Source organism: Streptacidiphilus sp. MAP12-20 (assembly GCF_041262525.1).
Taxonomy (GTDB): domain Bacteria; phylum Actinomycetota; class Actinomycetes; order Streptomycetales; family Streptomycetaceae; genus Streptacidiphilus.
Window position 1 is genome coordinate 224,013 of record NZ_JBGCCK010000007.1, and the last position, 106,797, is coordinate 330,809.

Below are 106,797 nucleotides of genomic sequence, written 5' to 3' on the forward strand. Positions count from 1 at the left end.
GACCTCGACAGTGGGCACCGCCGCCTCCCTCCAGATCTCCGGATCCGACTCCGGCGGCGCGAGCCTCAGCTACACGGCCACCGGTCTCCCGGCGGGCCTGAGCATCTCCTCCAGCGGCCTGATCAGCGGCACCCCGAGCGCCGCAGGCACCTCCTCGGTGACCGTCACCGCCACCGACAGCACCTCCGCCACCGGCAGCACCACGTTCAGCTGGACGGTCAACCCGGTCAGCACCGAGACCGTCTCGGTGACCAACCCGGGCAACCAGACCGGCACGCTCGGCGTCGCCGTCTCCAAGCAGATCAGCGCGACCGACTCGGCGGGCAAGTCGCTGACCTACTCGGCGACCGGTCTCCCGGCGGGCCTGAGCATCTCCTCCTCCGGCCTGATCTCCGGAACCCCGACCGCCGCCGGAACCTCCAGCGTCAAGGTCACCGCCTCCTCCGGCACCGCGTCCGGCTCGGCCTCCTTCAGCTGGACCGTCAACCCCAGCGGCGGCGGCTGCACCAGCCCCGGCCAGAAGCTCGGCAACCCCGGCTTCGAGACCGGCTCCGCCTCGCCGTGGACCATGACCGCGGGCGTGCTGAACAACGACACCGTCAGTGAACCCGCCCACTCCGGCAGCTGGGACGCCTGGCTCGACGGCTACGGCACCACCCACACCGACACCCTCGCCCAGTCCGTCGCCGTCCCGGCCGGCTGCAGCGCCACCTTCTCCTTCTGGCTGCACATCGACACCGCCGAGACGACCACCACCACGGCCTACGACACCCTCAAGGTCCAGGTCCTCAGCAGCTCCGGCACCGTGCTCGGCACCCTGGCCACCTACTCCAACCTGAACGCGGCCAACGGCTACACCCAGCACTCCTTCAACCTGTCCAGCTACGCCGGACAGACCGTCACCCTCAAGTTCACCGGCAGCGAGGACTCCAGCCTCCAGACCAGCTTCGTCATCGACGACACCGCCCTGAACGCCTCCTGATCCACTCGCACGGACGCTGCGGCCCGGCCTTCGCGCCGGGCCGTGGCGTCGTCGTCGTTGCCGGATGATCGGCGAGCGCGGAGAATGAGGATCCGGGACAAGTGGAGAAGTGAAAATGTAAGGAAATGCCTCAGGAAGGAGCTTCCGATGGCATGGCGAATTGAGGGGACCTATTTCGAGAACTGCAATTGCAATATGGTGTGCCCCTGCTCCACCTCGGGCCTCTCGGCTCCGGCGGACTATGACCGCTGCCTGGTGGCCCTGGCCTTCCACGTCGCATCCGGCCTGGTCGACGGCCTCGACGTGAGCGGCCTGACGGTCGCCGTCGTGGCCGACGCCCCGCCGCTGATGAGTGAGGGCAACTGGCGGATGGGCATGTTCATGGACGCGGCGGCCTCGCCGGAGCAGGCGGAGGCGCTCGGCGCGGTCTTCTCCGGTCAGCTCGGCGGCCCGATGGAGGGCCTCGGACCGCTGGTCGGAGAGATGCTCGGCGTGGAGGTCGCCACGATCGACTACGTCGACGACGGCCGGACCCACCGGGTGCGGGTCGGCGACGCGATCGCCATGGAGGTCGAAGATTTCGTCTCACCCCTGGACGCCACCGGAAAGGGAGTCAGGGTCAGCGGCGTCGGATTCCCCGCGGACACCCTGGCGGCCGGAACCGCAACCGCGTCGCGCGTGAACGCGTTCGGTCTGGAATGGGACAACGAAGGGAAGAATGCCTTCTCCGCGCCGTTCGCCTGGTCCGCCTGAGCGTCCCCGGTGTCGGAGAGACGGACCGTCGCCCGGGCCAGTTGGGCCGCCCTGCTCGCGGTGGCGGCGCTGGCTTGGGCACTGACGGTCCGCAGCACGTCCGGCATGGCTCCCGGACCGGGCACCATGGGGCGGAACCTGTGGGAATTCCTGGTCCTGTGGGGGCTGATGATGGCCGCGATGATGCTCCCCGGGGTCGCGCCCGTCGTCTCCCTGTACCTGCGCGTCCTGTGGGCCCGCTCGACCGGTTGGGCGCGGGCGGGCCGCAGCCTGAGCCTGGTCGTCGGCTACCTCTGCGCCTGGGAGGCCTTCGGTCTCGTGGCCTTCGGCGGCGCCTGGGCGGGCGGCGAACTCGCCACCAGGGCTCCCGGCTTCGCCACCTGGGTGGGCGCCCTCGTGCTGGCCGGCGCGGGGCTCTACCAGGTGACCCCGCTCAAGGACCGCTGCCTGAGCCACTGCCGCTCGCCGCTCGGCTTCCTGCTGCGCTTCGGCGGCTTCTCCGGGCGGCTGCGCGACCTGCGGGTCGGGCTCTACCACGGCGGCTACTGCGTCGGCTGCTGCTGGGGCCTGATGGCGGTGCTGATCGCGGTCGGCGTGATGAACCTCGCCTGGATGGCGGGCATCGCCGTCGCGGTCCTCCTCGAGAAGACCTGGCGTCGCGGGAGGGCCTTCAGCCTCCTGCTCGGCGTCGCCCTGCTCGGCTACGCCTGCTTCGTCCCCTGGAACCCGGGCCTGGCCCCCGGCCTGCACCTGGCGCCGATGCCCATGTGACGGTCCGCTCCACCCCGCCGCCCTCCACCGGCTTCGCCGACCAGTACACCGACGGCGGCGGCTGGCGGCGGCCCACGCGGTCCCGGCGTCAGACAACGGCCTGGAACGCTTCCTCACCGCCACCCGCCGGCAGAACTTCCTCGTCCCGCCGCGCCGCCGACGCCGGAATGCCGGTCGGGTACGTTCGCGTTGCACGGAGTGACACGAAATCGAGGAGGACCTGGTGGCCGGAGAGACGCAGACAGCCGTACTGGCGGGCGGTTGCTTCTGGGGGATGCAGGACCTGATCCGTCGGCAGCCCGGAGTGGTGGCGACGCGGGTCGGTTACGCGGGGGGCGACGTTCCCAACGCGACGTACCGCAACCACGGAACGCACGCCGAGTCGATCGAGATCACCTTCGACCCGGCGGTCACCGACTACCGCTCGGTGCTGGAGTTCTTCTTCCAGATCCACGACCCGAGCACCCGCAACCGCCAGGGCAACGACGTCGGCACCAGCTACCGCTCCGCGATCTTCTACCAGGACGACGAGCAGAAGCGGGTCGCCGAGGACACGATCGCCGACGTCGACGCGTCGGGCCTGTGGCCGGGCAAGGTCGTCACCGAGGTGGCCCCGGCGGGCCCCTTCTGGGAGGCCGAGCCCGAGCACCAGGACTACCTGGAGCGCTACCCGAACGGTTACACCTGCCACTTCATCCGCCCCGGCTGGAAGCTGCCCCGCCGGGCGAGCTGACAGGCGGCAGGCCGGCGGATTCTCATGGGACGTTGAGGTAGGTCCGGCGCCGGTCGTGGGTATCACCGCCGCAGGAGGCGAGTGACGATGCGACCGTACGGACACGACGGCGGATTCGGCCACCACGGCTGGTTCTGGATCTTCCCCGGCATCACCATGATTCTCTTCTGGGCATTGCTGATCGTCCTGATCGTGCTGCTGTGGCGCGCGGTCACCGGCCGCTCCCGCCCCCGCTGGGCCGCCAAGCCGGGCCCGCAGCCTCCGGCACCGGGAGCGCAGAACGCCGAGCAGGTGCTGGCCGACCGGCTGGCGCGGGGAGAGATCGAGGTGGAGGACTACCACCGCCGACTGGCGGCATTGCGCGGTACACCACCCGAATAGCCGACGGCTCGGGGCGCGGCGGTCAGCCGAGGGTCGGCAGGGCCGCCAGGGCGGCGCTGTAGTCGGGCTCCTTCATCTGGTCCGCGACGTATTCGACATGGCTGAGCCTGTCGTCGGGGCCGATCACGAAGACGGCCCGCTGGAGCAGCCGCCACTCCTTGATCAGGACGCCGTAGGCCCGGCCGAAGCCCTCGTCGCGGTGGGCGGAGAGCAGGGCGTGCGAAGCGTCCTCCGCCTGGCGCCAGCGGTCCAGGGCGAACGGCAGGTCCATGCTGACCGTGTAGACCCGCACGCTGCCGTCGCCGACGGGCAGCGAGCGCTCCCAGGACCTGGTCTCCACCTGGCAGACCGACGTGTCGATGGAGTTGATCACATTCAGCAGCCGCGTCGTCCCCGCCGAGTCGGCCAGGCTGACGGGACGGATCGCTCCGTCCGACGCGTCCAGGAGATCCAGAGTGAACGGCGGCGCGGCGTCGCCCACGGCCAGCCGGTCGCCGATCACGGTCAGCTGCTCGCCCGCCTCGAATGCCTCACCCGTGCGTTCAGTCATGCCGACAGCGTCCCACTACGCTGGGGTTCATGCCCACCCTGCTGCTCGTCCGCCACGGCCGGTCCACCGCCAACTCCTCCGGGATCCTGGCGGGCTGGAGCCCGGGTGTGTCACTGGACGAGCACGGGGAACAGCAGGCCAAGGGCCTCGCCGAGCGCCTCGCCGGACTGCCGCTGAACACCGTCGTGAGCAGCCCGCTCGACCGCTGCCGGCAGACCCTCGCGCCGCTGCTGGCCGCCCGTCCGGAGGCGGAGCTGCGGCTGGACGAGCGGCTCGGCGAGTGCCGCTACGGCGACTGGACCGGCCGTCCGCTCGCCGAGCTCGCCAAGGAGCCGCTCTGGGCGACCGTGCAGGCGCAGCCCTCCGCGGTGACCTTCCCCGGCCCGGAGGGCGAGTCGATGCGCGAGCTCAGCCACCGCGCGGTGGACAGCGTGCGCGAGTGGGACGCCGAGGTCGAGCGGGAGCACGGCGCCGACGCTCTCTGGCTGGCCTGCAGCCACGGCGACGTGATCAAGGCGATCGTCGCCGACGCCCTGGGACTGCACCTCGATCTGTTCCAGCGCATCTCGGTCGAACCCGCCTCGGTCACCGCCATCCGCTACACCGCCGCCCGCCCCTATCTGCTCCGCCTCGGCGACACCGGCGACCTCGCCGGCTTCGCCCCGCGCCCCGGCAAGCAGGGCGACGACGCCGTGGTCGGGGGCGACACCGGAACCCGCTGACCTGTGGGTAGGGTGGAACTCGCGACGACATCACAGCTCTCGAACCTCACAGCCCTCGAACCCCACAGCCCCCGATCACGTGGAGCAAGCATCGTGCCCCGCCAGGTGTTCTTCTACGACCCCCCCGAGCGCTTCGTGGCCGGTACGGTCGGCGAGCCCGGCCAGCGCGCCTTCTACCTGCAGGCCAGCGCGCGCGGCCGGATCACCACCGTGCTGCTCGAGAAGGGTCAGGTCGCCGCGCTCGCCGAGCGGGTCGAGGAGCTGCTCGACGAGGTCGTGCGCCGCAGCGGCGGCAGCACCACGGTGCCCGCGCTCGCGCCGCCGGAGATGATGGACAGCGCCCCGCTGGACCAGCCCGTCGACGAGGAGTTCCGCGTCGGCACCATGGCCCTGGCCTGGGACGACTCCGTGCAGCTGCTGGTCGTCGAGGCGCAGGCCGTGGTCGAGGGCGAGGAGGAGGCCGAGGAGACCGAGCTCTTCGAGGACGAGGAGAACGGCCCCTCGCTGCTGCGGGTGCGCCTGAGCGGCGCGATGGCCAGGGTCTTCGCCAAGCGCGCGCTCGACCTGGTCTCGGCCGGCCGCCCGCCGTGCCCGTTCTGCAGCCTGCCGCTGGACCCCGAGGGCCACGTGTGCCCGCGTCAGAACGGTTACCGACGCTGAACGCCCCCCAGCCGGACCAGGTGCCCGTCCCCGAGGCCGACGCCGCCGCGAGCGCGACGCTGGCCGCCGACCCGGCGACCGCGCTGCCGCTGCTGCGCGAGGGTGAGCTGACCGTCCACGGCAGACTGACCGAGGCGTCCAACGCTGCCTTCTACTGCACCGTCGAGGCCGACGGCCGCAGCGCCGTCTGCGTCTACAAGCCGGTGCGCGGCGAGCGCCCGCTCTGGGACTTCCCCGACGGCACGCTGGCCGGGCGGGAGACCGCCGCCTACCTCGTCTCCGCGGCGAGCGGCTGGGGCCTGGTCCCGCCGACCGTGCTGCGCGAGGGGCCCTTCGGCGAGGGCATGTGCCAGATATGGATCGAGGAGGCCCCGGACGCCCCCGAGCTGCTCAGCCTCCAGCCCGGCGACACCCCGCGCCCCGGCTGGCACGCCATCGGCCTCGCCGAGGTCGAACCGGGCCGCACCGCGCTCTTCGTCCACGCCGACGACCCGCGCCTGCGCCGACTCGCGGTGCTGGACGCCGTCCTGAACAACGCCGACCGCAAGGGCGGCCACTTCCTCTCCGCCGCCGACGGCCGCCTCTACGGCATCGACCACGGCGTCACCTTCGCCGTGCCGGGCAAGCTGCGCACCCTCCTGTGGGGCTGGGCCGGACAGCCGCTCGGCGAGGAGGCCACGGACGTCCTCACCCGCCTGCGCGCCGAGCTGGACGACTCCGCAGGCTCCCTCGGCGCGGCGCTGGCCCCGCTGTTGACGCCGGACGAGATCGCCGCGACCCGCTCCCGCGTGGACGTCCTGCTCAAGGAGGGACACCTCCCCTTCCCGTCCCAGGACTGGCCCTCGGTGCCCTGGCCGCCGATTTAGCGGCAAACCCCCTGAGCCACTGGCCCGGCGGCCGTCCGGTCCGGCATAGTGTCCGCCGCACCACCTGGCAGAGCGGCACGGCGGAGGGGTCCCCAACAGCATGGCCGGCATATTCGGGCGGCGGGCAGGTCAGGGCGGCGGCGCTACCGGCGCGGCACTGGCGGCGGCCGCCGCCGTCCAGCGGCAGGCTCCCCAGCCTGCGCCGGAGGGGCAGGAGGCCGCTGCGCAGCAGGTGCAGTGGGAGCAGGCCGCCGCGCGCTTCGCCGCCGTGCGGCCGGGTGATCACGAGCGCCGCTACCAGCTGACCGCCGAGTTCGGCGCGCTCGCCGCCGAGGAGGAGGGCTGGCTGCGAGACTGGCAGCGGGCCCGGCCGCAGGACGTCGACGCCGCCTGCGTCGACGCGCGCGGGCTGGTCGACCTGGCCTGGCTGATCCGTGGCTCCGGCTGGGCCAAGGACGTGACCCGCGAGCAGTGGCAGAACTTCCACCGGATCCTCGGCCAGGTCGCCGGCGTCTGCGCGGAGGCCACCCGACAGGACCCCGCCGACCCGGTGCCGTGGATCGTGCAGTTGCCCGCCGCGATGGGGTTGTCCAAGGACCACGACGAGTTCCGTGCCCTGTGGGCCGAGGTGGCGGCACGGGCTCCGTACCACGTCAAGGCCCATCAGGCGGCGCTCAGTTACTGGCTGCCGCGCTGGTCGGGCTCTCGCGAGCTGGCGACCGCCTTCGTCGAGGACGCGATCGCGGCGGCCCCGCCCGGCTCGCTGCTGACGCTGCTTCGGCTGGAGCTGCTCAACAACGAGCTGCGCCCCTCCGAGGAGCGGGAGCTGCCCGGGTTCTGGCACGGCGAGCAGGTCCGCGCCGCCGTCGACGCCGCGCTCGCCGACCTCGCCGCCGCCGACCCCTACCACGCGAGGGTGCCTGACATGCGCAACTGGCTCGCCCTCTTCCTGACCCGGGCCGGACGCCTCGACGAGGCCGCCGAGCAGTTCCGCCTGATCGGCCCCTTCGCCGGCGGGGAGCCCTGGCGCTACACGGCCGACCCGGCCGCACTGTTCCTGTCCGTCCGGACCGAAGCCGTCCGCACCGAATCCGTCCGCACCGAAGCCCCGAGGACCACCGCATGACCGCGACCATGACCCCGCCGCTCGACCTCGGCCAGGCCGACCTCGGCCGAGGCGTCTACTCCTACCCCGCCATGCGCTGGGGCGTCGGCCGGCAGATCGCGAGCTGGGTGATGATCCTGCTCTCGCTGGCCACCGTCTTCCTGAGCCCGATGGCCATCTGGTTCGCCGTCATCCTCTTCCGCAGCCCCAACTACTCGAAGAAGTCACGCGCCAAGCGCGTCGACCTCTACGAGCGCGGCCTGGTCATGGTCGAGGAGCAGGGGCCGGTCGCCGTCTACCGGTTCGACTCGATGGCGGTCCAGCAGAAGATCACCGTGAACTACTACAACGGCGTCAAGACCGGCACGCACTACCTGATCACGGTGACCGGTCCCGACGGCAGCCAGACCAAGCTGACCAAGTTCTACGACCGGATCGATCACCTCGCGCAGACCCTCCAGGAGGCCGTCACGCAGGCGCAGCTGGGCCGCGCGCTGGCCACCGCGCAGGCCGGCTACCCGGTGCCGTTCGGGCCCTTCACCGTCGCCGGGGAGGGCGTCGTCGCCGACCAGAAGGGGCTGGTCACCTGGGCCCTGCTCGACCGGATGACGGTCTCCCAGGGCTCGATCAGCGTCTACGTGCACGGCAAGCGCCTGCCGCTGGTCTCCCGTCAGGTCGCGCAGGTGCCCAACTTCGGGCTCTTCCTCAGCCTCGTCGGTCACCTGCGCGGCGGAGCGTAGCGCCCCAGGCCCGGGCCATCGCCGACCAGACGGCCCGCAGTTGCGGCTCGGCCGCGCGGACCGAGGCCACCGCCGCGTCGGGATCCCCGCCCGCCGCACGGACCGAGGGGCCGTCGGAGAGCGCCCAGGCCGACAGCTCCTCGGCCAGCACCTCGGGGTGGAACTGCACGCCCCAGGCCGCCGCCCCGAGCCGGAAGGCCTGATGGGTGCAGGCGTCGCCGGTCAGCAGCGGCACCGCGCCCGGTGGCAGGGTGACGATGTCGTCCCAGTGCCACTGCGCGGCCCGCGCGCCCTCCGGCACCGCGCCGAGCACCGGGTCGCCCTCCACTGCCGGCAGCCGGTGCAGCGGCACCGCGCCGACCTCGGGCGGGGAACTGCGCGGCAGCACCTTGCCGCCCAGGCAGGACGCGGCGATCTGCGCGCCCAGGCAGATGCCGAGCAGCGGCACCTCGTCCGCCACCGCCTCGCGGATCAGCGCGCGGACGGCCGGCAGCCAGGGCGCGGCCGCGTCGTCCTCGCAGTTCGCCGCGCCGCCGAGGACCAGCAGGCCCGCGTGGCCGGCCAGCGAGGCGGGGAGCGGGTCGCCCGCCCAGGGATGCCGCAGATCCAGCCGGTGCCCGTCGGCCGCGAGCGCGGCGCCGACCAGACCGGGGCCGGTGCCGTCCTCGTGCTGCACGACCAGGATTGCGTCCCTCACAGTCGACCCGCCTCCATGATCCGCCGAAGAAAGGCGCGGGTGCGGTCCTGCTCAGGTTCGCCGAAGATCTGCTCCGGCGAGCCCTCCTCCAGAACCGTCCCCTCGTGCAGGAAGCACACCTTGTGGGCGACTTCCCGCGCGAAGCCCATCTCATGCGTGGCCAGCAGCATGGTCATGCCGTCTTCGGCCAGATCCCGCACGATGGCCAGCACCTCCGCGACCGGCGCCCTGCGCCTTGTCGGCCAGGCCGACACGGGTGAGCAGCTCCAGCGCGTGCGCTTCGGCTACCGCCCCAACCCCGCCGCGCTGAGCTCCGGCGCGATGATGGCCGCGCTCGACCGCGACTACGCGCTGATCATCGTCCTGCTGCGCCGCGGCACCGACGTGTGGGGCGGTCCCGATGGACGTCGGCCTTCGTCGCCCACAGCGGCATGGAACTCGGCCTCGGCCTGGTCCTCTGCCATCTGGCCGAAGCGGTCGCGCGGCCGCCTGGTGCGCGGCGGTCGGCCAGTCGCCCCTGACGGCCGCGCCGTCGACGCCGCGCGCGAACTGCTGATCGGCGCGGACCGCCCCGACGCGGTGCACGCGATCAACGAGACCTACGCGGCGGCACTGCTCCAGGTCGCCGCGGAGCTGGGCCTGGCAGTGCCGCGGCAGCTGATGGTCACCGCGATGGGCGAGGGCGGGGCACCGGGCCGTCCGGCGCTCACCCGGCTCGCGCTGGACACCCGGCGGATCGGCGCGACCTGCGCCGAGATGCTGATCGACGTGCTGGCCGGCGTCGAGCGCACGCCGGTCACGGTCGCCTGCGAGCTCGTTCTAGGGGAGACGAGCAGACAAGGTCGTTAGCGGATCGAATGATCAGCCGGTTAGAGTCAGGCTATGCATGCCTGGCCCGCCTCCGAGGTTCCCCTGCTTCCCGGCACGGGGCACCCCCTGCGCATTCACGACACCGCGAGCGGCGGTCTGCAGACGACTCAGCCCGGGCCGACCGCCCGGCTCTACGTCTGCGGGATCACCCCCTACGACGCCACCCACCTCGGCCACGCCGCCACCTATAACGCCTTCGACCTGGTGCAGCGCATCTGGTTGGACGCGGGCCACCAGGTCGTCTACGTGCAGAACGTCACCGACGTCGACGACCCGTTGCTCGAGCGGGCCGTCGCCACCGGACAGGACTGGGTGAAGCTGGCGGAGCGCGAGACCGCGCTGTTCCGCGAGGACATGACGGCGCTTCGGATGCTGCCGCCCGCCCACTACATCGGCGCCGTCGAGTCGATCCCGCTGATCGTCCCGCTGATCCAGGACCTGCTGGCCAAGGGCGCCGCCTACGACCTGGACGGCGACATCTACTTCTCCGTCGCCTCCGACAAGCACTTCGGCGAGGTCTCCGGCTACGACGCCGAGCAGATGCTGCGCTACTTCGGCGAGCGCGGCGGCGACCCGGACCGTCCGGGCAAGAAGAACCGCCTCGACCCACTGCTCTGGCTCTCCGCCCGCCCCGGCGAGCCCGCCTGGGACACCGAGCTCGGCCACGGCCGTCCCGGCTGGCACATCGAGTGCGTGGCGATCGCGCTGCAGCACCTCGGGATGAGTTTCGACATGCAGGGCGGCGGCAGCGACCTGGTCTTCCCGCACCACGAGATGGGCGCCTCGCACGCCAACGTCGTCACCGACGCCCACCCCTACGCCCGCCATTACGTCCACGCCGGCATGGTCGCGCTCGACGGCGAGAAGATGTCGAAGTCGCGCGGCAACCTGGTCTTCGTCTCCGCGCTGCGGCGCGAGGGCGTCGACCCGGCGGCGATCCGGCTCTCGCTGCTGGCGCACCACTACCGCAGCAACTGGGAGTGGACCGACGCCGACCTGACGTCGGCGCAGGAGCGCCTCGCCCGCTGGCGCGCCGCCGTCTCCCGCCCCGACGGCCCGGACGCGACGCAGCTGCTCGCCCAGGTGCGGGCGGCGCTCGCCGAGGACCTCGACACGCCGACCGCGCTGGCCGCGGTCGACGCGTGGGCGGCGCGGCAGGAGACCGAGGGCGGCCAGGACACCGGCGCGCCGGGCCTGGTCTCCCGGACGGTCGACGCGCTGATGGGCGTGGCGCTCTGAGGCCCTGACGGTGTTTGCCCACTGCCCGTTTCCTGGCCCTCGCGGGTCAGGGGACGGGCAGTTCGTTCTGCTGCTGGTCCGGGGCAGGGTACGTGCGGCCCTTCCAAGCGGCGCCGCGGCCGCGCCAGTGCTGGACCGCCGAGTCGACGGTCATCAGCAGGTAGAGCCCGGCCGTGAAGGGGAGCAGCAGCGCCTCGCGGGCCGGGCGGCCGTAGTAGGCGAGCATCGGACGGTAGGTGGCGGCCATCAGCGCCCAGGCGGCGAAGGCGGGCGCGGCCACGCGCGGCTCCGCGAGGATCAGGCCGGTCAGCAGCAGTACCGGGGGCACCAGGTAGACCAGGGCCAGCCCGAGCACGGTGCCGAGCAGCAGGAAGACGTTGTGCCTCAGCTGTGCGTAGGCGCTGCGGGAGACCATCCGCCACAGCTGCGCCAGCTCGGGATAGGGGCGGACGCTGTCGACCCGGTCCGCGAGGCCCAGCCAGGTCCGGCCGCCGCCGCCCTTGACGAGCCGAGCCAGGTTCACATCGTCGATCACCGCGCCCCTGATCGCCGCCACCCCGCCCACGCGCGCCAGCGCCTCCCTGCGCACGAGCGTGCAGCCGCCGGCTGCGGCGGCGGTCCGGGCTCCCGGCTTGTTGCTCCACCGGAAGGGGTAGAGCTGGGCGAAGAAGTAGACGAAGGCCGGAACGATCAGCTGCTCCCAGCGGGTCCGGACGCTGAGCCTGGCCATCTGCGAGACGAGGTCGTAGCCCCCTTCCGCTTCTGCGGCGGCGACGAGCTCGGTCAGCGAATCGGGTGCGTGCGCGATGTCCGCGTCGGTGAGCAGCAGGTACTCGACGTCCCCGGCGAGCTCGACGCCGTGGCGCAGCGCCCACAGCTTGCCGGTCCATCCGGCGGGCGGCTCCCCGGGCGAGGTCACCGTCAGCGGCAGTGCCGCGCCGGACTGCGCGCCGAGGCGTCGGGCCAGCTCGCCGGTTCCGTCGGTGCTGCCGTCGTCGACCAGGATCACTCTGGCCTCGCCCGCGTAGCGCTGCGCGAGCAGGGAGGGCAGGCTCTCCGGCAGCACCTCCGCCTCGTCGCGGGCGGGCACGACGATCGCGACGGACGGGCGCGGCCCGTCGGCGGCCGCTCCGCGTGGCGGCAGCCGCAGGTCGGTGCGCCAGAAGCCGCCCTGGCCGAAGGTCAGCCACAGCCAGGCCAGCAGGGACAGGCAAGCGATCAAGCTCAGCACGGTCACCCGCGCGAGTATGCCGCACCCGGCCGCCGGTCGGCCGAGCAACCTGTCACGGGTGACGGCGTGTCTCTGACGGCGTGAGGGTGTCGGAGCGCGCCGGGGCGTTCGTAGCGTCGTCCCGTTCGATCATCGACCGAGGGAGCTCACCCGTGCCGTTCGTCGCCCACGTTCCCGACGCTGTGCTGACCCCCGACTCCTGGGAGGAAGGACAGGTGCTCGCCGGCGCTCCCGTGCAGTCCACCGCGGTGCTCTGGGACTCGCCCGAGGGCGCGGTGCGGGGAGTCTGGGAGGTGACGCCGGGGGCGTTCTCCTGGGTGTTCCCCGCCGACGAGATGTTCACCGTTCTGTCGGGCCGGGTCACGGTCGAGCACGAGGGGACCGCCCTGGAGATCGGCCCCGGCGACATGGCGGTGTTCGCGGCCGGCGACCGCACCGTGTGGACGGTTCACGAGACGCTGCGGAAGACCTTCCACATCGGCGCTGCGTGAGGGCGGCCCCGGCCCGGTGTGTGGACCATGCGGACCATAGACTTGCCCCCGGACGTGTCCGGGAGTGGCGTATGGAGGTGCTGCGAAGCCCGTGAAGATCGCACTGATGGACTCCGGTATCGGCATGCTCCCCGCGGCCGCCGCGCTGCGGGCGCTGCGCCCCGACGTCGACCTCGTGCTCTCGCAGGACCCCGACGGCATGCCGTGGGGCCCGCGCACACCCGAGGACATCACCGTCCACGCGCTCGCGGTCGCCCGCGCGGCGGCGGAGCAGAAGCCGGACGCGCTGATCGTCGCCTGCAACACCGCCTCCGTGCACGCGCTGGAGGCGATCCGCGCGGAGCTGGAGCCGGACATCCCGGTGATCGGAACCGTCCCGGCGATCAAGCCTGCGGCGGCGTCGGGCGGCGGCGTCGCGATCTGGGCCACCCCGGCGACCACCGGCAGCGCCTACCAGCGCGGCCTGATCCGTGACTTCGCCTCCGGCGCGGACGTGACCGAGATCCCCTGCCCGGGCCTGGCCGACGCCGTCGAGTACGCGAACGCGGAGGCGGTCGCCGCCGGCGTCGCCGCGGCCGCCGCGCTCACCCCGGCCGGGACGCGCGCGCTGGTCCTCGGCTGCACGCACTACGAGCTGCTCACCGCCGAGATCCGCGCGGCGCTCGCCGACAGCTGCCCGGACCTGATCTTCTTCGGCTCCGCCCGAGCGGTGGCCGAGCAGGCACTGCGCCGCGCGCGCCCGCTGCGGGAGCAGGGCGAGGGCACCCTCACCGTGCTGCGCAGCGGCCGCGAGGAGCCGCTGTCGGCCGCCGCGCTGGCCTACCCGGAGGGCCGGGGCCTTTCCGGCTAGAGCGGGATCCCGTACTCGGGGGGAGTCGAGGTGCGCGTGAGGACGAGGAGTCGGCGGTCGCCCGTCAGGGTGAGTTGCGCGCCGGTGCAGCTGAAGCCGCTCGGGATCGGGGCGAGGTTGAATTCAAGCGGATACCCGAGTCGGCCGTCCATGCGCCATTCGTCGTTTGTGCTGCCCTGGGCCTGGGAGTAGAAGACGGTGTCAGGGCCGGGGGTCCAGGGCGAGTCCGATGGCGCGTCCCAGGCGGGCTCGGCAGCCGTCAGGTACGTGAAGGTGACATGGCCGGTGCGGTGGAGCTGGAGATCGTGGCCCCGGTGGTGCGTGGCGAAGCTGACGTCCCAGGTGGCGCTGCCCGTGCCGTCGCCGTAGAAGGCGAGGGCGGCATGGTCTGCGTGCAGGGACGGCTGCGCGGAGAGCGTCAGCGAATCCTGTGGGGAGTAGAAGTCATGGGTCCAGTTGACGGCGTCGACCAACTCGGTCCATCGCACCAGGGTCCAGTAGCCGCGCAGGCACTGGGCGCGCGTGAGGGCTTCGTGGGCCGGGTCGGTGAAGGTGTCGCCGTCGAGAACGAGCCGGTTCCGCCGGAGAGTCCAGCGGTGGGCCTCCGCCGCGCACCAGGGCGGGCCGCCAGGGCTCGGCATCAGCCGCAGACTGCCTCCGGTGAGCGCCACGGTGCCGTGGCATCCGTCGCCCTCCCTGAAGTGACCGGCGCCGTCGAGGACGAGGGCGGGGCGTAATGCGTCGACCGGCTCCCAGTTGCCGACCAGGGTGGCCGGCAGTCGGGTCGGCCGCCACGGCGAAGCCGTCGAGGCACTGGCACTCAGAGCGAAGAGAAGCGCTGCGCAGCAGATCAGACGTGCGACTCGCCGGACCACGGTCCCTCCCCTGGACGAGTTGCGCGGGTTACACGACCTCGGCTCCGCGCCAGCGGCGGTTGGCGCGCGTGGCGGAGGGGGACCACGCGGAGAGCGCGGCGTCCAGGCGGGTGCGGGCGGTGCGGGCGTCGACGCGGAGGCGGCTGACGCAGAGCAGGTCGGGCAGGCCGCCGCGGGGGTCGACCAGGAGGCCGTCGTTCAGGAAGGCGCTGCGGTAGCCGAGCTCGCGCAGCAGCGAGACCGCGCGCAGGTCGTGGATGTCGTCGGGGTAGGCGAAGGAGCTGACCTGCCCGCTGGTCAGCGCCGTGAGGCGGTCGTGCGCCCCGGAGATCTCCTCGTGCAGCGCGTAGTCGTCGCAGCGGTCCAGGCGGGCGTGGTCCAGCCCGTGGCTGCCGATCGCGATACCCGCGTCCAGCAGGGAGGCCAGGTCGGCGGTGGTCAGCTGCGGGGCGGAGGGCGCGCGGTGGCGGGCGGTGACGCGGAGCTCGGCGAGGCTGCGGCGGCGGTCGGGGTCGGGCAGGGCGGCCAGCGCCCCAGCGACCGCGCCGCCCGCGCGGCCGGACAGGCAGCGTGCCCAGCCGCCCTCGCCGACCAGGTACTCGGCCTCGTCCCACCAGTACGGCAGATCCGTGTCGACCAGCCCCGCCACGACGAAGGCCAGCGCGGGGACCCGGCGCGCCGCGAGCAGCGGCAGAGCGTGGGAGACGACGTCGCGGTGGCCGTGCTCGAAGGTGATCAGCACGCTGTGCGGGGGGAGCGGCGCGCCGCCCGACATCGCCTGCTCGACCTGGGCCACCGAGACCGGGGTCGCCGAGCGCAGCAGCCGGTCGAGCTGCGCGGCGAAGACGCCGCGGTCCGGCACGTCGCGGAAGGTCAGCACGGCGAGCCTGCGGGCGGTGCGGGCACGCAGCAACGGCACCGTGGAGGCGAGGGTCGGCTGTCGCACGGGCTTCCCTTCGGTCAACGGCGTCGGACACAAGGAAGACGCCCACCTGCTGGTGAAGGTTGTACGCGGTCCGAGTTTTTTGCGGACAGTTTTCCGTCAGGTGTCGGGACGGCACAGAATGTGCGCATGAGCCAGGAGTGGACCGAGCGCGTGGACGCCGAGCCGAACGGACCCGCGGAGGGCCTGCCGATCACCAGGGTGGTCGACCTGGGCACGGCCAGGCTGCTCCCTGATCTGGACCGGCGGCGCGGCTGGCTGCTCACCATGGACGGCACGCCGCAGTCCTACGTGGACCTCGACGACCCGCTCCACCTGGAGTTCGAGTACACGCAGCGGCTCGCGCACGCGGTGGACCTGTGCGCGGAGCCGGGCAGGCCGGTCGACGCCCTGCATCTGGGCGGCGGGGCGCTGACCCTGCCCCGCTACGTCGCCGCGACGCGTCCCGGCTCGCGGCAGCGGGTGGCCGAGCTCGACGCCGGGCTGATCGCGCTGGTGCGCGAGCGGCTGCCGTGGGATGCGGGCGTCGGGCTCGAGGTGGAGGCGGCGGACGCGCGCCTGGTGCTGGACCGCGCTCCGGCGGCGGGGGCGGATCTGATCGTCGCGGACGTCTTCGGCGGGCACACCATTCCCGCCGCGCTGACCTCGATCGAGTTCGTCCGCGCCGTCGGCCGCGCGCTGCGGCCTGGCGGCCTCTACGCCGCGAACCTCGCCGACGGCGCGCCGCTCGACTTCGTGCGCGGGCAGCTGGCCACCGTCGGCTCGGTCTTCCCCGAGCTGGCGCTGGTCGCCGAGGCGTCCGTGCTGCGCGGTCGCCGCTACGGGAACCTGGTGCTCCTCGCCTCGACGCGACCGCTTCCGGTCGAGGCGCTGACCCGGCGGACGGCCGGCGACCCGTTCCCCGCCCGTGTGGTGGCGGGGGAGCGGCTGACCGGTTTCGCCTCCGGTGCGCGCCCGGTCACGGACCGGACCGCCGTCCCCTCGCCGCCACCGCCGGACGGGGCGTTCGCGGTCTGATCGTCGGGCGAGAGCGTCAGGCGAGCACGCGGGCGATCGCGAAGCCGTCGTAGCCCTTGGCGCCGACGGTCTGGATCGCCGTGCCGGACAGGCGCGGCTCGCTCGCGATCAGTTCCAGCGCCGCACGGGTGCCCTGGATGGCGGCGTTGCCCTCGGGATCGAGCACGCCGCCGTTGCGGACCACGTTGTCGACCACGATCAGCGCGCCGGGGCGAGCCAGGCGCAGCGCCCACTGGATGTACTGCGGGTTGCTCTCCTTGTCGGCGTCGATGAAGGCGAGGTCGAAGGGCTCGCGCCCCTCCAACTCCAGCTGCGGCAGCGTGTCCAGGGCCTTGCCGACGCGGATCTCGACCTGGTCGGCGAGGCCGGCGGCGGCGATGTTGGCGGCGGCGACCTCCGCGTGGCGGGGGTCGTACTCCAGGGTGACCACCCGTCCGCCCTCGGCCAGGCCGCGGGCGAGGCAGATGGTGGAGTAGCCGCCGAGGGTGCCGATCTCGAGGATCCGGCGTGCGCCCTGGATCTCGGCGAGCAGGTTCAGCAGTTGGCCGGCGGGCGGGGACACCTCGATCTTCGGGAGTCCCGCGGCGTCGCTGGCCTTGAGCGCGTTCTCAAGTGCCGGGTCCCGCAGGCCCAGCGTGGTGGTCAGGTAGTCGTCGACAGCTGTCCAGGTCTCTGGGGTGCTCATACCTGCCAACCTAGCCGCTCGCAGGCGGGGGACGTGGGCATTTCCGCGCTGGTTAGCATGGCTGCATGCGCCTCATCGGAGAGATCGACCCCGCCCGCCCGCTGCTCGTCGTCGCCGTCGCCGAGGAGGCGGCCCATCTGACCACCGACCTTCCGGTGCTGCTCACCGGCATGGGCAAGGTGAATGCGGCGACAGCGGTCGCGACGGTCCTGGCGCGGGGCCCGCGGCCGACCGGGGTGGTGAACCTCGGTACGGCGGGGGCGCTCAAGTCCGGCCTGGCGGGGGCCACCCACGAGGTGAGCGCGGTGATCCAGCACGACCTGGCCTCCGATGTCCTGGCGTCGCTGACCGGGGTCACCTACGGTGCGCCGATCGGCCTGACCGGTCGCGGGCCGGTGCTCGCCACCGGTGACCTCTTCGTCGCGGAGGAGTCGGCTCGGGCGCGCCTCGCCGAGCAGGCGGACCTGGTGGACATGGAGGGCTACGCCGTGGCCCAGGCGGTGCGTCAGACCGGGTTGCCGGTGCGGCTGGTGAAGCATGTCAGCGACGACGCGGGCGAGGGTGCGGCGCAGAGCTGGCGGGAGTCGGTCGACGGCTGCGCGGTGGAGCTGGCCCGCTGGGTGCGGGAGAACCTGTAGTTCGGGTGCCGGGTCTTCGGGTGTTGCGAATCAGGCGGCGGTGATCCTGAAGACCGGGAAGCCGGGGGCGACGCGCTCCAGCTCCTCCGCGGGCGAGTCGGCGTTGATGTCGCCGAAGAAGTAGCCGACCTCCCAGGCCCAGCGCCGCAGGTACTCGCGCAGGATCAGCGGCTTGTCGGCGTCGGCGAGCTCGACGGCGGTGAAGGCCTCGGCCTTCCGGCCGAGCCGGAGCTCGCCGCCGCCGACGGAGCGCATGTTGCGGACCCACTGGGTGTGGCCGCGGGGTGCGACGAGGTAGCGCTCGCCGTCGAGGGTGAGCAGGTTGACCGGGGTGGTGCGCCACTCGCCGCTCTTGCGGCCACGGACGGCGAGCACCCGGGAGTCGCGGATGCTGATGCCGCGGTAGGTCAGCCAGATCATGGTCTTGCGGGTCAGCTTGTCGAGGGTGACCATCAGGCGGCCCTGCGGCTTGATGAGGCGGGGGGCGGGGCTGGCGGCATTGGCGGCGTCGGCGCTCATGGTGTGCTCCTTCAGCTGTGCGAGATTGGGGTTCCACTTCGAGAGCAGTGCTCTCGCTTGCTTGCCTGGCACGACTATGGCGCGTGCGCTGCGCTCTGTCAAGAGCAGTGCTCTCGTTTCGGTTCAGTGAACTGCTCTGGGTGCATTGCTCTCGGATGTGTCAGACTCGTGGCCATGGCAACCGTTATCCGAACCGCCCGGGAGCGAGCCCGCGACGAGCTGACTCTCGAGATCAAGAAGGAGGCCCGCCGGCAGCTCGCCGAGGAGGGCGCCCAGCGCCTCTCCCTGCGCGCCGTCGCGCGGGAGCTGGGCATGGCCTCCTCCGCGCTGTACCGGTACTTCCCCAGCCGGGACGAGCTGCTCACGGCGCTGATCATCGACGCGTACAACGCCCTCGGCGAGCGGGCCGAGCAGGCCGTCGCGGCCGGCCCGCCCGACGACGCCCGCGCCCGCTGGCACGCCCTGTGCGACAGCGTCCGCGCCTGGGCCAGGCAGCACCCGCACGAGTACGCCCTCCTCTACGGCACACCCGTGCCCGGCTACGCCGCCCCCGCGGAGACGGTCGCCCCCGCAGCCAGGGTCGCCCTCGCGCTGATCTCCGTGCTGCGCTCGGGCGCGGGCCAGGTCCAGCTCACCGCCCCGGTCCGCCCACTGCGGGGCGCCCTCGCCGAGCAGGCCGCCGCGCTCGTCTCCGCGGTCGCACCCGAGGTCAGCGCAGGTCTGCTGACCCGGGGTCTGGTGGCCTGGACCCAGCTCTTCGGCATGATCAGCTTCGAGCTGTTCGGCCACCTCGTCGGCTCGGTCGACCCGGCGGACGAGTTCTTCGCCCACACGGTGGAAGAAATGGCCGACTTCCTCGGGCTGCCCTAGGACTGGCCGGTCTAAGGACAAGCCGTCGCCAGGCCCAGCAGCAGCCCGGCGCCGACGATCACCGCGGGCACGCTCAGCACCGGGCTGACCGACGCCTGCACGGCCAGCGCGGTCAGCGCGCCCGCCGCGCTCAACGCGGCGGGCGTCGGGCGGGGCGAGCGGGCCAGTGCCCAGAGCGTCCAGGCGAAGGCGCAGCCCAGCAGTGCCGCCCCCGGCCAGCCCTGCTCGGCCGCCGCCTGCAGCGCCGCCGAGGACGCGCTGCCGCCCGCGAAGTCGCCCGGACCGACGCCGCGCAGCGGCTGCTGGTCGAGGTCGGCCAGCGCTGCCCGCCACAGCCCGAGATGGTCCGCGGGCACCGGCGCGCCGGCCGCGCCGCCGCGCGCCAGCAGCACCGTCGTCCCGACGGCCAGCAGCGCACAGAGCCCCAGCAGCGCCGAGGGCCACCCGCGCCGCTCGGTCGCGTGCACGGATCCGGCCACCACGAGGGTTCCCCCGCAGGCCAGCGTGCCCACGGTGGAGTCGGTCAGCAGCGACTCGGCTGCCAGGACCAGGGCCAGCAGCACGCAGGCTCGGGAGAGCCACGGCGTCGCCGTCCGGCTCCGCGCCGCGTAGCCGGCGCAGCACGCCGCCCCGACCGCCAGCGACAGCAGCGCGGCCAGCGCGTCGTCGTCCAGGAGCGCGGGGCCGAGCGTCGGCGCGAGCACCGCGACAGCGGCGGCGGGCGTCAGCAGCCCGGCCACCGTCAGCACGGCTCCCGCGATCCGCCCGAGCGCGTATCCGGCCGTGACCGCGAGCAGTCCGAGCAGCATCCCCTCCGGCTGGGCCTGACGCCCCGAGGCGCTGTAGACCGTCCAGGCCGCGCACGCCGCCAGCAGCAGCACGCCGACCACGTCACAGAGCGCGCCGTCGCGCGCGGGCACCGCGATGTCCGACATCGGCGCACCCCCGCTCGCCCGTCCCCGCACCGGCCGGTCCACCGTAGACCCGGGGTTGGCCGGATGTCACCGGTGCGCGCATAGGGTTGGCCGCATGCCCGTACCTGATTTCATTCGCGAGTTGCGCGCCCACATCGGCACCCGTCCACTCTGGATGAGCGGGATCAACGCCGTGATCCTCGACGACGACGGCCGGGTGCTGCTCACCCGCCGTGCCGACGGCGGCCGTTGGGCCCTGCTCGGGGGCATCGTCGAGCCCGGCGAGCAGCCCGCGGACACCGCCGTCCGCGAGGCGTGGGAGGAAGCGGGCGTCCACGTCGTCCCCGAGCGGCTGGTCAGCGTGTCCGTCGACCCGCCGGTCGTCCACGCCAACGGCGACCATGCCCAGTACCTGGCGCTCACCTTCCGCTGCCGCCTGGTGGGCGGCGAGGCCCGGGTGAACGACGACGAGTCGCTGGAGGTCGGCTGGTTCGCGTTGGACCGCCTTCCGGCCGGCCTGCGGCCGGTCGAGCTGGAGCGACTGCAGCACGCGCTGGCCGACGAGGAGCGGGCCTGGTTTGCGCTCTCAGCGAGCAACCCCGGCGAGTCCTGACCTCGTCCTGACCCGACCGTGTGGTCCTGCGGCAGGCTCGGGGGTATGAAGCTCCTGATACTCGGCGGTACCGAGTTCGTCGGCCGGGCCGTGGCCGAGGACGCACTGGCGCGCGGCTGGGACGTGACCGTCTTCCACCGAGGCAACCACCCCGCTCCGCCCGGCGCGACGGTCCTGCGCGGCGACCGGCTCGCCCCCGGCGGCCTCGCGGCGCTGGAGGGCGCGGAGACCCGCGCGGAGACCTGGGACGCGGTCGTCGACACCTGGTCCGCCGCGCCGGTCGCCGTGCGGGACACGGCCCGGCTGCTGGCCGACCGGGTCGGCCGCTACGCGTACGTCTCGAGTGGGTCCGTCTACCACTACCCGGCCCCGGCCGGCAGCGACGAGTCGTTCGCGGTCGTCGACGGCTCCCCGGACGCGACCGAGGCCCCCTACGCGGAGGCCAAGCGCGGCGGCGAACTCGCAGCGCTGGCCGCGTTCGGCGACCGTGCGCTGCTCGGCCGTGCCGGGCTGATCCTCGGCCCGTGGGAGAACGTGGGCCGACTGCCGTGGTGGCTCGGCCGCATCGCGCGCGGCGGCCCCGTACTGGCCCCAGGCCCCCGGGACCTGACGCTTCAGTACATCGACGCGCGGGACCTGGCCGCCTGGCTGCTCGACGCGGTCACGACGGGCCTCGGCGGCGCCTACAACCTGATCAGCCCGCCCGGCTTCACGACGATGGGCGAACTGCTGGAGACCTGCGTCCGGGTCACCGGCTCCGCGGCCGAACTGCGCTGGACCGACCCGCAGCCCATCCTCGACGCGGGCATCGAACCCTGGACAGACCTCCCGGTCTGGATCCCCCCGGGCGAGGACCACGACACCATGCACGGCACGGACGTCAGCAAGGCCCTGGCGGCGGGACTACGCCTGCGCCCGGTCGCCGACACGGTGGCGGACACCTGGTCCTGGCTCCAGTCCATCGGCGGCACCGCCCCCCAACGCCCCGACCGCCCGGCCCTCGGCCTCGACCCGGACCGGGAGGCGAAGCTGCTCAGCGCGCTGACGTCCGGTCAGACGTGGGAGGGGTGAGGGTTGTCGGGGCGTTTGCGGAGGCGGTAGGCGTCCTCCGCCGCCTCGACCACGGCGGCGAGGTCGCCGCCGGCCGCGGCGGTCGCCACGGCCGGGACCGCGCCCTCGACGAGGGGCGCGTCGCAGAAGCGGATCGGGAAGGGGAGCGTCAGCTCCTCCGCCCGGTCGAGGAGCGCGAGCACGGAGTGCGCCGTGTCGGGGAGATCGCAGAGCACGGCGACGCCGACGCCTTGGTCGACCTGGCGCGCGGCGGCGACCACACCTTCAGCGGCCGGGCCGACCGCGGCCACCGGCGCGGGGTCACCGGTCGGCAGCAGGCGGACGCAGAAGTCGAGCGTCGCCTGCGCGAGCGTGCGGCTGCGGCAGACCAGGACGATGCCGACCCGGTCGTGGTCGGGCAGCGGCAGCACCCGCAGCGGCGTGCGGGCCGGCGCGCGTCCGGGCGTCCGCAACGGGACCACGTCGGCTTTCACGTCCACTTGGAACCTCCGCGCACAGCCTAGGCATCAGCGCCCGTCGGGCCGTACGGGGACACGCGGACACGCGGACACGCGGGGACGCCCGGCGTCAGGACCGAAGGAGCAGGGCCCGTTCGGCGAGGGTCCAGGCGGTGGTCGTCGCCAGGTACAGCCCGGCGGCGAGGGGCACGAGGGTCGCGAACAGCACGGTGCCGAAGGACAGGTACGGCGCGATCTTGGCGGCGGGGTTGCCTGCGGCGTCCAGCGGGGCCGCGCTGCGGGTACGGCGGAAGGCGACGTAGCCGAGGCCGGCGAGCAGCGCGTAGAGGGCGAGGAAGACCAGCAGTTGCCCGCCGTGTGCGGCGCCGACGTGCTCGCCGAGCGGGACGCCGAAGAGGCCGTGCCCGCCGAGATCGCCGTCGTTGGTGAAGAGGCGGTACATCACCGAGAAGAAGGGGAGTTGGAGGAGGAGCGGAAGGCAGCCGGCCAGGGGCGAGGAGCCCTCGCTGCGGTACAGCTCGGTGGTCGCCTTCTGCAGCGCCGCCGGGTCCTTGCGGTGACGTCGCTGCAGCGCGGCCAGCTGCGGGGCCAGTCGGGTGCGGGTCTTCTCCCCGCGCACGGCGGCGCGGGCGAGCGGGTGGAGCAGCAGCCGCACGCCGACAGTGAGCAGCACGATCGCGGCAGCGGTGGGGAGCACCTGGGACATCCCGGCGAGCGCGGCGTGAGCCACGGACACGACGGGGTCGAGTACGGCGAAAACGGACATGGTGAGGAAGCCTCCGGAAGGCGTCGGGGTGATGACGGATCACTTCGGAGGCGGCAGCGCGAAAGGGCTGACGTCGGGTCAGCCCGGTGACAGCGACGCGGCCGCCGGGCGCGCGGACGGCGCTCGCGGACGGCTTCGGCCCCTGGCATCGGGGTCGCGTTGGGGGAGGAAGGCGGTGTGCCGGGCCCGCATCCGCAGGGCGCGGTCGCGTGCGGAGAGTGGCAGCCGGAGGGCGAGGGCCCCGGCGACGACCATCGCGGCGCCGACGACTCCGGCCAGCAACACCAAGGCGGTTGCGGCGGCCGCCGCGGGGAGGACGCCGGGACCTGTCAGCACGTGGGCCAGCAGTTGCCAGAGCAGGCCGGCGGGGCCCAGGGCAGCGGTGATCGGCTGCATGACGGACCCTCCCCGGTGTCGAGTACCTCGCCTGTTCAGACGAGCAGACGTCCGGGCGGGCGCATTGGTTCCCCGGCTTGCGGGGGAGTCCGGAGGCAGTGCAGCGTCCAGCCCCGGCCGGTGGGGTCGAGGGGGCGGGTGGCCTCCGTGAAGAGCTCGGCGGCACGGCGGTAGGAGAGCCGGGCCCGGCCGGTCAACGGGCAGCGGTCCTCGGCGGGGGTGGACGCCGGGGCGCGACGGTCCCTCAGGAAGACGGGTCCGGCGGTGCGGCTGAGCAGGAGCAGGGTGAGCAGGCGGGCTGTCGGTTCTCCCCAGGTCAGCCGGGGGAGTCCGAGGCGGTCGCCGCGGTCGTGGGTGCGGCGGTGGGGCCGGTCCAGGTCGGCGATGTCGAGCGCGAGGACTTCGGCGACCGTGCCGCCGCTGTCGTGGAGGAGGTGCCAGAGCGTCTGGTCGCGCAGCGTGGCGCGCAGGCCGAGAACGGCATGGAGCTGACGGGTGGTCAGCGGTGCTGTCGGGTCGGGAACCGGGGAGAGGTCGAGGTCGCGCAGCGGGTCGCTCGCCAGCCAGCCCTGCGCCCGCCACCAGCGCACGGCGCTGCGCAGCGCCGAAAGCTCCCGATTGCGGGTACGCGGGCTGCGGGAGACGAGGGCTGCGCGCAGGCGGGCGGCGACGCCCGGCTCGTCGAGTGCCGACAGCGGGACGACGGGCGGCGTCGCGCCTCTGCGGGCCTGGCCGGCGGGCGTCGGCAGACCGACGAGTGTCCAGGCCCAGGAGGTGAGCGAGATCCGGTACACGCGTCGTGAGCCCTCGCTCAGCTGCGTGGCGGCGAGGTAGCGCTCGACGGCGACGGCGAATTCGTCGGGCTGCACGGGCATCGACGGACTGACTCCATTTCTCATGCCGCAGTAAATGAAGAATTTACTGCGGCTGTCTCTGTTTCTTCGGATGATATCCGAGAAATTTGCTGCACAATCCTCGGGAGGTCTTGAATCCGCGAACCGGCAGCTGCATTCTCGACGTCATGGCTCTTGGTACGAGCGGCCGTCGAGGCCGCAGATCTGCCGTGTCCGGACGCGTGGAGAACAGGCTCGGCGGTGAATTCCGACGGTACGCGTGGGCGCAGGCGATGTCGCTCACAGGTTCGGCGATGGCCTCGCTCGCGCTGGCTTTCGCTGTGCTCGCCACGGGCGGCGGCGGGGGTGCGCTCGGACTGGTCATGGGTGCCCGGATTCTGCCCCTGGTGGTGATGCTGCTGCTCGGCGGGACGGCTGCCGACAGGCTGGGCAGCCGCAGGGTGATGCTCGGCGCGGATCTGCTCCGGTGCACGGCTCAGGGGGCGTTCGCGGTGCTGTTGCTCACGGGATCCGCCACGATGCCGGCGATGTTGGCCCTCGCCGCACTCTCCGGCGTCGGCGAGGCGGGATTCGGTCCCGCGCAGTCGGCGCTCGTTCCCGCGCTGGTTCCGGCGGGGCAACTGCTGCGGGCCAACGCCACGCTGGGCATGATGCGCAGCGGCGCGGCCGTGGTCGGGCCTGCGCTCGCGGGCGTGGTGGTCGCCTCGGCCGGCCCCGCCGCGGTACTGGCGGTCGACGCAGGGACGTTCGCGCTGAGCTTCGCGGTGTTGTGGAGCCTCCGCTCGGTGCCGAGCGGATCGATCGCCGCAGGTTCGACAGTCTCCTTCGCCGCCGACCTGCGCGCCGGATGGGGCGAGTTCCGTGCCCGGAGCTGGCTGTGGACGACGACTTTGCACATGAGCCTGTTCAACCTGCTGGTCTGGGGGCCGTATCTGGTCCTCGGTCCGCTGTTGGCGGCGCAGCGCCCCGGCGGGGCGGGCGCCTGGGGCGCGGTGATGGGCGGCTACGGCGTGGGGGCGCTCCTCGCCGGCCTCACGATCCGCTCTCGCCGTCCCCCGCGCCCGCTGCGGACGGCGGTGTGGGCGACCGCCTGCTTCGCCGCCGCCCCGGGCGCGCTCGCCCTCGGCCTGCCCTGGATCGCCGTCTGCGCGGCGGCGTTGGTCTCGGGCGCGGGGTCGGCGGTCTGCGGCGCGCTCTTCGAGTCGGTGAACCAGCAGCGGATCCCGGTGGAGCTCCGCGCACGCCTGGCCGCCTACGGGTCGCTGGGGGCGTTCGGGCTCGGTCCGCTCGGGCTGGTCGCGGCCGGGCCGGTGGCGGCGGTCGTCGGCGCACGGTGGGTGCTGGGGGCGGGCGCGGTCTGGTTGCTGGTCGCCACAAGCGTTGTTGCGCTACTGCCGCAGGTGCGAAGGGACGGTCGGACGGCCGGGATTGTCAGTCCCGAGAACTAGAATGGAGGTGTACGAACACCAAGGGGGGTGCACATGGAAATCCGGTCTGACGACGCGTTCGCGGCGGATCTCGCGCGGGCGGTGCCCGGAGCGGGGAGTGCGGCAGGGCTGGCCGGGCTGGCGGGAGCGGAGCTGTCGGCGGCGGGGCGGATCGACGCGCTCGTCGCCGTGCACCGGCACCGCTGCTGGCTGGAGGCGCTCGAGCTGCAGCTCCTGGCGAACCTGGAGGAGCAACCGCTGGAGTGCATCCCGGGCCGCCCCGACGCGCTCGCCGACTTCCAGGAGACGCGCGAGCAGGTCGCCTGCGCGCTGCGGATCGCACCCGACACGGCGGGTGCGCGGCTGCGCGAGGCGGCGGAGATCGCCGAGCGGTTCCAGGACACGCTCGGGCTGCTGGCCGCCGGTCGGGTCCAGATCATGCACGTGAAGGCGCTCGCCGAGCTGACCCGTCCGCTGGACGACGAGGCCGCGGGTGCCGTCGAGGCGCTGGTGCTGGACAAGCTGCCCGAGCAGACGGTGGGCGCGGCCCGGCAGGCGATCCGCCGCGCCGTGCTGAAGGCCGACCCCGAGGGTGCCGAGCAGCGTCACGAGCGGGCCCTGGCGGACCGTCACACCTCCCTCCAGGCCTACCCGGACGGCATGGCCTGGTACGGCGCGCTGCTCTCCGCGACGGACGCGGCGCTGGTCGACGCCGCCGTCGACGCGCGCGCTCGCACGCTGGACGCCGACGACCGCACGCTGCCGCAGCGGCGGGCGGACGCGCTGGTCGAACTTGTCACGAAAAACGTGACAGGTTCGGCCTCCGCCACGATCGTGGTAACCGTTCCCTACGACACCCTCATCGGCGCGGGCTCCGAGTCCGCTGAGCTCGACGGACACGGCCCGATCACCCCGGGTCAGGCCCGCGCCCTTGCTACCGCGCCGGGCAGCGTCTGGCGTCGGCTGCTCGTCGAGCCGGTCACCGGGCGGCTGATCAGGACCGATCCGACGACGTACCGCCCCACCGCCGAGGTCCACCGCCACGTCACCGCCCGCGACCGCCACTGCCGCTTCCCCGGCTGCACCCGCGCCGCCCGCCGCTGCGACTTGGACCACGTCCGGCCGTTCGACCACCACAACCCGGCCGCAGGCGGCCCCACGACCCCCGAGAACCTGCTCACCCTCTGCCGTCGCCACCACCTCGCCAAGCACCGCGCCGGCTGGCACCTCGCCCACGACCCGGCCACCGGCACCGCGACCTGGACGGCCCCGACCGGCCATCGCTACACGGCCTGAGCTACACCGCCTGACGCAGCTCCGCCAACAGCTCCGGCCCGGACCAGGTACGCGCCTTGCCCGCTCCCGCCACCTCCGCCTCGTGCACCAACTCCACCAGCCGCGCGCACCCCGGCGCGCTGCGGCCGTGCCGAGTGGCGAGGGAGACGATCTCGCCCTGCAGCGAGTCGACCTCCGTCAGCCGTCCACGCTGCAGGTCCTCCCACATGGACGAGCGGGCCTTCGCGTCGATCGCCAGCATCTTCGCGGCCGCCCGCGTGAACAGGGCGTCCGGCAGGCGCAGCAGCACTGGCGTCAGGGTCGGCCGCACCGCGCCCAGTTGGGCCGGGCGGATGCCCGCCGCATGGTAGGCCGCCAGCGCCTCGGTCTGACACTGCGCCAGGCAGGCGCGGTAGGAGCGGTCGCTCAACTGCGCCCGCAGCGGCAGGCCGGAGAGGGCATTGACGGCGTTGTTGAGGTTCATCAGCAGCTTCGCGTACTGCACCTCGCGCATGTCGCCGCGCGCCTGTACGGACAGCCCCGCCGCCGTCAGCGCCGCGACGAGCGGCGCGCCCACCGGGGCGTCGTCCAGCATCAGCGCGCCGCCGGTGCCCTGATGGAACGTGCCCGGCTCGGTCTGCAGCACGTTGTAGGGGACCATGCCGGTCAGCACCGTCTGCTCCGGCAGTTCCTCGCGCAGCGCCTCGGCGTTGTGCAGGCCGTTCTGGAAGCTGACGACGACCGTCCCCGGCGCGAGATGCGGGGCCAGCTGCCGCGCCGCCTCCCGGGTGCCGTCGGACTTCACCGTCACCAGCACCACGTCCGCGCCCGCCGCCGCCGAGGCGTCGGTGGCGAGGGTCAGCGCCGCGCCCGGCAGCCGCAGTTCCGGCCGCCGACCGCTGGTCAAGGTCAGCCCGCGCTCCGCCAGGACCGACATCGCCGCCGCCCGCCCGATCAGGCCGACCTCGACGTCATGAACCGCCGCCAGATACCCGCCCAGATGGCAGCCGATGCTGCCCGCGCCCATCACCACGATCTGCATCGCTACACCGCCTCCGCCGCCGCGCGACCGGCCGCGCGGCCGGAGAAGAGGCAGCCGCCGAGGAAGGTGCCCTCCAGGGCGCGGTAGCCGTGCATCCCGCCGCCGCCGAAGCCGGCCACCTCGCCCGCCGCGTACAGGCCGGGGATCGCAGCACCGTCCGCGCCCAGCACCCGGCTCGACAGGTCGGTCTGCAGGCCGCCCAGCGTCTTCCGCGTCAGCACATGCAGCTTGACGGCGATCAGCGGACCCGCCTTCGGATCGAGCAGCCGGTGCGGCTTGGCGACCCGGATCAGCTTGTCGCCCCGGTACGCCCGCGCCGAGCGAAGGGCCGCGATCTGCAGATCCTTGGTGAAGGCGTTGTCGATCTCCCGGTCCCGGGCGACGACCTGGCGTTCCACGTCCTCGTAGGCGAGCAGCGGCTCGTCCGTCAACAGGTTCATCGCCCTCACCAGCTCCGGCAGCGAGTCTGCGACGACGAAGTCCGACCCCTGCCGCTTGAACGCCTCCACCGGCGCGGGCGCGCCGCCGCCCAGTCTCGCCGCCAGGACCTTCCGCAGCTCCTTGCTCGTCAGGTCCGGATTCTGCTCCGACCCCGACAGTGCGAACTCCTTCTCGATGATCTTCTGCGTCAGCACGAACCAGGAGTGGTCGTGGCCCGTCGTGCGCAGGTACTCCAGGGTGCCGAGCGTGTCGAAGCCGGGGAAGAGCGGCACCGGCAGCCGCTTCCCCGTGGCGTCCAGCCACAACGACGAGGGACCCGGCAGGATCCGGATGCCGTGGTTGGGCCAGATGGGGGCGTAGTTGGTGATGCCCTCGACGTAGTGCCACATCCGGTCGCGGTTCACCAGCCGCGCGCCGGCCGCCTCGCTGATGCCCAGCATCCGGCCGTCGACGTAGGCGGGGACGCCGGTGAGCATGTGCGCGGGCGGGGTGCCGAGCCGGGCGGGCCAGTTGGCGCGGACCAGTTCGTGGTTGGCGCCGATGCCGCCGGAGGTGACGATCACCGCCTGCGCCCGGTACTCGAATTCGCCGACCGCCTCCCTGCTCGACGCCTCGCCGCGCGCCCCCGTGCTGGGCGCCAGCACGGTGCCGCGCACCCCCTCCACCCCGTTCGCGCCGGTCAGCAGCTCGTCCACCTGGTGTCGGAAGGCGAAGGTGACCAGCCCGCTCGCCGCCGCCTCGGTCACCCGCCGCACGAAGGGCTCGACGACGCCGGGTCCGGTGCCCCAGGTGATGTGGAAGCGCGGGACGGAGTTGCCGTGCCCGAGCGCGTCGTAGCCGCCGCGCTCGGCCCACCCGACCACAGGGAACAGCTTCACGCCCCGTTCGCGCAGCCAGGCCCGCTTCTCGCCCGCAGCGAACTCGACGTACGCGCGCGCCCAGCGGCGCGCCCAGGCGTCCTCGTCCGCGCGGTCGAAGCCCGCCGTGCCCTCCCAGTCCTGCCAGGCCAGCTCGAAGGAGTCGCGGACGCCCATCCGGCGCTGCTCGGGGGAGTCGACCAGGAAGAGCCCGCCGAAGGACCAGAAGGCCTGTCCGCCCAGGTTGGCCTGGTTCTCCTGGTCGACGAGCAGCACCCGACGCCCGGCGGCGACCAGTTCGCAGGTGGCGGTCAGCCCGGCCAGGCCGGCCCCGACGACGATGACGTCCGCGTCCACGGCTAGTAGCTCCCCTACTGCTCAGTACCTCGTGCGAGTGAGTGCACCCTACCGGCGTCCCGCTGCGCTGACTCTTCCGAGTTTATGGAACACGTTCTAGTCTGCGCTCCGACGGCACCGGACTTGATACCGGACTTGCAGAGGGAGAGCGTCGTGCACCTGGACTACACGCCGGAGCAGCAGCGGCTCCGCGCCGAACTGCGCGCCTACTTCGCCGAGCTGATGCCGCCGGAAGCGCACGGCCGCCTGAACGACCCGCGCCGGCAGAAGCAGTTCTACCGCGAGACCAACCGCCGACTAGGCGCCGACGGCTGGCTCGGGGTCGGCTGGCCGACGGAGTACGGCGGGCGCGGGATGAGCCCGTTCGAGCAGTTCATCTTCTTCGACGAGGCCGCCCAGGCCGGGGTGCCGCTGCCGATCATGGCGCTGAACACGGTCGGCCCCTCGATCATGAAGTTCGGCACCGCCGAGCAGAAGGCCTTCTTCCTGCCGAAGATCCTGACCGGTGAGATCGACATCGCCATCGGCTACTCGGAGCCCGACGCCGGCACCGACCTCGCCGCGCTCAAGACCCGGGCCGTCCTCGACGGCGACGCCTACGTCGTCAACGGCCAGAAGATCTGGACCACCAACGGCGACACCGCCGACTGGGTCTGGCTGGCAACCCGCACCGACCCGGACGCGCCCCCGCACAAGGGCATCACCATGCTGATGGTCGACACCACCGACCCCGGCTACTCGACCACCATCATCCGCACCCTCGCCGGGCACGACACCACGGCCAGCTACTACCAGGACATCCGTGTCCCGGTCGGCATGCGCGTGGGCGAGGAGAACGCCGGCTGGCGGCTCATCACCAACCAGCTCAACCACGAGCGGGTCACCCTCGCCGCCCACGCGACCATGGCCAACCGCGCCCTCGCCGAGGTCCAGCAGTGGGCCAGGGAGACGGAACTCGCCCACGGCAAGCGCGTCATCGACCTCCCCTGGGTCCGGCAGCGCCTCTCCCGCACCCACAGCCGTCTCGACGCCGTGAAGCTGCTCAACTGGCAGATGGTCGACGCCGTCCAGCGCAACGTGCTGACCCCACAGGACGCCTCGGCCGTCAAGGTCTACGGCAGCGAGGCGCGCCGCGACGCCTACTCCTGGCTGCTGGAGGTCGTCGGCGCGGCCGGCCCGCTCAAGGAGGGCTCGGCGGGCGAGGTGCTGCGCAGCAACCTGGAGCGCGGCTACCGCAGCGCCGTGATCTTCACCTTCGGCGGCGGCAACAACGAGATCCAGCGCGAGATCATCAGCTGGATCGGCCTCGGCATGCCCCGCGTCCGCCGCTGAGGCGTCCCCGTTTCAGGTGAGTCCAGCACACAGCCGACGGCATTCGATGCCGTCGGCTGTTGTCGTCCGAGCCCTCGGCAGGTCCGCGGCACGCGCGGTCTGCGGCCGCTAGGAAAACGCTCTCTGACTGATGGTCATCCATGCACGTGTATTGACCGCAAGTAGACAAGCTCGCACGATACTCGTGTCAGAGAGCGCTCTCACACGCCCGCCCCGCGTCTGACTGCGCGCTCAGCACTCCCCATTCCGCGCTGAAGGGACACAGCCTCATGTTCGGGAGACCGAGGGTCGCCGCGGCGGCCACCGCACTGGCCGCCGCGCTCACCGCCGCCCTGGCCGCATCGTTCACCGTCGCGCCGGTCGCGCGAGCCGACAACGCACCCCCGCCGCCCGCCGGTTGGACGACGGTGTTCAGCGACAACTTCGCCGGATCGGCCGGCTCCGCACCCGCCTCGGCGAACTGGTTCTACGACATCGGCACCGGGTACGGCACCGGCGAGACGGAGCAGACCACCAGTTCCACCAACAACGTCTACCTCGATGGAAACGGGCACCTGGTCCTCAAGGCGATCAACAACGGCGGTACCTGGACGTCCGCGCGGATCGAGAGCACCAGGGGCGACTTCCAGGCCCCGGCGGGCGGGAAGCTCGAGATGACCGCGTCGATCCAACAGCCCAACCCGGCGAACGGGCTCGGCTACTGGCCCGCCTTCTGGGCCCTCGGCTCGCCGATGCGGGCGGGCGGCGGCTGGCCCCAGTCCGGTGAGATCGACATGATGGAGGACGTCAACGGCCTCAACCAGGCGTCGCAGACGCTGCACGACTCCGCGGGCAGCAGCGGCCATCCGCTGATCGCCTGCCCCGGCGCGGGGTCCGGCTGCCAGACCGGCTACCACACCTACTCCGTCATCGTGGACCGCACCAACACCAGCGCGGAGACGCTGCAGTTCCTGATGGACGGCACGGTGGAGAGCACGGTCACCGAGGCGTCCGTCGGCACGAGCGCCTGGCAGCAGGCGATCGACCACGGCTTCTTCCTCATCTTCGACCTCGCCATGGGCGGCAACTACCCGAACGGCGTCTCCGGCACCACCACCCCGACGGCGGCGACCTCGTCCGGCGCGTCGATGAGCGTCGGCTACGTGGCCGTCTACGAGCAGGGCGGGAACTCCACCCCGACCGGAACCGCCACCGCGACCGGCGCGATCACCGGCATCGGCGGCCTCTGCCTGGCCAACCAGAACGCGCTCAACACCGAGGGCAACCCGATCGGGGTCAGCGCCTGCAACGGCGGGAACGCCGGCCAGCTGTGGTCCCCGTACACGGACGGGACGCTTCGGGTGCAGGGCGGCTGCCTGGACGTGGTGAGCGCCGGAACCACCAGCGGCACCAACGTCGACTGGTACGCCTGCAACGGCACCGCCGCGCAGAACTGGACCCACCAGGCGAACGGAGAGCTGGTCAACCCCAACTCGGGTCTCTGCCTGACCGATCCGGGCGGCAACACCGGTGCCCGGCTGGACATCGAGACCTGCACCGGCGCCGCCTCCCAGCTGTGGTCGCAGCCGAGCGGCGGCGGGGGAGGTGGGGGCTGCGGCTCGACCAACCTGGCGCTGAACCACACCGCGACCGCCTCCTCGCAGGAGAACGCCGCGTTCCCGGCGTCCAGCGCCGTGGACGGCAACCTCGGCACGCGCTGGTCCAGCGCCTTCGCCGACCCGCAGTGGCTGCAGGTGGACCTGGGTTCGACGCGGTCGATCTGCGGGGTGACCCTGAACTGGGAGACGGCCTACGGCAAGGCGTTCCAGATCCAGACCTCCAACGACGCCACGAACTGGACCACGATCTACTCCACCACCGCCGGCACCGGCGGCAACCAGACCCTGACCGTCTCCGGCAGCGGCCGCTACATCCGCATGTACGGAACGGCACGCGCCACGCAGTGGGGCTACTCGCTCTGGGAGTTCCAGGTCTTCGGCAGCTGAGGACCTCGGCAGCTGAGACCCGATCGGCGGGGCGGGGCGGGGCGTTGCGCCCCGCCCCTTTCGGCTCCCGGTTACTGGTTCCAGATCTGGAACTCGGAGATCTGGGCGGCGGGCCAGCCGGTGTTGGCGGTGACGTTCAGCCGCCAGTACCGCTGCGAGGTCGCCGGGAAGGTGATGGTCACGGTGTTGTTGGCCGTCGGGCTGAACGTGTAGGCGGCCGATGGCTTCACAGTCGTGAAGGTCGAGCCGTCCGTCGAGCCGAGCAGGGCGAGCGTCTCGTCGCGCGCACCCCACGTGGCGGGCAGTTGGAGCACCACCCGGCTCGCGGACTGGGACGTGCCCAGGTCCACCTGAACCCATTGCGGGAAGACGTTGTTCGTGCTCTCCCAGTACGAGTTCTGGTTGCCGTCCGTCACGTTCGAGGACGGGTACACGTCCGTGTGCGACGACTCGCTGGTCGGCCTGCCCGCGGCCAGGTTGGTGTTGACAGGACCGGCGGTGGCGAACTGGAGGCTGTTGACGTTCCAGCCGCCGTTGTCCTGATTGAGCGTCAGCACCTGCTGCCCCGCCGGCAGCGTCACCTGGGCCGTGACGGTGGTCCAGGCCTGCCAGCCACCCGTCGCGGGCAGGTTGAGATTGCCGCTGAGGTTGGTTCCCGACGCGTCGGACAGGTGGAAGGCGTCGGTCACCGCGCTGGGGGCGGCCACTCTCAGGCTCACGGTGTACGTACCGGCCGTCGCTACGGCGACGGTGTAGCGGAACCACTGGCCGCCCGTGGTCCAGCCGAGGTCGTAGCCGCCGCCGGTGTCCGTCGTCGTCTCCAGGTCGACGCCGTCGGCCCGGTAGCCGTTGGCGGTGCCGTTGACCGACGTGACGTTGTAGGCGACGCCCTGGCCGCCCGTGTCGTAGTTCTCCGCCTGGACGACGCCGGGGACGGCTGCGGCGCTGCCGCCGTACGGCCCCTCCGGGTTGCCGCCCTGCCAGCTGTTGCCGCTCGTCGTCGCGGTGAAGCCGCTGGAGTTGTTCAGGAACGGCGACATCCCTGAACCCAGGCCGGTGACCGTGTTGCCGCTGACGGTGGCCGATCCGGTGGGCGCCGGATAGAACGGCGGCGCGATCACGATGCCGTTGCGCCACGGGGAGGTGACGGTGTTGTTCTGCAGCAGCGTGTTCGTGGACGTGGAGAAGCCGATGCCGTCGTAGAGGGCGTTGACGACCGTGTTGTTCGTGGCGGTGACGTGGTCGACGACGCCGACGTTCTGCCCGTCGCCGCCGTTGCCGATCTGCAGGGCGGGCTGACCCTGGCTGTAGCCGTTGCCGCCGGACCGGACGATGACGTTGCCGTTGACGGTGGCGGTCAGCAGGTCGTTGCCGTTGACGCCGAAGCGGCCTGCGCCCAGGCCGATGTAGCGGGCGGTGTCGGCGATGTAGTTGAACTCGACGTCCTGATTGCTGCCGCCGTAGATGCCGATGCCCTTGCCGCCCCAGGGCGCGATGACGGTGTTGTGCGTCATCGTGATGTGCGACATGGGCGTGTAGTAGGTCTTGTTGCCGTTGGAGTCGGTGTTGTAGTTGACCGAGTTGATGGCCATTCCGTCGTCGCCGGTGCTGCGGACGAAGTTGTTCGTCGCGGTCAGGTTGTTGCCGACGGAGTTGTTCAGCGACACGTTGTTGAGGTTGATGCCGTCGGCCCAGATCGCGGTGAGGCGGCTGTTCTTGACCGTGCCGCCGGTCCCGGACGCCCAGAAGCCCGACTCGACGTGCTGGCTCCAGATGTCGTCGGCCACCCAGTTCGTGCCTGAGGTGTCCATCGCTCCGCCACCGCCGTCGACCGTGGCCCGGCTGGTCGCGTTCGAGTCGAGATGGAAGTCCTGGACGTGGCACGAGGTCAACTCGAACAGAGCGGCGAGGCCCACGTTGTTGGGCAGCGGGACGTCCCGGTAGATGGTGCTGTACCAGATGCCGGCGCCGGCGATGGTGATCCCCTGGGCGCGCAGGCCCGTGGTGCCCTTCAGGTAGAAGGTGCCCGCCGGGATCCAGAGGGTCTTGTTCTGCGACTGGGCCTGGTTGATGCAGTTCTGGATGGCGGCGGTGCTGTCCACGGCGCCGCTGTCGGCGGACCCGTTCGTCGGCGTGTTGTCGGCCACCGCGCCGCAGTCGGTGGTGATGGAGAGGGAGTTGGCCGGTTGGGCCAGCGGCGGCGGCGGGTTCTCCACATCGATGACGTCGATGTAGTAGAACGCGGCGGTGTTGGCGGCGTCCTTCGTCAGAGTCAGGGTGCTGCCGGGGGCGATGGGGGCGCCGGTGATGAAGGTGTGCGACTCGTCGAAGTACTGCCGGGGGTTGCCGTCGGCCGGGTTCTGGCTGCTGCCGTTGTAGTTGCTGCTGTTCTCGTAGAACCAGCTCTGCCTCGAGTTGAGGTTCAGCGCCTGCCGGAAGGCGCCGTCGACGTAGAGGTCGAGCGTCGCGGTCGTGCCGCCGCCCGTGGCTGAGTCAGGGATGCTCTCGCGGAGGTTGATCGCGCTGATCGGCGCGCCGGTGGTGTTCGTCCACTGCACACTCTGCCCGGTACCGGTGAGCTGGACGTACGCGTGCCCGGAGGCCTCCACGGCCGCGCTGGAGTACTGCGTCGTCGGCGCCGAGGTCAGCGAGACGATCGAGGCGCCTCCACCGAGCGTGCCCGCTTCCGCCTCGTAGCTGGTGAACGGCGCCGTCGCACCCGCGCCGTTGGTCGCCGCCGTGGCGGTCGGCGGCGCGCCGAGCGCGACGAGCGTCGCGCCCGTGAGCGTGAGCAGCGCCGCGACGGCCCCACTGATCGAGCGGCGTAAGGCGACGTGGTGTGTGCGTCTCATCGGGAGTCCTCCCTGGGTGGGGCAGGCGGGGTAGCGGAGCGCGGTGTACCGCCAAGCAAAGTAACTTGACGGACACTCAGGCGCAATACTCCGCTACATCAGCGCAAATAGACGATCGGAGGGCTAAATTCCACGACTCCGTAGGACTGGGCGGCGGGCGAGGGTGTCGGAGACCTTGGCGGTGGCGTAGAGGGAAGCGGCCAGCGTCAGGACCAGGAGCAGGCCCAGGGCGAGGATGCCGGCGGTCGCCGTCGGAGCCGGGCTGTCGGGGGCCGCCTCGGTGCGCGCGGAGCCGGTGAGGAAGGGGAGGATGCCCAGCACCGCGAGGCCGAGGGCGGCCTCGACCCAGACGACCCTGGGGAAGTGCCGCAGTGTCAGGTGCAGCAGGGAGGAGGTCGCGTCCGCGCGGCGGGCGTGGGCGATGCGAGGCATGAGCCAGAACTGGTTGAAGCCGCCGGCGGTGATCAGGCCCAGCACCAGGGCGATCTTGACGAGGAGGAACAGCCCGTAGGTCGTGGTCCAGAGCTGCGGAAGCGTGCCCACGGCCTTCCAGGTCAGCCACAGCCCCGAGATCGTCACCGCGCCCACGCAGATCAGCGCGACGAGCCCGAACCGTCGCCACAGATCCGCCCACAGCACACCCGCGTCGCCGCTCAGCGCGCGCCTGGTCGTGGCCAGGGCGACGAGCAGGGCCAGGCCGCCGACCCAGACGGTGCCGCTGATGATGTGCGCCTGGACGAGCAGGGTGTCGAGCAGGTCGTCGAGGTCGGCGAAGGCCGCTGTCGGAATCGCGCTGATCAGCGTCGTCGCGAGCGACAGCGGCAGGGCGATCAGCGCCACCGTGTCCAGGCGGCGTCCGACGCGTGCGGTGAAAAGCGAGATCAGCACGACGGCGGTGGCCACCAGCACCAGGTTCTGCACCAGCGTCAGTGTTCCCTGTGCGACCCAGGTGCCCGGCTTGGCTGGTGTGCGGAGGAATGTCCATATCCGTGTCGGCGTCAGCGCCGAGTCGAACGCCGTGCCGTGGCCGGCCCGCGCCACTCGCGCGGCGAGCTGGAAGTAGCCGGCGACCAGCAGCACGACGCCGGACCAGGCCAGGTAGCGCGCCGCGCGCCGCCGCAGAACCTCGGTGTCGCCGCTGCCGCCCACCCCCGATCGCAGGGTGGGACGGACGGCGGCGGCGTACGTGAGCGTGGCGCCGATGGCCCCGCTGAGGCCCATGAAGTAGCCGGACTTGGTGAGGATGCGCCACAGCGGTGGGGTGGTGTAGCCGGCGGCGGCCAGGAAGGAGGCAGGAAGGCTCATAAGGTAAGGCTAACCTAAGTTGATGTTGCTCTGTCCAGTCCGCCTGCCTGGCGCGAAGGGCACCGCGCATACTGTGGGGGTGGAGGAGAACACGCTGGTGCAGGGTCGCTACCGGCTGCTGCGGCGGATCGGACGGGGTGGGGCCGGGGAGGTCTGGCGGGCCGAGGACGAGGCGTTGGGCCGCCTGGTCGCCGTCAAGTGCCTGATGCCCGAGGGTCACCACGACGGCGAGCTGGTGCGGGCGCGGTTCCGCCGCGAGGCGCGGCTCGCGGCCGGGCTGCAGCACCCGGGCATCACCGTGGTGCACGACTTCGGCGACTGGTCGGGCGTGCTCTTCCTGGTCATGGAGCTGCTCGACGGCGAGGATCTGGGCCGGCTGCTGGACGCGGCGCGCAGCCGACGCCTGCGGCCGAGCGAGGCCATCGGCATCGGCAGACAGATAGCCGCAGCCCTCGCGTACACCCACGAACGCGGCGTGGTCCATCGCGACCTCAAGCCCGGCAATCTGATCCGCACCGCCGACGGCACCGTCAAGATCTGCGACTTCGGCATCGCCCGCCTCGGCAGCGACCAGGGCTCCACGGCGCGCCTCGGCGGCAACACCTTCGCCGTCGGCACGCCGTACTACATGTCGCCGGAGCAGATCGAGGGAACCGGCGTCGACGAGCGCAGTGACCTCTACTCCTTCGGCTGCGTGCTGTACGAACTGCTGCTCGGTCACCCGCCGTTCCACAAGGGCGATCCGCTCGTGGTGCTGCTCGACCACCGCGACGCCGAGCCGCCACCGCCGCGCGTCGAGCGGCCGGAGATCCCCGTCCCGCTGGAGCGGCTGGTCCTCGACCTGCTCGCCAAGGACCCCGGCGAGCGTCCCGCCGACGCGCGCGAGGTGCTGCGCCGCCTCGACGAGGCCGCCGAAGCCACCCCGCCGCCGCGCGGAGTGCTGCCGCCGTGGGCCCGGGGGATAGGGCCGGTGCCGGTGTCGCTGGTCCGCGTCATCCCGGAGCCGCCGGCTCTGGCCGCGCTGACCCGCCGGTGGCATTGAATCCACCGTCCGGCCAAATCTGACGCTGTGTCAGAAAATCTCTTCCGCTCTCTTCCTCCGTGCGCCAGACTGCCCCCGGCAGGATGAGTCCGCAGCTTTTGGGAGCAGCGATGAGAACCCGACTCAGCGACCGACTCGGCATCGAACACGCCGTGTTCGGCTTCACGCCGTTCCCCGCCGTGGCGGCCGCGATCACCAGGGCCGGCGGTATGGGCGTGCTCGGCGCGGTCCGGTACGGCGAGGCCGAGGCGCTGGCCAAGGACCTGGACTGGATGGACGCCCAGTGCGGCGGGCTGCCCTATGGCGTCGACGTCGTGATGCCGGCCAAGAAGGTCGAGGGGGTCACCGTCGAGCAGGTGGAGGCGATGATCCCCGAGGGCCACCGCGCCTTCGTCCGCGAGCAGTTGGCCAAGCACGGGGTGCCCGAGCTGCCGGAGGGGCAGCGTGGCGGGTGGCGGATCACCGGCTGGATGGAGGAGGTCGCCCGCTCCCACGTGGACGTGGCGCTGGAGCACCCCATCAAGTTGCTGGCCAGCGCGCTTGGTTCGCCGCCCCCGGACGTGATCGCGCGCGCCCACGAGGCCGGGGTGCTGGTCGCCGCGCTCGCCGGCAGCGCTCGGCACGCCCAGCGGCACGCCGAGGCCGGGATCGACATCATCGTGGCGCAGGGCCACGAGGCCGGCGGCCACACCGGCGAGATCGGCACCATGGTGCTGGTCCCCGAGATCGTCGCCGCCGTCGACCCGATGCCGGTGCTCGCCGCGGGCGGGATCGGCACCGGCGCGCAGGTGGCCGCCGGGCTCGCGCTCGGCGCAGAGGGCGCCTGGCTCGGCTCGATCTGGCTGACCGTCAGCGAGTCGGACATGACCTCGACCGTGCTGCGCCGGAAGCTGCTCGACGCGGGCAGCGGCGACACCGTCCGCTCCCGCTCGCTGACCGGCAAGCCGGCCCGCCAGCTGCGCACCGAGTGGACCGAGGCGTGGGACGGCGAGGAAAGCCCCGGCACGCTGCCGATGCCGCTGCAGGGTCTGCTGGTCGCCGACGCGCTCAGCCGGATCCAGTCCTACGAGACGGCCGAGCTGATCGGCACGCCGGTCGGCCAGATCGTCGGCCAGATGAACGAGGTGCGGCCCGTGGCCGCCGTCATGGACGAACTGACCCGCGGCTTCGAGCAGGCCGTGGCCAGGCTCGGCCGGATCGCCTCCGAGAAGGGAGAGCAGGCATGACCGGCTTCTGGGCCGATGCACAGGCCGACCCCGACCGCACCGTGATGCACGCCCCCGACGGCGAGGCGTGGACCGCCGGACGCTTGCTCGCCGCCGCGAACCGTATGGTCCACGGACTGCGTGAGGCCGGGCTCGGCGTCGGCGACTCCTTCGCCGTCGTGCTGCCCAGCGGGATCGAGCTGTTCACGGCCTATCTGGCCGCCTCCCAGGCCGGGTTCTACCTGGTGCCGGTCAACCACCACCTGGTCGGCCCGGAGATCGGCTGGATCGTCTCCGACAGCGGGGCGAAAGTGCTGATCGCGCACGAGCGCTTCGCCGAGGCGGCGACCGGCGCGGCGGACGAGGCGGGCCTGCCCAAGGAGCGCCGCTACGCCGTCGGCGAGCTGCCCGGTTTCCGGCCCTACGCCGAACTGCTGGACGGCCACAGCGAGGCGATGCCCGCCGACCGGACCACCGGCTGGGTCATGAACTACACCTCGGGCACCACCGGACGGCCGCGCGGCATCAGGCGACCGCTGATCGGCAAGCCGCCGGAGGAGACGGCGCTCGGCGGCTTCCTCGGCATCTTCGGCATCCGCGCGGGCGACGACAACGTCCACCTGGTCTGCTCCCCGCTCTACCACACCGCCGTGCTCCAGTTCGCGGCCGCCTCGCTGCACCTGGGCCACGAGGTGGTGCTGATGGACCGGTGGACGCCGGAGGAGATGCTGCGCCTGATCGACCGTCACCGGGCCACCCACACCCACATGGTCCCCACCCAGTTCCACCGCCTGCTCGCGCTGCCGGAGGAGGTCAGGGCCCGCTACGACGTCTCCTCGATGCGGCATGCGATCCACGGCGCGGCGCCCTGCCCGGACCATGTGAAGCGATCGATGATCGCCTGGTGGGGCGAGTGCGTCGAGGAGTACTACGCCGCCAGCGAGGGCGGCGGCACCTACGCCACCGCCCGCGAGTGGCTGGAGCGGCCGGGGACGGTCGGCAAAGCGTGGCCGATCAGCGAGATCGCGGTCTTCGACGACGCGGGGGAGCCGGTGCCCACGGGCGAACTGGGCACCGTCTACCTGAAGATGATGACCGGCGGCTTCAAGTACCACAAGGACGAGGCCAAGACGCGGGCCAACCGGATCGGCGACTTCTTCACCGTCGGCGACCTCGGCCTCCTGGACGCCGACGGCTACCTCTATCTGCGGGACCGCAAGATCGACATGATCATCTCGGGCGGGGTCAACATCTACCCCGCCGAGATCGAGTCCGCGCTGCTCACCCACCCCGCGGTGGCCGACGCCGCCGCGTTCGGGATCCCGCACGAGGACTGGGGCGAGGAGGTCAAGGCGGTCGTCGAGCCCGCGGTCGGCCACGAACCGGGTCCGGAGCTGGCCGCCGACATCCTCGCGCACTGCGAGCGGCAGCTGGCGAAGTACAAGCGCCCCCGCTCGGTCGACTTCGTCGCCGAGCTGCCGCGCGACCCCAACGGCAAGCTCTACAAGCGGCGGCTGCGCGACCCGTACTGGGAGGGCCGCACCCGGCAGGTGTGAGCGTTGCCGTCGCAGGTGCGGGCCGGACGCGGAGGACGAAGCCGCTGGAGCCGCTGTCCTATGCTGACTCGGTGAGCAGCGAACCAGTGCCGTCCGAGGGCACCGCCGTCGAACTGATGCGGGCCATGACGCGGCTGCGGGCGCGGCTGCGTACCGAGGCCCCGTTGGACGACCTGCCGTGGAACTGGTCTCATCTGACCACCCTGGGCCGGATCGTGCAGGTCGGTCCGGTGACCGCGAGCGAGCTCGCCCAGGCCGAGCACGTGCGGCGGCAGTCGATGGCGGAGACGCTGGCCGCGCTGCGCGCCGGCGGCATGATCACCACCGCCAAGGATCCGAACGACGGGCGCAAGGCCCTGGTCACCGCGACCTGGGCCGGGCGGGTGCTGGTCGAGCGGATCCCGGCGGCGCGGGAGGCCTGGCTGTCCGGCGCGATCTCCGCCACGCTCCGCGCCGAGGAGCGCCGGACGCTCCACCAGGCCGCCGAGATCATGAACCGCCTGGCGGACTCGGAGCTCTAGCCTAGTTCGGCGTCCGCGTCAGCCCGGCGAGTTCCGCGGTGGCGACGATGTCGGCCTGTCGCGGGAAGACCTTCTCCATGAGCACCTGGTGCACCTCAGGGTCGGGGTCGGCGGTGGCGTCGGCCAGCACGAACAGGCGGTAGTCGTCGTCGGCCGCCAGCCGCAGGGTCGTCAGAACAACGCCGCTGGTGGAGAGTCCGGCGAGCACCAGGGTGTCGACGCCCCGCCCGTGCAGTTCGGCGCGCAGATCGGTGTCGCTGGCGAAGGCGCCGAACCGGATCTTGCGCACGGTCAGGTCCTGCTCCCGGATCTCCAGCGACTCGTGCACCGCCGTGCCGTGGCTGCCCTCCGTGAGGTATCCGGTCGCCGCGACCTGCGCGAAGGCTTTGTTGCGGGCGGGTATGGCGGCGACGTCCGCCTCGTCGAGCGCGACGCGGACGAAGACGACGTGCGCGCCGTGGGTCCGGGCCCAGGCCAGCGCCTGGCCCGCGCGGGCCAGCACGCCCTCCGGGTCGGGCACGGCGCCCAGCACGGCGGGCTGGAAGTCCATCAGCAGCAGCGCGGTGCGGGCGGGGTCGATGGCGGGGGTGTTGGGGGTGGTGGTCATGTCGGTGGTTCGCTCTCTCTCAGGGACGCCGGTCGGCTCTGGCCAACTGGCGGTCGAAAACGGTGATGACGAGCACGAGCGCGGCGATCAGCACCAGCACCCACGCAATGTGGTGCAGTCCGCTGTCGTCCACGCGTGTGCGGAACGCGGTGCCGGTGATCGCCGCGGAGGCGATCGAGCCGAGGTAGCCGAAGGTGCGGAGCAGCCCGGAGGCGGTGCCGACCGAGGCGGCGGGGGCCTCCTGGTAGAGGGCGGTCTGGTTGGCGACGGTCCCGGCGCCGGAGGTCAGGCCGAACACCGCGCTGACCGCGATGACCACGGCCATCGGGGTGTCGCCGCCGAGGAAGAGCGCGGCCACCGCCCCGACGAGCAGCAGCACCGCGCAGGCGATGAGCGGGAGTCGTACCCCCACCCGTCGCGAGACCACGCGAGCGGTCACGGCGGTCAGCACGCCCATCGGCAGCAGCGCCAGTCCGGCCTGGTAGGCGGAGAGTCCGCGGGCCACCTCCAGCCACTGGGTGAGGCCGTAGAGGATCACGTACGTGCCCAGCAAGGTCAGCCCGTTGCGCACGTAGGTGCGGGTCAGGGCTCCGTTGGCGGCGAGCAGGCGGACGTCGAGGAACGGGTGCGCGGCGCGCAGCTCCCAGCCGACCAGTGCCACGGCGAGGACGAGGGCGCCGGCGAGCGCGGGCCACTGCAGGTGCGGCAGGGCGGAGAGGAAGACCACCACGGCGGTGAGGGAGCCGCCGAACAGCAGCATGCCCAGCACGTCGAGCCGGGCGGCCAGCGTGCGGAGGGATCCGTGACGCGCCGGGTCGGGGTCCGGCGCGATTCCGACCAGCGCCATGACGAGGGTCACCGTCGCGACCGGGATGTTGATCCAGAAGGCCGTCTGCCAGCCGCACCAGCCGACCAGCAGCCCGCCGATGGCGGGGCCGACGGCGACGGTGGCGGCTCCGGTGATCGCCAGACCGCCGAGCACCCCCTGCGGCGGGGCGTCCTGGCCGGCGCGCTCGGCCCGGCGGCGTATCAGCAGCATCGCGGTCGGGTACCCGGCCGACGTGCCTGCCCCGATCAAAACCCGGGCGACGATCAGCGCCGCGAGCGAGTGGGCCAGCGAGCCGACGATCCCGGCCGCGAGCACCAGCACGATGCCGGTGAGGAAGACCCGCCGCGGCCCGAACACCTCCGCGAGGCGCCCGGCGGCGGGCTGGGCCAGGGCACTGGTGAGGTAGAGGCTGGAGATCAGGATCGCGGTGTCCCCGACGGCGATGTGCATCGCCGCGGCGATGGAGACCAGCGCGGTCGCGATGATGGAGCTGTTGACCGGGTTGAGCGAGGCTCCCAGGTACAGCGGCGCCACGAAGCGCGCGCCGAAGGCGTTGCCTGCCGGCGGTCTGCTCGTGTCGACAGCGAGGGACACAGCACGGCTCCTTCCTCCGGGACCTCTGCGGCGGGGCAGGCCTGCGGTGGAGATCCCGGCGGATAAAGGCAGGCTGCCTGACAATATTAGCAGGCTGCCTGCCTAGATCGAACCGGGTGGGCGTGGTGCGATGTGCGCATGGAATTGCGTGAGCTGCAGGCGTTCGTGGCGGTGGTCGAGGAGGGCGGGTTCTCGGCTGCGGCGCGTCGGCTGCACCTGAGCCAGCCGGCGCTGTCGCAGACGGTGGGCGGGCTGGAGCGGGAGCTGCGGGTGAAGCTGCTGGTGCGCAGCAGCACCGGCGTGCGGCCCACCGAGGCGGGTAACGCGCTGCTGGGCGAGGCGCGCGCGGTGCTGGCCCGGCACGACCAGGCGGTCCGCGCGATGGGAGCCTTCGTGGACGCCGGCGGCGGCGTGCTGAGAATCGGCGTCCCGTTGGAGTTGTCGTCCTCGGTGCTGACGCCCGCGCTGGCACGGCTGGCGGAGCTGTCGCCGACCACGCGGGTGCAGGTGCGTCACCTGTCGACGGCCGAGCAGACGGCCGCGCTTCGCGCGGGCGAGTTGGATGTCGGTCTGCTGCGCGAGCGGCCCGCCGAGCAGGGCTTCGACTCACTGCTGGTGAGCCGTGAGCGCCTGGGTGTGCTGCTCTCCACGGAGTGCGCGGCGAATCTGATGGGTGCGGCGGGCATCGCACTGGAGGCGCTGACCGGGCTCGAGTGGCTGGCGTTCCCGCGCTCGGACAGTCCGGCCTGGTTCGACGAGTTGACGGCGATTCTGCGGAGCCACGGTCACGTGCTCGGCGCGGAGGCTCCGCAGGGGCAGCGGTTGATCGCCGAGGTCAAACTGGCGGCCGTCAGTTCCGGTCAAGCGTTCGCGCTCGCCCCTCCCGACTGGTCGCAGCCGCTCCCGGACGGTGTCGTGTGGGCGCCGCTGGTCGGTTACCCGCTGGTGCGCCGGACCTGGGCGGTCTGGCAGGCGGATTCGACCCGCCGGGACGTGGGCCACCTGATCGCTGACCTGGCCCCGGCGGACGTGGAGTGACGGCTCAGACGGCGGTGCGTCCGCCGTCGACGGGCAGGACGGCGCCGTGCACGAAGCTCGACGCGTCGCCGGCCAGGTAGACGACGGCCGCGGCGATCTCCTCGGCCTCCGCGGGGCGTCCGGCCGGGGCCTGCGCGGCCAGGCCGTCGAGGTTCTCGCCCATGGGGGCGGTGCCCTCGGTACGGGTCGGGCCGACGCCGACCGCGTTGACCCTCACGCCGCGCGGCCCGTACTCGGCGGCCCAGGACCGCGTCAGCAGGTTCACCGCAGCCTTGCTGGAGCCGTACAGGGACATGCCGGGCGCGCCGTAGGAGGCGACCTGGGTGCTGATGTTGATGATCGAGCCCGCGCCGCGTTCGGCCATGGCCGGTGCCAGCTCGGCCACCAGGAAGAACTTCGCCTTCACGTTGAGGGCGTAGACGGCGTCGAACTCCTCCTCGGTGACCTCCTCAGTGGCCTTGAACGGGTAGACACCGGCGTTGTTGACCAGGATGTCCACCCGGCCGCCGCCCAACTCCGTCGCGGAGCGCGCCAACTGCCGTACGGCGGCGACGTCGCCCAGCTCGGCCGCGACGAAGTCCGCCTTGCCGCCGCGTGCCCGGATCGCCGCGACCACCGCCTCGCCGCGCTCCGGGTCCCGGCCCGCGACCAGCACGTGCGCGCCCTGCTCGGCCAGCGCGCCCGCGGTGGCCGCACCGATGCCGCTCGTCGCTCCGGTCACCAACGCGACCTTGCCTGCAAGGGAGAGGGAAATCATTGAATAGCCCCTTCGAACGCGAGGTATTTCCTCGGACATAAAAGATGCAAATGAGATTCGGTGGATCCGACCCCGTGATTGCTTTCCCATCGAAGCACGGCGGCGCGGGCCGTGGCCACGAACGGCAACTCGCCCTGCTTATGGCCGCCATTGGAGAGCCGTATCGCGGGTAGTGCCCGACCGACCGTCCCGCCTCCCTGCTCCTCGACAGCGAACTGCGGCTCCACCCCTGCGAGCCCGCCGAACCAACCGGTCACGTCACCGGGAGCACCGAGAAGGTCCTACGCCTCGTCTACGGCCGCAACCGTCCCGACCTCGACGAGCTGCAGGTGACCGGCCCGGTCACCCTCGCCGACCTGCGACAGCTCTTTCCCGGATTCTGACCAATCAGTCGCGAGAACCGCGCCACGGGCTTCAAGGAATTCCTCGCAGCGCAATTTTCCGCATGGGCACGCCTATTCTCGGAACCACCTGCTTTCCCGTATTCGGATCGGAGTCCCGGAAGCATGAACGACACCATGAACGACACCCTGAGCGCGGACCTTCTGGTCATCGGATTCGGCAAGGGCGTCGTCCTGGTCGAACAGTCGGAGCACATGTACGGCGGCACCTGCCCCAACGTGGGCTGCGTGCCGACCAAGGCCCTCGTCCATCACTCCCGCAAGCGGCGTCGAGGCGCTCGACAGCATGGGCACCGTCACCGTACTCACCGGCAAGGCGGTCTTCACCGACCCGCAGACCGTCCGCGTCGACACCGCGGAGGGGACCGTCGTCGTCACCGGGGAGAACATCCTCATCAACACCGGGTCCCAGCCCGTCCTGCCCGACATCCCGGGGCTCCGGACCAGCAGCGCGGCTTCCTCGACGGACGCCTTCAACGACGTCCTCGGCGCGATCGTGCGCCAGGACTGATCCCGACCGCAATCCCGACGGCGCGCGGCACACCTTCTTGCGTGACTGGACGTCAGTTCTTGCGTAAGTTGCCAGAACTCTTGCCTTGATGTAGCGCGGTCAATACGCTCCGGCTCAGAGCGCGGCCGAGGCCCACCCCTTTCCGGCCGCCGTGTCCCCGGGGATGGTCCATGACAGTCTCTCGTCGCACCTTCCTGTCCACGCTCTCCGCCGGAGCCGCCGGCGTCGCGCTCGGCGGCCTCACCGCCGCCGGTACCGCGCGGGCCGCGAGCCCGACCGGCGACGTCGTCGGCAAGGTGACGGTCGGTTACCAGGGCTGGTTCGCCTGCCCAGGCGACGGCGCCCCGATCAACGCCTGGTGGCACTGGAGCCAGAACTGGTCCCAGGCGCCCTCGCCGAGCAACAACGTCATCAAGGCATGGCCCGACTCGCGCGAGTTCGCCCGCACCTACCAGACCGCCTACGCGAATCTCGGCGGCGGCCAGCCGGCCACCCTCTTCTCCTCCTACGACCAGCAGACGATCGACACCCACTTCCAGTGGATGCAGCAGAACGGCTGCGACACCGCCGCCCTCCAGCGCTTCGACCCCAACGGCAGTGAGGGCCCCACCCGCGACGCGATCACTGCCAGGGTGCGCACCTCCGCCGAGTCGCACGGCGTCAAGTTCTACGTGATGTACGACGTCAGCGGTTGGACGACCATGCAGTCCGAGATCAAGGCGGACTGGACGAACAAGATGTCCGCGTACACCGCCTCCTCCGCCTACGCCCGCCAGAACGGCAAGCCGGTCGTCGGCATCTGGGGCTTCGGCTTCAACGACTCCAACCACCCGTGGGATGCGGCCACCTGCGCCGACGTCATCAGCTGGTTCAAGGCCCAGGGCTGCTACGTCATGGGCGGCGTACCGACCTGGTGGCGGCTCGGCACCAACGACTCCCGTGCCGGATACCTGGATGTCTACCACGCCTTCGACATGCTCTCGCCGTGGATGGTCGGCCGGATCGGCACCGTCGCGGACGCGGACAACTTCTACACCAACGCCACACTCCCCGACCTGGCCGACTGCAACGCCCACGGCATCGACTACCAGCCGTGCGTTCTGCCGGGCGATGTGTCGGCGCGGCAGCGGGCCCACGGCGACTTCATGTGGCGGCAGTTCTACAACATGACCCGGGCCGGGGTGCGGAGTGTCTACATCTCCATGTTCGACGAGTTCGGCGAGGGCAACCAGATCGCGAAGACCGCCGAGAACCAGAGTCAGGTCCCGGTCGGGTCCGGTCTCCTTGCCCTCGACGAGGACGGCACCGCCTGCTCCTCCGACTACTACCTGCGGCTCACCGCCGACGGCGGCGCGATGCTCAAGGGTCGGGCGGTGCTCACCGCCACGCGCCCCACGCCGCCCGTCGTCGGCAGCGGTGGTGGTGGCGGATCCAACCCCGATCTGGCGCTGCACCAGCCCGTCGCCGAAAGCAGCCACACCCAGGTCTACGTCGCCGCCAACGCCGTGGACGGCGACCCCAACACCTACTGGGAGAGCGCCAACAACGCCTTCCCGCAGTGGCTCCAGGTCGACCTCGGCTCCGCGTTGACCACCCGCAGGATCGTGCTCACCTTGCCGCCCTCCACCGCCTGGGGTGCCCGCACCCAGACCATCACCGTCCAGGGCAGCACCGACGGCTCCACCTTCACCACCGTTGTCGGCTCCGCCGACTACCGCTTCGACCCTGCCACCGGCAACACCGCCACCATCAGCTACCCCGGTGGCGCGGGCGTCCGCTATCTGCGACTCCTCTTCACCGCCAACACCGGCTGGCCCGCCGGCCAGGCCTCCGGGTTCTCCGTCTACGCCACCTGACCCAGCGTCACCGTCGCGTGCATCTCCCAGACGAGGATCTCGGCCGGCCCGGTGGCGGTGACCCGCTGCCCTCCGGTGGCGGTGAACCGGACCGCGTCGCCCTGGGCGAGCGCGCCGGTGCCCTCCAGATCCACCGAGCCGCGCGCGACGAAGAGGTGCAGGTACGGCGCCTCGGGCAGCGTGACCTGCTGCCCGGGGCGCAGCCGCGCCGCGTGCAGGGCGGCGTGCCGGTTCCGGATCCGGATGGCGCTCGCGTCCCTGTGCTGGTCCATGCCCGACGCCACCGTCACCAGCGCCCCGGCCAGCAACTCGTCGTCGATCTCGAGCTGCTCGTACCCCGGCGCGACGCCGGCTTCGTCGGGCAGCACCCACATCTGAAGGAAGTGCACGGGGTCGGTCGGGCGATCGCCGGTCAACCGGTAGGAGTCGTTCTTCTCCGAGTGCAGGATGCCGGAGCCGGCGCTCATCCGCTGGGCCAGGCCGGGGTAGATCACGCCGGAGTGGCCACTCGAGTCCTGGTGGACGAGGGAGCCCTGCAGAACCCAGGTGACGATCTCCATGTCCTGGTGCGGGTGCGTTTCGAAGCCCATGCCCGGCTGCACCAGGTCCTCGTTGTTGACCAGCAGCAGACCGTGGTGCGTGTTGGTCGGATCCGGCCGACCGGTCCCGAGGGAGAACGAGTGCCTGGAGTCGAGCCAGGTCAGTCTGCTTGCCGGCCGTAGACCGGCCCGTCGCACGTCAATCGATGGTGTCAGCAATCCGGTCATGGCGGGTTTCCTTTCCGTGCGCTGCCCAGGGTACGTCCCTGTCACATGAACATTCAAGTGACTCGAAATGCCTGGGCTGATACGCTCTCGGCATGACCACCTCTGACACGTCGCCGCAGGCGGACGAGCATGCCGACCTGTGGCTCACCTCGGGCGAACTGGCGTCCTGGATGTCCGTGGTCCGCCTGATCACCCGGCTTCCCTGGGCGATCGATGCGCAGCTCCAGCGCGACGCGGAGCTGAGCATGGTCGAGTACATGGCCCTGGCGATGCTTTCCGAGGCCCCCGAGCGGACCTTGCGCATGGGCGTGCTGGCCGAGCACACCAGTACCTCGCTGTCCCGGCTGTCGCACATGGTGAAGCGGCTGGAGAGTCGTGGCTACGTCCGGCGCGAGCCCGACCCGGTCGACGGACGCTTCACCAACGCCATCCTGCTGCCCGCCGGCATGAGCAAGCTGGAGTCGGTCGCGCCGGGCCATGTGGCCTACGTCCGCCGTCTGGTGGTGGACAACCTGTCCGGCGAGCGCCTGCGCCGACTCGGCCAGGACGCCGAGCGGATCCTGGAGCGGATCGACTCGCCCGCGCGCTGATATGGCTTGAATGTTAAAGTACACGCCGCCCAGCTCGGCCTGGCCGGTTGACCGAGCGGCTCAGCGAGTCCGGCCGCGCGGCTTGAGCGGCGTCGCGGAGAGTTCCGGCGCGGGCAGGGGAGCGCCGTCGTAGCCGGTGACCTCGCCGAAGCCGGTGCCGAGCATCCAGTCGGTGCGGGCCTGGGCGATCTCCTCGGGGGTCCTGGCGACGAAGTTCCACCACATGACGAGCTTCTCGTCGAACGGCTCGCCGCCGAGGAGCAACAGCCCGCTGTCGCTGAGGGCGCGCAGCGGGAGCTCGGCGCGGCCGAAGCCGAGGTAGAGCATCGAGCCGGGAGGCAGCCGCACGCCGTCGACCTCGGTCTCGCCGGACATGGTGAGCACGGCGTACTCGAAGTCCGGTTCCAGCGGCAGCCGTACGTCCGCGCCCTCGGCGAGGGTGAGGTCGGCGCCGACGAGCGGTGAGTAGGTGGTGCCCGGCGAGGCGGCGCCGTCCAGTTCGCCGAGGATGACGGTGGCGCTGAGGCCGTGGGCCGTGACCTGTGGCAGCTCGGCGTGGTGCTCGAAGGCGGGGGCCACGTGACGGTGGGCGTCGGGCAGGGCCACCCAGAGCTGGGCCCCGTGCAGCAGGGGCGAGTGGGGGTCGGGGCTCTGCTCCGCATGGGCGATGGCCCGGCCGGCGGTCATCAGGCCGAGCTCGCGGGGACGCACGGTCTGGACGCTGCCGAGGCTGTCGCGGTGGAGGACCTCACCGGCGTGCAGCCAACTGACGGTCTGGAGGCCGATGTGCGGGTGCGGGGGCACCTGCATCCCCGACTCGGTGGCGATGTCGTCCGGTCCGTAGTGGTCCACGAAGCACCACGCGCCGACCGTGCGGCGGCCGAGATTGGGCAGGAGTCGCCGCACGACGGTGCTGCCGCCGAGGTGCGCCTCGCGCGGGCTCAACAGGTCCTTGGACATCCGGGGGTCGAGAACGCTCATGACGGTCGGGCCTCCACGGCGAAGATGGGCGTTCCGCCGCGGACGGCCCGGGTGACGGGGGTGCGTTCGGCGATGTCCAGGAGTCGGGCCCGTTGGGCTTCGTCGAGGTCGCCGGTGAGGTCGATGCGGCGGGTGATCCGGTCGGCCCGGTCGGGGCCATTCTCGGGGCCCTTCTCGTAGCCGAGGTGGACTCTGATGGTCTCGAGCGGCCACTGCTTGCGCTGGGCGTACATCCGGAGCGTGATGACGGTGCAGGAGCCGAGCGCGGAGAGCAGCAGGCCGATCGGGTTGGGCGCGGTGTCCGCCCCGCCGACCGACTCCGGTTCGTCGGCGGCGAGCGGATGGCGGCCGACGCGGATGTCGACGCGGTAGTCGTCCGAGGAGCCGGTGGCCACGGCGGCGGCTGAGCGCACGTACCCGGGGGCCGCCGTCTCGCCCTCGCTGGTCACCACGTCCATGCCGGTCAGCGCCTCCATGCCGGTCAGAATCCGAACCGGGCGCGCTGGCCCTCGGGGACGAGCTCGACGTACTCGGGGTGCTTGCTGATCCAGCCCCGGATGAAGGGGCAGAACGGCAGCACGGCCAGCTTCTCCTCGCGGGCGGCGTCGAGGGCGGTCCTGGCGAGGGTCCCGGCCAGGCCGTGGCCCTCGAAGCGCGGGTCGATCTCGGTGTGGATGAAGGCGATCTCGTTCTCGAACCGGTGGTACTGGGCGAAACCGGCCAGTACGTCGTCGTCGAAGATCTCGAAGCGCGACTGCTCGGGGTTGTCGGTGACGCGGTGGTCCATCGTTCCTCCTGTGAGCCTTCGGGGTGAGCCCTGATGGGCTGACAGGAGCACTATAGTTGATGCATCAACTTCTCGCCATCGGCTCTCGTGATCCGCCGCCACCGCTTCCACTCTCCAGGATTCCGGCCGGACGTGCTGTTCCTGCGGCGCACCGCAGTTGCCCGGCCGTGCACCGAACTGCCCGTCGGCGTGTCGCCGCTGGACGTCGTCGGAACCGCACCGGAAGTATGGCGCGGGCGGGTGGCTCGGACAGTTGGAGGGATGGCTTGTGGACGAGTTCGATGTTGTGGTGCTGGGGGCCGGGCCCACGGGGGAGAACCTTGCCGACCGGGTGCACGCCGGCGGGTTGAGCGTGGCGGTGGTCGAGCACGAGCTCGTGGGAGGGGAGTGCTCCTACTGGGCCTGCATGCCGAGCAAGGCGCTGCTGCGCCCGGCCGCCGCGCTCGCGGACGCGCGGCGTGTGGCGGGCTCGCGCGAGGCGGTGACCGGGGGACTTGACGTGGCGGCGGTGCTCAGCCGCCGGGACGACTTCGCCTCGCACTGGAAGGACGACGGCCAGGTCCGCTGGCTCGACGGGGTCGGGATCACGCTGGTGCGCGGCCACGGGCGGCTCGACGGGGAGAAGCGCGTCGTCGTGGAGACGGCCGAGGGCGAGCGGCGGGTGCTGGTGGCACGGCACGCGGTGGCGCTCTGCACCGGGACCCGGGCAGCGCTTCCCGGCCTGCCGGGACTCGCCGAGGCGCGCCCGTGGACCAGCCGCGAGGCGACCGGTTCGCCGGTGGTGCCGGGACGGCTGGCGGTGGTCGGCGGAGGAGTGGTGGCGGTCGAGATGGCCACCGCCTGGCGGGCGCTGGGCAGCGAGGTGGTGCTGCTGGTGCGTGGTTCGGGGCTGTTGCCCAGGGTCGAGGAGTTCGCCGGGGACCTGGTGGCGGAGGGCCTCGCCGCGGCGGGGGTCGATGTGCGCTTCGGCGAGTCCGTGACGGGTGTCCGCCGCGACGGCGGCGGCGAGGTCGAGCTCACGCTCGCGGGGGGCGGGACGCTGACGGCGGACGAGGTGCTCTTCGCCACCGGTCGCGTGCCGGCCACCGCCGACCTGGGCCTCGAGAGCGTGGGCCTGCCCGCGGGCAAGCCGGTGGAAGTGGACGACACCGGTCTCGCGGTCGGCGTCCCCGGCGGCTGGCTCTACGCGGCGGGTGACGTCAACGGGCGGGTGTTGATGACGCATCAGGGCAAGTACCAGGGGCGGATCTTCGGCGCGGCGATCGCCGACCGCGCTGCCGGCCGAGAGCTGGATCTGGCGCCCTGGGGCCGCAGCGTGGCCACGGCGGACGAACGGGCCGTGCCGCAGGTGGTTTTCACCGACCCGGAGGTCGCGGCAGTCGGCCTCACCCTCGACGAGGCGCTGAACGCCGGACGTCGGGCGCGTGCGGTCGACTACGACCTCGGCAATGTCGCCGGCGCCTCACTCTTCGCCGACGGCTACCGCGGTCGTGCCCGCGCCGTGGTGGACCTGGACCGCGAGACCCTGCTCGGCGTCACCTTCGTCGGCCCCGGCGTGGCGGAACTCCTCCACGCGGCGACCGTCGCCGTCGCCGGCGAGGTCCCGATCGCCCGACTGTGGCACGCCGTCCCGGCGTACCCGACCATCAGCGAGATCTGGCTGCGCCTGCTGGAGACCTACCGCGACAAGGGCGCCACCTGAAGGCTGGGTTACGCCGCTGAGTCTGGCTGAGCGGCTAGGGTCGTGGCATGCGTTACATCATCGTGGGGGCGGGCGCAGTCGGGGGCGCGATCGGCGGGCGGCTGGCCCAGAGCGGCCGGGAGGTCGCGTTGGTCGCGCGTGGCGCGCATCTGGACGCGCTGCGCGCGGACGGGTTGCGGCTGGTCACGCCCCAGGGGACGGAGCAGCTGCGGATCCCCGCCTACGCCCACCACGAGGACCTCGGCCCGCTGCGGCGTGACGACGTGCTGGTACTGGCGGTCAAGTCGCAGGACACCGAGAACGTGCTGCGCGACTGGTCGACGGCTGCCGTCGGCGGTGGCGGCACGGCGGGCGAGGTGCTGACGGTCGTCTGCGCGCAGAACGGCGTCGCCAACGAGCGCGCCGCGCTGCGGTACTTCGCGAGCGTCGTCGGCATGTGCGTCTGGCTGCCCGCCACGCACCTCCAGCCCGGCACCGTCGTCGCGCACACCGCGCCGCTCAGCGGGATCCTCACCCTCGGCCGCTACCCGCAGGGCGGCGACGGCGAACCGGCCGACGAGCTGATCGCGGCAATCGCCGCCGACGTCGCGGGCGCGTACTTCGACGCGCCCGTCGTCGCGGACGTGATGCGCTGGAAGTACGGCAAGCTGCTCAACAACCTGGGCAACGCGCTGGAGGCGTCGCTGGGACGGGAGCAGCTGGAGAAGTCCGAGGACCTGCTGGCCGCCGTGCGGGCGGAGGGCGTGGCTGTGCTCGACGCCGCGGGGATCGCGTACGCGACCGACGAGGAGCGCATGGCCGTCCAGGGCAGGCGGATGCAGGTCGTCCCGATCCCGGACGTCCACCGCGCGGGCGGCTCGACCTGGCAGAGCCTGCACCGGCGCGGCAGCGTCGAGGCGGACTATCTCAACGGCGAGATCGCGATGCTGGGGCGGGAGCACGGCGTGCCGACGCCCGTCAACGACCTGATGCGGCGTGAGGTGACGCGCCTCGCGCAGGAGGGCCTGCCGCCCGGCAGCGCGACCCCGGAGGAGCTCCGCGCTCAGCTCGCCCCGGCCACCCGGCCGTGACCTGATTCACGTGGCGTGGTGGTGTAACGGCCGCTCGGCTGATGCATGATCACGAGCATGCAGACGGACAACGTGGGAATCAGCGGCCGGGACCGGGCAGCCGGCATGTTCGAGCGCCAGGCGGACGGCTGCGCCGAGCTCGGTTCGCCGCTCTACGCCGAGCTGCTACGGCGTGGCGCCGCGGACATCCGCGCGGGCGGCCCGTGCGCTGCGGCCGTGGCGGGATACGAGCGGGCCCCCGGCCCCGACGCGATCGCGCTCCGGCTCCTCGGCGGCGTCCACGCGCTGGTGCTCACCGGGCGGGCCCCGGAGCTGGCCGAGCACTACCCCTCGGTCGGCGGCGCCTTCGACCCGGCGCGGCTCGATGCTTGCTGGGGCGCGTTCCGCGACGTCGTGGCGGCGCAGCTGCCGTGGATCAGGGACTGGATGACCCGACCCCCGCAGACCAACGAGGTCGGCCGGGCCAACCTGCTGATCACCGGCTTGCTCCGGGCCAACCCCCAGGGCCTTCAGGTCCGGCTCTTCGAGCTCGGCTCGAGCGCGGGTCTCAACCTGCGCCCCGACCTCTTCCGCTACACCGCGCCCGGCTATGCCTGGGGCGACGTCGACTCGCCCGTCCGGCTCGAGGACGCCTGGCAGGGCGGAGCGCCGACTTGGCTGGCCGAGGCGGCGCAGGCGCGGCCCGCCCTTGAGATCGTCGAGCGGCGCGGCTGCGACCTGACCCCGATCGACCCGCTGACGAAGGACGGCGCGCTGGCGTTGCGCGCCTATGTCTGGGCCGACCAGCCCGCCCGTTTCGCCCGACTGAGCGGTGCCCTGCGTCTCGCGGCGGAGCAGCCGGCCATGGTGGAGCCTCTGGGCGCGGCGGAGTTCCTCCGCGGCGTGAGTGTGCGGGAGGGGACGCTGACGGTGGTCTGGCACTCGATCATGAAGCAGTACGTGCCGGCGGCGGAGTGGGCCGAGGTGGAGGTGGAGCTGGCGCGGCTCGCTGCGCAGAGCGCGCCCGAGGCGCCGTTCGCCCATGTGGCATTCGAGCCGGAGCGGGTGGGCGAGGCGTTCCCCTTCCGCGCGTCCGTGCGCGTCGGCGAGCGGGACCGCGAGGTGCTGGCCGAGGCCTACCCGCACGGCCTGCCGGCCTGGGCGCTGTAGCGGGGCCTTACCCTTACCGCGCCTCGCCGCTGGGCCGGCGTATGCGGTCGACCAGGCCGAGGACCTCCTCGGCGGAGGGCCAGCGGGCGGCGCTCAGCCGCTTCGGCTCCTCGGGCCGCGCCTCCTGGCCGGGCTTGCTCCAGTGGCGCAGCGCGTCCGCCTCCTGCGAGCACTCCTCGCTGAGACGGGCCAACTCGTCGTCGGCGAAGCGGTGCTGCCGGTCCTGGACCGCCCAGCGCAGCTCCTCGGCGGCGTGCGTGATGCGTTCGGCGCGCTCGCGCAGCTCCGGCAGCTTGGCGTCGACCCTGGTCGCGTCAGGTTCGCGCTCCAGCACGCGCAGCTGGCCGTCGAGCTCCGCGGCGTGCTCGTCCAGGCGACGGAGCAGTTGCAGCGACTCGCCGACCTGCGCGTCCTGCGCGGCGGCCGCGTCCAGGGCCTGCCGGGTGCCCTCCAGCGAGTTGCGCAGGCGCAGCCGGAGGGAGGCGATGCGTCCCGGCGCGCCGGGGTTCGTGTAGGCGCGCGCCTTGAGCGCGACGTTCTCCGCCTTGACGCTCACCGCGCGGGCGGCCCGCACCGCGCCCACCACGACCAGCGCCCCGAGTGCGAGCACGATGCACCCGACCAGCACGATCAGGATTCCCACAGCCTCCATCGTCCGCCTGCCTCCCTCGCCTGCCCCCGGACCAAGAACTCCACCGTAGCCCCTGGTTCCGACGACGGCGCCGCTGTTCGGGGTGAGCTGGGGGATCACTGGGGGAGAACCCTGACGCACGTCAGGGGGAGCCCCCGGCGACCTCCTTCGCCCAGCGCATGTCCGGCTTGCCGGTGGGAGTGCGCTCGATCGCCGGGACCAGGTGCAGGCGGCGCGGCACCTTGAACCGGGCCACGTGGGCCCGGCAGTGCTCCTGCAGCGCTGCCAGCGTGAGCTCGGCGGCGCCGTCGCGCTGGTGGACCAGGGCCACCACGGTCTCGCCCCAGCGCTCGTCCGGGGCGCCCACCACGACCGTGTCGTAGACGGCCGGGTGCGCCTTGATCGCCGACTCGACCTCCTCGGGGAAGATCTTCTCCCCGCCGGAGTTGATGCAGGACGAGCCACGTCCCAGCAGCGTGATCCGGCCGTCCTCCTCGCGGCGGGCCCAGTCGCCGGGGACCGAGTAGCGGGTGCCGTCGGGCGCGGTGCGGAACACCTCGGCGCTCTTGACCGGGTCGCCCAGGTAGCGGAGCGGGATGTTGCCGCGCCGCGCGAGCTTGCCGACGACCCCGGGCGGCAGCGGGTTGAGGTCGTCGTCCACGACCTCCGAGTCGCCGATCGCCTTGGTGGTCACCGAGCCCTGGCTGCCTTCCTCACCGGCCCGCCACTGGCTCACCCCGCCCGCGCCGCCCTCGGAGGAGCCGATGGCGTCGCTGAGATACAGGTTCGGCAGCAGCTCCAGATAGCGGCGCTTGACCGGCGCGGAGAACAGCGCCGCGCTGCTGACCAGGCCGAACATCGAGCTCAGGTCGTAGTCCGCGCCCGGCGCGTCCAGCGTCTCGACGAGCGGGCGGCCCATCGCGTCGCCGGTGATCATGACGACGTTGACCTTCTCGCTGCCCACCAGCTCCCAGACTCGGCGCGGCTCGAAGCGGTCGAGCAGGACGGCCCGGTTGCCCTTGAAGAGCTGCTGCATCAGAGCCCACTGCGTCGCGCCGTGCATGAGCGGTGCGATCGGGAAGAAGGTGATGGGGTGGTCGTAACCGGTGGTGACGATCTCCTCGGGGGTGGCCATCCGGTGCCCGTTGGTGACATCGATGCCGCCGCCCAGGGCGAAGAAGACGTCCTCCTGCCGCCAGACCACGCCCTTGGGCAGGCCGGTCGTTCCGCCGGTGAAGAGCAGGTAGTGGTCGTCGGGGGAGCGCGGTGCGAAGTCCCGCTGCGGGCTGCCGGAGGCGACCGCCTTCTCGTACGGCACCGCCTGCAGGGCCGAGCCCGGGTTGCCGTCGTCGATGGCGATCAGGTGCCGCAGCCCAGGCAGGCCGGGCAGGACCTCGGCGACGCGGTCGGCGTACTGCTCCTGGTAGATCATCGCGGCGGGCTCGGCCATGCCGAGCAGGTAGCTCAACTCATCTGTCACATAGCGGTAGTTGACGTTGACGCAGACCGCACGGATCTTGCAGATCGCCAGCAGGGACTCCACCCACTCCGCGCAGTTCAGCGCGTAGACGGCGACCCGGTCGCCCGGACCGAGGCCGGTCTCCTGGAGGTGGTGGGCGAGGCGGTTGGCGCGCTCGTCCAGCTCGGCGAAGCTGCGGCGGTGCACGGCGGTGCCGTCGACGGAGGCGCAGCTGACCGCCTCCCGCGTCGGGTAGTGGTCAACCGCCTGCTCGAACAGATCGGCCAGGTTGAATTCCATGGCCGGAGAGTAGGAGCCGTTCCTTCAGAACTCCAGGCTTCCGGCATCTTGAACATTCCTGGAACTTGTTCTTGGAACTTTACTTGAAAACCCGTCAGCAAGACTGCAACCTGTTCTAGATCTGAACCGGATTCGGTCGGCGAAGGCTGCGGAGGCTGCTCCATGGCGGGCACAGAACATCTGATCATCGAACGACAGGGCGCGACACTCGTGTTGACGCTGAACCGCCCTGAGGCCAAGAACGCGTTCTCGCTACCGATGCTCGTCGGATTGCACGACGCCTGGATCGAGGCGGACGCGGACGACGACGTCAGGTCGATTGTGCTCACCGGTGCGGGCGGAGCGTTCTGTGCCGGAATGGACCTCAAGGCGCTGGCCGGCGGGGGATTCGCGCAGGACGACCCCTCCCGCGCACGCCTCGCCGCCGACCCGGACCTGCACTGGAAGGCGATGCTGCGGCACCACCGGCCGCGCAAGCCCGTCATCGCGGCCGTCGAGGGCGTCTGCGTCGCCGGCGGCACGGAGGTGCTGCAGGCCACGGACATCCGCGTCGCCGCCGAGTCGGCGAGCTTCGGGCTCTTCGAGGTCCGGCGCGGGCTCTTCCCCGTCGGCGGCTCGACCGTCCGGCTCACCCGCCAGATCGCACACACCCACGCGTTGGAGATGCTGCTCACCGGCCGCCGCTACAGCGCCGCGGAGGCGCGTGACATCGGCCTGGTGGGAAGCGTCGTCCCGGACGGCACGGCGCTCAAACGGGCACTGGAACTGGCCGAGGCCGTGAACGAGGCGGCACCGCTCGCCGTCGAGGCGGTCAAGCGTTCGGTCTACGAGACGGCCGCGATGAGCGAGGAGGACGGGCTCAAGCGCGAGCTGGAGATCGGCTGGCCGATCTTCGCGACCGAGGACGCCAAGGAGGGCCCGCGCGCCTTCGCCGAGAAGCGCGCCCCCGTCTACCGCCGGCGCTGACGCCCACCGACCACGCTCGCCCCCCGACTGCGAAGGACCCTGCCATGCCCCCCGAGGTGCTCAGCGCACCGCTCGTCGTCGAGTTCCCCTTCACCCGCTCGACCGGCCCCGTTCTCGGAGCCTTCCTCACCGGACTGCGTGAGCGCGTCGTCCTCGGCGTGCGGGCCACCGACGGGCGGGTGCTGTGCCCGCCCGCCGAGTACGACCCGGTCACCGCCGAGGAGTTGACCGATCTGGTGGTGCTCGGACAGCTCGGCACCGTCACCACCTGGGCGTGGAACGACCACCCCCGGCCCTACCAGCCGCTCGACACCCCCTTCGCCTGGGTGCTCGTCCGCCTCGACGGCGCGGACACCGCGCTGCTGCACGCACTCGACGCGCCGCGCCACACCCTGCGCAGCGGCATGCGCGTCGCCATCCGCTGGGCGGAGGAGCGCAGCGGCGCCATCACCGACATCGCCTGCTTCGTGCCGGCGCCGACCGCCTCTCCGACCGCGCCGCCGACTCCCGACCCGGAGGGCCCCTCCGCATGACCTCAGTCGCCGAACTCCTGGCGGGCATCCCCGAACTCGCAGGCGTGGAGCCCGTCACCCGGGTGACGCTCCCGGCCCGCCTGGAGTACACCTACTCCCCGGGCACCGCGCAGACCCGCTTCCTGACCGCGTTGCCCGACAAGCGCCTGCTCGCCGAGCGCTGCCCGCAGTGCACCCGCGTCTACGTGCCGCCCCGCGGGGCCTGCCCGACCTGCGGGATCGCCACCTCCGAACAGCTCGAACTGCCGCACACCGGAACCGTCACCACCTTCTGCATCGTCAACATCGCCGCCAAGGGCCTCGATGTCGAGGTGCCCTACTGCTACGCCTACGTGCTGATCGACGGCGCCCATGTCGGCCTGCACGCGCGCATCGGCGGGATCCCCTACGCCGAGGTCCACATCGGGCAGCGCGTCGAGGCCGTCTGGAACGAGGCGAAGCTCGGCCCGAGCCTGGCCTCCATCAGCCACTTCCGTCCCACCGGCGAGCCGGACGCGGACCCCGAGAGCTACCGGAGGTGGATGTGAACCGCGACGTCGCCGTTGTGGCCTTCGCGCAGACCAGCCACACCCGCCGCAGCGACCAGCTCAGCGAGGTCGAGCTGGTGATGCCGGTCCTGCACGGCGTACTCAAGCAGACCGGTCTGAAAGCCAACCAGATCGGCTTCACCTGCTCCGGCAGCAGCGACTACCTGGCCGGCCGGGCCTTCTCCTTCACCATGGCACTCGACGGCGTCGGCGCCTGGCCGCCGATCTCCGAGTCGCACGTGGAAATGGACGGCGCGTGGGCGCTCTACGAGGCCTGGGTGAAGCTGCAGACCGGCGAGGCCGACACCGCCCTCGTCTACTCCTATGGCAAGTCGTCCCCCGGCAGCGTCCGCGACGTGCTGACCCGACAGCTCGACCCCTACACCCTCGCGCCGCTCTGGCCCGACGCGGTCGCGCTCGCCGCGCTCCAGGCCCAGGCCCTGATCGACGCCGGACTGACCGACGAGGCCGCGCTCGCCGAGACCGCCGTGCGCAGCCGCCGCGCCGCCGCCACCAACCCGCACTCCCAGTTGCGCGCCAGCGCGGACGTGGCCGAACTCCTGCGCGGGCCCTACGAGGTCGCTCCGCTGCGGCGGCACGACTGCCCGCCGATCAGCGACGGCGCCGCGGCCGTGGTCCTCGCGGCCGGCGACGCCGCCCGCGCGCTGCACGCCAACCCCGCCTGGATCCGCGGCATCGACCACCGGATCGAGGCACACCAGCCCGGCGTCCGCAGCCTCACCGACTCGCCGTCCACCCGGACCGCGGCCACCGAGGCCGGCGCCTTCGACGCGCCGCTCGACGCCGCCGAACTGCACGCGCCGTTCACCTCGCAGGAGATCGTGCTGCGCCGGGCGCTCGGCCTTGCCCCGGAGGTGCCGGTGAACCTCTCCGGTGGGGCCCTCGCCGCCAACCCGGTGATGGCCGCCGGTCTCATCCGGATCGGCGAGGCCGCCGCCCTGATCCACAGCGGCCGGGCACAGCGTGTGCTGGCCCACGCCACCTCCGGGCCCTGCCTCCAGCAGAACCTGGTCGCCGTGCTGGAAGCGGAAGCGCGAAAGGACTCGGCATGAGCAAGCAGCCCGTCGCCGTCGTCGGGATCGGCCAGACCAAGCACGTCTCGGCGCGCCAGGACGTCTCCATCGCCGGCCTGGTGCGCGAGGCCGCGGTCCGCGCGCTCGCCGACGCGGAGCTGAGCTGGGCCGACATCGACGCCGTCGTCATCGGCAAGGCGCCCGACTTCTTCGAGGGCGTCATGATGCCCGAGCTCTACCTCGCCGAGGCGCTCGGCGCGGTGGGCAAGCCCATGCTGCGCGTGCACACCGCCGGCTCGGTCGGCGGCTCCACGGCGCTGGTCGCGGCGAACCTCGTCGCGGCGGGCGTGCACGGCACCGTGCTGACCGTGGCCTTCGAGAAGCAGTCCGAGTCGAACGCGATGTGGGGGCTCTCGCTGCCGGTCCCGTTCCAGCAGCCGCTGACGGCCGGTGCCGGCGGCTTCTTCGCGCCGCACGTGCGCGCGTACATGCGCCGCACCGGAGCGCCGGACACCGTCGGCTCGCTGGTGGCGTTCAAGGACCGCCGCAACGCGCTGAAGAATCCCAACGCGCATCTCCACGAGCACGATCTGACGCTGGAGAAGGTGCAGACCTCGCCGATGCTGTGGGATCCGATCCGCTATTCGGAGACCTGCCCCTCCTCCGACGGGGCCTGCGCGTTGGTGCTCACCGCAGAGCGCGGCGCCGCCCGCGCGCCCCACCGACCGGCCTGGATCCACGGCGGCGCGATGCGCAGCGAGCCGACTATCTTCGCGGGCAAGGACTACGTCAGCCCCCAGGCCGGCCAGGACTGTGCCGCGGAGGTCTACCGGCAGGCGGGGATCACCGACCCGCGCCGGCAGATCGACGTGGTGGAGATGTACGTACCCTTCTCCTGGTACGAGCCGATGTGGCTGGAGAACCTCGGCTTCGCCGACCCCGGCGAGGGCTGGAAGCTGGTCGAGGCGGGCGCCACCGAGATGGACGGCGACCTGCCGGTCAACCCCTCCGGCGGGGTGCTCTCCTCGAATCCGATCGGCGCCTCCGGCATGATCCGCTTCGCCGAGGCCGCGATGCAGGTGCGCGGCCAGGCCGGCGAGCACCAGATCGACGGCGCCCACCGCGCGCTCGGCCACGCCTACGGAGGCGGAGCGCAGTTCTTCTCCATGTGGCTCGTCGGCGACGAGAAGCCAACCCACTGAACCGCAGCACTGAACTGCCTTCGCCGTCACCTCGATCCGCCCGGCGTCACCCGCACGGGCGGATCGTGTCGAAGGCCTCCACCCAGGCGTGTCGCGGAGATTACAGTGGGATCAACTGACGGCGGGAGGAGCACGACGTGACGAGCGACGCATTCTTCGACGAATCCGCGCGGGCCGGGGTTCTCACTCAGCGGGGTCCATTCGGGGGCGGCGTTGACAGGAAACCCCATCTCGATCTCAGCAGCGCCGAGTGGCTGTCCAGCAGCCAGGGCGTGGGCGACGTACAGATCGCCTTCGTCGACGGATACATCGCCATGCGCGACGGACGGAGCCCCGAGGGCCCGTCGCTGATCTTCACCCCGGCCGAGTGGAACGCCTTCGTGCTCGGCGCCCGCGACGGCGAGTTCGACCTCACCTGACGTGTCTGTGAGCGGGCGCCGCGCCGACCACCCCCACGGGGTCGACGCGGCGCCCAGCCCGCTCTCGCTCGCCCCCACGCGGTGCGGAGCGGGCCCGCCCGCCGCAGCCGGTCACGGCACGGCAGGCGAGTTCTTCGGGTTCTTGCGGGTGACGAGGTCCAGGTTCGCAGAACGCGCACACTGTCCGCAGGCGCACCAGTGATCCTGACCGATCTCGGTGGATCCGACGGGTTCTGCGGTGCTCACCGAGGCGTCAACGGCTCGGGCGACACGCAGCGGAAGCCACGCGCAGCAGGTCGATATGACCCCTGCTCACCAGTCGCGGCGATCTCTGCATGTCGCCGACCGTAATCGGAACGTGATCGGCTCGTCAACCTGCGTCTCGGAGCCCGGACAGACACCTTCGACCGGCCACGCGTTCGTAACCTCGAGGGACACGTACGATTGCCCCATGGCTTTCCTCCGCCGCCGCTCCGGCACACCCGCAGGCCCGGACTTCGACATTCTCGCGATGGACCCGAGCGACTGGCCGGGCGACTTCGGCGCCGCGCTGCTCAGCGATCCGGAGGACGGCAGCTGCCATGGCGTCGTGCTGCGCTACGACCTCATGGGCGGCCGCGGGCCGTCGATGATGATCGGCAACCTGCGCCCGGGCTCGCCGGCCAGGGAGCCGGAGGACGGGGTCCCGCTGGAGGTGCGGCAGATGATGGCCGCCATCGGCAACGACGAGCCGGTCGGGGTGCTCGACAGCGAGGACTTCCCGGTCATGCTCGACGACGCACTGCTGATCGTGAAGAAGGTCAAGCTCAGCGAGAGCCGCCTCGCCTGCGTGCAGTTCGGCCGCAGCGACGACGTCCAGGTCACCGTCGTGACCTGGGACCGGCCGGTCAGCGAGGATCTCTACAAGCTGCTCAAGCCACTGCCCGCGGACATGTTCCAGATCTGATCGGGTCGCCCGGATGTCGCTGAACGATGCTATGGCGCGGCTCCCGCGCGTCGTCGATCTGCTCGCCGCGCGGGCCGACGAGCACGACCGCGAGGGGGCCTTCCCCTACCGGGGCGTGGAGGCGCTGCACGAGGCCGGCCTGCTCACCCTGACCGTCGGCGCGGAGCACGGGGGTGCGGGCGCCGGGGTGGCGGACACGGTCCGGCTGCTCGCCGCGCTCGGCGGCGGTGACCCCTCCGTCGCGCTGCTCGCGGCCGACACGCTGCTCACCCACGCCGCGCAGGCGCGCGCCGCCCGCTGGCCCGCGGCCGCCTACCGCGCGTTGCTCGCCGACTCCCGGCGCGGCCCCGCGCTCGTCGGCTCACTGCGGGCCGGCCCGGACGGCCCGCAGGTGACCGCTCTCCGCAGCTCCGACGGTTGGCTGCTGACCGGCCGTGAGCAGGCCGTCCGTGGCGCGGAGGCGCTCGCGTGGATGACGGTCGAGGCGCAGGCCGAGGAGGGTCCGGCCACCTTCCTGGTGGCGGGGGACAGTCCGGGGGTCGGCGTCGAGCCGGGCTGGGAGCAGCTCGGGCTGCGCGCCGGTGCGGTTCAGGACGTGCATTTCGAGAAGGTCGCGACGCAGGACGCCTTCCGCCTGGCCGCGTCCACCGAGCGCGACGAGGCATGTCGCCGCCTTGGCGTCGCGGCGGTCTGCCTGGGCATCGGCGGCGCGGCGCGGGCCTGGCTGGTCCGCAACGTCCGCGAGCTGCCGGCGTCGGAGCTGGGCCGGGTCGCGCTCGAACTAGCGGAGGCCGAGGAGCTGTTGAGCGGGATCGCCGGCGGCCTCGACGCGGACCGTGCGGGCGCGGACCGGCGCGCGGCCTGGCTCGCCCCCGGCATCGCGCAGCGCGGCGTGACCGTCGTGCAGCGCGTCGTCGCCCTGTCCGGCACCACCGGACTGAGCCGCGTCGTCCCGCTGGAGCGTCACCTGCGCGACGCGATCAGCGTCCGTGCCCTGCTGCCCCGCGAGGACACCGTCCTCGCCGAGGCCGGTACCGCCGCGTTGTAAGGCGCTCTAGCGGGTGCCGACAGCGGCGCGCACGGCCCGGCGAGCCAGCGCGGCGTCCTCGTGCAGGCGGCGGATCAGGATCCGCTGCTCCTCGCCCGCGCCGGGGACGTCGTGACGGCGGATCTCGCGCATCAGCACCAGGATCAGGTTCACCAGGAACGCGTCCCTGGGCAGCGTCCCCGACGCCTGCGCCACCTGGCTCAGCTGGCGACGCGCGCCGGTGTCCCCGGCCATGACCGCCCAGAGCAGCGCGAGGTCGTACCCGGGCAGGTACCAGCCCGTCTGCTCCCAGTCGACCAGGACCGGACCCGACGGGGCCAGCAGCACGTTCGTGAGCAGCGCGTCCCCGTGGCAGAACTGCCAGGGCTGGTGCGCCAGACCGTGCAGCAGCTGCTGCAGGTCCCCGGCGTCGCGGTCGGTGAGCAGGCCGAGCGCGTGGTAGCGGGCGATCTCACGGCCGTAGTCGAGCGGGCGGTCGAAGACCCCCGTCGGCGGACGCCACAGGTTCAGTGACCGCACGGCGCCGAGGATCGCGCGGACCTCGCCCGGCGTCGGCGTGTCCGAGGGATGACGCTCACGCGCGGCCGGCCGGCCCGGGACGCGCTCCATCAGCAGCACGCAGCGGTCCGCGTCGGCGGCGACCAGCTTGGGCAGCCGGGCCGGCGGACGGTGACGCACGAAGGCCCGGTAGGCGGCTACCTCGCGGTGGAACTGCTCGGTTCCCTCCACGTCCTCGCCAGGGCGCGCCAGGGCCTTCGCCACCACCGGCGTGCGGCCCGCCGTGCCCGCGATCAGCACATGGCGTCCGTCGCGGAGCAGCTGGCGCGGCACGAAGGCGGGAGATATCCGCGCGATGTGGGCCAGCGCCGCGCGGACCTGCGGGGAGCGCTCGGCCGGGTTCTCCGGGCGGGCGGCGACGCCGGGACGGGCGGGGGCGGGCATCGGCCGACGAAGCTGCTGCGCGGGGTTGGCCGGATGTGGAGTCGGGTGCACCGGGTGCTGTCCGCCCAGGTCGCGGGGGCGCGGGTCGAGGCCGATGGCGGGCCGCCGTCGCAGCGGACCGGTGGGGGAGGGCTGCTGCGGTCGGGACACCGGGGCGGGGGAGAGAGCCTGTGAGTACATGGGGTGGTTCCTGGTCCCTTCGTGTGTCCGGTGGCGGGCTGCCGCCGGCGGGCCTGGTCGGCCTGCCGCTGGTCGGGGTGGCGCGCGGGCTCCTGACGGGCCGGGGCCCGAGTGGCACACCCTGGGGAGTTGTGCCTCCCGGGCGAAGCCTGGCGCGTGGCGACCGTGCGCCACCCCTTGCGCCACCCTGGGGTCCTGGCTGAACTCTGGCTGTCGGCCGGGCGATCGACCAGGTCGGGGTGGCGCAGCTCTACAACACACCGAGCCGCAGATAGCGGGACAGCTAGCGGACCCTGGCGAACCCTGGCGAATGCTCGCCTGGCACATGACGGGTGGTTAGCCTCGAAAGTGCCGAGGAACCTGGGGGCTTGACGTGAACCGAGGACCGAACACCCGACTCGCCGACCTATTCGCCCTGACGGGCTGGTCGAAAGGCGAGTTGGCGCGGATGGTCAACCGCCGTGGGGCGGCGGCCGGACAGCAGCAGCTGTCGACCGACACCTCACGGGTGCGCCGTTGGATGGAGCGCGGGGAGATCCCCCGCGATCCCGTTCCGCGCATCCTGGCGGCTCTCTTCAGCGAGCAGCTCGGCCGAGTAGTCACGCCAGAGGACCTCGGCTTCCAGCGGGAACGGCACAGCGGGCACGGCGCGCGACGAGGCGCGCCGGACAGCTCCAGACCGGCACCAGGGCAGACGGCCGCGGTCCTCACCGAGTTCACGGGAATGGACCTGATGCTCAATCGACGCGGACTGATGGGCGCGAGCACCGCGCTCGCGGCGGGGGCTGCCATCGCCAACCCCCTGCACGACTGGATGCGGTCCCCGGCCGCAGCGCCGCCGACCGGCTCCTCCGCTGCGGCGGTACGCAGCCCTGGGGCGCTGCCGGCACTCGACTTCTACGAAGCCGGGCCGGTGGGGGAGGAGGAAGTGCGCTCGCTGGAGGAGTCGGTGGAGGTGTTCCGCCAGTGGGACGCCTCGCGCGGCGGCGGCCTGCAGCGCAAGGCGGTGGTCGGCCAGCTCAACGAGGTCGGCGGCATGCTGACCTTCGATCACCCCGACTATCTGGAACGCCGCTTGTGGGGCGTGGCGGCGAACCTGGCCGTGCTCGCCGGCTGGATGTCCCACGACGTGGGGCTGGAACCCACGGCGCAGCGGTACTTCGTCATGGCCGTGCACGCCGCCCGCGAGGCGGAGGACAAGCCGCGCGCCAGCGAGGCCCTGGCCCGTGCAGCGCGCCAGATGGTCCACCTGGGCCGGGCCGGCGACGCGCTCGACCTGATGCGGGTCGCCGAGGCCGGCGCGGGCGGCGGGACCCTGCCGCGTACCCGGGCCATGCTGCGCACGGTGGAGGCCTGGGCGCACGCCTCGCTTGGCCACAGCCAGGCGACGCGGCGCACCCTGGGCGAGGCGGAGGACCTGTTCGCGCAGGACAACGGCGAGCCGGGGCCGAGCTGGCTCCAGTTCTTCGACCTGGCCGACCTGCACGGCATGCAGGCGCTGACCTACCGGACCCTGGCCGACCACGAACCTGCGGCGGCGGCGCTGGCCCAGCGGCACGCCGTGCTCGCGTTGCAACTGCGCGAGGGCGGGCACGACCGGTCGAGGCTGTTCGACCACATCTCGATGGCCTCGGCCTGCTACCTGTCGAACAAGCCGGACGAGGCGCAGCGCTACGCGCAGCTCGCGCTGAGCTCGACGGGCGAGATGTCCTCGCACCGCACCTGGGACCGGCTCCGCCAGATGTACCGACTGACGGCGCGGTACGAGAAGCTGCCTGCGGTCTCGCAGCTGCGCTCGGACATCAGCAGGGCGATGCCGAGGCAGGCCCGGCCGCAGATCATTTGAGGGCTGAGCATCCGAGCAGGCACAGGCGGCGGGTGGCGGGGCAGCGCTGGGTACCGGGCGTCAGAGCCGCCGCGCGTCCCGAGACCCCTCGGACGCCGGGTCGTGCCCGGTCAGGAGCGGTCTGGCCGTCGAAGCGACAGTGTGCCGGGCCGGGCGGCCGCTCAGGCCGCGGCGCGGCCGAGGTCGCGGAGGGCGAGCCAGACGGCATGGACGCCGCCGTCGTCGGCGACCTGTGGGGCGCCGACGCAGTGCACCGCGCGGACCGTGCCGTCCCCGAGCTGGAGGCGGAACTCGGCGTCGATGGGCTTGCCGTCGACGAGCGCGGCTGTCAGCAGGCCGGAGACCGCGCGGCGGTCCTCAGGGTGCAGCGCGCTGGGCAGCTGATCGAGGGTCAGCGGGCCGTCCTGTGGAGCGCGGGCGAAGATCCGGTACATCTCCGCGGACCAGGCCACCCGGTCGTGGACCAGATCCCACTCGGCGTCGCCGAGCAGGGAGGCGCCGTTCAGGGGGGCGTCGGGGTGGGTGAGCGCGTCGACGACGCGGGCCAGCTCCGCCAGATGGGAGCGGGCGTGCGCGAGCAGCGCGCGCTCGGCCCTGTCCGTGGTTGCGCCGAAGGCGGCCTCCAGCTGCTCACGCACGGCGTTGACGTGCTGTGGGAGTGACGGGGGAGGAAGCTGGGGGTGCATGGCGTCCCACGGTTGCTCGGGGTGACCGTTGACCGTTACGACTCTGGCACAGAGCGTGGCGGTGGGGGGTGGCTTTCGGGAAAGTAAGCCAAATTTTGCCTTTGGCATATGCCCCGCGATGAGCGCAGCCCAGGCGCCGGACCGGCGCCAGGTGCGCGGCGTGCCAGCCGGACGGTAGGATTCCATGTTTCCGGCTGGCGGCTCGTCGACAGCCGGTGCCACAATTCCCCCGCGGCCACCGTCGCGGACCCGAACCACCCCGTGTGCGGGCAGGACCGACCAGGTCAGCCGCCCGCGCACTGAAATTCCATTGCCACCAGGACCGCCGCAACGGATGCTGACCTCATGTTCGAGCCCGCGATAGCGCCTAGCGCCTCCCTTCTCGGCCTGCTTCAGCGGGGCCGGGGGGACGGCACCCTGCACGCTCTGGCGGCCGAGCGTCTCGACGCGCTCGCCGCCTTGGAGGAGTGCGTCACCAGAGATCCCCGCCGCAACTGGCAGGTGGAGAACCGCTCCCTCTACTACGCGCGCCTCTACATGGAGCTGGAGGCGCCGCTCTGCGGGCTCGAGGCGCACCTATTCGACGCGTGGGACGCTCTCGACGACAACGAGTCCCGTACCGGCCTCACCCTGGCCGTGCTCGGTCGGCTGGCCGGCTACGGCCGCCGCGACGCGCTGCAACTGCTGCGCCGCTACGCGGCCGAGGGCAGCAACTGGGCCTGGGCCCTGGACGAGCTCGCCGTGCGCGAGACCGACGAGGGGCTCCGCTCCCTCGCCGACGCGGTGCTGACCCGGTTCCCGCACGATCCCGAGGGTGACGCCGAGCTGCGCGCAGCGGTCCGCGACGCCTACGAGCCGAGGCCCTGGCACCTGTGGGCGGCCGAGCATCCACGCGTCGCCGCCGCCACCGAGCGCGCGCCCTTCGACCTGTGGCAGCGTCAGCTGGAACGCCCGGAGACCCCGGAGTGGAGCACCGCCGCCGTGCTCGCCTGGGCCGACGCCGATCCCACCCAGGACGCGCAGGCGCTGGTCCGCAAGGCCGCCGCGGCCGCCCGCCTGCTCGGCGCGGTCGCCGGCGCCGCAGACCTCCCGCTGCTGCGTGCCACCGCCCGCGACGGCCGCACCGGCGCCCGCTGCGCCGCCCTGCGGCACCTGGCCGAGGCCGAGGACGAAGCCCTGCCCGGTCTGATGGAGCTGGCCGCCGAGGACAGCTGCGAGTCCGTCGTCGATTTCGCCCTCGACACCCTGGGCCGGATGCGCGGGCAGCGCGTCCTCGCCCACGCCCGCGCCTGGGCCAGCCGCCATGAGGACGGTCGGCTGAAGGAGGCCGCCGCCCGGCTGCTCGCCTGCGCGGGTGGTCCGGAGGACGCGGCGCTGGTCGTGGCCGCGCTGCACCGGCAGGTCTCCTCTTCCGGACCCGATGGAGAGATGCTCTTCGCCCTGGTCGAGGGAGTCGGTCGGCTCGCCGCCGGGCAGGCGGTGTCGGTCCTGCGCCACATCTACGCCGAGACGGTCTCCTCCCAGCTGCGCCAGAGCGCCGCGCGCGGGCTGGCCCTGATCGATCCGTATTTCGCGACGGGTGCGGCCGTCGAGTGCCTCTGGGACTGCGAGGAGGCCACCCGTGAACTGGCCGCCCGGCACGTCTTGACCAAGGGCGACGTCCGTGTCCTCGACCGGCTGCGCCGCCTGGCGGCGGACCCCGGCGAGGAGGCCGAGGTCCACGCGGCGGTACGCGGTCGACTCAGCGCGGGCTGAGCGGGCGGGGCGCGTTTTGAAGCGGGCCGCACGAGGATTCGTGCGGCGTTCGCCGTTCGGTCAGATCAACGTGCCTCGCTGCACGCTCCGGCTCGGAATAACGCTGGCATGCGTGTCGCCCTCGTCACCGAGTCCTTCCCGCCCGACGTCAACGGCGTCGCCCACTCCGTGCTCCGTACTGCGGAGCACCTGGTGCGGCGCGGACACCACCCACTCGTCATCGCGCCCGCCCCGGCCCCTGCCGTGGCGGTCGGCGCGCCCGATCCCTGCCCCGTCGTCCGCGTTCCCGCGATGCCGCTGCCCGGCTACCCGCAGGTACGGATAGCGCTGCCCAGCCGGAAGCTCGAGCAGCTGATCGCCGGGCACCGGCCCGACCTGGTCCACCTCGCCAGCCCGTTCCTGCTCGGCGCCCGCGGCATGGTCGCGGCCGAGCGGCTGGGGCTGCCGACTGTCGCCGTCTACCAGACCGACATCGCGGGCTACGCTCGCGCCTACCGGGCCGGCAGCTCGCTGGGCGAGGCGGCCGCCTGGCGGCGGCTGCGCGCCGTCCACTGCGCCGCCGACCGCACGCTCGCCCCGTCCACCCCCGCCGCCCAGGACCTCACCGCCCACGGCATCCCCCGGGTCCACCTGTGGCGGCGCGGCGTCGACTCGGTGCGGTTCCACCCGCGCCACCGCGACGAGGCGCTCCGGCGCGAGCTCGCGCCCGGCGGCGAGGTACTCGTCGGGTACGTCGGCAGGCTCGCGCCGGAGAAGCGCGTCGACCTGCTGGCACAGACCGTCGCCCTGCCCGGGGTGCGCGTCGTCGTGATCGGCGACGGACCGAGCGAAGCCTCGCTGCGGCAGGCCCTGCCCGGGGCCGTCTTCCTCGGCCGCCGCACCGGGGACGAGCTGGCCTCGCTCTACGCGTCGCTGGACGTCTTCGCGCACACAGGACCGATGGAGACCTTCTGCCAGACCATCCAGGAGGCGATGGCCAGCGGCGTTCCCGTCGTCGGCCCGGCGGTCGGCGGACCGCTGGACCTGATCGCCCACCACCGGACCGGCCTGCTGGTGCCGCCCCGCGACGGTGACGCCGTCGCGCGGGCCGTCGCCGAGCTGGCGGCCGACGCGGCGCGGCGTGCCCGGTACGGCGCGGCGGGGCGTGCGGACGTCGAGGCGCGGACCTGGCAGTCGGTCGGCGACGAGCTGATCGGCCACTACGGGCAGGTCCTCGCGCGCTCGCACAGCGCGCTCGGCGTGGCGGCGTAGGGGCGGAGGGCGGTCATGGCACTTCGCATCGTGCGCGTCGCGAACTTCGTCACCCCGACCTCGGGCGGGCTGCGCACCGCGCTGCGGCGGCTCGGGGCGGGCTACCTGGCGGCCGGTCACCGGCCGATGCTCGTCGTGCCCGGGCCGGCGGCGGCCGACGAGGAGACCGAGCAGGGACGAGTCATCACCCTGCCCGGACCGCTCGTCCCCGGCACCGGGGGCTACCGGGTGCTGCGGGACCGGGCTCTGGTCGCCGCCACGCTGGAGCGGGTACGCCCGGACCGGCTGGAGGTCTCCGACCGGACCACCCTGCGCTGGACCGGCGGCTGGGCACGCGAACGCGGCGTGCCGGCTGCGATGGTCTCGCACGAGAGCCTGGACGGCGTGCTGCGGGTCTGGGGCCTCCCCGGACCCGCGGCCCGGCGCGCGGCAGACGCGCTGAACGCCCGCAGCGCGCGTGCCTTCACGCGCATCATCTGCACCACCGACTGGGCGGCGGCGGAGTTCCGGCGGCTCGGCGTGGGCAATCTGCGGCTGGCCCCGCTGGGGGTGGATCTGAGCCTGCGTCATCCCGACTGTCACGACCCGGCGCTTCGGGCCGAGCTGGCCCGGCCGGAGGAGCTCCTGCTCGTCCTCTGCTCCCGCCTCTCGCCGGAGAAGCGGCCCGAGCGAGCGCTCGACGCGCTCGCCGAGCTGCGCCGCCGGGGCGTTCCTGCCGCACTGGTCGTCGCAGGCGACGGCCCGCTGCGCGGGCGGCTGGAGGCCCGGATCGTCGCGGAGGGCCTGCCGGCCCGGTTGCTGGGCCATGTCGCCTCGCCGGAACGCCTTTCCGCCCTCCTCGCCACGGCCGACCTGGCGCTGGCCCCGGGTCCGGTCGAGACCTTCGGCCTGGCCGCACTGGAGGCGCTGGCCTGCGGCACCCCCGTCGTGGCCAGCGCCTCCTCCGCCCTGCCCGCCATCCTCGCCGACGCGGGCCTACCCGCCGCGGACACCGGCCCAGCCTTCGCCGACGCCGCCCAACGCCTGCTCGCCCGCCCGGCGCAGGCCCGCCGCGCGGCGGCCCGCGCCCGTGCCGAACAGTTCGGCTGGGACGCCGCCGTCGCCGCCTTCCTCGCCGCGCACGACGCGTCGGACGCGCACGAGGCGGCGGTCACGGCGAACCGGCAGGACGCACCAGTGGTCGCCCAGGCCGAGCACCCCCTGCGGTCCGCGCCGCCGGACCGGCGGCCCGAAGGGCCACCCGCCGTCCTCGGGCCCGCGCCCCCACCCGGCCTCCGGCCCGTCCGGTCGCCCGACCTCGGGTCCGCGTCCCCGGCGGGCGCAAGATCCGGCCGGCCGCCCGCAACCCCCGATCGCTCTGCGCTCGCCAAGATCCCTCCGGAAGGAGCCCCGAGATGACCCAACTCCGTATCTCCGCGCTCGGCGACTCCCTCACCGAAGGGCTGGGCGATCCCGTCGACGGCGGCTGGCGCGGTTGGGCCGCGCTGCTCGCGGGTGGGTGCGCGGCCGAGGGCGGGGCCGTGGCGTTCGCGAACCACGCGAGCAGCGGTGCCCGCACGGCGGACGTGCTGCTGCGTCAGCTGCCGCAGGCGCGGGCGAGGCGGCCGCACCTGGCGGCCGTGCTCGTCGGCGTCAACGACACACTCCGGGCCAGCTACGACATCCACGCCGTGGCCCGCCACCTGGACACGACCTTCGGCAGCCTGACGGAGGACGGCTCGGTGCTGCTCACTGCCTGTCTGCCCGACCCCGGCCGGATGCTGGGGCTCCCCGAGGCGCTGGCCCGCCCGCTCGGGCGGCGGATGACGAGCGTCAACACCGTGGTCCACGCGCTCTCCGAGCGCTACGACGCCGTCCACGTCCACGCCGCCACGGACGGCTGGGTGCACGACCCGGCGATGTGGAGCGTCGACCGGCTGCACCCGAGCGAACGCGGTCACCGCGCCCTCGCCCGTGCGTTCCACCGCGAGCTCGCGCAGCGCGGCGTCGCGATGGGCCCGGCCCCCGACGCGCGGCCGGACGGCGTCGCGCCCGGTCGCGCGGCGCAGGTGCTGTGGATGGCGACCAAGGGCACCCGCTGGGTGTTCGACCGCTGCACGGACCTGCTGCCGGACCTGCTCCGCCTGGCCGCGGCGGAGCGCCGCGAGAACCGGTCCGGCCAGCTCGACCACGAAGCCGCGGAACAGACCGCCGCCGCGTTGCGTGCGCTCGGAGCTCAGCTCAATGTGACCGCCCGGACGCAGAGCACGGCGGGCAGGTGCTCGCTCAGCAGCGACCAGGACTCGCCCTCGTCGGCGCTGCCGTAGACCTCGCCGTTCTTGTTGCCGAAGTAGATGCCGGCCGGATCGCCGTCGTCCGTCGTCAGCGCGTCGCGCAGGACCACGCCGAAGTGCTCACCGTGCGGTAGGCCCTTCTCCAGCGCCTGCCACGTCTCGCCCGCGTCCTCGGTGCGGTAGACGCGGCAGCGGTGCTCGGGGGCGAGTCGCTCGTAGTCGGCCGTGAGCGGGAAGACGTAGGCCGTGCCGCCCCGGCGCAGGTGTGCGGCGACGGGGAAGCCGAAGTCGGCGGGGAGACCGGCGTCGATGCGTTTCCAGACGGCGCCCGCGTCGTCGCTGCGATAGACACCGCCGTGGTTCTGGAGGTAGAGCCGGGACGGGTCGACCGCGTCCTGGGAGACCTTGTGCACGCACTGGCCGAACTCCGGGTAGCTCTCCGGCTCCGGCAGGAAGCGGGCCTCGATGCCGGTGTTCGACGGCTCCCAGCTCGCGCCGCCGTCGAGCGAGCGGTAGACGCCGCCGGTGGAGACGGCAATCGTGATCGCCCGAGGATCGCGGGAATCCAGCACGATCGTGTGCAGGCCCTGGCCGCCGAAGCCGGCCTGCCACTGCTCGCGCTGCGGATGCCGCCACAGGCTCTCGTTCAGCGCGAAGGAGGCCCCGCCGTCCTCCGAGCGGAAGAGTGCGGCGGGCTCCGTGCCCGCGTAGACGACGCCGGGTTCGTCGGGACCGGCGGGCTGGAGCTGCCAGACCCTGGTCAGCGAGGCGTCCGTGCCCTCGGGGAACTTGACGGCCGGGGCGGCGGGCTCCTGCCAGCTGGCGCCCAGGTCGTCCGAGGTGAAGACGGAGGGACCCCAGTGGCTCGAATCCGCGCCGACGAGCAGCCGCGGCGCCGCGCCGCGGCGGTCGACCGCGACGGAGTAGACGCCCTGCATCAGGAAGTGCGGACCCGTCCAGGACCAGGAGCGACGGTCCGTGCTGCGGCCCAGGAACAGGCCCTTCGCCGTGCCGACGGCGAGCAGCGTCTCAGCCATGTCCAACACCTCCGTGCAGAGTCGAATCGGGGTCGAATCGGAGTCGAGCAGAATTCCGGGCTCATCCAGCAGTCTGGACCGATCGTGCGTTCGCTGTCTTCCCCGACGCGCTCGAACCTACGAACGAGTGAGCGCGCGACGCTACCCCGCGCGCCCCTCCCGCGCCCCGACCGGCAGGAACCGCACACGGATACCGGGAACCGCCTGCGCGGCCGCAGCCAGATCCTCCTCAGGAACCACCCCGACGACCGGGTAGCCTCCCGTCGTCGGGTGGTCCGCCAGGAAGACGACGGGCAGCCCGTCCGGCGGTACCTGCACCGCGCCCAGCACCATGCCCTCGCTCGGCAGTTCGCCCAGCCCGGCCCGCCGGACGAGCGGTGGTCCGTCGGTCAGCCGCAGGCCGATGCGGTTGCTGGCGGGGGAGACGCGGTAGCGGGCCGTCGCCAGCCCGGCGAGGGCGTCCGCCTCGAACCAGTCCCGACGCGGGCCGGGGGCGAGCCGCAGCAGCAGCTCGCCCGGTGGAGCAGGCAGCGGCAGCCAGTCCGCGTGCAGCGGGCCGGTGCCGGGCTGGGGTGTGCCCAGCGGCAGCGTCATGCCCGGGGCGAGCGGCGCGGGGCCTAGCCCGGAGAGCAGGTCCGCCGAGCGGCTGCCGAGTACCGGCGGAACGTCGAAACCGCCGTCGACGGCGAGATAGCAGCGCAGCCCGGCGCTCACCGCGCCGACCTCCACCAGCTCCCCCTCCCGCACGCGCACCGCCGCACCCCACGCGGCGGCCCGCCCGCCGACCCGCACCGGAGCGGGCGCGCCCGTCACCGCGACCCAGGCGTCCCCGCCGACGGCCCGCAGCGCGACGTTCCCGAACGTGGCCTCCACCACGGCCGCGCCTGCCCCGTTCCCGACCAGCGCGTTCGCCCACCGGTACGCCGGTTCGTCCAGCGCCCCAGCCCTCGGCACCCCGAGCGCCGCCACGCCGCGCCGCCCGGCGTCCTGCACGGTGGCCAGCGGCCCGGGCCGGACGACGACGAAGCGCCGCCCCTTGTCCGCACGACGCGTCACCACGCCGCCCTCCGCAGCGACGTCGCGCGCACCGCGCAGGCCCCGCCACGTCCTGGCGCTCATGCCGACTCCCCTTCGGCCACCCCGACGAAGCGGACCCGGGTACCCGGCGCCAGCAGCGCGGGCGGCTCGCGGTCGACGTCCCACAGCGACAGCGACGTGCGGCCGATCAGCTGCCAGCCACCGGGGGAGGGGCCGGGGTAGACGCCCGTGTACGCGCCGCCGAGCGCGACCGAGCCGGCCGGGACGCGGGTGCGCGGCGTCGCGCGACGCGGGACTGCCAGCGACTCCGGCAGGCCCGTCAGGTAGGCGAAGCCCGGCGCGAAGCCGCAGAAGGCGACCCGGAACGCGCACGCCGCGTGCATCCGCGCCGCCTCCGCGGCGGAGACGCCCCAGAGCGCGGCGACCTCCGCCAGGTCCTCCCCGTCGTAGACCGTCGGGACCTGCACCAACGGGCCCTCGTCGACCGGCACCCTGCGCGGCCGACGGCCGCGCAGCCACGCGGTCAGCGACGCCAGTTCCCGCGCGTCCGCCATACCGTCGACCAGCACCGTCCGCGCCGCGGGCACCAGCTCCACCGCGTCGCCGAGCTCCCCCGCGCGCTGACGCCGCGCCAGATCCGCCAGCAGCGCGGCGACCTCCTCGTCCGACCCGACCTCCGCCAGCAGCGCCCGCGCCCCCATCGGCCGGACCGTCACCCCGGAGAGCCCCGCGGCACCCGCGGCCCCGGCGTCCCACGCCCCGCTCAAGCGAACGCCTCCACCGCCACGCCCGCCGCCTCCAGCCCCGCGCGCACGCGCACCCCGAGCGCCGCCGCGCCCGGGGTGTCACCGTGCAGGCACAGTGAAGCAGCGGCCACTGACACCTTCGTGCCGTCCGCCGCCACGACCTCGCCGCTCACTGCGATGGCGAGCGCCTGGGCCAGCACCGCTTCGGCGTCGTGGAGCACCGCGCCCGGCTCGCCGCGCGGGACCAGCGTGCCCGCGGGCGTGTACGCGCGGTCCGCGAACGCCTCCGCCACCGTCGGCAGCCCCGCCGCGGCCGCCGCGCGCAGCAGCGCCGAACCGGGCAGCCCCAGGACAGGCAGCTCGCGACCGTAGGCCCGCGCGAAGGCGGTGACCGCGTCCACGACCGCGCCCGCCTGCTGCTCGTCCCAGACGGCCCGGTTGTACAGCGCGCCGTGCGGTTTCACATAGGCGACCCCGGCGCCCGCAGCCCGCGCGAAGACCTCCAACGCGCCCATCTGGTACACGAGTTCGTCGGCCAGCTCGCTCCGCGGCACGTCCATCGCCCGCCGGCCGAAGCCGGCCAGGTCCCGGTAGGAGACCTGCGCGCCGATCCGCACGCCGCCCTCCGCCGCGCGCTCGCAGACGCGACGCATGGTCGTCGGATCGCCGGCGTGGAAGCCGCAGGCCACGTTCGCGCTGGTCACCACCGCGAGCAGGGCGTCGTCGTCGGTGAGGGTCCAGCGACCGAAGCCCTCGCCGAGATCGGCGTTGAGATCCATCTCCACCTCCTCGGGCGATCGTATGCGCCCAGGATCGGGCCGCCGCGGGCTTCACCCGACTGGGCGAACCCGAAAGGTCGCACAGGAACGATCGGCCTAGGCTCCCCATGAGTGCTTCGCGCCTGCGCGAGGACCCGCGCCATCGACCGTTTCCTGCCGTCCCGCAAGGAGGTAACGATGGGAAGCAGCAGCACGCGCATCTTCTTCGCCGAGGCCCTGGGCACGGCGATCCTGATCATCGGCGGTGTCGGCACCGCCGTCTTCGACGCCGGGCGCGCAGGCGTCCTGGGCGTCGCCCTCGCGTTCGGGCTCAGTCTGCTCGCCGCGGCCTACCTGATCGGCCCGATCTCCGGCTGCCACATCAACCCGGCGATCACCGCCGCGATGGTGGTCGTCCGCAAGACCGACGTCAAGCTGCTCCCCGCCTACCTCGGCGGGCAGATCCTCGGGGGCCTCTTCGGCGCGCTGCTGATCTGGTCGATCGGGCAGGGCCACCCCGGATTCACCGCTGTGGGCAACGACGGTCAGAAGACGGTCGTCTCCGTCAGCGAGACCGGATTCGCGTCCAACGGGTACGGACTGCACTCGCCGGATCACTACAATCTGGGTGCGGTCATCCTCGCCGAGATCGTGGCGACGGCGGTGTTCGCGCTGGTCGTGCTCGCGACGACGGCCCGCGGCTTCGCGGTCCCGATGGGCGGCCTGGTCGCCGGCGTCGGCCTCGTGCTGGTGCACCTGGTGACGATCCCGGTGAGCAACACCTCGGTCAACCCGGCCCGTTCGCTGGCCACGGCGGTGTTCCAACACGGCTGGGCACTGAGTCAGCTCTGGGTCTTCATCGTCTTCCCGCTGGTCGGCGGGACGCTGGCGGGGCTGGGCTGGAACGCCCTGCGACAGATGCAGGCCGCCGGAGCGGCGGCGGCAGCCTCCGCACCGGAGTTCGCTGCGGCGACGAGCGAGGCGGACTAGCGGATTCGGGAATGCGGGGGCTTGGGTACAGACCGGGATGATCCGTGCCGTTTGGGACGTTGTCAGTCCGAACCTCTACGCTAAGCCCCCGTGACCACCACCGCCGAAGCAGCACGCCCCGCGCCGGGCCCCGCCGCCGACGAGGGCCTCGCCCGTCGGCTGCGCGCCCTGGCGTGCACCGCGCCGCTGCACGACCTCGACAGCCGCAAGGCCAACCTGGCCGGCGAGTACGCGGTCTACGGCATGGCCGAGGTCGCCCTCGCAGCGATCGACCTGGTCACCCTGCACATGGACTTCGACACCGGCGCCGACCGCGACCAGGTGCTCGCCCGGCTTCAACCGCGCGTCGCCGCGCAGGCCCCGGCCCGGCCCTGGCGCGAGCACGAGCGGGTCGCCAAGTGGGTGCTCGAGTCGCTGATCAACGTCGGCAGCGTCGACCGTGGCTTCCGCGCCGTGTACGGCACCTTCGCCTCCGACGGCTCCTACGTGCGGCGCGACTACGACTTCAAGCTCATCGAGGAGGTCCCCGGCCCCGACGGCGGCGTCTACCTGCGCACCACGGACGAGGCCGTCAACGTCCTCGTGGGCGCGCTCGACACGGACGTCACCTCGGCCCAGATCGCCGCCGAGGTCAAGCTGGAGGTGCTGATCCGGCGCGGACGCCTTGCCGACGCGCAGCTCGCCGCCGAGCAGGCGCGCTACCGAACGGTCCAGTACAGCGAGGTGCTGCGGCGCGCGCTGGAGGCCACCCGCCGCAACGTCCGCGCCGTCGACTGGATGGAGACGGTCCCGGATCTGATCGCCGAGGCGCTGGAGCACATCGCCGACCGCTACCGGCACGAGAACGCGATCCTCACCAACATCCGCCGCGCCCGCGACGAGGCGGAGGACCCTGAACACAAGCGGCGCGCGGCCGAGCTGGTCGACATCGTCAAGGACTGCATCCGCCGCCACACCCAGCTGCAGACCAGGCTGCTCGAGGCGGGCCCGCTCTTCCGCGCGGAGCAGGACCGCCAGGCGTTCGCCGCGCCGACGGCGCGCAGCGGGCTGGATCTCTACGGCCAGCTGCTGGCCCCGGTGCTGCCGCTGCCGCTGGAGCAGGCATCGGTGGTGACGACGGCGTTCTTCCGCAAGGGCATAGGCCTGCGCACGCCGAGCGCGGTCCGGCTGAACGATCTGATCGACGTCCTGCTGACCCCGCCGGTCGAACGCGAGCACCTGGGAGCGGAGCTCCCTGAGCCCGACCTGATCTCCACCCCGGACGACAGCCGCTTCACCGACGCCCAACTGGAGCACGCGCAGGCCCTGCTGGACCTCCCGCCGGACGCGCCACGCCGCCTTTCCGGCCTGCTGGCCGAGGCGCGCCGGGCGGATCCGGAGCTGCCGTACCTCGTCGCGCTGCTGGCGGTGCACGCGGCGAGCCCGTCCGTCGGCACGGCCTACCGGCAGGGCGAGGAGCGTCTCCTTTTCGCCGTCGACGACGGCACACGGTTGCAGGACGAGGAGTTCGGCGGCGCGGATCTGATCGTGGGCAGTGCGCTGCTGGATGCCGTGGGCATGGCGGCGGACCGCGCGGAGGCTTCGTGATGAGGGGAAGTTGCAACTCCCCAGGGGCGCGGGGAACTGCGCGAGAAACCACCCTGCGCGGATGGCCCTGCGCGTTCCGCGACTCACCACACACGGTGGCTTGTCGCGCAGTTCCTCGCGCCCCTGAAGGTGCAACTGGCCCTCTCCTAGATCTTCAGGAGTTCTGCTGATGAGCGACGAAAGCTTCGACCAGCCGAGCGAGAGCGCGCGTCCCGCCGTCACCCCGGCGGACGTCGCGGACGCTTCCCGCCTCGTCTCGTTCGGCGTTCAGCCGAAGCTGCTGCCGGCGCGGGACACCGAGTACGCCGAGCTGATCCGCCGTTACCGGGACGACCCCGCCTTCGCGCGGCTCGCCGACGCCGTCGCCGCCGGGCTCGGCCTGATCGTGCTGGAGGTGTCCGCCCGCGCCGGGATGGCCGTCGCCGCCGCCGAGGACAGCGTCTTCGCCGTGCGGATGGGCGACTACTCACGCCGTGCCGCGTCCGAGTCCACCGACCGGTTCCTGCACGGGCTCGCCCACCTCGCCGTGGCCGCCCTCGCCTTCCCGCGCCCCGAAGACCTCGCCGACGACGGCTACCTCGGCCGGATCACCGTCAACGGCGTCGACGCCTTCGTGCGTCAGGCCTGCCGCAGGCTGGAGGAGCAGGCCGACGCCGAGGGCGCCAACTCCGACCCGGTCACCGACGCGCCCGGGCTGGAGGCCGCCTGGCGGGTCTACGCCCGCCGCAGCGCGACCGGCGCGACCAAGGACGCCCGCCGTCTCGCCGGATCCACGATCGGCATCGTCGGCAAGGCGGTCAGCTTCCTCGTCGACTCCGGCTTCCTGCAGAAGACCTCCGACGACGCCGGCGGCACCTTCCGCACCACCGCCCGCTACCAGCTCCAGGTCCGCGACCTGGCCGGCAGCGCCGCGATGGGCGAGCTGCTCGCGCTCGGCATCGTGCCCGTCGCGGACGGCAGCGCCAGCCTGCTGCCGCCGGACGACTCGGACGAGCTGGTCACCGACGCCGGCCTGCCCTTCCACAACGCCTGACCGACCCGTTTACCCCTGATCGGAGACCTGCCGCACCATGTACGAGCTCAACCGGGTCCGCCTCTACTCCATCGGCCCTGCCGGTGCGCGGTACGCCGACACCGTGCTCGACCTGAGTGCCGTCGGCGACGTCGTCCCTGACCCCGCGCCGCGCCAGCCCGGCTTCTTCGACCAGGAGGAGACCGGCCCGGTCCGCCGCCCCGCGCCCGCGGGCGTGCTCTTCCTGGAGAACGGCGGCGGCAAGTCCGTCCTGCTCAAGCTGATCTTCTCGGTCATGCTGCCCGGCCACCGCAACACCCTCGGCGGCGCCAGCTCCGGCGTGCTGCGCAAGTTCCTGCTCGCCGACGACTGCGGCCACGTCGCCCTCGAGTGGCAGCACACTCTCACCGGCGAGACCGTCGTCGTCGGCAAGGTCAGCGAGTGGCGCGGCCGTCAGGTCTCCGCCGACCCGCGCAAGTTCGCCGAGGCCTGGTACTCCTTCCGCCCCGGCCCCGCTCTCAGCCTGGACTCGCTCCCCGTCGCCGAGCGCGCCGTGCTCCTGCCCGCGCCCGGCCAGGAAGCCCCCAAGGTCAGCGCCCGTGGCCGCCGCCGCACCATGAAGGGCTTCCGCGACGCGCTCACCGAAGCGGGCAAGCTCGCCCCCGAGCTGGAGATCACTTGGGAGGAGGGCCACGAGCGCTGGATCGAGCATTTCGGCGGCCTCGGGCTCGACCCGGAACTCTTCCGCTACCAGCGCGAGATGAACGCCGACGAGGGCGAGGCGGCCGGACTCTTCGCGGTCAAGAGCGACAAGGACTTCACCGACCTCCTGCTCCGCGCCGTCACCGACACCCGCGACACCGACGGCCTGGCCGACCTGGTCCACGGTTTCGCCAACAAGCTCGGCCGCCGCGCCGAGCTCACCGCCGAGCGCGACTTCACCGGCGGCTCGCTCGAGCTGCTGCACCGCATCGCCGAGGCCGCCACCGCCCGCGAGTCCGTGCGCGAGACGCATCGTGGTGCCGAGCGCCGCGCCCGCCGCCTGTCCCGCTCGCTCCTAGCCCGCGCGGGCGTTGAGCGCGGCCACGCCGCCGAGCTGGAGGAGCAGGTCGCCGTCGCCGCCGAGGCCGCCGCCGACACGCAGACCGCCCGGACCCGCCAATCGCTGATCACCGCCGAGCTGACCCACCGCCACGCCAGCCTCGCCCTGGCCGCCGCCACCGCCGACGCGGCCGCGCTCCGCCGCGAGCTGCTCGACGCCCGCACGCTCCACTCCGCCTGGCAGACCACCGAGCTGGTGCTGCGTCACCGCGCCGCCGCCGACCGCGCCGCCCGCGTCAGCGCCGCGATCCGCGAGGCCGAACGCGACGCCGCGCCCGCGCTCGCCGCGCGCACCAAGGCCGCCGTCGCCCTGGTCCGCGCCCTGGAGGCCGCCGCAGGGGCGGGGGAGGAGCGCGCCGACAGCGAGGAGGAGCGCGCCCAGGCGCTGCAGGCCGAGGGCGAGACCGCCCGCCGCGACGCCACCGCGGCCACCACGGCCGCGCAGAAGGCCCGCAGCGAGGGCGACCACCTGCGTCAGCGCCTCGCCGAGGTCGAGCAGGAGATTCAGCAGGCCGTCCGGGCCGGCTGGATCGACACCACCTCCGGCGACACCGACAGCCCGGAAGCCGTCGACCCGGCGCGCGCCGCGCTGGAGGCCGCCGACGCCGAGAAGGCCGCCACCACCGCCTGGGAACAGGCCCGCGCCACCGCCGAGCAGGCCGCCGCCCGCTCCCGCGAGGCCGCCGCCCGCGAGGGCCGCGCCGAGCTCGCCGCCGCCCGCGCCGACGACGCGCTGACCGCCGCCGAGACCCTGCTCGGCGCGGAACAGCACGCCGCCGCCCTCCTCGCCGCCGAACCACGCGTCGCCGCCCTCCTCGGCACCGCCGACGGCGAACTGACGCCGGAACAGCTCGACACCGCCGCCGACGCGCTGCGCGAGCAGCTCGACGGCGCGGTCACCTCCGCCGAGCGCACGCTCTTCGAGTTGCGCACCCAGGCCGCTGCCGACGCCCGGATCCTGGCCGCGCTCGGCGACGGCGGCCTGCTGCCGCCCGGCCCCGACGTGCTGGCCACCGTCGAGTATCTGGGCGAACACGGCGTCCCCGCCCTCCCCGGCTGGCGCTACCTCGCCCAGTCCGTCGACCCGGTCGACCACGAACGCATCCTCGCCGCCCGCCCGCAGCTGGTCGACGGCGTCATCGTCACCGACCCTGCGACGCTGGAGCGTGCCCGCGAGATCCTGGCCGCCGCCGCCCTGCTGCCGCGCTCCGCCGTCGCCGTCGGCACCGCCGCCGCGCTGCTCGGCCCGGTCACCCCCGCGCAGGAGGAGTCCGCCGGCGTCTTCCTGGTCCCGCCGAACCCGGCGATGCACGACGAGTCCGCCGCCGACGAGGAGCGCCGCCAGCTCCGCGACCGCGCCGGCGCCCGCGACGAGCAGATCCGCGAACTCGCCGCCCGGCTTGGCGGGGACCGGCTGCTCGCCGGTCGGCTCTCCTCCTGGCGGACGGGCTGCCCTGCGGGCCGGCTCGCCGAGCTGACCACCGAGGTCGAGGCCGCGCGCACCGCGCTGGAGGCCGCAGGAGTCGAGCGCAGCACCGCGCGCGCCGAGCACACCGAGGCCGAGCAGGAGCGCGCTGCCGCCGCCCGCCTGCGCGAGACCCGGCTCGAGGCCGCCCAGCAGACCCGCCGCCGCGCCGACGCCCTCGCCGGCCTCGCCTACCGCCTGCGCGAGCGCTCCGCCTGGACGGCCCGCCTCCGCGAGCTCGCCGACGAGACCGCCCAGGCCGAGCAGCGCCAACAGGCCTGCACCGACCGCGCCCAGGCCGCCGACGAGGACCGCCGCGCCGCCCAGCGCGCCGCCGACGACGCCCGCCGCACGGTGCGCGCGCTGCGCGCTGAGCGCGCCGAACTGCCCAGCGCCGACCTGCCCGAGGCTGCCGCCGCAAACAGCCCCGCCGCAGGCGGCGCCGAGGTCCCCGCCGCCTCGCTGCCCGCGCTCCGCGAGGCGCACCGGGTCGCCGCCCAGCTCTACGAGAAGGTCGGCGTCGGCGCCGACCTCCGCGCCGAGCAGGCGCGCGCCGAGAGCGACGAGTCCTCCGCCCGCGCCGAGCTGGACCGGCTCACCAACAAGGTCCGCGTCCGCGCCGAGGAGCTGCTGAACAGCCCCGACGGCGCCGACGGCCCCGGCCGTCAGGCCGCTGCGGCGCGCGCCGAGGACCTGGTCCAGACGATCGAGTCCCGCGCCTCCACCGCCAGCGAGCAGCTCGGCCGAGTGCGCGCCGAGGCCGAACGCAGCGCGCCCGCCTCCGGCGAGGCCCACACCGAGCTCCCCGAGGAACTCGTCCCCGCCGACCAGGAACACGCGCAGACGCTGCTCCGCGCCGCCACCGCCGAGCTCGCCCGCCGCAGTGACGCGCTGGAGGCCGGCCGCGCCGCCCACGCCGAGCTGCTGCGCGGCCTGGAGGCCACCCAGCACGCCGCCGCCGAGTTCGACGAGACGGCAGCCCAGGTCCGCGACGGCCTGCGTGAACCCGCGCCCGATACGGCACCGGCGTCGGAAGAGGAGGAGCGGGCCCACCCGGTCACCGGCACGCTGGCCGAGGCCCGCCACGCCGCCGCCGACGCCCGCCGTCAGCTGCGCGCCACGCAGGCCCAGCTGTCCGCCGCCGACCTCTCCGTCCGCGACGCCTGCGACGCGTTGATCCGGCACGCCAACTCGACGCGCTTCGAGGCCGTCCGCACCCCGGCCCGCCAGCAGATCCGCGAACTGCCCGCCGCCGTGCTGCCCGAGCACGCGGCGCAGTGGGCCGCCGCCTTCGCGCCGCGCCTGCGCGTCCTGACGGACGAGTTGACCCAGCTGGAGCGGAACCGCGACAGCATCGTCGACCGACTGCGTGGGCTGGTGGAGACCTCGCTCGCCACACTGCGCGCCGCGCAGCGGCTCTCGCGGCTCCCGGACGGGCTTGGGGAGTGGTCCGGCCAGGAGTTCCTGCGGATCCGCTTCGAGGAGCCTGACCACGCGGTGCTCACGGAGCGTCTGGGCGAGGTCATCGACGAGGCGACCCGCGCGGCCGTCAAGCGTCAGGTCCCCGGCTCCTCGTCCGCCGCCCTCGACTGGAACCGCCGCGACGGCATGTCGCTGCTGTTGCGCGGCGTCCATGCCGCGCTGGAACGGCGCGGCGTCGCCGTCGAGATCCTCAAGCCCGACGCGGTGCTGCGGGCGGAGCGGGTGTCGGTCAGTCAGATGTCCGACGTGTTCTCCGGCGGCCAGCTGCTGACCGCCGCGATCGCGCTCTACTGCACGATGGCCGCGCTCCGCGCCAACGACCGGGGCCAGGCCAAGCTGCGGCACGCCGGCACGCTCTTCCTCGACAACCCGATCGGCCGCGCCAACGCGACCTACCTTCTGGAGCTCCAGCGCGCGGTCGCCGACGCGCTCGGGGTCCAGCTCATCTACACCACCGGTCTCTTCGACACGACCGCGCTGGCGGAGTTCCCGCTCATCATCAGGCTGCGCAACGACGCGGACCTGCGCGCCGGGCTCAAGTACATCTCGGTGGAGGAGCACCTGCGGCCGGGCCTGCCCGCGATCGAGGACGAGGACGCCGAGATCCACGGCGCGGTCAGCGCCACCCGCGTCTTCCGCCGCCCGCGCGCGGAGGAACAGCCCGACCTCAGCGCGGGCGCTTCGCTCCCGTCATCGGGGTGACGCCGCCGGAGCCGTACTGCCGTTCGCGACCGGCCCGTGCGGTGATCCAGACGTCGAGCAGGAACCAGGTCGTCAGGAACACCCCGACGACGGTCACGGTCAGAGCCACGCCCACGTAGTCGGCGTGGCTCAGCGACCCGAAGAGGGTGAAGACCAACGCCAGCAGCGTGCAGGCGAAGGACATGAGCAACCGCACCCTCGCCCGCCGCGACTCCTCCGACACCCGTGCCATCTCTTCACGCCTCCACGTAAGCGACCAGGATGGCCGAACGGAGCACTGATACGGAGTAGATGACGCGCACGCCCTCCGACTCGTTCCGGTATTCCCTGATCAGCGGGAACCGCGTCGGCACGCCCAGATGCGGATCGAAGGAGAGCTCGGCCAGCGCGCGGTCGAGCCGCTGTATCTCCTCCGCGTCCGTCAGCGAATCGACCTGCTTGCGCGCCCCTTCGGTGAACCGGATCTGCGCCCGCCGCCCGCGCCTAAGGGACACGACCCGCAAGCCTCGCCAGCGCCGACTCGCGGATCTCCTCCCAGGCGACGCACTCCTCCGCCGTGGGCAGGCCGTTCGTGGCGATCTCCTCCAGCGCCGCAGCGAGACTGTCCGCCCTCGCCCGCTCGTCCGCGGCCCACGCGCGCAGGGCGTCCGCCTCGTCGGGCTCCAACTGTGCACCCGGCTGACTCACTTGGCCCCTCCCCAGGCCGCGCTATTCCTGCCCTCCGCAGGCTACCCGGACCCTACCGGCTCAAGCTGCTCCGTTCGAGGGAGTACTCGTTACGGCCTCGCGTACCCACAAGGACGGGCTCGCCGTCAGCTCAGTACCTCGTCCAGCTCCTCCAGCGCGCCGGTGACGATCGACCGCATCGCCCGCTCGGCGTGGGCAGTGTCTCCCGCACAGACCGCCTCGGCGACCTCGCGGTGCAACTGGACCGCGTACTCGGCCGGGTGATGCGGCATCAGATGGTGCTCGGTGCGGCCGCGGAGAACCGCCTCGACGGTGTCGCCGAGGTGGGCGAACATCTCGTTGCCCGAGGCCTGCAGGATGGTCGCGTGGAAGTCGGCGTCGTGGCGCAGGAAGGACTCGAGGTCTCCCGCCCGGCCGGTCATGGTCATCTCCATCGCCAGCGCGCTGAGCGCGCGACGCTGGTCGTCCGAGGCGTGCGTCGCGGCCAGCCCCGCCGCGGCCGGTTCGACCGCGACCCGGAGCGAGCCGAGCGAGCGCAGCTGCGCGGCACGGTCCGCGCCGGCCAGCCGCCAGGCGATGACGGTCGGGTTGAAGACGTCCCAGTCGGACTTCGGCCGGACGGTGATCCCCACCCGCCGCCGGGGAGCGACCATCCGCATGGACTCCAGCATCCGCACCGCGTCCCGCACGACGGTGCGGGAGACCCCGTAGCGCGCCTCCAGCTCCTCGATCCGAAGGACCGAGCCTTCCCCGAGCTCGCCGGAGGCGATGGAGGGTCCGAGGTCGGCGAGGAGTCGGCCCGGTAGGCCCTGGATGTCCATCCGTCCAGGTTAGACCGACCGTCATGCCGTCTGCCGGGAAGGAGAGCATGAACTCTAAGTATGACTATTAGGTTACGAGGGCTTGATTAAGTCATATCTTTAGGCGGAGACTGTGCCGACCGGAAAGAACGGAGCACCAAGCAATGGCTCTCAGCGTCGAGAACCAGCGGCCGCCGATCGCGATCGTGGTGATGGGCGTGGCAGGGGTGGGCAAGACGACCGTCGCCCAAGCCCTCGCCGAGCGCCTCGACCTGCCCTACGGCGAGGCCGACGACTTCCACCCCGCCGCCAACATCGCCAAGATGGCGGCCGGCCACCCCCTGGACGACCAGGACCGCGAGCCGTGGCTGCGCGCACTCGGCGGCTGGCTCGGGGAGCGGATCGCCGACGGCACCGGGGGAGTCGTCACCTGCTCGGCGCTCAAGCGCAGCTATCGCGATCTGCTGCGTGAGTCCTGTCCGGGGGCCTTCTTCCTGCACCTGACCGGAGCGAACGAGCTCATCGAGGAGCGCCTGGCGCACCGCAGCGGTCACTTCATGAAGGCCCACATGCTCGACTCCCAGCTCGCCATCCTCGAGCCGCTCGGCGCGGACGAGAACGGCGCCCGCCTGGACGTCGGCCCCGCCCCCGAAATCCTCGTCGAGTCCGCCGTGGCGCTGCTGCCCCGGCCTGTCAATGGAGACCTCGCGTGACCACCCTGCCCCTGAGCTACCTCGCGGACGCCGCGCCGGCGCTCACGCACAGCAGCAGCCAAGGCCGACTGCTGCTCGCCGCGCTGCTCGGCATCGGCGTGATCGTCCTGCTGATCACCAAGCTCAAGCTGCACCCCTTCCTGGCGCTGACCCTCGGTTCGATGGTCCTCGCCGCTGTCGCGGGCGCCCCCTTCGACAAGCTGACGACCAGTTTCGCGACCGGCTTCGGCTCGACCGTCGCCAGCGTCGGCCTGCTGATCGGCCTCGGCGCGATGCTGGGCAAGCTGCTCGCCGACTCCGGCGGCGCCAACGTCATCGCCGACACGGTGCTCGCGCGCTCCGGCGGCCGAAAGCTGCCCTGGGCGATGGCGCTGATCGCCGCGGTGCTGGGGCTGCCGCTCTTCTTCGAGGTCGGCGTCGTGCTGCTGATCCCGATCGTGCTGCTGGTAGCCCGGCGTGGAAACATCCCGGTGCTGCGGGTCGGCATCCCGGCGCTCGCCGGCCTCTCCGTCCTGCACGGCCTGGTCCCGCCGCACCCGGGCCCGCTGGTCGCCGTCGACGCGCTCCATGCCGACCTCGGCATCACCCTCGCCCTCGGCCTGCTGGTCGCCGTTCCGACGCTCATCGTGGCGGGCCCCCTGTTCGCCCGTCTCGCCGAGCGCTGGGTCGGCCCGCTGAACGCGCCCGAGAGCACCCTCCCGACGGAGACCGAGCGTCCCGAGCACACCCCGTCCTTCGGAGCGGTCCTCGGCACCATCCTGCTGCCGGTCGTGCTGATGCTGGCCAAGGCGCTGGTCGACGTCGTCGTCGACAGCCCGAAGGACGGCGTCCAGCGGGCCTTCGACTTCATCGGCTCGCCGCTGGTCGCGTTGCTGCTCGCGGTGCTGGTGGGCATGTTCACCCTGGGCAGGGGCGCGGGCTTCACCAAGGCGCGGATCTCGACGACCGTGGAGAAGTCGCTGGCCCCGATCGCGGGCATCGTCTTCATCGTCGGCGCGGGCGGCGGCTTCAAGCAGACCCTGGTCGACGTCGGCGTCGGCAACGCGGTCAGCTCCTGGGCGGACAAGCTGCACATCTCCGCCCTGCTGCTGGGCTGGCTGATCGCCGTCCTGATCCGCCTGGCCACCGGCTCGGCGACGGTCGCGACGATCACGGCGGCGGGCATCGTCTCACCGCTGGCGGCCGGCATGTCCAGCCCGCACGCCGCGCTGCTGGTGCTGGCGGTCGGTTCCGGCTCGCTCTTCTTCAGCCACGTGAACGACGCGGGCTTCTGGCTGGTGAAGGAGTACTTCGGGATGAACGTCGGTCAGACGCTGAAGTCCTGGTCGGTGATGGAGACGGTCATCTCGGTGACCGCGATAGCGATCATCCTCCCGCTCGGCCTGGTCCTGTAGACCCGACCACCCCCCAAGCCGGCGGCCCCGACGCGTTCCCCCGACGCGCCGGGGCCGCCTTCAACGAATCGACATCTTTTGCTAAGTCAGATGTTGCGTAGCGAACAACCGATGAAGAGATGTCATGCCATCTTCCGGTTCCGCCCGGCAACCCGACACACTCATTGTCATGAGCATCTCTCTACGCGCGTCGAACGCGCGCAACGCCTTCCTGGTTCTCACGGCGAGCCTCATTGCCGTGACGGGTCCCGTGCTGCTGCCGGCCACCAGCGCGCACGCCGACGTGAGCGGTACGGTCTGTCAGACCGCGCTCCCGACGCAGGCCGACGACACCCTCAACCTCATCGCCCAGGGCGGGCCGTACCCCTACCGCCAGGACGACTCCGTCTTCACCAACGTCGAGGGCGTGCTGCCCACCGAGCCCTACGGCTACTACCACGAGTACACCGTCGTCACCCCGGGCAGCCCGACCCGCGGCGCCCGCCGGATCGTCGTGGACCAGCCGGACCAGCTGGACTACTACACCGACGACCACTACGCGACGTTCTCGCTGATCGACTTCACCTGCTGATCCCGGCCGGAGGCCGGTGATCGGGCGTTCCCGCGCCTCGGACGCACTGTGCGTCCGAGGCGCGGAGATCAGCAGGTGCGCCAGTGCGCCCGGCGTCAGGCCTGCGGCAGGTGGCCGGTCAGGAAGGCGTCGACCTCGGCGCGGACCTCCGGGGTGTCCAGGCCGCGAACCGTCATCGTCGTCCTTCGTCGCAGGACGTCGTCGGCCGTCGCGGCCCACTCGTGGGCGGCGGCGTAGGCGACCTGGGCCCAGACGTCGGGGCCGTCCGGGTGGATCGGGCGGCCGAGCGCCGGGTCCTGGTCGATCAGGCGGGCGATGTCGAAGGACAGCGTCCCGTAGTGGGTGGCCAGGTGGCGGGCGACCAGCGGGTCCATCCGGGTGCCCGGCTCGCGGTCGACCAGCAGGCGGTGCGCCACTGCGTTCGGGCTGGCGACGCCGGGCAGCGGGACGGTGCGCGGGATCTCCGACATGTCCTCGGCCAGGCCGGTCCCCGGCACGTGCGCGAGCTTCTCCAGCACCAGGCGGCCGATGTGACGGTAGGTCGTCCACTTGCCGCCCGCAACCGACAGCATGCCGCCGCGGCCCTCGGTCACCACGGTCTCGCGCTTGGCGGCCGCCGTCTCACCCGGTCCGCCCGGGAGGACGCGCAGGCCCGCGAAGGAGTAGGTGATCAGGTCGCGGGAGAGGTGCTCGTCGCGGATCGCGTGCGCGGCCTCGCCGAGGATCTGGTCGATGTCCGCGTCCGTGGCCCGGACGTCCGCGGGGTCGCCGATGTACTCCTCGTCCGTCGTGCCGAGCAGGACGTGGTCCTCCCACGGGATCGCGAAGGAGACCCGGTACTTGTCGATCGGGATGGTCAGCGCCGCGTTCCACTGCGCCTTTCGCTTGACGACGACGTGCGCGCCCTTGGACAGCCGGATGCTGGGCGCGGCGCCCGCGTCCTCCATCGTGCGCAGGTGGTCCACCCACGGCCCGGTGGCGTTCAGCACCAGCCGCGCGTCGACGCCGAACTCGCTGTCGTCCAGCTTGTCCCGCATCTCGGCGCCGGTGACCCGACCGCCGGTGAAGCGAAGCCCGGTCACCTCGGCGTGGTTGAGCACGACCGCGCCCGAATCCACGGCCGCACGGACCGTCATCACCGCGACGCGCGAGTCGTTCATCTGGTGGTCGCCGTAGACGGCGACCGAGCGCAGGCCCTCGGTGCGGAGTGCCGGAACCTCCTGCGCCGCGTGCGCGGCGGTCGAGACGTGACCCATGCCGTCACGGAACGCGGACAGCGCCGAATACAGGAAGACGCCGGCGCCGAGCTTCGGCGCCGAGTGCGGACCGCCCTTGTAGACCGGCACGAAGAAGGTGAGCGGGTTGACCAGGTGCGGCGCGACGTCCGTGGACAGCGCGCGGCGCTCCTTGTGGTTCTCCGCGACCAGCTTCACCGCGCCGGTCTGCAGGTAGCGCAGGCCGCCGTGGACGAGCTTGGACGAGGCGCTGGAGGTGGCCCCGGCGAAGTCGCCCGCGTCCACCATCGCGACCCGGAGCCCCGACTGCGCGGCGGTCCAGGCGACGGCGGTGCCGAGGATGCCGCCGCCGATGATCAGCAGGTCGTAGGTGGCGCTGCTCAGCAGCTCGCGCGACTGGGCGCGGTCGGCCGTGCGGTTGGCCCCCAGGGTCGGGATGGAGTGCATCGGAATATCCCTCAGATGGTGTGTGGGTGGTGCGGTTCGGAGCGCGTGGAGCAGGGGTGCGGCGGGCCCTCCCCGTGGGCGGGCCCGCCGCAGGTCGTCAGGCCTTGTCCTCGTCGATCCAGCCCATGGTCCGCTCGACGGCCTTGAGCCAGTTCTTGTACTCGCGGTCGCGGACGGCGTCCTCCATGCGCGGGGTCCACTCGGCGGCCCGGTGCCAGTTGGCGCGCAGTGTCGCCAGGTCCGGCCAGAAGCCGACGGCGAGGCCGGCCGCGTAGGCGGCGCCCAGCGCGGTGGTCTCGGCGACGTAGGGGCGCTCGACCGGCACGTCGAGCACGTCGGCGATGTTCTGCATCAGCAGGTTGTTGCTGGTCATACCGCCGTCGACCTTGAGTGCGGAGAGCGTGACGCCCGAGTCCTTCTCCATCGCGTCGACGACCTCGCGGGTCTGCCAGGCGGTCGCCTCCAGCACGGCGCGGGCCAGGTGACCCTTGGTCACGTAGCGGGTCAGGCCGGTGATCGCGCCGCGCGCGTCGGAGCGCCAGTAGGGGGCGAAGAGACCGGAGAACGCCGGGACGATGTACGCGCCGCCGTTGTCCTCCACGGTCGAGGCCAGCGTCTCGATCTCGGCGGCGGTGGAGATGATCCCGAGCTGGTCGCGCAGCCACTGCACCAGCGAACCGGTGACCGCGATCGAGCCCTCCAGGGCGTAGACCGGTGCCTGCTCGCCGATCCGGTAGCCGACCGTGGTCAGCAGGCCGTGGTAGGAGTTGACGATCTTCTCGCCGGTGTTGAGCAGCAGGAAGGTGCCGGTGCCGTAGGTGCTCTTGGCCTCGCCCTCGTCGAAGCAGGTCTGCCCGAACAGCGCCGCCTGCTGGTCGCCCAGCGCGGAGGCGACCGGCACGCCCGCCAGCTCGCCCACGGCCTCGCCGTAGACCTCGGCGGAGGAGCGGATCTCCGGCAGCACGCTCAGCGGCACGTCCATGGACTGCGCGATCGACTCGTCCCACGCCAGCGTGTGCAGGTTCATCAGCATGGTGCGTGAGGCGTTGGTGACGTCGGTGACGTGCTTGCCGCCGTCGACGCCGCCGGTCAGGTTCCAGATGACCCAGGTGTCCATGGTGCCGAAGAGGATCTCGCCCCGCTCGGCGCGCTCGCGCAGCCCGACGACGTTGTCGAGCAGCCAGCGGATCTTCGGTCCGGCGAAGTAGCTCGCCAGTGGGAGGCCCGTCTCGCGGCGGAAGCGGTCCTGGCCGACGTTGCGGCCCAGCTCCTTGCAGAGCTCCTCGGTGCGGGTGTCCTGCCACACCAGGGCGTTGTGGACCGGCTTGCCGGTGTTCTTGTCCCACAGCACGGTGGTCTCGCGCTGGTTGGTGATGCCGATGGCCCGGATGTCGTCACGGGTCAGTCCGGCCTTGCCCAGCGCGCCCGCGACGACGGACTGGACCCGGGTCCAGATCTCCTCGGCGTCGTGCTCGACCCAGCCGGGCTGCGGGAAGATCTGACGGTGCTCCTGCTGGTCGACCGCGACGATCCGTCCGTCAGCGCCGAAGATGATGCAGCGGCTGGAGGTGGTGCCCTGGTCGATCGCGGCGATGTACTGGCCGGACCGGTCGTTGCTGGTGGTGGTCATGGCGTCCTCGTTGACGAAGGGGAGAGCAGGGAGGTCGTGCGGGGTGGGCTGCGGCGTGGTGGGCCCCGGCGTACCAGCCTGGACTACGCGAAGGCCGCGTTGTAGATGCCGCCGGCGAGCAGGCCGCCGAGGACCGGACCGAGCACGGGGATCCAGGCGTACGCCCAGTCGGAGCCGCCCTTCTTCGGGATCGGCAGCAGCGCGTGGACGATGCGCGGGCCGAGGTCACGGGCCGGGTTGATCGCGTAGCCGGTCGGGCCGCCGAGCGAGAGGCCGATGCCGACGACGGTGAGCGAGGTGATCAGGATCCCGAGACCGGAGAGGCCGAGCTCCTTGTTCAGGCCCTGGGTGAGGATCAGCAGGCAGAGCACGGTGGTGCCGATGACCTCGGTGATCACGTTCTGGATCGGGTTCCGGATCTCCGGACCCGTGGCGAAGATGCCGAGGGTGGGCTCGTCGTTCGCGTTGAACTGGCCGAGGTAGGTCAGCCAGACCAGGGCGGCGCCGATGATCGCGCCGAGAAGCTGACCGGTGAGGTAGAGCGGGACCTGGCTCCAGTCACCGGTCTTGACGGCTATCGCGATCGTCACGGCCGGGTTCAGGTGGGCACCGGAGAGGCTGCTGGAGGTGTAGGCGGCGACCAGCACGGCGAAGCCCCAGCCGAAGGTGATGGCCAACCAGCCGGCGCCTTCCGCCTTCGACCGCTTGAGCGTCACGGCCGCGCAGACGCCACCGCCGAGCAGGACGAGGACGGCGGTTCCGATGAGTTCGCCGAAGAAGATGTGGCTGTTGGACACAGCGGCTCCCAGAGTGCAGTTTGCGGCTCGCGTTCGACAATGTCGACCGCTGTGCGAAAACTACGTCTGGAGTTATCGACGAGTCAAGGCATGGGAGGACAGGCCCGCCCCAACGGCACATTGTGCGTTCAACATAGACAAATCACCCATAAGAGTTGTGGGAAACACGCCGAATGGCCCCATGCCAATCGCGCAGGGCCGGACCGGGAAGCCTGTTGAGGAGACGTCAGAAGCGGGGCGCGCCCAGGTCACGGGAGATGGCGCGGGCCGCCTCGCGCACGGAGACCACCAGCTCGGGCCGGACCGCGCCACCGGCGCCGTCCACGCAGACGCGCTCCACCGGGCCGTTCAGCGCGACCGCGCCGACCGGGTTCCGGCGCCGGTCCTGGATCAGCGCGGCGATCGACGCCACGCCGGTCCAGGTCTCCTCGACCGCAGAGGCCCAGCCGCGCTCGCGGATGACCGCGGCCTCGGCGTCGATGGCGTCCAGGTCGGTGAGGGTGTGCGCGGTGAACGCCTCGCGCTCGCCCTCCTGCAGCTCGGCGCGGGCGACCGGATCGTAGGCGACGAGCACCTTGCCCAGCGCGGTGCTGTGCAGGGGCTGCATGCTGCCGACCTCCAGCACCTGGCGGGTGTCGTCGGGCCGGAAAACGTGGTGCACGATCAGCACGCCGCGCTTGTGCAGCACACCGAGGTAGACGGTCTCCCCGCTGGCCCGCGCCAGGTCGTCGGCCCAGACCAGCGCGCGGGCGCGCAGCTCGTGGACGTCGAGGTAGCTCTGCCCGAGCCGCAGGAGCTCGGCGCCGAGCTGGTACTTGCCGCTGTCGGGGTCCTGCTCGACGAAGCCCTCCTGTTGCAGCGTGCGGAGGATGCCGTGAGCGGTGCCCTTCGCCAGCCCGAGCGAGGCGGCGACGTCCGAGAGCCCGAGCCGCCGCTCGCCGCCGGCGAGCAGCCGCAGGATCGCTGCCGCTCGCTCCAGCGACTGGATCGACCCGGCCATCGATGCACCTCCACGATTTGACCTGCGGTCGGCATTGTCGACCGCGCTGCGCTTGATACAGAGTCTGCCAGGAATGACGGCAACGGTTCGCACCGCCTCAGGTTGCACTCTCCTCAGGGGCGCGAGGAACTGCGCGACAAGCCACCGGCATGCGGAGGGTCCTCAACGCGCAGGGCCATCCGCACAGGGTGGTTCCTCGCGCAGTTCCTCGCGCCCCTGCAAGTGCAACGACTCACGTGCCTATTGCTTGAGGACCTGCGCGCTGAGCGCGGCGATCTGGTCCGCGCCCACGCGGCAGCAGCCGCCGACGAGGTGGGCGCCCGCCGCGCGCCACGCGCCCACACGGTCCGGGGAGAAAGTCGCCGGGCCGGCCCACGCGCGGGCCTGCGCGTCCCAGCCTTCGCCGCTGTTGGGGTAGACCACCACCGGCTTGCCGGAGACCTCCGCCGCCAGCGCCACCGCGTCCGCCGCCTCCTCCGGGGCGAGACAATTGACGCCCACCGCGATCACCTGCTCGTTCCCCCGGGCCAGGGCGAACGCCTCCGCCAGCGGCTGGCCCGCGCGTGTGCGGCCCTCCGCCGCACTGAAGGAGAGCCAGACCGGCACGTCCAGGCCCGCGACCGCGTCCAGCGCCGCCTCGGCCTCGTCGATGTCCGGGATCGTCTCGATGGCCAGCACGTCCGGCGCCGCCGAGGCCAGCACCTCGGCGCGGGGCGCATGGAAGGCGCGCAGTGCCTCGCGGGTCAGGCCGTAGCGGCCGCGGTACTCGGAGCCGTCGGCCAGCACCGCGCCGTAGGGGCCGACGGAGGCGGCGACCCACCGTCCCGGCAGGTCGTCCGCCGCCTCGCGCGCCAGCGCGACGCTGCGGCGCAGCAGTGCCTCAGCCTCCGCGTGGCCGATCCCGGCGCGGGCGAAGCCCTCGAAGCTGGCCTGGTAGCTCGCCGTGATCGCCACCTGCGCGCCTGCCGCGAAGTACCGCCGATGCACCGCCGCGATCGCCTCCGGCGCGTCCCGCAGCAGGCGCGCGGACCAGAGTGCGTCGGAGAGGTCGTGGCCGTCGGCCACCAACTCGTTGGACATGCCGCCGTCCAGCACGACGACGCCCTCGGCGAGAGCAGCGGCGAGCGAACCCTGAACGGTCATCACGGAACCTCCGAGCAGCGCGTGGAACATGCTTGGTCAACGCCGCGGGCGGGCCTCCCGAAGCACAGGGAGGCCCGCCCCATCGACGTCGTGACCAGCCTATCCCCGCTGGACACCCAGCCGGGCGCCGCCGTCGACCGGCAGGACGACGCCCGTCGTGTAGGTGTTCTCGACCAGAAAGGCGATCGCGTGTGCGACCTCCTCAGGACGGCCGGGGCGGGTCCGAAAGATGTGCTCCCTGGGGTGGCGTCCACGTTCGGCACGCGCTAAGTTGTTCTCGGATCGAGAAATACTCAGACAGAGAACAACTGGAGTCCATCATGAGTCCGCAGCCGGCCGAATCCGACGCCGCTCGCGAGGGCGCCGCTCGCGAGGGCGAGGCCGCCTGGTTGCAGGACTACGACCCGCGCGCCTTCCCGCCCATCGCGCTGACCGTCGACATCATCGCGCTGACCATGCGTCAGGGTCGGCTCAACGTCCTCCTCGTCGAGCGGGCCGAACCGCCCTTCCGCGGCTGCTGGGCGCTGCCGGGCGGGTTCGTGAAGGCGGGCGAGGAGGACCTCGACACCGCCGCCGCCCGCGAGCTCGCCGAGGAGACCGGTCTCACCGCGGCAGCGCTGGAGAGAGTGCACCTGGAGCAGCTCGGCTCCTACGGCGCTCCCGGGCGCGACCCGCGCATGCACGTCGTCTCGGTGGCCTACCTGGCCTTCGCGCCCGACCTGCCCGACCCGCGCGCCGGCGGCGACGCCGCCCGCGCCGTCTGGACCCCGGTCGCCGGTCCTCACGGGGGTGGGACCGGCGACCGGCAGCTCGCCGGGCGGGAGCTGGCCTTCGACCACGCCGCGATCCTCGCCGACGCGCTGGAGCGCGCCCGCGCGAAGGTGGAGTACACGCCGCTCGCCACCGCCTTCCTCGCGCCCGAGTTCACCATCCCCGAACTGCGGGGCGTCTACGAGGAGATCTGGGGCGAGAAGCTCCACCCGGGCAACTTCCACCGCAAGGTGCTGTCCGTGCCCGGCTTCGTCGAGAGCACCGGAGAGACGGCCGAACGCGGCAACGCCCGCGGCGGGCCGCGGGCCCGGGTCTACCGCGCCGGTGACGCGCGACTGCTCCATCCGGCGCTGCTGCGCCCCGACCGCGAGGAGGGAATCCGGTGACCGACCCTGCCCAGGACCGGCCCGCGCGTCCGCGCACCTTCGAGGAGGCCCTGGCCGCCCTCGCCGCGGCGCGGGGACCTGACGACCTCTTCGGCGGCTACCCCACCGACGCGGCCGCCGCCGCCCGCCGCTACCGGCGGCTGGCCAGGCTGCTGCACCCCGACACCGCTCCGCCCGGCCGTCGCGCCGAGGCAGCCGCCGCCTGCGCCGCGCTCAACCGGCTCCGCGCCGCCCAGCAGGCCCAGCCCGCGGATCTGCTGACGACCCGCCGGCACCGCTACCGGATCGGCGAGGTGCTCGCCGTCGGCGACGTCGCGGTCCTGCGGGCCGCCCGCGCCCACCCGCGTGACGCCGGGCACGAGCTGGACGCGGTCCTCAAGATCTCCCGCCGCGCCGCCGACAACGACCTGATGGAGCGCGAGGCCCACGCGCTCGCCTGGCTCTCCCGACACGGCGACCCGCGCTTCCGGCCCTACGTGCCCACCCTGCTGGAGAGCTTCCAGCACGTCGACGCCACCGACCCGGCCGGCGCCCCCCGCCGCGTCAACGCGCTGCTGCGCTTCGAAGGATTCACCACGCTCGCCGAACTGCACGCGGCCTTCCCGGCCGGACTCGACCCGCGCGACGCCGCCTGGATCTGGCGACGGCTGCTCGTCGTCCTGGGCCACGCGCACCGTACCGGGGTGCGGCACGGCGCGGTGCTGCCCGAGCACGTCCTGGTCCAGCTCGACGAGCACGGGCTCGTCCTCGTCGACTGGTGCTACGCAACCACCGGCCCCCGTGCCCCCGCCCCGGCCCTGGTCGAGCGCCACCGGCACCGCTACCCGCCCGAGGTGCCCGCCCGGCGCGAGGTCACCGAGGCCACCGACATCCACCTCGCCAGCCACTGCATCACCGAACTCATGGGCAACCGCGCCCCGCGCGAGATGCGCGCCTTCCTCGCGGGCTGCATGCTGCCCGCCGAGCCGCGCCGCCCGCACGACGCCTGGAAGCTGCTGGCCGAACTCGACCGGCTGCTGGAGCACCTCTACGGGCCGCGCACGTTCCGCGCCCTGCACCTGCCCGTGGCCTGAACCGCCCGACCACCTGACCGCCTGACCGCCTGACCGCCTGACTCGATCTCCGAACCACACTCTGGGGGAACCACCATGGGAAGCGGACGCTGGGACACCGACGTCTACACCGCAGCCGCCGACTACCGCGCCGCCAGCGGCCTCGGCGCCTTCGACTACAGCGACCGCGCCCGCCGCGGCCCGCGCCACACCTGGCGCGCCCACCCGAGCCTGGACCCGCTCGGCCTGACGCTCCGCGAGAGCAGGGACAGCGACGAACACCCCGACTCGCTCGCCGTCGCCGTGCTCTTCGACGTCACCGGCTCCATGGGCAACGTCCCGCGCGTGCTGCAGACCAAGCTGCCCGAGCTCTTCGGCCTGCTGCTGCGCAAGGGCTACACCCGGGACCCGCAGATCCTCTTCGGCGCGGTCGGCGACGCCACCTGCGACCGCGTCCCGCTCCAGCTCGGTCAGTTCGAGTCCGACAACCGGATGGACGACAACCTCGGCAACATCTTCCTCGAAGGTGGCGGCGGCGGTCAGATGCACGAGTCCTACGAGCTGGCCATGTACGCGATGGCCCGGCACACCGCGACCGACTGCTTCGACAAGCGCGGCCGCCGCGGCTACCTCTTCCTGATCGGCGACGAACTGCCCTACGGCAAGGTCAAGGCGCGCGAGGTCCGCGAGGTCCTCGGCGAGCGGCTCCCCGAGGACCTGCCGCTGGCCGCGCTGCTGCCAGAACTGCAGCGACGCTGGCACGTCTACTACATCCTCCCGGCCGGTGCCGCCTACGCCGGCAACCCCGAGGTTCTGGGCCGCTGGCGGGCGCTGCTCGGGCAGAACGTCATCGAGCTCGACGACCTCGACGCCGTCTGCGAGACGATCGCGCTCACCATCGGTCTGGGGGAGGAGGCCATCGATCTGGACGAGGGCCTGGCCGACCTCGCCGACGTCGGCTCCCGGGCCGGTGCGAGCGTCGGCCGCGCCCTGGCCGGGGTCGCCCGCCGCAGCGGCGAGACCGCCGTCTCCGGCATCTCGCTGCTGGGCGCCGCGGACCGTACCGACGAGCGGCCGGGGAACAGTCGGCTGTGACCGTCGATCAGCGCCACGCCGTCGTCGTCGACCTGGGGTTCGGCGACGCCGGCAAGGGCGCCACCGTGGACCGCCTGTGCCGGGCGATGGGCGCGCACACCGTCGTGCGCTTCAACGGCGGTGCGCAGGCGGCCCACAACGTGGTCACCGACGACGGTCGCCACCACACCTTCGCCCAGTTCGGCTCCGGCAGCTTCGTGCCGGGGACGCGGACGCACCTGTCGCGCTTCGTCCTGGTCGACCCGCTCGCGCTGGCCGCCGAGGCGCGGCACCTCGCCCACCTGGGCGTCCCCGACCCGCTCGGCGCACTCACCGTCGACCGCCGCGCCCTGCTCACCACGCCGTACCACGCCGCCGCGAACCGCCTGCGCGAGGATGCCCGTGGCGCGGGCGGCCACGGCTCCTGCGGCATGGGCATCGGCGAGACCGCCGCCTACGCCCTGGCCCACCCGCAGGACGCGCCCGTCGCGGGCGACTGCGCCACGCCTGGCCGTCTGCTCGCCCGCCTGCGCCTGCTGCGGGACCGCCTGGCCGAACAGCTCGGCGTGGGCGCGGACTTCGGCCCGCCCGTCGAGGACTGCGCGGCGGCGTACCTGGCCTTCGCCGAGCGGGTCGAGCTCACGGACGAGGAGTACCTGCCCGGCCTGCTCCGCCGGGAACGGGTGGTCTTCGAGGGCGCTCAAGGCGTGCTGCTCGACGAGTGGTACGGCTTCCACCCCTTCACGACCTGGTCCACGACCACCTTCGCCAACGCCGTGGCGCTCCTCGCGGAAGCGGAAGCGGACGCCGTCGGGGACGCGCTCCGCCTCGGCGTCGTCCGCAGCTACACCACCCGGCACGGGCCAGGACCGCTGGTCACCGAGGACCAGGCCCTCGACCGCGAACTGCCGGAACCCCACAACGCCACCGGCCCCTGGCAGGGCGCCTTCCGGCGCGGCCACTTCGACGCCGTCGCCCACCGCTACGCCCTCGCCGCCGCCGGCGGAGCCGACGCCTTGGCGGTCACCCATCTCGACGCCCCCGCCTGCTCAGCGGGGCTGCGCCTCTGCGACTCCTACACCCTCGAGGGTGGCGAGATCCGCGACCTCTCGATCGGCCTGCCGGGCGACCTCGACCGCCAGCAACGTCTCACCGCCCACCTCCTGCGCGCCCGCCCCGCGGTCCTGCTCCGCCCAGCCTCCTGGACCGAGGCCATCAGCGACGCCCTCGGTCTGCCGATCCTGATGACCTCCCGCGGGGCACGTACGAGCGAGGGATCGTTGCAGCTGCGCGCGCGATCACCACGGAGGACCCGCAGCGACGCACCCGCCGACGCGCTCTCCTAGCTCTCCCTAGCGTCTCCCCCCTCCACCATGGCAAGGTCAGCACAGGCGTTCCCACCCGCCCACAGACGTGCGGGTGCGCCTGAACCGGAGGCCAGCACCGCGCATGAGCAGCGAACAGAACGCACCCCTGTGGACGCCCGACCCGGAACGGGCCGCCGCCTCCCGGCTCGCCGCATTCCAGCGCTTCGCCGCCGAGTACTACGGGGCACCCAAGGCCGTCGCGGGGGAGTACGCCGAGTTCCACCGCTGGTCCGTCGAGCACCTGGACGACTTCTGGTCCGCGCTCACCCAGTGGTACGACGTCCGCTTCTCCACCCCGCCGACCGCCGTGCTCGCGGACGCGTCGATGCCCGGGGCGAGCTGGTTCCCCGGCGCACGGCTGAACTACGCCCAGCACGTGCTGCGGCACGGCGAGGACCCGCACAACGCCGACACCGCTGCGATCCTGCACGTCGACGAGAGCAGCCCGACCCCGCGCGTCACCACCTGGTCCGAGTTGCGCCGGCAGGTCGGCTCGCTCGCGGCCGAGCTGCGCCGCCTCGGCGTCGGGCCCGGCGACCGGGTCAGCGCCTACGTCCCCAACGTCCCGCAGGCCGCCGTCGCGCTGCTCGCGACCGCCGCCGTCGGCGCGATCTGGACCTCCTGCGCGCCCGACTTCGGCGCGCGCAGCGTGCTGGACCGGTTCCAGCAGATCGAGCCGGTGCTGCTCTTCGCCGTCGACGGCTACCGCTACGGCGGCAAGCAGCACGACCGCTCCGAGGTCGTCGCCGAACTGCGCCGCGAGCTGCCGACGCTCCGTCACGTCGTGCACATCCCGCTGCTCGGCACCGAGGCCCCCGAGGGCGCGCTGGAGTGGGACGAGCTCACCGGCGCGGTCGCCGTGCCGGTCTTCGAGCAGCTGCCGTTCGACCACCCGCTCTGGGTGCTCTACTCCTCCGGCACCACCGGCCTGCCCAAGGCCATCGTGCAGAGCCACGGCGGCATCACCGTCGAGCACCTCAAGCAGGCCGGCCTCCACCTCGACCTCGGCTCCGGCGACCGGTTCTTCTGGTACACCTCGACCGGCTGGATGATGTGGAACTTCCTGCTCGCCGGCCTGCTGGTGGGCGCGAGCATCGTCACCTACGACGGCAGCCCCGGCTACCCGTCGCCCGACGCACAGTGGCGGATCGCCGCCGAGGCCGGCGTCACCGTCTACGGCACCTCCGCCGCCTACGTGATGGCCTGCAAGAAGGCCGAGGTCCACCCGGGCCGCGACCTCGACCTCTCCCGGCTGCGCGCCATCGGCACGACAGGTTCGCCGCTGCCGCCGGACGGCTTCCGCTGGATCTACGAAGAGATCAACTCCGACATCTGGCTCGCCTCCGTGAGCGGCGGCACCGACGTGTGCAGCTGCTTCGTCGGCGGCGTCCCGACGCTGCCGGTCTACCTCGGTGAGATCCAGGCCCCCAGCCTGGGCGCGGCGGTCGAGGCCTGGGACGTCAGCGGCAAGCCGGTCGTCGGGGAGGTCGGCGAGCTGGTGGTCACCAAGCCGATCCCGTCGATGCCGATCCGTTTCTGGAACGACCCCGAAGGCGTGCGCTACCGCGAGAGCTACTTCGAGATGTTCCCCGGCGTCTGGCGGCACGGTGACTGGATCACCGTCACCGAGCGCGGCACCGTCGTCATCCACGGCCGCTCCGACTCGACGCTCAACCGGCAGGGCGTCCGGATGGGCTCCGCCGACATCTACGAGGTCGTCGAGCGGCTGCCCGCCATCAAGGAATCGCTGGTCATCGGCCTGGAGCAGCCGGACGGCGGGTACTGGATGCCGCTGTTCGTCGTCCTCGCCGAGGGTGCCGAGCTCGACGACGACCTGCGCGCGGCCGTGCGCGACGCGCTGTGCACGCAGCTCTCGCCGCGCCACGTCCCCGACGAGATCATCGCCGTGCCCGCGCTGCCGCACACGCTGACAGGCAAGCGCATCGAGGTGCCGGTCAAGCGGATCCTGGCCGGCACCCCGCTGGCCCAGGCGGTGAACCCAGGCTCGATCGACAACCCCGACGCGCTGCGCGCCTTCGAGCAGTACCGCCGCTAGGACGGGACTCCCGGGTTCCCCTGGATCAGACCCGGCACAGCACCTCGCCGTGCAGCACGCTGAACCAGCCGCGGTCCTCCGCGGCCCAGGCCCGCCAGCCCGCGCCGATCCGTTCCAGATCGGCGCGGGTGGCGAAGCCCTCGGCCACGGCCTGGTCCGCGATGCCGGAGGAGACGACGCGCTCGGCCCACATACCGCCCCACCACGCGCGGTCCTCATCCTCGGCGAAGCACCAGGTCGAGGAGGAGGCCTCGATCCGCTCGCCCGCGAAGCCTGCGTCCAGGGCCCAGGCGCGCAGCATTCGACCGGCGTCCGGTTCGCCCCGGTTGAACCGCGCGACCCGGTGGTAGAGCGCGTTCCACTCCGCCAGCTCCGGCAGCAGCGGGAACCAGACGAAGCCCGCGTAGTCCGAGTCACGCGCCGCGACCACACCGCCGGGGCGGCACACGCGCCGCATCTCCCGCAGCGCCTGGACCGGGTCCGCCACATGCTGGAGCACCTGGTGGGCGTGGACGACGTCGAACGAGTCGTCAGGGAACGGCAGCGCGTGCACGTCCGCCGTTCGGAACCGCACCCTGGCGGCCTGCGGCACAGCGGCCGCCGCCTGCGTCAGCACCTCGTCGGAGCGGTCCACCGCCGTCACCAGACCCGGCCCCACGCGCTCGGCCAGCCCGGCCGTGATCGTGCCAGGCCCGCAGCCGACGTCCAGCAGCGTCTGGCCCGGCTTCAGCTCGGGCAGCAGGTAGGCGGCGGAGTTCTCCACCGTCCGCCACTGGTGCGAGCGCAGCACCGATGGATGGAAGCCGTGGGTGTAGTGGTTCTGATTCTCAGTCATATCTACCTCCCTGCCGCACGACAATAGATCACGTCTCGTTCTGCGAGAAGTTGAGTCCCGCTCTGCGAGACGCCCTCGTCCTTCGCCTGGCGGTGGAGCGCCCCGGTACGCAAGGATCGTTGTACAGGCCCATGAGAGAGGGACGCCCATGACGCGTAACGCGGCCCCCGCCACGACCAGCAGCTCCACCCGGGGCGCCCCGGCCGCGACACCCGCCAGCCGTCCGCAGACCGTGCTGTGGACCGCGCTCGCCATCGTCTACGTCGTCTGGGGTTCGACCTACCTCGCCATCCGCGTCGTGGTCGAGACCATGCCCCCGTTCCTGTCGGCGGCCATCCGTTTCCTCACCGCCGGCCTGCTGCTCGTCGGGATCGTGGCCTGGCGCTTCGGCCCCGCCGCCCTGCGGATCGACAGGCGGCGACTGGCCTCCGCCGTCCTGGTCGGCCTGCTGCTCCTGCTCGGCGGCAACGGCCTCGTCGTCCTCGCCGAGACCCGGATCCCGTCCGGCCTGGCCGCGCTGCTGGTCGCCAGCGTCCCGCTCTGGGTGATCGTGCTGCGCTCGCTCTTCGGCGACCGCCCCAGGGCTGCGACCTTCGCGGGAGTGCTGCTCGGCTTCAGCGGCCTCGTGGTACTCACGCTGCCCGGCAGCTCGGGAACGGTCCGGCTGGCCGGCATCGTCGCCGTGCTCGCGGCGGCGCTGCTCTGGTCGATCGGCTCCTTCCTCTCCTCCCGCCTGCCGATGCCCGCCAACCCCTTCACCGCGAGCGCCTACGAGATGCTCGCGGGCGGCCTCGGCGACCTCGGCCTCGGCCTGGTCCGCGGCGAGCACCTGCACCTGGGCGCGGTGAGCACCAACTCCTGGCTGGCCCTGGCCTACCTCGTCGTCTTCGGCTCGCTCGTCGCCTTCAGCGCCTTCGCCTGGCTGCTGCAGAACGCCCCGCTGTCCCTCGTCGCCACCTACGCGTACGTGAACCCGGTTGTCGCGGTGGGCCTGGGCTGGCTGATCCTGTCCGAGGCCGTCACCTGGCCCATCGCGCTCGGCGGCGCCGTCGTCGTCGCGGGCGTCTTCGTCGTCGTCAACACGGAGTCGGCAGCGAAGCGGGCCCACGTCCCGAAGGACGAGGGCCCGGTCACGCAGTAGCACGGGCGTCACTCCCCGGACAGCACCTGGCTCGCCGCGGCCCGCGCGTCCGCGGCGCTGTCAGTCGCGCGGGCGGCAGCCGCCGCACGCTCGCACTGGGCAAGGGTGACCTTGGACAGCTTCGACCGCACATACGGGATCGACGCCGCACCCATCGAAAGGCTGGTCACGCCGAGTCCGGTCAGCACGCAGGCCAATACCGGGTCGGATGCCGCCTCGCCGCAGACGCCGCAGCTCTTGCCGGTCGCCCTGGCGGCCTCGGCGGACATCGCGATCAGGTCCAGCAGCGCCGGCTGCCACGGGTCCTGCAGCCGCGCCACCGCGCCGACCTGGCGGTCGGCGGCGAAGGCGTACTGGGCCAGGTCGTTGGTGCCCAGCGAGAGAAACTCGACCTCCTGCAGGATCGAGCGGGCCCGCAGCGCGGCGGAGGGGATCTCCACCATCGCGCCGAACTTCGCCTGCAGTCCGGCCTCGCGGCAGGCGTCGGCGAACGCCTTCGCGTCCTGGCGGTCGGCCACCATCGGTGCCATCACCTCCAGGTGCACCGGCAGCCCCTCGGAGGCGCGCGCCAACGCGCGCAGCTGCGTACGCAGCACCTCCGGGTGCTCCAGCAGCGAGCGCAGACCGCGCACGCCCAGCGCAGGGTTCGGCTCGTCCGCCGGGGTGAGGAAGTCGAGCGGCTTGTCCGCCCCCGCGTCCAGCACGCGGACCACAACGCGGCCCTCGGGGAAGGCCTCCAGCACCTTGCGGTACGCCTCGACCTGCGCGTCCTCGGACGGCGCCTTCTTCGAGTCGTCCAAGAAGAGGAACTCCGTCCGGAAGAGACCCACGCCCTCCGCGCCCATCTCGACCGCCGCCGGGACATCGGCGGGACCGCCGATGTTGGCCAGCAGCGGGACACGGTGCCCGTCCGAGGTCTGCCCCGGACCGGAGGACGCCGCCAGCGCCGCCTTGCGCTCCGCGGCCTCGCCGCGCAGCCGCTCCTGCGTCTCCTGAGACGGGTCCACGATGACGGCGCCGGAGCTTCCGTCGACGGCGACGACCACGCCCTCGGCCATCCGGGTGGCACCGGGCATTGCAACCACCGCCGGCACGCCGAGCGCGCGAGCGAGGATCGCGCTGTGGCTGGTCGGCCCGCCCTCCTCGGTCACGAAGCCGAGCACCAGCGTCGGGTCGAGCAGCGCGGTGTCGGCCGGGGCGAGGTCCCGGGCGAAGAGCACGTAGGGCTCGTCGCTGTCCGGAACACCCGGCATCGGCACACCCATCAGCCGGGCGACGATCCGGTTGCGCACGTCGTCCAGGTCGGCGACCCGGCCGGCCAGGTAGTCCCCGGCCGCCGCAAGCAGCGCACGGTAGGCGGCGAACGCGTCGTAGACGGCACGCTCGGCGCTGCTGCCCACGGCGATCCGACGCTCGACATCCGCCATCAGCTCGGGGTCCTGCGCCATCAGCGCCTGAGCGTCGAGCACGGCCTGCGCCTCGCCGCCGGCGAGGTTGCCACGCGCCTGAAGATCGGCGGCGACGGCATCGACTGCCTGCCTGGCCCGAGCCTGCTCACGCGGGGCGTCCTCGGTCGGGATCTGCTTGGCCTCCGGCTCCAGCACCGCGGTGCCCATGTGCCGTACCTGGCCGATCGCCACCCCATGGCTCACGCCCACGCCCTGCAGGGTCTCTGTCATGTCACCGGTCTCCGCTTTGAGTCGCCGTCGAACTTCAGGTCTGTCGCTTGTATCGCTGAACTACCGCCACGTGAAGAGTGCGTCGCCGGCGGCGATCGCCCCGTTGTCCCGGACGTCCGAGAGCTGCTCGGGCGTGCCCTCGAGGGCGACGATCGGGCAGATGGAGGACTTTCCGGCGGCCTCGACGGCGGTCGGATTCCACTTGATCACGGGCTGGCCGCGCTTGACGCTGTCGCCCTTCTCCACCAGCAGTTCGAACCCCTCGCCATTGAGCTGAACGGTGTCGATGCCGAGGTGGGTAAGCACGCCGTGCCCCTGCTCGTCGAGGACGACGAACGCGTGCGGGTGCATGGACACGACGGTGCCGTCGACCGGAGAGACAGCCTCACCCGGGCCGGGAGCCGGCTTGATGGCGGTACCAGGTCCGACCATGGCGCCGGAGAAGACGGGGTCGGGAACGTTCGCGAGCCCGATGGCCTCGCCGGCCAGAGGGGACGTCACGGTCGTCATGCTTTGAGCCTCCTAGAGGGCGGAACCCGGGACACGCGACTGTGGGGCCGCGCATCGGAGTCAGCCTAAATCATGTCAACTACGGACACTTGGGTACGAAGGTCCCGAGATCTGTGTCGCGTAGCGGGGGCGCGGAAGAGGTCTAGACCACTGCGCGCGACGGAGACTCTACGTCATTCGGGTGACGTGCGCCGATTTGCTCGGCCGCAGCGGGGCATGTAACTTCTTCCTTGTGCCCGGCGCCGACCGGGACAAAACACGGAAGACGGCGCGGAAAACGCCTCGTTCCTTGAGAACTCAACAGCGTGCCAAAAGTCAACGCCAGTTACTTTTGAGAACAGATTTATCAGCGAGGACGCTGTGCGCAGGTCTGCCTATTCCGGCAGGTGCTGCGCCGCTCTACGCGAATGTAAAGCATTCACGGAGAGTTTGATCCTGGCTCAGGACGAACGCTGGCGGCGTGCTTAACACATGCAAGTCGAACGGTGAAGCCCTTC

Annotated in this window: 102 protein-coding genes, 1 rRNA gene and 2 pseudogenes (1 of these 105 cut by a window edge); 60 read left to right on the top strand and 45 right to left on the bottom strand. The window is 72.6% G+C overall.

The genetic code is table 11. The features are described from left to right. The 5 genes from ABIA32_RS11940 to ABIA32_RS11960 form a co-directional block, all read left to right on the top strand. On the top strand, window positions 1-982 hold the 3' end of the coding sequence (locus ABIA32_RS11940) for a putative Ig domain-containing protein (RefSeq protein ID WP_370094012.1). 1,184 nt of this gene lie to the left of the window's left edge; only the last 982 of its 2,166 coding nucleotides appear in the window; its start codon lies off the left edge, out of view; the stop codon is at window positions 980-982. A 147-nt stretch (window positions 983-1,129) separates the two neighbouring features. Beyond that, complete coding sequence (locus ABIA32_RS11945; RefSeq protein WP_370094013.1) at window positions 1,130-1,735, top strand: DUF1326 domain-containing protein; 606 nt, start codon at window positions 1,130-1,132, stop codon at window positions 1,733-1,735. Between the two features lie 9 nt (window positions 1,736-1,744). Further along, a complete protein-coding gene (locus ABIA32_RS11950; RefSeq protein WP_370094014.1) occupies window positions 1,745-2,506 on the top strand; it encodes a DUF2182 domain-containing protein in 762 nt (253 codons plus the stop codon). 223 nt (window positions 2,507-2,729) lie between these two features. Beyond that, window positions 2,730-3,239, top strand: a complete 510-nt coding sequence (gene msrA / locus ABIA32_RS11955; protein WP_370094015.1) for a peptide-methionine (S)-S-oxide reductase MsrA — start codon at window positions 2,730-2,732, stop codon at window positions 3,237-3,239. A gap of 87 nt (window positions 3,240-3,326) precedes the next feature. Beyond that, on the top strand, window positions 3,327-3,620 hold the full coding sequence (locus tag ABIA32_RS11960; protein WP_370094016.1) for an SHOCT domain-containing protein: 294 nt from the start codon (window positions 3,327-3,329) through the stop codon (window positions 3,618-3,620). 22 nt (window positions 3,621-3,642) lie between these two features. Here ABIA32_RS11960 and tpx read toward each other — a convergent pair whose 3' ends face one another. Next, window positions 3,643-4,170, bottom strand: coding sequence for a thiol peroxidase (tpx, locus tag ABIA32_RS11965; protein WP_370094017.1), 528 nt, complete (start codon window positions 4,168-4,170; stop codon window positions 3,643-3,645). Window positions 4,171-4,199: 29 nt separating this feature from the next. Between tpx and ABIA32_RS11970 the strand changes: the two genes are divergently transcribed. The 5 genes from ABIA32_RS11970 (at window position 4,200) to ABIA32_RS11990 (ending at window position 8,263) form a co-directional block, all read left to right on the top strand. After that, window positions 4,200-4,892: a histidine phosphatase family protein gene (locus tag ABIA32_RS11970; RefSeq protein WP_370094018.1), complete on the top strand. Its 693-nt coding sequence runs from the start codon at window positions 4,200-4,202 to the stop codon at window positions 4,890-4,892. Window positions 4,893-4,985: 93 nt separating this feature from the next. Then, entirely contained in the window at window positions 4,986-5,552 is a 567-nt protein-coding gene (locus tag ABIA32_RS11975; RefSeq protein ID WP_370094019.1) for a DUF3090 domain-containing protein, read from the top strand. A gap of 20 nt (window positions 5,553-5,572) precedes the next feature. Then, the gene (locus ABIA32_RS11980; RefSeq protein WP_370094020.1) at window positions 5,573-6,418 is read left to right on the top strand and encodes an SCO1664 family protein; all 846 of its coding nucleotides are present in this window, start codon (window positions 5,573-5,575) and stop codon (window positions 6,416-6,418) included. Between the two features lie 100 nt (window positions 6,419-6,518). Further along, window positions 6,519-7,544 carry a DUF4034 domain-containing protein gene (locus ABIA32_RS11985; RefSeq protein ID WP_370094021.1) on the top strand — a complete coding sequence of 342 codons (1,026 nt, stop codon included), beginning with the start codon at window positions 6,519-6,521 and terminating at the stop codon, window positions 7,542-7,544. Continuing rightward, entirely contained in the window at window positions 7,541-8,263 is a 723-nt protein-coding gene (locus ABIA32_RS11990) for a DUF6585 family protein (RefSeq protein WP_370094022.1), read from the top strand. The genes ABIA32_RS11985 and ABIA32_RS11990 overlap by 4 nt, the downstream gene beginning before the upstream one ends. On the opposite strand, the gene ABIA32_RS11995 is transcribed toward ABIA32_RS11990, so the two are convergent. Together ABIA32_RS11995 and ABIA32_RS12000 are read right to left on the bottom strand one after the other, a co-directional pair. Continuing rightward, window positions 8,229-8,960 carry a type 1 glutamine amidotransferase gene (locus ABIA32_RS11995; protein ID WP_370094023.1) on the bottom strand — a complete coding sequence of 244 codons (732 nt, stop codon included), beginning with the start codon at window positions 8,958-8,960 and terminating at the stop codon, window positions 8,229-8,231. The genes ABIA32_RS11990 and ABIA32_RS11995 overlap by 35 nt on opposite strands. Beyond that, window positions 8,957-9,181, bottom strand: a pseudogene (locus ABIA32_RS12000) (peptide ABC transporter ATP-binding protein); the annotation flags it as partial. The gene ABIA32_RS11995 and the pseudogene ABIA32_RS12000, both read right to left, overlap by 4 nt. A gap of 103 nt (window positions 9,182-9,284) precedes the next feature. On the opposite strand from ABIA32_RS12000, the gene ABIA32_RS12005 reads away from it, so the two are divergent. Together ABIA32_RS12005 and mshC are read left to right on the top strand one after the other, a co-directional pair. Continuing rightward, the gene (locus ABIA32_RS12005; RefSeq protein WP_370094126.1) at window positions 9,285-9,809 is read left to right on the top strand and encodes a substrate-binding domain-containing protein; all 525 of its coding nucleotides are present in this window, start codon (window positions 9,285-9,287) and stop codon (window positions 9,807-9,809) included. Window positions 9,810-9,842: 33 nt separating this feature from the next. Beyond that, window positions 9,843-11,069 carry a cysteine--1-D-myo-inosityl 2-amino-2-deoxy-alpha-D-glucopyranoside ligase gene (mshC, locus tag ABIA32_RS12010; RefSeq protein ID WP_370094024.1) on the top strand — a complete coding sequence of 409 codons (1,227 nt, stop codon included), beginning with the start codon at window positions 9,843-9,845 and terminating at the stop codon, window positions 11,067-11,069. A 46-nt stretch (window positions 11,070-11,115) separates the two neighbouring features. On the opposite strand, the gene ABIA32_RS12015 is transcribed toward mshC, so the two are convergent. Beyond that, window positions 11,116-12,306 carry a glycosyltransferase gene (locus tag ABIA32_RS12015; protein WP_370094025.1) on the bottom strand — a complete coding sequence of 397 codons (1,191 nt, stop codon included), beginning with the start codon at window positions 12,304-12,306 and terminating at the stop codon, window positions 11,116-11,118. A gap of 146 nt (window positions 12,307-12,452) precedes the next feature. Here ABIA32_RS12015 and ABIA32_RS12020 point away from each other — a divergent pair, with 146 nt between their 5' ends. Together ABIA32_RS12020 and ABIA32_RS12025 are read left to right on the top strand one after the other, a co-directional pair. Further along, window positions 12,453-12,791, top strand: coding sequence for a cupin domain-containing protein (locus ABIA32_RS12020; protein ID WP_370094026.1), 339 nt, complete (start codon window positions 12,453-12,455; stop codon window positions 12,789-12,791). Between the two features lie 91 nt (window positions 12,792-12,882). Then, complete coding sequence (locus ABIA32_RS12025; RefSeq protein WP_370094027.1) at window positions 12,883-13,641, top strand: glutamate racemase; 759 nt, start codon at window positions 12,883-12,885, stop codon at window positions 13,639-13,641. Here ABIA32_RS12025 and ABIA32_RS12030 read toward each other — a convergent pair. Further along, on the bottom strand, window positions 13,638-14,516 hold the full coding sequence (locus tag ABIA32_RS12030) for a hypothetical protein (RefSeq protein ID WP_370094028.1): 879 nt from the start codon (window positions 14,514-14,516) through the stop codon (window positions 13,638-13,640). The two genes, ABIA32_RS12025 and ABIA32_RS12030, sit on opposite strands and share 4 nt — an antisense overlap. 28 nt (window positions 14,517-14,544) lie before the next feature. After that, a complete protein-coding gene (locus ABIA32_RS12035) occupies window positions 14,545-15,462 on the bottom strand; it encodes a polysaccharide deacetylase family protein (RefSeq protein ID WP_370094029.1) in 918 nt (305 codons plus the stop codon). Between the two features lie 126 nt (window positions 15,463-15,588). On the opposite strand from ABIA32_RS12035, the gene ABIA32_RS12040 reads away from it, so the two are divergent. Then, complete coding sequence (locus ABIA32_RS12040; RefSeq protein WP_370094030.1) at window positions 15,589-16,476, top strand: spermidine synthase; 888 nt, start codon at window positions 15,589-15,591, stop codon at window positions 16,474-16,476. Window positions 16,477-16,492: 16 nt separating this feature from the next. Here ABIA32_RS12040 and ABIA32_RS12045 read toward each other — a convergent pair whose 3' ends face one another. Continuing rightward, window positions 16,493-17,161: an O-methyltransferase gene (locus tag ABIA32_RS12045; RefSeq protein WP_370094031.1), complete on the bottom strand. Its 669-nt coding sequence runs from the start codon at window positions 17,159-17,161 to the stop codon at window positions 16,493-16,495. Window positions 17,162-17,226: 65 nt separating this feature from the next. On the opposite strand from ABIA32_RS12045, the gene ABIA32_RS12050 reads away from it, so the two are divergent. Beyond that, window positions 17,227-17,799, top strand: coding sequence for a nucleosidase (locus tag ABIA32_RS12050; RefSeq protein ID WP_370094032.1), 573 nt, complete (start codon window positions 17,227-17,229; stop codon window positions 17,797-17,799). A gap of 30 nt (window positions 17,800-17,829) precedes the next feature. On the opposite strand, the gene ABIA32_RS12055 is transcribed toward ABIA32_RS12050, so the two are convergent. Then, window positions 17,830-18,252, bottom strand: coding sequence for a nitroreductase family deazaflavin-dependent oxidoreductase (locus ABIA32_RS12055; RefSeq protein ID WP_370094127.1), 423 nt, complete (start codon window positions 18,250-18,252; stop codon window positions 17,830-17,832). A 240-nt stretch (window positions 18,253-18,492) separates the two neighbouring features. On the opposite strand from ABIA32_RS12055, the gene ABIA32_RS12060 reads away from it, so the two are divergent. Next, window positions 18,493-19,188 (top strand): TetR/AcrR family transcriptional regulator, encoded by a 696-nt coding sequence (locus ABIA32_RS12060; protein WP_370094033.1) that lies wholly within the window; start codon window positions 18,493-18,495, stop codon window positions 19,186-19,188. Window positions 19,189-19,199: 11 nt separating this feature from the next. Here the strand turns inward: ABIA32_RS12060 and ABIA32_RS12065 are convergent, their stop codons facing one another. Continuing rightward, window positions 19,200-20,123: an O-antigen ligase family protein gene (locus ABIA32_RS12065; protein ID WP_370094034.1), complete on the bottom strand. Its 924-nt coding sequence runs from the start codon at window positions 20,121-20,123 to the stop codon at window positions 19,200-19,202. 94 nt (window positions 20,124-20,217) lie between these two features. Here ABIA32_RS12065 and ABIA32_RS12070 point away from each other — a divergent pair, with 94 nt between their 5' ends. Together ABIA32_RS12070 and ABIA32_RS12075 are read left to right on the top strand one after the other, a co-directional pair. Next, entirely contained in the window at window positions 20,218-20,715 is a 498-nt protein-coding gene (locus ABIA32_RS12070) for an NUDIX domain-containing protein (RefSeq protein WP_370094035.1), read from the top strand. 45 nt (window positions 20,716-20,760) lie between these two features. Beyond that, window positions 20,761-21,786 (top strand): NAD-dependent epimerase/dehydratase family protein, encoded by a 1,026-nt coding sequence (locus ABIA32_RS12075; RefSeq protein WP_370094036.1) that lies wholly within the window; start codon window positions 20,761-20,763, stop codon window positions 21,784-21,786. Here ABIA32_RS12075 and ABIA32_RS12080 read toward each other — a convergent pair. The 4 genes from ABIA32_RS12080 to ABIA32_RS12095 all read right to left on the bottom strand — a co-directional run bounded on the left by ABIA32_RS12080 (window position 21,768) and on the right by ABIA32_RS12095 (window position 24,281). Beyond that, window positions 21,768-22,265 (bottom strand): PTS fructose transporter subunit IIA, encoded by a 498-nt coding sequence (locus ABIA32_RS12080; RefSeq protein ID WP_370094037.1) that lies wholly within the window; start codon window positions 22,263-22,265, stop codon window positions 21,768-21,770. The genes ABIA32_RS12075 and ABIA32_RS12080 overlap by 19 nt on opposite strands. 88 nt (window positions 22,266-22,353) lie before the next feature. Next, the gene (gene yidC / locus ABIA32_RS12085; protein WP_370094038.1) at window positions 22,354-23,010 is read right to left on the bottom strand and encodes a membrane protein insertase YidC; all 657 of its coding nucleotides are present in this window, start codon (window positions 23,008-23,010) and stop codon (window positions 22,354-22,356) included. Window positions 23,011-23,088: 78 nt separating this feature from the next. Next, window positions 23,089-23,406 (bottom strand): DUF6412 domain-containing protein, encoded by a 318-nt coding sequence (locus ABIA32_RS12090; protein ID WP_370094039.1) that lies wholly within the window; start codon window positions 23,404-23,406, stop codon window positions 23,089-23,091. 35 nt (window positions 23,407-23,441) lie between these two features. Continuing rightward, entirely contained in the window at window positions 23,442-24,281 is an 840-nt protein-coding gene (locus tag ABIA32_RS12095) for a hypothetical protein (RefSeq protein ID WP_370094040.1), read from the bottom strand. 146 nt (window positions 24,282-24,427) lie between these two features. Here ABIA32_RS12095 and ABIA32_RS12100 point away from each other — a divergent pair, with 146 nt between their 5' ends. Both ABIA32_RS12100 and ABIA32_RS12105 read left to right on the top strand, forming a co-directional pair. After that, the gene (locus ABIA32_RS12100) at window positions 24,428-25,708 is read left to right on the top strand and encodes an MFS transporter (RefSeq protein ID WP_370094041.1); all 1,281 of its coding nucleotides are present in this window, start codon (window positions 24,428-24,430) and stop codon (window positions 25,706-25,708) included. Between the two features lie 33 nt (window positions 25,709-25,741). Further along, window positions 25,742-26,983, top strand: a complete 1,242-nt coding sequence (locus ABIA32_RS12105; RefSeq protein ID WP_370094042.1) for a DUF222 domain-containing protein — start codon at window positions 25,742-25,744, stop codon at window positions 26,981-26,983. Window position 26,984: 1 nt separating this feature from the next. Here ABIA32_RS12105 and ABIA32_RS12110 read toward each other — a convergent pair whose 3' ends face one another. Further along, a complete protein-coding gene (locus ABIA32_RS12110; RefSeq protein WP_370094043.1) occupies window positions 26,985-28,004 on the bottom strand; it encodes a 2-dehydropantoate 2-reductase in 1,020 nt (339 codons plus the stop codon). A 2-nt stretch (window positions 28,005-28,006) separates the two neighbouring features. Next, the gene (locus ABIA32_RS12115; RefSeq protein WP_370094044.1) at window positions 28,007-29,659 is read right to left on the bottom strand and encodes an FAD-binding dehydrogenase; all 1,653 of its coding nucleotides are present in this window, start codon (window positions 29,657-29,659) and stop codon (window positions 28,007-28,009) included. Window positions 29,660-29,812: 153 nt separating this feature from the next. Between ABIA32_RS12115 and ABIA32_RS12120 the strand changes: the two genes are divergently transcribed. Then, window positions 29,813-30,991, top strand: a complete 1,179-nt coding sequence (locus ABIA32_RS12120; RefSeq protein WP_370094045.1) for an acyl-CoA dehydrogenase family protein — start codon at window positions 29,813-29,815, stop codon at window positions 30,989-30,991. Between the two features lie 269 nt (window positions 30,992-31,260). Beyond that, window positions 31,261-32,976: a discoidin domain-containing protein gene (locus ABIA32_RS12125; protein WP_370094046.1), complete on the top strand. Its 1,716-nt coding sequence runs from the start codon at window positions 31,261-31,263 to the stop codon at window positions 32,974-32,976. Window positions 32,977-33,047: 71 nt separating this feature from the next. Here the strand turns inward: ABIA32_RS12125 and ABIA32_RS12130 are convergent, their stop codons facing one another. Together ABIA32_RS12130 and ABIA32_RS12135 are read right to left on the bottom strand one after the other, a co-directional pair. After that, complete coding sequence (locus ABIA32_RS12130) at window positions 33,048-35,828, bottom strand: carbohydrate-binding protein (RefSeq protein WP_370094047.1); 2,781 nt, start codon at window positions 35,826-35,828, stop codon at window positions 33,048-33,050. Window positions 35,829-35,951: 123 nt separating this feature from the next. After that, window positions 35,952-37,133, bottom strand: a complete 1,182-nt coding sequence (locus ABIA32_RS12135) for a copper resistance D family protein (protein ID WP_370094048.1) — start codon at window positions 37,131-37,133, stop codon at window positions 35,952-35,954. A 79-nt stretch (window positions 37,134-37,212) separates the two neighbouring features. On the opposite strand from ABIA32_RS12135, the gene ABIA32_RS12140 reads away from it, so the two are divergent. From ABIA32_RS12140 to ABIA32_RS12155, 4 genes are all read left to right on the top strand, one after another. After that, entirely contained in the window at window positions 37,213-38,175 is a 963-nt protein-coding gene (locus ABIA32_RS12140) for a serine/threonine-protein kinase (RefSeq protein WP_370094049.1), read from the top strand. Between the two features lie 110 nt (window positions 38,176-38,285). After that, window positions 38,286-39,401: an NAD(P)H-dependent flavin oxidoreductase gene (locus ABIA32_RS12145; protein ID WP_370094050.1), complete on the top strand. Its 1,116-nt coding sequence runs from the start codon at window positions 38,286-38,288 to the stop codon at window positions 39,399-39,401. Continuing rightward, window positions 39,398-40,936, top strand: coding sequence for an acyl-CoA synthetase (locus ABIA32_RS12150; RefSeq protein ID WP_370094051.1), 1,539 nt, complete (start codon window positions 39,398-39,400; stop codon window positions 40,934-40,936). The genes ABIA32_RS12145 and ABIA32_RS12150 overlap by 4 nt, the downstream gene beginning before the upstream one ends. 71 nt (window positions 40,937-41,007) lie before the next feature. Beyond that, a complete protein-coding gene (locus ABIA32_RS12155) occupies window positions 41,008-41,457 on the top strand; it encodes a MarR family winged helix-turn-helix transcriptional regulator (protein ID WP_370094052.1) in 450 nt (149 codons plus the stop codon). Window position 41,458: 1 nt separating this feature from the next. On the opposite strand, the gene ABIA32_RS12160 is transcribed toward ABIA32_RS12155, so the two are convergent. Together ABIA32_RS12160 and ABIA32_RS12165 are read right to left on the bottom strand one after the other, a co-directional pair. Continuing rightward, window positions 41,459-42,064 (bottom strand): cysteine hydrolase family protein, encoded by a 606-nt coding sequence (locus ABIA32_RS12160; protein WP_370094053.1) that lies wholly within the window; start codon window positions 42,062-42,064, stop codon window positions 41,459-41,461. 19 nt (window positions 42,065-42,083) lie between these two features. After that, the gene (locus tag ABIA32_RS12165) at window positions 42,084-43,487 is read right to left on the bottom strand and encodes an MFS transporter (RefSeq protein ID WP_370094054.1); all 1,404 of its coding nucleotides are present in this window, start codon (window positions 43,485-43,487) and stop codon (window positions 42,084-42,086) included. Between the two features lie 138 nt (window positions 43,488-43,625). On the opposite strand from ABIA32_RS12165, the gene ABIA32_RS12170 reads away from it, so the two are divergent. Further along, on the top strand, window positions 43,626-44,525 hold the full coding sequence (locus ABIA32_RS12170) for a LysR substrate-binding domain-containing protein (RefSeq protein WP_370094055.1): 900 nt from the start codon (window positions 43,626-43,628) through the stop codon (window positions 44,523-44,525). A 4-nt stretch (window positions 44,526-44,529) separates the two neighbouring features. Here the strand turns inward: ABIA32_RS12170 and ABIA32_RS12175 are convergent, their stop codons facing one another. Continuing rightward, window positions 44,530-45,282, bottom strand: coding sequence for an SDR family NAD(P)-dependent oxidoreductase (locus ABIA32_RS12175; protein WP_370094056.1), 753 nt, complete (start codon window positions 45,280-45,282; stop codon window positions 44,530-44,532). 687 nt (window positions 45,283-45,969) lie between these two features. On the opposite strand from ABIA32_RS12175, the gene ABIA32_RS12180 reads away from it, so the two are divergent. Both ABIA32_RS12180 and ABIA32_RS12185 read left to right on the top strand, forming a co-directional pair. Beyond that, window positions 45,970-46,194, top strand: a complete 225-nt coding sequence (locus ABIA32_RS12180) for a hypothetical protein (RefSeq protein ID WP_370094057.1) — start codon at window positions 45,970-45,972, stop codon at window positions 46,192-46,194. Between the two features lie 170 nt (window positions 46,195-46,364). Further along, complete coding sequence (locus ABIA32_RS12185) at window positions 46,365-48,050, top strand: discoidin domain-containing protein (RefSeq protein WP_370094058.1); 1,686 nt, start codon at window positions 46,365-46,367, stop codon at window positions 48,048-48,050. Here ABIA32_RS12185 and ABIA32_RS12190 read toward each other — a convergent pair. Further along, window positions 48,038-48,817: a pirin family protein gene (locus tag ABIA32_RS12190; RefSeq protein WP_370094059.1), complete on the bottom strand. Its 780-nt coding sequence runs from the start codon at window positions 48,815-48,817 to the stop codon at window positions 48,038-48,040. The genes ABIA32_RS12185 and ABIA32_RS12190 overlap by 13 nt on opposite strands. A 92-nt stretch (window positions 48,818-48,909) precedes the next feature. Between ABIA32_RS12190 and ABIA32_RS12195 the strand changes: the two genes are divergently transcribed. Further along, on the top strand, window positions 48,910-49,407 hold the full coding sequence (locus tag ABIA32_RS12195; RefSeq protein WP_370094060.1) for a MarR family winged helix-turn-helix transcriptional regulator: 498 nt from the start codon (window positions 48,910-48,912) through the stop codon (window positions 49,405-49,407). Between the two features lie 60 nt (window positions 49,408-49,467). On the opposite strand, the gene ABIA32_RS12200 is transcribed toward ABIA32_RS12195, so the two are convergent. From ABIA32_RS12200 to ABIA32_RS12210, 3 genes are read right to left on the bottom strand one after another with little or no spacing between them, the layout of a single operon-like run. Further along, complete coding sequence (locus ABIA32_RS12200; protein ID WP_370094061.1) at window positions 49,468-50,388, bottom strand: pirin family protein; 921 nt, start codon at window positions 50,386-50,388, stop codon at window positions 49,468-49,470. Then, window positions 50,385-50,864: an OsmC family protein gene (locus tag ABIA32_RS12205; RefSeq protein ID WP_370094062.1), complete on the bottom strand. Its 480-nt coding sequence runs from the start codon at window positions 50,862-50,864 to the stop codon at window positions 50,385-50,387. The genes ABIA32_RS12200 and ABIA32_RS12205 overlap by 4 nt, the downstream gene beginning before the upstream one ends. Before the next feature lie 5 nt (window positions 50,865-50,869). Further along, complete coding sequence (locus tag ABIA32_RS12210) at window positions 50,870-51,175, bottom strand: GNAT family N-acetyltransferase (RefSeq protein ID WP_370094063.1); 306 nt, start codon at window positions 51,173-51,175, stop codon at window positions 50,870-50,872. Window positions 51,176-51,443: 268 nt separating this feature from the next. Here ABIA32_RS12210 and ABIA32_RS12215 point away from each other — a divergent pair, with 268 nt between their 5' ends. From ABIA32_RS12215 to ABIA32_RS12225, 3 genes are read left to right on the top strand one after another with little or no spacing between them, the layout of a single operon-like run. After that, window positions 51,444-52,877 carry an NAD(P)/FAD-dependent oxidoreductase gene (locus ABIA32_RS12215; RefSeq protein WP_370094064.1) on the top strand — a complete coding sequence of 478 codons (1,434 nt, stop codon included), beginning with the start codon at window positions 51,444-51,446 and terminating at the stop codon, window positions 52,875-52,877. 47 nt (window positions 52,878-52,924) lie between these two features. Beyond that, entirely contained in the window at window positions 52,925-53,947 is a 1,023-nt protein-coding gene (locus ABIA32_RS12220) for a ketopantoate reductase family protein (RefSeq protein WP_370094065.1), read from the top strand. 57 nt (window positions 53,948-54,004) lie between these two features. Beyond that, on the top strand, window positions 54,005-55,096 hold the full coding sequence (locus ABIA32_RS12225) for a DUF2332 domain-containing protein (RefSeq protein WP_370094066.1): 1,092 nt from the start codon (window positions 54,005-54,007) through the stop codon (window positions 55,094-55,096). Window positions 55,097-55,109: 13 nt separating this feature from the next. On the opposite strand, the gene ABIA32_RS12230 is transcribed toward ABIA32_RS12225, so the two are convergent. Together ABIA32_RS12230 and ABIA32_RS12235 are read right to left on the bottom strand one after the other, a co-directional pair. Next, a complete protein-coding gene (locus tag ABIA32_RS12230; protein ID WP_370094067.1) occupies window positions 55,110-55,748 on the bottom strand; it encodes a hypothetical protein in 639 nt (212 codons plus the stop codon). A 121-nt stretch (window positions 55,749-55,869) separates the two neighbouring features. Beyond that, window positions 55,870-57,486 carry an acyl-CoA synthetase gene (locus tag ABIA32_RS12235; protein WP_370094068.1) on the bottom strand — a complete coding sequence of 539 codons (1,617 nt, stop codon included), beginning with the start codon at window positions 57,484-57,486 and terminating at the stop codon, window positions 55,870-55,872. 162 nt (window positions 57,487-57,648) lie between these two features. On the opposite strand from ABIA32_RS12235, the gene ABIA32_RS12240 reads away from it, so the two are divergent. The 5 genes and pseudogenes from ABIA32_RS12240 to ABIA32_RS12260 all read left to right on the top strand — a co-directional run bounded on the left by ABIA32_RS12240 (window position 57,649) and on the right by ABIA32_RS12260 (window position 62,167). Beyond that, a complete protein-coding gene (locus tag ABIA32_RS12240) occupies window positions 57,649-58,452 on the top strand; it encodes a crotonase/enoyl-CoA hydratase family protein (RefSeq protein ID WP_370094069.1) in 804 nt (267 codons plus the stop codon). 44 nt (window positions 58,453-58,496) lie between these two features. Next, window positions 58,497-59,512: pseudogene (locus ABIA32_RS12245) on the top strand (Zn-ribbon domain-containing OB-fold protein). Continuing rightward, the gene (locus tag ABIA32_RS12250) at window positions 59,509-60,585 is read left to right on the top strand and encodes a thiolase domain-containing protein (RefSeq protein WP_370094070.1); all 1,077 of its coding nucleotides are present in this window, start codon (window positions 59,509-59,511) and stop codon (window positions 60,583-60,585) included. Before ABIA32_RS12245 ends, ABIA32_RS12250 begins: the two are co-directional and overlap by 4 nt. Then, window positions 60,582-61,748 (top strand): thiolase domain-containing protein, encoded by a 1,167-nt coding sequence (locus ABIA32_RS12255; RefSeq protein WP_370094071.1) that lies wholly within the window; start codon window positions 60,582-60,584, stop codon window positions 61,746-61,748. The genes ABIA32_RS12250 and ABIA32_RS12255 overlap by 4 nt, the downstream gene beginning before the upstream one ends. A 137-nt stretch (window positions 61,749-61,885) precedes the next feature. Beyond that, entirely contained in the window at window positions 61,886-62,167 is a 282-nt protein-coding gene (locus ABIA32_RS12260) for a DUF397 domain-containing protein (protein WP_370094072.1), read from the top strand. Between the two features lie 253 nt (window positions 62,168-62,420). Here ABIA32_RS12260 and ABIA32_RS12265 read toward each other — a convergent pair whose 3' ends face one another. Further along, on the bottom strand, window positions 62,421-62,504 hold the full coding sequence (locus ABIA32_RS12265) for a putative leader peptide (protein WP_370094129.1): 84 nt from the start codon (window positions 62,502-62,504) through the stop codon (window positions 62,421-62,423). A 114-nt stretch (window positions 62,505-62,618) separates the two neighbouring features. On the opposite strand from ABIA32_RS12265, the gene ABIA32_RS12270 reads away from it, so the two are divergent. Further along, entirely contained in the window at window positions 62,619-63,113 is a 495-nt protein-coding gene (locus ABIA32_RS12270) for a hypothetical protein (RefSeq protein WP_370094073.1), read from the top strand. 13 nt (window positions 63,114-63,126) lie between these two features. Further along, the gene (locus tag ABIA32_RS12275) at window positions 63,127-64,161 is read left to right on the top strand and encodes an acyl-CoA dehydrogenase family protein (protein ID WP_370094074.1); all 1,035 of its coding nucleotides are present in this window, start codon (window positions 63,127-63,129) and stop codon (window positions 64,159-64,161) included. Between the two features lie 6 nt (window positions 64,162-64,167). On the opposite strand, the gene ABIA32_RS12280 is transcribed toward ABIA32_RS12275, so the two are convergent. After that, on the bottom strand, window positions 64,168-65,283 hold the full coding sequence (locus tag ABIA32_RS12280; protein ID WP_370094075.1) for a phosphotransferase: 1,116 nt from the start codon (window positions 65,281-65,283) through the stop codon (window positions 64,168-64,170). A gap of 373 nt (window positions 65,284-65,656) precedes the next feature. Here ABIA32_RS12280 and ABIA32_RS12285 point away from each other — a divergent pair, with 373 nt between their 5' ends. Beyond that, window positions 65,657-67,129 carry a hypothetical protein gene (locus ABIA32_RS12285; RefSeq protein ID WP_370094076.1) on the top strand — a complete coding sequence of 491 codons (1,473 nt, stop codon included), beginning with the start codon at window positions 65,657-65,659 and terminating at the stop codon, window positions 67,127-67,129. A 161-nt stretch (window positions 67,130-67,290) separates the two neighbouring features. On the opposite strand, the gene ABIA32_RS12290 is transcribed toward ABIA32_RS12285, so the two are convergent. Next, window positions 67,291-67,767, bottom strand: coding sequence for a PAS domain-containing protein (locus ABIA32_RS12290; RefSeq protein WP_370094077.1), 477 nt, complete (start codon window positions 67,765-67,767; stop codon window positions 67,291-67,293). A gap of 393 nt (window positions 67,768-68,160) precedes the next feature. Between ABIA32_RS12290 and ABIA32_RS12295 the strand changes: the two genes are divergently transcribed. The 4 genes from ABIA32_RS12295 to ABIA32_RS12310 all read left to right on the top strand — a co-directional run bounded on the left by ABIA32_RS12295 (window position 68,161) and on the right by ABIA32_RS12310 (window position 73,127). Then, entirely contained in the window at window positions 68,161-69,570 is a 1,410-nt protein-coding gene (locus tag ABIA32_RS12295; protein ID WP_370094078.1) for a HEAT repeat domain-containing protein, read from the top strand. A gap of 108 nt (window positions 69,571-69,678) precedes the next feature. Beyond that, the gene (locus ABIA32_RS12300; RefSeq protein WP_370094079.1) at window positions 69,679-70,821 is read left to right on the top strand and encodes a glycosyltransferase family 4 protein; all 1,143 of its coding nucleotides are present in this window, start codon (window positions 69,679-69,681) and stop codon (window positions 70,819-70,821) included. A gap of 15 nt (window positions 70,822-70,836) precedes the next feature. Further along, window positions 70,837-72,219, top strand: coding sequence for a glycosyltransferase (locus tag ABIA32_RS12305; RefSeq protein ID WP_370094080.1), 1,383 nt, complete (start codon window positions 70,837-70,839; stop codon window positions 72,217-72,219). Continuing rightward, window positions 72,216-73,127 carry an SGNH/GDSL hydrolase family protein gene (locus ABIA32_RS12310; protein ID WP_370094081.1) on the top strand — a complete coding sequence of 304 codons (912 nt, stop codon included), beginning with the start codon at window positions 72,216-72,218 and terminating at the stop codon, window positions 73,125-73,127. Before ABIA32_RS12305 ends, ABIA32_RS12310 begins: the two co-directional genes overlap by 4 nt. Here ABIA32_RS12310 and ABIA32_RS12315 read toward each other — a convergent pair. The 4 genes from ABIA32_RS12315 to ABIA32_RS12330 all read right to left on the bottom strand — a co-directional run bounded on the left by ABIA32_RS12315 (window position 73,037) and on the right by ABIA32_RS12330 (window position 76,694). Next, entirely contained in the window at window positions 73,037-74,131 is a 1,095-nt protein-coding gene (locus tag ABIA32_RS12315) for a WD40/YVTN/BNR-like repeat-containing protein (protein WP_370094082.1), read from the bottom strand. The two genes, ABIA32_RS12310 and ABIA32_RS12315, sit on opposite strands and share 91 nt — an antisense overlap. Window positions 74,132-74,272: 141 nt before the next feature. Beyond that, a complete protein-coding gene (locus ABIA32_RS12320; protein ID WP_370094083.1) occupies window positions 74,273-75,250 on the bottom strand; it encodes a biotin-dependent carboxyltransferase family protein in 978 nt (325 codons plus the stop codon). Then, window positions 75,247-75,870: a 5-oxoprolinase subunit PxpB gene (pxpB, locus tag ABIA32_RS12325; protein WP_370094130.1), complete on the bottom strand. Its 624-nt coding sequence runs from the start codon at window positions 75,868-75,870 to the stop codon at window positions 75,247-75,249. Before pxpB ends, ABIA32_RS12320 begins: the two co-directional genes overlap by 4 nt. 62 nt (window positions 75,871-75,932) lie before the next feature. After that, entirely contained in the window at window positions 75,933-76,694 is a 762-nt protein-coding gene (locus ABIA32_RS12330) for a LamB/YcsF family protein (RefSeq protein ID WP_370094084.1), read from the bottom strand. A 177-nt stretch (window positions 76,695-76,871) separates the two neighbouring features. On the opposite strand from ABIA32_RS12330, the gene ABIA32_RS12335 reads away from it, so the two are divergent. The 4 genes from ABIA32_RS12335 (at window position 76,872) to ABIA32_RS12350 (ending at window position 85,012) form a co-directional block, all read left to right on the top strand. Further along, a complete protein-coding gene (locus ABIA32_RS12335; RefSeq protein ID WP_370094085.1) occupies window positions 76,872-77,663 on the top strand; it encodes an aquaporin in 792 nt (263 codons plus the stop codon). A gap of 90 nt (window positions 77,664-77,753) precedes the next feature. Further along, window positions 77,754-79,250 (top strand): hypothetical protein, encoded by a 1,497-nt coding sequence (locus ABIA32_RS12340; protein WP_370094086.1) that lies wholly within the window; start codon window positions 77,754-77,756, stop codon window positions 79,248-79,250. A 169-nt stretch (window positions 79,251-79,419) separates the two neighbouring features. Further along, window positions 79,420-80,283, top strand: a complete 864-nt coding sequence (locus ABIA32_RS12345) for a hypothetical protein (RefSeq protein WP_370094087.1) — start codon at window positions 79,420-79,422, stop codon at window positions 80,281-80,283. 37 nt (window positions 80,284-80,320) lie between these two features. Next, on the top strand, window positions 80,321-85,012 hold the full coding sequence (locus ABIA32_RS12350) for a hypothetical protein (RefSeq protein WP_370094088.1): 4,692 nt from the start codon (window positions 80,321-80,323) through the stop codon (window positions 85,010-85,012). Here ABIA32_RS12350 and ABIA32_RS12355 read toward each other — a convergent pair. From ABIA32_RS12355 to ABIA32_RS12370, 4 genes are all read right to left on the bottom strand, one after another. After that, window positions 84,978-85,244: a hypothetical protein gene (locus ABIA32_RS12355; RefSeq protein ID WP_370094089.1), complete on the bottom strand. Its 267-nt coding sequence runs from the start codon at window positions 85,242-85,244 to the stop codon at window positions 84,978-84,980. The genes ABIA32_RS12350 and ABIA32_RS12355 overlap by 35 nt on opposite strands. Before the next feature lie 4 nt (window positions 85,245-85,248). After that, entirely contained in the window at window positions 85,249-85,506 is a 258-nt protein-coding gene (locus ABIA32_RS12360) for a hypothetical protein (protein WP_370094090.1), read from the bottom strand. After that, window positions 85,496-85,699 carry a hypothetical protein gene (locus tag ABIA32_RS12365; protein ID WP_232248346.1) on the bottom strand — a complete coding sequence of 68 codons (204 nt, stop codon included), beginning with the start codon at window positions 85,697-85,699 and terminating at the stop codon, window positions 85,496-85,498. The genes ABIA32_RS12360 and ABIA32_RS12365 overlap by 11 nt, the downstream gene beginning before the upstream one ends. Before the next feature lie 125 nt (window positions 85,700-85,824). Then, window positions 85,825-86,520, bottom strand: coding sequence for a FadR/GntR family transcriptional regulator (locus ABIA32_RS12370; protein WP_370094092.1), 696 nt, complete (start codon window positions 86,518-86,520; stop codon window positions 85,825-85,827). 143 nt (window positions 86,521-86,663) lie between these two features. On the opposite strand from ABIA32_RS12370, the gene ABIA32_RS12375 reads away from it, so the two are divergent. From ABIA32_RS12375 to ABIA32_RS12385, 3 genes are all read left to right on the top strand, one after another. Further along, a complete protein-coding gene (locus ABIA32_RS12375) occupies window positions 86,664-87,212 on the top strand; it encodes a gluconokinase (protein ID WP_370094093.1) in 549 nt (182 codons plus the stop codon). After that, window positions 87,209-88,606: a gluconate:H+ symporter gene (locus ABIA32_RS12380; RefSeq protein WP_370094095.1), complete on the top strand. Its 1,398-nt coding sequence runs from the start codon at window positions 87,209-87,211 to the stop codon at window positions 88,604-88,606. The genes ABIA32_RS12375 and ABIA32_RS12380 overlap by 4 nt, the downstream gene beginning before the upstream one ends. A gap of 169 nt (window positions 88,607-88,775) precedes the next feature. Then, a complete protein-coding gene (locus ABIA32_RS12385; RefSeq protein ID WP_370094096.1) occupies window positions 88,776-89,177 on the top strand; it encodes a ribonuclease domain-containing protein in 402 nt (133 codons plus the stop codon). Between the two features lie 95 nt (window positions 89,178-89,272). On the opposite strand, the gene ABIA32_RS12390 is transcribed toward ABIA32_RS12385, so the two are convergent. The 5 genes from ABIA32_RS12390 to mmuM all read right to left on the bottom strand — a co-directional run bounded on the left by ABIA32_RS12390 (window position 89,273) and on the right by mmuM (window position 95,429). Then, window positions 89,273-90,859, bottom strand: a complete 1,587-nt coding sequence (locus ABIA32_RS12390; protein ID WP_370094097.1) for a glycerol-3-phosphate dehydrogenase/oxidase — start codon at window positions 90,857-90,859, stop codon at window positions 89,273-89,275. Between the two features lie 97 nt (window positions 90,860-90,956). Continuing rightward, the gene (glpK, locus tag ABIA32_RS12395; RefSeq protein WP_370094098.1) at window positions 90,957-92,489 is read right to left on the bottom strand and encodes a glycerol kinase GlpK; all 1,533 of its coding nucleotides are present in this window, start codon (window positions 92,487-92,489) and stop codon (window positions 90,957-90,959) included. Between the two features lie 83 nt (window positions 92,490-92,572). Further along, window positions 92,573-93,286 (bottom strand): MIP/aquaporin family protein, encoded by a 714-nt coding sequence (locus tag ABIA32_RS12400; RefSeq protein WP_370094099.1) that lies wholly within the window; start codon window positions 93,284-93,286, stop codon window positions 92,573-92,575. A 226-nt stretch (window positions 93,287-93,512) separates the two neighbouring features. After that, on the bottom strand, window positions 93,513-94,286 hold the full coding sequence (locus tag ABIA32_RS12405; protein WP_370094102.1) for an IclR family transcriptional regulator: 774 nt from the start codon (window positions 94,284-94,286) through the stop codon (window positions 93,513-93,515). A gap of 240 nt (window positions 94,287-94,526) precedes the next feature. Then, a complete protein-coding gene (gene mmuM, locus ABIA32_RS12410) occupies window positions 94,527-95,429 on the bottom strand; it encodes a homocysteine S-methyltransferase (RefSeq protein ID WP_370094104.1) in 903 nt (300 codons plus the stop codon). Window positions 95,430-95,749: 320 nt separating this feature from the next. Between mmuM and ABIA32_RS12415 the strand changes: the two genes are divergently transcribed. The 5 genes from ABIA32_RS12415 to ABIA32_RS12435 all read left to right on the top strand — a co-directional run bounded on the left by ABIA32_RS12415 (window position 95,750) and on the right by ABIA32_RS12435 (window position 102,135). Continuing rightward, window positions 95,750-96,586: an NUDIX domain-containing protein gene (locus tag ABIA32_RS12415; RefSeq protein WP_370094106.1), complete on the top strand. Its 837-nt coding sequence runs from the start codon at window positions 95,750-95,752 to the stop codon at window positions 96,584-96,586. Continuing rightward, the gene (locus ABIA32_RS12420; RefSeq protein WP_370094107.1) at window positions 96,583-97,659 is read left to right on the top strand and encodes a molecular chaperone DnaJ; all 1,077 of its coding nucleotides are present in this window, start codon (window positions 96,583-96,585) and stop codon (window positions 97,657-97,659) included. The genes ABIA32_RS12415 and ABIA32_RS12420 overlap by 4 nt, the downstream gene beginning before the upstream one ends. A gap of 75 nt (window positions 97,660-97,734) precedes the next feature. After that, a complete protein-coding gene (locus ABIA32_RS12425) occupies window positions 97,735-98,733 on the top strand; it encodes a hypothetical protein (protein ID WP_370094108.1) in 999 nt (332 codons plus the stop codon). After that, the gene (locus tag ABIA32_RS12430; protein ID WP_370094109.1) at window positions 98,730-100,058 is read left to right on the top strand and encodes an adenylosuccinate synthetase; all 1,329 of its coding nucleotides are present in this window, start codon (window positions 98,730-98,732) and stop codon (window positions 100,056-100,058) included. The genes ABIA32_RS12425 and ABIA32_RS12430 overlap by 4 nt, the downstream gene beginning before the upstream one ends. Window positions 100,059-100,161: 103 nt before the next feature. Continuing rightward, window positions 100,162-102,135 carry an acetoacetate--CoA ligase gene (locus ABIA32_RS12435; RefSeq protein ID WP_370094110.1) on the top strand — a complete coding sequence of 658 codons (1,974 nt, stop codon included), beginning with the start codon at window positions 100,162-100,164 and terminating at the stop codon, window positions 102,133-102,135. 25 nt (window positions 102,136-102,160) lie between these two features. On the opposite strand, the gene ABIA32_RS12440 is transcribed toward ABIA32_RS12435, so the two are convergent. Then, a complete protein-coding gene (locus ABIA32_RS12440) occupies window positions 102,161-102,970 on the bottom strand; it encodes a methyltransferase domain-containing protein (protein ID WP_370094111.1) in 810 nt (269 codons plus the stop codon). Between the two features lie 148 nt (window positions 102,971-103,118). Here ABIA32_RS12440 and ABIA32_RS12445 point away from each other — a divergent pair, with 148 nt between their 5' ends. Continuing rightward, window positions 103,119-104,111, top strand: coding sequence for an EamA family transporter (locus ABIA32_RS12445; RefSeq protein ID WP_370094112.1), 993 nt, complete (start codon window positions 103,119-103,121; stop codon window positions 104,109-104,111). Window positions 104,112-104,119: 8 nt separating this feature from the next. Here ABIA32_RS12445 and ptsP read toward each other — a convergent pair whose 3' ends face one another. Together ptsP and ABIA32_RS12455 are read right to left on the bottom strand one after the other, a co-directional pair. Then, entirely contained in the window at window positions 104,120-105,790 is a 1,671-nt protein-coding gene (gene ptsP / locus ABIA32_RS12450; protein WP_370094113.1) for a phosphoenolpyruvate--protein phosphotransferase, read from the bottom strand. A gap of 60 nt (window positions 105,791-105,850) precedes the next feature. Continuing rightward, window positions 105,851-106,300 (bottom strand): PTS glucose transporter subunit IIA, encoded by a 450-nt coding sequence (locus tag ABIA32_RS12455; protein WP_370094114.1) that lies wholly within the window; start codon window positions 106,298-106,300, stop codon window positions 105,851-105,853. Window positions 106,301-106,717: 417 nt separating this feature from the next. On the opposite strand from ABIA32_RS12455, the gene ABIA32_RS12460 reads away from it, so the two are divergent. Next, window positions 106,718-106,797, top strand: a 16S ribosomal RNA gene (locus ABIA32_RS12460); the annotation flags it as partial.

Coding starts and splice junctions, on each gene's coding strand:
- ABIA32_RS11945 (WP_370094013.1), top strand. CDS start 1,130: ATGGCATGGCGAATTGAGGGGACCTATTTCGAGAACTGCAATTGCAAT.
- ABIA32_RS11960 (WP_370094016.1), top strand. CDS start 3,327: ATGCGACCGTACGGACACGACGGCGGATTCGGCCACCACGGCTGGTTC.
- tpx (WP_370094017.1), bottom strand. CDS start 4,170: ATGACTGAACGCACGGGTGAGGCATTCGAGGCGGGCGAGCAGCTGACC.
- ABIA32_RS11970 (WP_370094018.1), top strand. CDS start 4,200: ATGCCCACCCTGCTGCTCGTCCGCCACGGCCGGTCCACCGCCAACTCC.
- ABIA32_RS11985 (WP_370094021.1), top strand. CDS start 6,519: ATGGCCGGCATATTCGGGCGGCGGGCAGGTCAGGGCGGCGGCGCTACC.
- ABIA32_RS11990 (WP_370094022.1), top strand. CDS start 7,541: ATGACCGCGACCATGACCCCGCCGCTCGACCTCGGCCAGGCCGACCTC.
- ABIA32_RS12005 (WP_370094126.1), top strand. CDS start 9,285: ATGGCCGCGCTCGACCGCGACTACGCGCTGATCATCGTCCTGCTGCGC.
- mshC (WP_370094024.1), top strand. CDS start 9,843: ATGCATGCCTGGCCCGCCTCCGAGGTTCCCCTGCTTCCCGGCACGGGG.
- ABIA32_RS12040 (WP_370094030.1), top strand. CDS start 15,589: ATGAGCCAGGAGTGGACCGAGCGCGTGGACGCCGAGCCGAACGGACCC.
- ABIA32_RS12045 (WP_370094031.1), bottom strand. CDS start 17,161: ATGAGCACCCCAGAGACCTGGACAGCTGTCGACGACTACCTGACCACC.
- ABIA32_RS12050 (WP_370094032.1), top strand. CDS start 17,227: ATGCGCCTCATCGGAGAGATCGACCCCGCCCGCCCGCTGCTCGTCGTC.
- ABIA32_RS12055 (WP_370094127.1), bottom strand. CDS start 18,252: ATGGTCACCCTCGACAAGCTGACCCGCAAGACCATGATCTGGCTGACC.
- ABIA32_RS12060 (WP_370094033.1), top strand. CDS start 18,493: ATGGCAACCGTTATCCGAACCGCCCGGGAGCGAGCCCGCGACGAGCTG.
- ABIA32_RS12065 (WP_370094034.1), bottom strand. CDS start 20,123: ATGTCGGACATCGCGGTGCCCGCGCGCGACGGCGCGCTCTGTGACGTG.
- ABIA32_RS12070 (WP_370094035.1), top strand. CDS start 20,218: ATGCCCGTACCTGATTTCATTCGCGAGTTGCGCGCCCACATCGGCACC.
- ABIA32_RS12075 (WP_370094036.1), top strand. CDS start 20,761: ATGAAGCTCCTGATACTCGGCGGTACCGAGTTCGTCGGCCGGGCCGTG.
- yidC (WP_370094038.1), bottom strand. CDS start 23,010: ATGTCCGTTTTCGCCGTACTCGACCCCGTCGTGTCCGTGGCTCACGCC.
- ABIA32_RS12090 (WP_370094039.1), bottom strand. CDS start 23,406: ATGCAGCCGATCACCGCTGCCCTGGGCCCCGCCGGCCTGCTCTGGCAA.
- ABIA32_RS12095 (WP_370094040.1), bottom strand. CDS start 24,281: ATGCCCGTGCAGCCCGACGAATTCGCCGTCGCCGTCGAGCGCTACCTC.
- ABIA32_RS12100 (WP_370094041.1), top strand. CDS start 24,428: ATGGCTCTTGGTACGAGCGGCCGTCGAGGCCGCAGATCTGCCGTGTCC.
- ABIA32_RS12105 (WP_370094042.1), top strand. CDS start 25,742: ATGGAAATCCGGTCTGACGACGCGTTCGCGGCGGATCTCGCGCGGGCG.
- ABIA32_RS12110 (WP_370094043.1), bottom strand. CDS start 28,004: ATGCAGATCGTGGTGATGGGCGCGGGCAGCATCGGCTGCCATCTGGGC.
- ABIA32_RS12125 (WP_370094046.1), top strand. CDS start 31,261: ATGTTCGGGAGACCGAGGGTCGCCGCGGCGGCCACCGCACTGGCCGCC.
- ABIA32_RS12130 (WP_370094047.1), bottom strand. CDS start 35,828: ATGAGACGCACACACCACGTCGCCTTACGCCGCTCGATCAGTGGGGCC.
- ABIA32_RS12135 (WP_370094048.1), bottom strand. CDS start 37,133: ATGAGCCTTCCTGCCTCCTTCCTGGCCGCCGCCGGCTACACCACCCCA.
- ABIA32_RS12145 (WP_370094050.1), top strand. CDS start 38,286: ATGAGAACCCGACTCAGCGACCGACTCGGCATCGAACACGCCGTGTTC.
- ABIA32_RS12150 (WP_370094051.1), top strand. CDS start 39,398: ATGACCGGCTTCTGGGCCGATGCACAGGCCGACCCCGACCGCACCGTG.
- ABIA32_RS12160 (WP_370094053.1), bottom strand. CDS start 42,064: ATGACCACCACCCCCAACACCCCCGCCATCGACCCCGCCCGCACCGCG.
- ABIA32_RS12170 (WP_370094055.1), top strand. CDS start 43,626: ATGGAATTGCGTGAGCTGCAGGCGTTCGTGGCGGTGGTCGAGGAGGGC.
- ABIA32_RS12175 (WP_370094056.1), bottom strand. CDS start 45,282: ATGATTTCCCTCTCCCTTGCAGGCAAGGTCGCGTTGGTGACCGGAGCG.
- ABIA32_RS12180 (WP_370094057.1), top strand. CDS start 45,970: ATGGGCACCGTCACCGTACTCACCGGCAAGGCGGTCTTCACCGACCCG.
- ABIA32_RS12185 (WP_370094058.1), top strand. CDS start 46,365: ATGACAGTCTCTCGTCGCACCTTCCTGTCCACGCTCTCCGCCGGAGCC.
- ABIA32_RS12190 (WP_370094059.1), bottom strand. CDS start 48,817: ATGACCGGATTGCTGACACCATCGATTGACGTGCGACGGGCCGGTCTA.
- ABIA32_RS12195 (WP_370094060.1), top strand. CDS start 48,910: ATGACCACCTCTGACACGTCGCCGCAGGCGGACGAGCATGCCGACCTG.
- ABIA32_RS12200 (WP_370094061.1), bottom strand. CDS start 50,388: ATGAGCGTTCTCGACCCCCGGATGTCCAAGGACCTGTTGAGCCCGCGC.
- ABIA32_RS12205 (WP_370094062.1), bottom strand. CDS start 50,864: ATGGAGGCGCTGACCGGCATGGACGTGGTGACCAGCGAGGGCGAGACG.
- ABIA32_RS12210 (WP_370094063.1), bottom strand. CDS start 51,175: ATGGACCACCGCGTCACCGACAACCCCGAGCAGTCGCGCTTCGAGATC.
- ABIA32_RS12220 (WP_370094065.1), top strand. CDS start 52,925: ATGCGTTACATCATCGTGGGGGCGGGCGCAGTCGGGGGCGCGATCGGC.
- ABIA32_RS12225 (WP_370094066.1), top strand. CDS start 54,005: ATGCAGACGGACAACGTGGGAATCAGCGGCCGGGACCGGGCAGCCGGC.
- ABIA32_RS12230 (WP_370094067.1), bottom strand. CDS start 55,748: ATGGAGGCTGTGGGAATCCTGATCGTGCTGGTCGGGTGCATCGTGCTC.
- ABIA32_RS12235 (WP_370094068.1), bottom strand. CDS start 57,486: ATGGAATTCAACCTGGCCGATCTGTTCGAGCAGGCGGTTGACCACTAC.
- ABIA32_RS12240 (WP_370094069.1), top strand. CDS start 57,649: ATGGCGGGCACAGAACATCTGATCATCGAACGACAGGGCGCGACACTC.
- ABIA32_RS12255 (WP_370094071.1), top strand. CDS start 60,582: ATGAGCAAGCAGCCCGTCGCCGTCGTCGGGATCGGCCAGACCAAGCAC.
- ABIA32_RS12265 (WP_370094129.1), bottom strand. CDS start 62,504: ATGCAGAGATCGCCGCGACTGGTGAGCAGGGGTCATATCGACCTGCTG.
- ABIA32_RS12270 (WP_370094073.1), top strand. CDS start 62,619: ATGGCTTTCCTCCGCCGCCGCTCCGGCACACCCGCAGGCCCGGACTTC.
- ABIA32_RS12275 (WP_370094074.1), top strand. CDS start 63,127: ATGTCGCTGAACGATGCTATGGCGCGGCTCCCGCGCGTCGTCGATCTG.
- ABIA32_RS12280 (WP_370094075.1), bottom strand. CDS start 65,283: ATGTACTCACAGGCTCTCTCCCCCGCCCCGGTGTCCCGACCGCAGCAG.
- ABIA32_RS12295 (WP_370094078.1), top strand. CDS start 68,161: ATGTTCGAGCCCGCGATAGCGCCTAGCGCCTCCCTTCTCGGCCTGCTT.
- ABIA32_RS12300 (WP_370094079.1), top strand. CDS start 69,679: ATGCGTGTCGCCCTCGTCACCGAGTCCTTCCCGCCCGACGTCAACGGC.
- ABIA32_RS12305 (WP_370094080.1), top strand. CDS start 70,837: ATGGCACTTCGCATCGTGCGCGTCGCGAACTTCGTCACCCCGACCTCG.
- ABIA32_RS12310 (WP_370094081.1), top strand. CDS start 72,216: ATGACCCAACTCCGTATCTCCGCGCTCGGCGACTCCCTCACCGAAGGG.
- ABIA32_RS12315 (WP_370094082.1), bottom strand. CDS start 74,131: ATGGCTGAGACGCTGCTCGCCGTCGGCACGGCGAAGGGCCTGTTCCTG.
- ABIA32_RS12320 (WP_370094083.1), bottom strand. CDS start 75,250: ATGAGCGCCAGGACGTGGCGGGGCCTGCGCGGTGCGCGCGACGTCGCT.
- pxpB (WP_370094130.1), bottom strand. CDS start 75,870: ATGGGGGCGCGGGCGCTGCTGGCGGAGGTCGGGTCGGACGAGGAGGTC.
- ABIA32_RS12330 (WP_370094084.1), bottom strand. CDS start 76,694: ATGGATCTCAACGCCGATCTCGGCGAGGGCTTCGGTCGCTGGACCCTC.
- ABIA32_RS12335 (WP_370094085.1), top strand. CDS start 76,872: ATGGGAAGCAGCAGCACGCGCATCTTCTTCGCCGAGGCCCTGGGCACG.
- ABIA32_RS12345 (WP_370094087.1), top strand. CDS start 79,420: ATGAGCGACGAAAGCTTCGACCAGCCGAGCGAGAGCGCGCGTCCCGCC.
- ABIA32_RS12350 (WP_370094088.1), top strand. CDS start 80,321: ATGTACGAGCTCAACCGGGTCCGCCTCTACTCCATCGGCCCTGCCGGT.
- ABIA32_RS12355 (WP_370094089.1), bottom strand. CDS start 85,244: ATGGCACGGGTGTCGGAGGAGTCGCGGCGGGCGAGGGTGCGGTTGCTC.
- ABIA32_RS12370 (WP_370094092.1), bottom strand. CDS start 86,520: ATGGACATCCAGGGCCTACCGGGCCGACTCCTCGCCGACCTCGGACCC.
- ABIA32_RS12375 (WP_370094093.1), top strand. CDS start 86,664: ATGGCTCTCAGCGTCGAGAACCAGCGGCCGCCGATCGCGATCGTGGTG.
- ABIA32_RS12385 (WP_370094096.1), top strand. CDS start 88,776: ATGAGCATCTCTCTACGCGCGTCGAACGCGCGCAACGCCTTCCTGGTT.
- ABIA32_RS12390 (WP_370094097.1), bottom strand. CDS start 90,859: ATGCACTCCATCCCGACCCTGGGGGCCAACCGCACGGCCGACCGCGCC.
- glpK (WP_370094098.1), bottom strand. CDS start 92,489: ATGACCACCACCAGCAACGACCGGTCCGGCCAGTACATCGCCGCGATC.
- ABIA32_RS12405 (WP_370094102.1), bottom strand. CDS start 94,286: ATGGCCGGGTCGATCCAGTCGCTGGAGCGAGCGGCAGCGATCCTGCGG.
- mmuM (WP_370094104.1), bottom strand. CDS start 95,429: ATGACCGTTCAGGGTTCGCTCGCCGCTGCTCTCGCCGAGGGCGTCGTC.
- ABIA32_RS12415 (WP_370094106.1), top strand. CDS start 95,750: ATGAGTCCGCAGCCGGCCGAATCCGACGCCGCTCGCGAGGGCGCCGCT.
- ABIA32_RS12425 (WP_370094108.1), top strand. CDS start 97,735: ATGGGAAGCGGACGCTGGGACACCGACGTCTACACCGCAGCCGCCGAC.
- ABIA32_RS12435 (WP_370094110.1), top strand. CDS start 100,162: ATGAGCAGCGAACAGAACGCACCCCTGTGGACGCCCGACCCGGAACGG.
- ABIA32_RS12440 (WP_370094111.1), bottom strand. CDS start 102,970: ATGACTGAGAATCAGAACCACTACACCCACGGCTTCCATCCATCGGTG.
- ABIA32_RS12445 (WP_370094112.1), top strand. CDS start 103,119: ATGACGCGTAACGCGGCCCCCGCCACGACCAGCAGCTCCACCCGGGGC.
- ptsP (WP_370094113.1), bottom strand. CDS start 105,790: ATGACAGAGACCCTGCAGGGCGTGGGCGTGAGCCATGGGGTGGCGATC.
- ABIA32_RS12455 (WP_370094114.1), bottom strand. CDS start 106,300: ATGACGACCGTGACGTCCCCTCTGGCCGGCGAGGCCATCGGGCTCGCG.